Origin of the sequence: Trinickia symbiotica (assembly GCF_003028655.1) — a bacterium.
GTDB lineage: Bacteria > Pseudomonadota > Gammaproteobacteria > Burkholderiales > Burkholderiaceae > Trinickia > Trinickia symbiotica_A.
The window spans coordinates 224,076-339,418 of record NZ_PYUC01000005.1 but is presented as its reverse complement, the minus strand read 5'-3'; the positions used below and the strand labels follow the sequence as shown (position 1 = coordinate 339,418).

Sequence of the window (115,343 nt, the reverse complement as noted above, 5' to 3'; positions counted from 1 at the left end):
CGCAACACGCTGATTCTGATCGGACAGATCCACCAGAACGAGCGGGCCGGATTGGATCCATTCCACGCGGTCGTCGAGGCCACGGTGCAGCGTGCCCGTCCCGTGGTCCTGACGGCCATGGCGGCGATCCTTGCCTTCATCCCGCTGACCCATTCGGTGTTCTGGGGAACGCTTGCTTACACGCTGATCGGCGGCACGCTTGCAGGAACGGTTTTGACGCTGATGTTCCTGCCGGCCATGTATTCGATCTGGTTCAAGATCCGGCCCGGCAGTACCGCTGGCTCGAGCGAACGCCGCGGCAAACAGTCAGCGTCTTCGGAACAGAGGCTGCAAGATGCGCTAGACGCCCCCAATTAAATATCTATCCACTGACTCGTATCGAGGGAACGCTATGTCGAATTCCACTGTTGTCGTTGTGACCGGTGTGTCATCGGGTATTGGACGCGCTGCCGCCGAGAAGTTTGCCAAGCGGGGATGCCGCGTATTTGGAACCGTGCGCAGCATCGCCAAGGCCGCTCCATTGCCTGGCGTCGAGCTCGTCGAGATGGACGTTCGCGACGACGCTTCCGTCAAGACCGGAATTCAATCCATCATCGATCGAGCCAAGCGAATCGACGTGCTTGTCAACAACGCGGGAATGAGCCTGATTGGCGCGGTGGAGGAAACGGCGACAGCCGAGGCCGCGTCGCTATTCGATACCAATGTCTTGAGCATCCTGCGCACGGCGCAGGCGGTACTGCCTCACATGCGAGCACAGCGTAGCGGAAGGATCGTCAATGTCAGTTCCGTGCTCGGTTTTCTGCCGGCACCGTACATGGGGCTCTATTCGGCATCCAAGCATGCTGTCGAGGGGCTGACCGAAAGCCTGGACCATGAGGTGCGTCAGTTCGGTATCCGCGCGACACTGGTCGAACCATCGTTTACCAGGACCAATCTGGACATCAACGCGCCTCAAGCAAGCTCAAAGATCGCCGACTATGATCGCGAGCGTGCGCTTGCTTCAAGCGCGGTCGTAGATAGTGTCAAAGGCGCACCCGAGCCCGACGGCGTGGCAAACGCGATTATCGAAGCGGCGCTCGGCACTTGGCGCATGCGTCGCACGCCGGCGGGGCAGGCATCGCTCTTGAGCAAATTGCGACGTTTCATGCCGGCCGGCCCCGTCGATGCAAGCTTGAGAAAATCGTTTGGACTGGGTTGAAACGCTCGCCTGTGCGGAACATGCTTACCCGGCAACTTGTGTTGCCGGGCCGACGCATCGCGCGCAGCGTCACACCGTCACGACGATCTTCCCGAACTGCTGATTGGACTCGAGGTAGCGGTGCGCGTCCACGATCTGATCGAGTGAGAAGACCCGATCGATCGTCGGCTTCAGCTTACCCGAAGTCAGCCCGTCGAGAATGAAGCGCTTCGCTTTTTCGAGTCGTTCGGCATCTCCGACGATTTCCTTGTACTGATAGCCGTGCACCGTCAGCATTTTCCCCAACACCGGGAAGAGCGGGAACGGCGTGGGCTCCGCACTGAGCGCCCCGTACTCGAAAATGATGCCTCCCACCGAAAGCGCCTCCGCGAGCCGTTCCAGCGCCGGGCCGCCGACTGGATCGAATGCCACGCGCGCACCGGCGCCGCCGGTAATCTGTGTGACGCGTGCGGCGAGGTCTTCCTCTTGCGTGACGATCACGTGATCGGCGCCGAATGCTAGCAGCGCGTCGCGCTTCGCGTGCGTTCGGGTAGTGGCGATGGCCGTCGCGCCTACGATCTTCGCGATCTGAATCGCGGCGAGCCCCACGCTGCTTGATGCCGCCGTGACGATGACGGCTTCTCCTTGCTTGAGACGAGCGATATCGATGAGTGCGCCGTACGCGGTCACGTATTGCATCCAGGTTGCCGCGGCCTCTTCCCAGCTAAGCGAGGCCGGGTGCTTGACCGCCAGTTCGGCCGGGAAGTTCGCTAGCTCGCCATAAGCACCCCAGCGTGTAATCGACAACGGCGGAATGATGCTGACCGCGTCGCCGACGGCGACATTCGTCACGTCGCGGCCGAGCGCCTTGACGATGCCCGCGGCTTCGTAGCCCAGCCGTGCGGGAAACTCCGGCTCTTCGACATACGGACCGGAGCGAAACATCGATTCGGCGCGATTCAGGCCGAGTGCCTTGATTTCTACCGCAATCTCGCCGGGGCCCGGCGGGGGCACCTCCACTTCCTCGATCTTCAGCACTTCGGGACCGCCCTTTTGATGGAAACGCACGATACGGGACATGATTCGACCTCCAGCGAGTGATGGGCAGCCTCAATATAATTAGAGCCGACTGCGCGATAAATGGCGTAATCGATCGATCTCTCGAAACGATTTGTTTCTAATACCCTGATCATGGATCGACTCACCAGCATGGCGATTTTCGTCAAGGCGGCCGAGACCGGGTCGTTCGCGGCGACCGGCGTGGCGCTCGGGCTATCGTCGCAATTGATCGGCAAGCACATCCGCTTTTTGGAAGCGAGCTTCGGCATGCAACTGATCAACCGGACGACGCGGCGCCAGAGCCTGACAGAAGCGGGGCGGGCGTTCTACGAGCGCAGCAAGGCCGTGCTCGCGGAAGTCGAAGCCGCCGAGGCGCTCGCCGACAGTCTGCGGGCGGTGCCGCGTGGCAAGCTGAAGGTGAATGCGCCGGTCAGCTTCGGCACGTACAGCCTGATACCGATGCTTGCGCTCTATCTGCGCGAGCATCCGGATGTGAGCGTCGACGTGACACTGACCGATCGCGTCGTCGACATGATCGACGAAGGCTACGAAGCGGTGATCCGCATCGCGCCGCTACCCGATTCGCGGTTGATCGCGCGGCCGCTGGCGCCTTACCGGCTGGTCGCGTGCGCGTCGCCGGCTTACCTGAGCGAGCGCGGCACCCCGCAACATCCCGCTGACCTGGCGGCGCACGAGTGTCTCGGCTTCGCGTACTGGACGCGGCCGGCCGATAGCGTATGGGAGTTTACGAGCGCGCACGGCACGCAAGCGGTGCGCGTGAAAAGCCGGATGTCGATCAACAATGGGCAGGCGTTGCGAGAAGCCGCGATCGAAGGGCTCGGCATCATCCTGCAGCCTTGCGACATGCTGCGAGGCGATCTGGCCTCAGGCCGCCTCTTGAGAGTGCTGCCGGACTACGAGCCGCCGTCCCGGCCGATGCATCTGCTGTTGGCGCCCGATCGCCGGCCGACCCCGAAGCTGCGCAGCTTCGTCGACTTCGTGGTCCGGACATTTGGAATGCCGCTCGATAGTCGGCAGCGAGCGTGAGTGAGCTCGATATGGATTATTTCTGCTACAAAACCGCCACGGCCTCGACCTTGAGGCTCGAATCGTGAGCGCCGCGGATTTTATCCCCGTAAGGCACTCCTTCCCCCTGTTTCGCCTCATCGCTCGACTAGCGCTTTCGGTTCGCTGGCTTCTCGCCCGCGAGCGGCGGCAGGGACTGCTGTTCCCGGATGATGTTGATCAACGTACGAAGGGCAGGGTGGTTGTAACGGCGGCTGCTGTAGTAGAAGTGAAACGGGTCCTCGGGGTAAGCATTCCTTTTCAACACGACCTGCAGTTCACCGCGCGCCAATTCGTCGGCGATGCGGGCCTCCAGTAGGTAAGCAATTCCCAACCCCGCCTTGCACGCACTGATGGTGGTCGACGTATCGTTGATCGTGAGCAAGCCGGGCACTCGCAGACGGCGCGCCGCTCCCCTCTCGTTCAATTCCCACCGGTAGCCCGAATTGTCGCCGAGCAGAAGTTGCAGGCACGTGTGGTTGGCCAGTTCATTGAGACGTCGAGGCACGCCGTGCCGTTCGATGTAGCCGGGCGAAGCGGCCATGACCCATCGCTGAGGTCCAGTGAGCGGTACGGCGACCATGTCTTCCGGGACATAGTGACCATATCGAATCCCTGCATCGTAGCCCTCGGCCACGATGTCGATAGGACGGTCCTCGACGACGACGGTCAGCCGCACGTCGGGACAGCGACGCACGAATTCCGGGAGCGCGGGAGCAATGAGCAAGTGCGCCGCATCGGCAAAGACGTTTAGCCGAACCTCTCCGAGTCGCGCGGCGCCAGGCGCTTCGAGCGTTTCGAGCGCAGCGCCGATCTGGTTGAAGCCATCTTCCAGCCGCGCTGCCAATTCACGACCGACGGCAGTGGCCGAAACGGCTCGGCTAGTCCTGTTCAAGAGTTTTGTACCGAGACGCTCTTCGAGTCGGCGCATCGCATGGCTCACAGCCGACGGTGTTTGTCCCAGTTCGATTGCAGCGAGCCGAAAGCTGCGGCACCTCACAATCGTCAGGAATGACTTCAGGTCCGCGAAGTCTACACGTTCCGTTTTTGCCAAGGTGAATCCGGTTCAGCAGGTCAGTGAATTCAATTCATTCTACTCCGTGCAATCATCCCTATCCAGCGGATGTCATGGCGGCGCACGGTTCGTGACGCCGTGATGGGACCTTTTGCGGAGGATGTGATGCCAAGTTTCGAGCACGTGCGAATCGGCGATCTGAATGGTACGAAGGTTCTCGTCACCGGCGGGTCGACGGGAATCGGCGCAGCGGTTGTCCGCGCGTTTGCCGCACAGGGCGCCCAGGTCGTCGCTCATTACAACCAGAGCGACGCGCAAGCAGAGGCGCTGCGCGCCGAATCGCCGGAGCGGATCAGCCTCATTCAAGGCGACGTGCGAGAACCTGGCGGCGCATCGCATGTCGTGCAGGCGGCGGCAGACATGCTTGGCGGGCTCGATGGGCTCATCAACAACGCCGGCGGCATGTTGGGGCGGATCAAGACGGCGGAGACGCCTGAAGGTCATTTTGACGAGGTCGTGAACCTCAACGCCCGTTCGGTATGGGACGCGACGTTGGCTGCCTATCCGTTTTTGAAAAAAACCGGCGGCTACATCATCAACACATCGTCGATCGCCGCACGCACAGGTGGCGGGGCTGGCGCCGTGCTCTACGCGGCCACGAAGAGCTTCGTCAGCAGCTTGACGCGCGGCCAAGCGAAGGAATTCGTCGGCGACGGAATTCGCGTCAACGCCGTGGCGCCGGGACTGATTCAGACGCCGTTCCACGACAAATACACTCCGCCCGATATCTGGGCATCGCAAACCGCCTCGATACCCATGGGGAGAGCAGGTTCGCCCGAGGAATGCGTCGGCGCATTCCTCTTTCTGGCATCCCCCGCATTGTCTGGGTACATCACCGGTCAGGTTATCGAGGTGAACGGCGGACAACTCATGCCATAAAAGAGGAAGAAAAGTGAATCAACGACCATTTGGGCAGACAGGACAGGCAGTTTCCGAAATCGGGTTTGGCGCTTGGGCCATCGGCGGCTCATGGGGCGAGGTTTCGGAAAGCGACGCCAAGGCCGCGCTGCATGCGGCGCTAGACAGCGGTACAACGTTTATCGACACCGCCGATGTGTACGGCGATGGGCGTTCCGAACGAATCATCGCGGCGGTACTTAAGGAGCGCGGCGGGCCACGGCCGTTCGTCGCTACAAAGGCGGGCCGCCGTCTCGATCCTCATTCGGCACAGGGTTATACCGCGGCCAATCTGAACGCGTTCGTCGATCGATCCCTGAAGAACCTCGATACCGACTGTCTCGACCTCGTGCAACTGCATTGCCCGCCAACCGAGGTCTATTACCGGCCCGAAGTGTTTGAGGCCATGGACGCCATGGTCACGATGGGGAAGATCCGTCACTACGGCGTTTCAGTGGAGAAAGTCGAGGAAGGTCTCAAAGCAATCGAGTACCCGGGCGTCAAGTCCGTGCAGATCATTTACAACCTCTTCAGGCAGCGGCCGGCGGACCTTTTCATGCGTGAGGCACAAGACAGAGGGATTGCTGTTATCGTCCGCGTGCCTCTCGCATCCGGCCTGCTGACCGGGAAGATGACAGCCGATACCAGGTTCGCGGCCGATGACCATCGCCATTTCAACCGCGAGGGTCAAGCGTTCGACAAAGGCGAGACGTTTGCGGGTGTACCTTATGATGTCGCGCTCGAAGCGGTCGACAGAATTCGCTCGTTGGTCCCAGAAGGCGTAACGATGGCGCAATTTGCGCTGCGTTGGATCCTCATGAATCGGGGCGTGACTACCGTCATTCCCGGCGCTAAGAATGCGGAACAAGCCAAGGCCAATTGCGCGGCGAGTGAAGTGCCAGCGTTGACGGAGTCTGCGATGACCACCCTGCGGGCGATGTATTTTGAAACGATAGCGCCGTTCGTCCACCATCAGTGGTGACGCAACCTCGGCGTCATACATGCCGATGATGCATACGTTGCTGCACAGGCGGTGCTTGCCTTATGGCATTGCCCGATTATTCATCCGCAAAGAAAAGTGATATCGGTTTAGCCCTCTTTGTCGCACGCCGGCGAATCCCTACACTGCCTCCATCGAAGTTCAAGACCGAGTGCTGCAAGGACCAAACCAGGTTCCTGGCACTTCCCGGAAGACACGAAAACTCATCGGAGGTATCACCATGAAGACCAAGCTTATCGCCGCGCTGTTGATCGCATCGTCCGCCGCTTTGGCTGCCCCGGCTTTTGCCAGCGGCCTTGGCCCGGCGCCTTCCTACCGCCCGGAAGTCGGCGCGCCCGCTTCGCAACGTGGCCAAAGCGTCCAAACGCTCGCCGCCGAGCAGGTCGCAGCCAACCCGGATGTCGGTGGCGTGCAAGCCGGTTCGCCGCATAGCGGTGCAAGTGCGGCAGTGAACGCGACGCATTCGACCTATCGTGGCGAACGAGACGCGTATGTACGGGTGGGGCGTTCGGCGTTCTGACGAGATCAATTCGCACGATTGCTGGCGGGAGGCTGTCGCGGGTTCTTCGCGACAGCCTTTTTTCGTTTACCGTCTCTGCGCCCCCCGACTCATTCTGCCGCGACCGTCGCTTCCTCTTCGAGGATGTCGAGCAGATCGTAAATGTCGGAGAGCGTCTTCTTCAGCGTTTTCAGCGCTGCGGGCGAAAGCTTGCTTACCGCCACTTCCTCGAAATGCCGGGCGATCGGCATCAATTCTTGCAATGTCCTTTCGCCGGCTTCGGTCAGGTTGATCGCGACTGTTCGTGCATTGTTCTCCAGCCTGCTACGGGACACGAGCTTCATCTTCTCCATCGTGCCGATGAGGCGCGACAGCGTGGACAGCTCGACCGTCGTCATGGCCGCCAAGTCGTTGAGCCGCTGATCGGGCACCTCTCGTAGCGCCGCCATCACTCGATACATCGGCAATGTGATGCCGTATGCCGCGATCCGGCGCGAGAACAACTCCCCCATCCGCACGCCGACGCGATTGAGCAGATAGGGAAAGGAATCGGTGAACTTGTACATGGGGCATCCCTCTCGCACGATTGCCCCATTCTATCAAAGCAAGAGTTTCGGATGCATTATTTGCGTTGCAAACAGTTGCAAGTGAAAGTATAGTGAACTCAACACGGCGCTTCGAGGCCCGGACATCAAGGAGACGATATGGAGACCCTGGCCGTACATCAGCCGCCCATCGGCACGTCGTTCCGTGCTGCGATGCGTCGCATCGCATCGACGGTAACGATCATCACGGCCAGCGATGGCCATCGTCGCCACGGCATGACGATGACCGCGGTCAGCTCGCTTTCGATGGATCCCCCATCGATGATCATCTGCGTGAACCAATCCACGTTTTTGCACGACATCCTCATCTCTGCGCGGCACTTTTGCGTGAACGTGCTGACGCACGATCAGGCTGAAGTGTCGAAAGCATTCAGCGGCGCATCGTCGCCTGAGGAGCGTTTCTCCGTAGGCGAGTGGCTTACGCACGGATCGGGCACGCACTACCTTTCGAATGCCCAGGCCAATATCGTTTGCCGAAAGCATGCGGCCATTCCGTTCGCCACCCATACGATCTTCATCGGCAGTGCGGACGACGTGATGCTCGGGGATGACGCGCGGCCGCTCCTTTACCGCAACGCCGCCTATTGCTAGTGCAAGGGCGCGCATCGTAACCGTATCCGGCGGTTCGCAACGGCTTGGCGGTGCCCGCCTCGCCGAAGCTGCCGGCACAACTGACAACTGGAGGTGACCCATGATCGTTGTAGAACGAGAAGCAGGGGCGGCCGCGCAGCGCGGCGCCGACCGTCCCTCGGTTGAAAATCTGCGCACGCGCATCGCTGCGCTTGCGGCATCGATCAAGGCCCGCGCCGCTCAAGTGGAAGCCGAGCGCCGGGTTCCGATGGACGTCATCGATGCCCTGCGCGACGCGGGGTACTTCGATGTCGTCAAGCCCAAGGCCTTCGGCGGCTGGGAAGGTGACTTTTCCGCGCTTGTCGATCTGAACATCGACTTGGCCAAGTCATGTGCATCGACGGCATGGGTGGCCGGGCTACTCGCCGCGCACCAGTGGCTCGTGGGTTCCTTTCCGGCCCAAGCCCAGCATGACGTCTGGGCCGCCAACCCCAACGCGCTCGTTTGCGGCTCCTATGCGCCCGCGTGCCAAGCGCAGGCAACTGACGGCGGTTATCTGATCAGCGGCCGCTGGAGCTTCGCGAGCGGATGCGAATGCGCACAGTGGTCTCTGTGCGCCGCGGTGTTGCCTGCGGAGGGTGACCGCGAGAAGCCGGCGCCCGCATTCCTGCTCGTGCCGGAGACGGATTACACGATCGACGATACATGGCACGTCATCGGCCTTGCAGGGACCGGCAGCAAAACGCTCGTTCTCGACAAGGTATTCGTGCCGGCGCATCGAGCGCTTCTCTTTTCCGAAACGACAAGCGGCGAGACGCCCGGCGCGAAGCTCTATCGTCACCATCCCGGATTTTCCATTCCGATGCTGAGCGCCATCCCGTCGTGCTTGGCATCGGTCGCCGTGGGCGCTGCTCAAGGCGCGCTCGAGGACTACCTGGAGCGAACGGCTCGACGTGTCACGCGGGGCGCCGTCGCCGGCGGGCAGAACCGCATGGCCGAGTTCGCGACGATTCAGTTGCGCGTGGCGGAAGCGACCGCAGGCGCGGAAGCGGCGCGCCGGGTTCTCATTGCCGACCTGCGCGATCGCGAGGCAACCGTCAACGCCGGCGACGCAGTATCCGTCGAAGATCGAATCAAGAGCCGACTCGGCCAGGCGTTCGCCGTCTCGCTTGCCATTCGCGCGACGGAGGCGTTGAATGCGTCGACGGGAGGGCAGGGGCTCGACCTCGCCAATCCGATCCAGCGCGCTTGGCGAGATGCCAATGCGGTGGGCCGGCACATCAGCATGAATTGGGACACCGTGGGCACGATGTACGGGCAGATGGCGCTCGGCCTCGAGCCTAAAGGTCAATATTGACGCGAATGGAGCATCGATGATGTTTAAAGCAACGCGCAAGATCGCGCTCGAAGAGCACTTTGCCATCGAGGAGACCGTCCAGGATTCGGCGGGATTCGTGCCGCCCTCGTATTGGGGCGAGTTGAAGAGCCGACTTCTCGACATCCAGGGCCGCCGTATCGAGGAAATGGATCGAAACGGCATCGAGCTCATGATCCTCTCTCTCAATGCACCGACCGTGCAGGCTATTCCCGACACGAAGGCGGCGCACGATCTGTCTCGGCGGGCGAACGACTTTCTTGCCGAGCAGATCGCGAAGCGCCCTGATCGCTTCAAAGGGTTTGCCGCACTGCCGATGCAATCGCCCGAGCTCGCGGCCCGTGAGCTCGAGCGCTGCGTGAAGGAGCTCGGCTTCGTTGGAGCCCTCGTCAACGGTTTCTCGCAAACGGAAGGCAGTGATGACGTGCTCTACTACGATCTGCCGCAGTTTCGCCCATTCTGGGCGGTGGTCGAGGCATTGGACGTGCCGTTTTACTTGCACCCGCGCAATCCGCTCCCCGCGCATGCACCGATTTACGACGGCCACCGATGGTTGCTTGGCCCGACATGGGCATTTGGTCAGGAGACGGCGGTTCACGCGCTACGCATGATGGGCTCGGGACTCTTCGACGAGCATCCGCGCTTGAAAATCATTTTGGGCCATATGGGCGAGGGGCTGCCGTACAGCATGTGGCGTGTCGACAACCGGAACGCATGGGTGAAGACCAAACCGAGTTACCCGGCCGAGAAGCCTATCGCCGAATACTTCCGCGCGAATTTCTGGCTGACGACTTCGGGCAATTTCCGCACCCAAACGCTGATCGATGCGATGCTCGAGATCGGATCCGACCGCATCCTCTTTTCGGCGGACTGGCCCTTCGAAAACGTGGATCACGCGGCGCAATGGTTCGACGACGCGTCGATCAGCGAAAACGACCGGATCAAGATCGGCCGGACCAACGCGGCACGGCTTTTCAAGCTAGGCGACGTCTGAATCGAGGCCAGGCCGCGGAGCCCATGGGCGGCTGCAGCGAGCATTCCGCTTGCCGCCCACGCTTAACTCACGGGCAGCACTGCGGCAGGGGGGGCTACGAGAAGAGACCGAACGCGACCGATGCCGCTTGCGCATCAGGACAATAAATGGAGCGAGACACCATGGATGAGGAATTCATCGACGTGCATGAAGAGCTATCGGACGCGCCGGTCAGCCCGATGCACGTCAAGCTCGGCCTCTTGCTGGCGTTGCTGACGCTATTCGACGGCTATGACACATTCAATCCGGCCTACGTCATTCACTACGTGCGCGGGCCATGGAGCCTGTCGTTGCAGCAGGCAGGGATGCTCGTCTCGAGCGGCCTAGTCGGCTTTCTGCTCGGCGCGGCCGTGCATGGAGCGATTGCGGACCGATGCGGCCGGCGCATCACACTGCTCGGCGGCTTATGGATCACGACGATTTTCTCCGTGCTGACCGCTATCGCGGGCCATTCCTTTGCCAGCTTTTGCACGCTGCGCGTCTTGACAGGCCTCGGTCTCGGGGTGCTGCTGCCGCTCTCGACCACGTACATCAATGAACTCGCGCCGCGGCGAATCGCCAATACGTTCGCGCTCTGGGGCGTGGCGCTGGGCTGGGCGGCGGGCGGCGCGGCCGCCGGCATCGTGGGGGTGTTCGTGACCCCTCGCACGGGTTGGCAAGGGCTTTACTGGGTGGGCTCGCTATCGATCTTGCTAATCCCTTTCGTGCATCGCTATTTGCCCGAATCGCCGAAATTCCTGCTGCTCGGCGGGCGCGACGAAGAACTCAAAGCGATTCTAAGCAAGCTTCGCCCCGAGCGCGCCGCGTCATATCGCGACCGCGGCGTGGCGCGGCATCGCGCGCTCGCGCGAGCCCCGGTGCTCGCATTGCTGGCGGCGCCTTACCGCAGGCAGTCTATCGCGATCTGTGCCACGAGCTTCTTGAGCCTTTTTTGCATATTCGGACTCTCCGGATGGCTTCCGACGCTGATGCAGGCGCGTGGCGAAACGTTCGCCGCGAGCTTTGCATTCGGCGCGATGATGCAGGTGATGTCGTTCGTCGGCGGCCTTGTCTGCGGTCACCTCGTCGATCACTCGAATCGTCCGCGTCAATGGCTTTGCGCGTGGTGGGCGGCAGGGGCGCTTTCCGTGCTGGCGCTCGTCTTCTTTCATACGCACTGGATCAATTTCGCATTCAGCGCAGCGGCGGGCTTTTGTATCATCGGTGGGCAATTCGTGCTGAACAATTTCACGGCGGCCTCCTATGAAACGCAAATGAGGGCAACCGCGGTCGGAATGGAGCTCGCGATCGGGCGGCTGGGGGCCATTCTCGGCCCCTTCATCGGCGGCGCGCTGCAACAGGTGTTCGGCGGTTCCAAAGCGATGCTGGCCGCGATCGCCGTTGCGGCGGCGGGTGCTGCCGCATGCGTGATGTTTGCGACGAAAAGCGATGCCGAACAAGAGCCACGACAAGGCGAGGCCGACGAGCCGACTACAAGTGCGGCACGAGCGTGAGGACCATGAGTGGGGAAGCGATGATCTCAAACCTACCCTTCGTTTACGAAGCGTTGCCCATGCGCGTGTTGTTTGGCGTGGGCACGCGCTCGAGCGCGCGCGACGAAGCGCTGAGACTCGGCATGTCGCGCGTGCTGATTCTCTGCGGTCCCGCCCATGAAGGCGTTGCACGGCAGATATCGCGCGAGCTGGACGACCTGCATGCAGGCACGTACGCCGGTGCACGGATGCATACGCCCGTCGAAGTGACGGAGCGAGCGCTGGCACTTGCGCGCGAGCTGCGTTGCGACGGCATCGTGGCTATCGGCGGCGGTTCCGCCACGGGCCTGAGCAAGGCTTTGGCGCTTCGCACCGATTTCCCGCAGATCGTATTGCCGACGACTTACGCAGGATCCGAAATGACGCCCATCCTCGGTGAAACGAAGGAGGGCGTGAAGACGACTCAGCGTAGCGCGAAAGTGTTGCCCGAGACGGTGATCTACGATGTGGATCTCTCGATGGACTTGCCGGTGCCCCTGAGCGGCGTGAGCGGCATCAATGCGATCGCGCATTCGGTCGAGGCGCTTTACGCGCGCGACGCGAACCCGATCGTCGGTGTGCTCGCGCTCGAGAGCATTCGCGCACTCGTGAAGGCACTGCCGGCCATATGCGCCGATCCGCGCGATCGCGGCGCTCGCGCGGGCGCCCTCTACGGCGCTTGGCTTGCCGGCATCTGCTTGGGGGCGGTCGGCATGTCGCTTCATCACAAGCTTTGCCATACGCTGGGCGGCAGTTTCGACTTGCCACACGCCCAGACCCACGCCGTGGTTCTCCCGCATGCACTGGCCTATAACGCCCCGGCGATACCGGAGGTCATGGCGCGGCTGTGCGATGCATTGGGCGTGGAGGACGTGCCGGCGGCGCTTTACCACCTTAATCGCGCCATAGGGGCGCCGCGCGGGTTACGCGAGCTCGGCATGCCGGAGGACGGCATCGACCGATGCGTCGAACTGGCGCTGGCGAACCCGTACTGGAATCCGCGGCCATTGGAGCGCGGACAGCTTCGTGGGCTCCTCACGCGTGCCTATCTTGGAGAGGCACCGTCGATTGATCTGAGCGTAAATCAAGGAGCAGGATCATGAGCGCACATGGAAAGGCGGCATTTCCGTTATTCGATGAGGCGCATTCGGCCGACATCGTCAACGCCAGGATTGGGACCGAGGTCGATCCGCGAACGCGTCGGATTGCCGAAACCGTCGTAAAGCATTTGCACGCGGCGGTCAAGGAGATCGAGCCCACCCATGAAGAGTGGCTTGCAGCAATCCAATTCCTCACCGATACGGGCCATATGTGCACCGATTGGCGACAGGAGTTCATCCTGCTCTCCGACGTTCTCGGCGTCTCGATGCTCGTCGACGCCATCAACCATCGCCGCCCAGGAGCCGCCACGGAAAACACGATCCTCGGCCCGTTCTTCGTCGAGGGGGTTCCGTTGTCGCCGTCGGGAGCGAACATCTGCCTGGACGGGAAGGGCGAGCCACTCGTCGTGCAAGCGGAAGTCGCGGACATCGAAGGCAATCCGGTGGAGGGGGCGGTCGTCGATGTTTGGCAGACGAACGACGATGGGTTCTACGACGTTCAGCAAAAGGGGCTGCAGCCGGACGGCAACCTGCGCGGCAAGTTTCAAAGCGACGCGCAAGGCCGCTTTTGGTTCCGGACGGTCAAGCCGCGCGACTATCCGATTCCGGACGATGGGCCGGTGGGAAAGCTGCTCGCGAAGCTCGGCCGGCATCCGAACCGTGCGGCCCACATTCATTTCATCATTCAGGCGCCCGGTTACGAAACGGTGATTACCCACGTGTTCGCACCCGATTGTCCGTACCTGGTCGAAGACGCTGTCTTTGGCGTGAAGGAAAGCCTTGTCGGGCGCTTCGACAAAGTAGAGGACCCCGCGCGGGCCGACTCGTTCGGCCTGTCTGGCTCCTTCTGGCTCACGGCGCCGCGATTTGTCCTCCAACGCTCAAAACAGGAAGGTTTGCGATAGGCACTCGCGCAAGGCGGGGCAGAGTTCGGCCGGCAGGCGTATGTCGGTTTGTCGTCGGCCAACCCAGATATTTTCGACCGAATTTTGGCGCGATTTTCTCTTCATTTATTCATCTGATCAACCTATAACGTTGAGCGACACAGCCCGTCGAGGGGCGTCGAGCAGCGCGGAGATACCTGCGCCTGCCGGGCTGGTTCGCGCCCGATGAAAGAGGAGGTAACCGCGATGGCTCACGCTTCATGGATGGGACACCCGCGTTCGCGGCATACGACGCAGTCAGCGCTATCACTGATTTTCCTCTCCCTATGGTTCGGCCTGCCGGCAGGCTCCTACGCGGCCGGGCCGTTGCCGGGCGGCGGGCAGTTCGTTGCTGGAACGGGGTCGATCAACGGCAATGCCGGATGGCTGACGATCAACCAGACGTCGAGCCGCGGCGTCATCGACTGGAATAGCTTCTCGATCGGCGGCGGCAATCACGTCAACTTCAATAACGGCACGGGCGCCACGCTGAACCGCGTCACCGGCGCCAGTCCCTCATCGATTCTCGGCACGCTCACGGCTACGGGCAGCGTCTACCTGATCAATCCGCAAGGCATCGTCATTGGCTCCGGTGGTGTCATCGCGACCAACGGTCGCTTCGTCGCTTCCACGCTCGATACCGACAACGCCGCGTTCATGGCAGGTGGTCCGCTCACGCTCTCGGGGAACTCGACTGCGAGCGTCATCAATCTCGGCAAGATTGCTTCGAGCGGCGGCGACGTGTTCCTCATCGCCCGCAATGAGGTCGACAACTTTGGCAGCATCGGCGCACCGAAGGGGACCGCCGAACTCGCCGCCGGGAAGACCGTGTTGTTGCAGGATTCGTCGGGCAGCAGGCAGGTCTTCGTTCAGACGGGCAGCGGCGGTACGGTCCTCAATGGCGGCACCATCGAAGCGGCGCAAATCAGCCTGCAGGCCGCGGATGGCAACGTCTTCGCGCTGGCGGGCAACCATGATGTGCTGCGCGCGACAGGTACCGCCACGCGTGACGGTCATGTCTGGCTCGTCGCCGACACGGGGACGGTAGCGCTCGATAACCCGGTCAGGGCAACCAATGCTGACGGCAGCGGCGGCACCGTCGATACGGCCGCCGGTACGCTCACTGTTTCCCCGTCCGCGGCGGCGGTGCTGGCCGGTATATGGAACATCGCAACGCCGGCGTTCACGATCGGCACTTCGGCCGCCGCCGTTTTCACACGCAGCCTGAACGCGGGCACCTCGATCAACCTGCGGACGACGGGCGCCGGTGGCCAGACCGGAGACATCACCGTCGCGTCGAACCTCCGCTGGAAACACGACGCATCGCTTACGCTCGGCGCCTGGCACACGCTGACCGTCGGCAAGGGCGTGAAGATCAGTAACCAGGGCGGCGGGAATCTGACGCTGCGCGCCGATGCGGCAGGCATCGACAATCAGGGGAGCGTCGTCAACAACGGTATCGTCGACTGGTCGAACAGCACGGGAACCGTGAGTGCGCTCTATGACATGAACGGCGCGTACACGCCCGGCACGCTACTGTCGAATGCGGCATGGACGCCCGCGCAAGGCAGCGGACTGACGACGCAGATCACTGGCTACGAGCTCGTGAACTCGATTGCCGATCTGGAAAACATCTCGCAGAACTTGGCCGGCAATTATGCGCTCGGCAGGGACGTCGATGGCGCGGGTGCGAACTTCACGCCGATCGGCAATGCCACGACGCCATTTACCGGTCAGTTCGACGGTATGTTTCATGCGATCAACAACGTTTCGATCGTGCCCGTCGTTGCGGCTGGCGGCACGCTCTCGCCTTCGGGTCTCTTCGGCATCATCGGCAGCATGGGCGTGGTTCGCAACCTGAACCTCACGAACGGAGAGTTGGGGAACGCGGGTTACAACCCCTCGACGACCGAAGCGGGCCTGCTCGCCGGGATCAATCGAGGCCACATCACCAACGTGTTCGCGAGCGGACAATTGAGCATTAGCAACTACGCCTATCTCGGCGGCCTGGTGGGTGAGAACGACGGCCTTATCGAGCGCTCGGGCACCGACGTCTACGTGCTGGCCACCGAGAGCAATCTGGCCGGATTGGTAGGGAAAAATAACGGCACGATCACGCAAAGCTATTCGACGGGCGCCGTCACGGGTGTTCCCCGTCCCGCCGTGCCAGGCGGGCTCGTCTCCGCCAACAACGGGACGATCAGCCAGTCGTTCGTGACGGGTCCGATCTCGAGGGATCCGATCACTGATCCCCATCCCGGCGCGATCGCGGCCGTCAATTTCGGTACCGTCACGGCCGACAATTATTGGAACGTCCAGACGACAGGGACGACAAACGGCGGGGGCGCGCCTGCCGCCAACGGTTTGACGACAGCGCAAATGAGCAATCCCGCGAGCTTCGTAGGGTGGGATTTCGGCCCGAACGGTGTCTGGGTCATGCCGCCCGGCTGGACTCACCCTGTGTTGCGGTGGCAACTGGCGACCGGTAACTTACCCGCGCAGTAACGCGATAGCTCGCATCGCGATGCTCACCGAGCTACGAGCTGCGCTAGTTCGTTCGCCATTCGGGCAAGGACGCTCGTCCAATCCCCGCGTGCGTCCTGACGGAACAAACGCGTCTGCGGATACCAAGGCGTATCGGTCCGCTCGAGCATCCAGCGCCAGTCGGGGACCTTCGGCAGCATGACCCACACTGGGCGGCCCAAGGCCCCGGCCAGGTGGACCGGAGCGGAGTCGACCGAGATCAGCAGGTCGGCGATGCAGAGGATGGCCGCGGTGTCCTCGAAATCCTCGATCTCGTCGCTCAGCGACAGCAACGACATTCGTTCGGGTGGGCACGCCGCCTGTATCGCCGCCGGCCCTTTCTGGATCGACAGGAAGCGCGCGCCGGTTTGGCCAAGGCCCGCCAGTTGCGCGAGATTCATTGAGCGGTTCGCATCGTTGAAATGCGTTGGGCGTCCAGCCCAGACAAGGGCGACGAGCGGGCGCGGCAGATCGGCGAGGCGCCGGCGCCAACGCTCGAGGCGCACCGGATCCGCACTCAGGTACGGAACCGGCCCGGGCAGGTCGTCGAGCTTCAGGCCCAGGGCCATCGGGAGGCTCATCATTTCACAGTGCATATCGAACGCGGGCGGTAGCGTCCCGCGCGCCAGAAGTTCGTCGAAACCCGTGGTGCGCCGCGCGAGCGTCAGCGTCTCCGCATTGATCTCGAGGACGATGCGCGCGCCGCTTTTTGCCTTGGCCCACGGCACGAGGCGCATGAACTGGAACGTGTCGCCGTATCCCTGTTCGTCGTGAATCAGCAGCGTCTTGCCGGGCATGGGGCGGCCGTCCCAGCGCGGGCGCTGCACCTTGCGCTCGATGCGCGTCGTGTGTGCGAGGCTGTAGCGGTAGCGGTATTCGCGCCAGCCGCGCTCGAACTCGCCGAGCAGCAGCAAGGTTTCGGACAGATCGAAGCGCGTCGGCAAGTCGCCCGGCGCGTGCTCAACCAACATCTCCTGGATCGCGCGAGTCTCGGCGATGCGTCCCTGCGCCCGAAGCGCCGTCGCGAGCAGTTTCCACAGTGCGAGCGGTCCGCTGCCCGAGGCCAGATGAGGCTGCACGATCGCCTCTGCTTGCTCGAAGTGTCCGGCAGCGAGGAGCGGGCGGACCTCACGTTCGATCGCGTGAATATCGGGACTCATGGTTGCCCCCGGGGCACGAAAGCAATGCAATTCGGCAACTCAAGCATGTCAAGCAGCGCTTGCGATTGGCTTGTGGTCACGATCTTCTGTGCCACGCCCAGATAAAATACGCGCGACCGCGTCCCTTCCCGACGCTCCCGCCCTTCAAGGTCAGCAGCCAGCCGATGCCACAAGCCGCAGACCCCTACGTTCTCATCGACACGCGACACGGAACGATGCTTGCCAATCGCTTTGACGAATATATCGGTCAAGCGTTGATCCAATATGGCGAGTACGCCGAGCTTGAAACGCAGTTGCTCTTGCAATGTATCAATCGGCCGGGCACCGTCGTCGAAGTCGGCGGCAATATCGGCAGCCAGACGGTGCCCCTCGCAAAAGCGGCCAAAGCAGTCGGTGCGGACGTCATGGTCTTTGAACCGCAGCCGTTTCTGTTCCATAACCTGTGTGCGAATCTAGCATTGAACGCAGTGGACAATGTGGCGGCGTGGCCTTTCGCGTGCGCATCGCATCCGGGAACGGTTTGGTTCACCTCCCCAGATTACCGGCGAGCAGGCAACTTCGGCGCAGTATCGGTTCAAATGCAACCGTTGGAGAATAGCATTCAGGTACCGTGCGTACGACTCGACGATATGACGCGCGAGCGGACCGTACACCTCCTGAAGGTGGACGTCGAAGGATTCGAGCTACAGGTACTGGAAGGCGCCCAGGACGTTCTCACGAACCACCGTCCCCTGTTGTATGTCGAGAATGATCGTGTCGCCAACTCTTCTGCGCTCATCCAATATTTGTGGAGGCACGGTTACCGACTGTGGTGGCACATCAGCCCACTATTCAATCCACAGAATTTCCGGGGCAGTGCGGAAAACCGCTATCCACAACTTTACTCATTCAACATGCTGGGCGTCCCGCGCGAGTCGAGCCTCTTGCTCCAAGGCTTCGAGGAAATCGTCGATGCAACCGCTCATCCGTTAGCGGGGCGTCGGCAGCCCTGACTGATCACCGAGCAAGCCCTGGCACGCCCCTGTGGGCTGTGAGCTAATGACTTATCTGTAGTGGAATTGAGGGGAGCTTAAAAATATATTTCGGTCACTATATGTTTATAAAAACACATAAAAAAAAGCCTGAATTTGAATTTCAGTTGAATAGTCATTGAAAGTCGTTGCTGTTCTTCCATAATTGCTTCCGGAACCTTCCATTGGGGGCGCCCATGAACCGGAAGAACGTGCCACCGAAACAACGCGCGATCGCGGCAGCCCTCGCCAGCGCGCTCACCGGGGCAGCGCCGCTCGTCGCAAAAGCCGACTGCGGGATCAATGGGACGATCAGCGCCAACACCACCGAAATCGGCTGGTCCTCGGGGAACTGCACGATCGCCCCCAACGTCGTCCTCTCCAATTTCAACACCGCAACCGCTTTGCTGGCGACCGGCTCCTCGCTGGGCACGCTCACCAACAACGGCACCATCGCGGGCATTACCTACGGGATGGTCAGTTCCGGAATCATCAGCGTACTGACCAACAACAGTGCCGGTAACTTCGTCGGCGGCAATTCGGGCATCAGGAACACCGCCTCGATCGACACATTCGTCAACAGCGGCCTGATCAGCACGACCAACATCTCCGGCACCATCGCGGCCGGCCTCAACAACAGCGGCACGATCGGAGTGCTGACCAACACGGCAACCGGGACGATCACCGGCGCTGGGAGGGGAATCTACAACACCAGCTCCGGCACCATCGGCACCGTGAACAACATGGGCCTGCTCGCCGGTAGCGGCACGGTAAGCGGCAGCATATTCGGCATCGACAACAACGGCGGCAGCATCGGCACCATCCTGAACAGCGGCACCATCAAAGGCTCCACGTACACCGGAACGATCGTCGGCTACGGGGTGCTCGGCGAAAATTCAGCTCTGATCGGCACGCTCGACAATAGTGGCACCATCACCAACGAACTCGGTGTCCTCATCCGCAGTGGCGCCGACCTGGGCACGCTGACCAATACCGGCGCGATCACCAGCACGTTTTCCGGCGTCGTCGCACAGTCCGGCACCATCGGCACCATCAATAACTCCGGCCTCATCAGCGGCGCGACCACGCAAACCGTCACCGGCTTCCCGAGTGGGCCTTACACCGGACTCTTCGCGCTGGCCGGCGCGACGATCGGCTCGCTGATCAACAGCGGCACCATTACGGGCCTGCTCAACGCCATCAATATCGACAGCACCAGCACCATCGGTCAGATCAGCAACAGCGGCTTGATCGCGGGCGCCATCCATAACACCGGTTCTCGCGATCTCAGCATCGGCGGCGGCAGCGGCGCGGTATTCGGCACGCTGACGGGCCTGAGCGGCGGGATCGCCGCTGCGAATGCGGGCACCATCACGAATACATCGTCCAACGTGGTATTTGGGTCCGGCAACGTGCTGCTCAACGACCACGTCAACGTGGGCAGCCACGCCGTCAATAACACTGGCGCCACGCTCCAGGTCAACAATCCCATCACGATCACCGGCAACTACACGCAAGGCGCATCCGCCACGCTGCTGGTCGGTGTCGCCGACAGCGCGGTCGCAGGCGGATCGATCGCCAGCGACGCCGGCTATGGGCGGCTCGTCGTCTCAGGTACCGCGAATATCGCGAACGGCTCGGCCGTGACGCTGCAAAAGCTCAATGCCTATGGATTCGCGGCTGGCCAGCGTTTCGTCGTCGTCGACGCGGCCGGGACAGGGACGAACTACAACGCGGGCACGCTGCGTTATTCGATCGCCGGGGTCACCGGGCTGGTCGTCACCGGGGCAGCCGTGGCCAATGGCTCGAACAGCGATCTGGTCGTGACGGTTGCCAACTCCACGGGAGCGGGAACAGGTACAGGAACGGGTACGGGTACGGGCACCGGGACTGGCACCGGCACCGGGACTGGCACCGGGACTGGCACTGGGACCGAAACCGGCACGTCGACGCCAACACCGATAGTCGCAACCGCACCCAATGCCGTATCGGCGTTGACCGGGCTGGGGAACTATACGGGCATCAGTCCGGCTCTCCTCAACTTGTTCGACGCCTCGCTCGCACTCGAAGCGGGCGGCTCGACCCAAGCGCTCAACGCCGCGGGCAAGCAGCTCAGCCCGACGTCGCAGACCTCCTCGAGCCGCGCGGCGGCCGCTCCGACCTTGGACGTCCTCAATATCATCTCGAGCCACGCCAATGGGCTGCGCTTGGCCCAAAGGGAGGGCAGCGGCATTTCGACCGGCGAGGGCCCTCCGACCTGGGGCGTCTGGGGCCAGGCGTTCGGCGGACATGCAAGCCAGAACGAGCGCGATCAAGTAGACGGATACAGCGCCAACTACGGCGGCCTGCTGTTCGGTGTCGATCGCGCGGTATCGCAGTCATGGCGCGTCGGCGGCGCATTCAGCTACAGCAACACCGCCGTCAACAACACGGGCGATACGGCGGGGGACAACACCCGCATCAACGCTTACGGCCTGATCGGCTACGGCAGCTACGTTGCCAACAGTTGGTACGCCAATCTGTCCGCGGGCGCGATCGTTCAGCGCTACGACACGAATCGCCTGGTCAACTTCCCTGGGTTCTCGGGCCAAGCCAGCGGCAGCTTCAGCGGTCAGCAGTATGTCGCGAGGGGTGAGGTCGGTTATCCGCTTGCGCTCGGTATCGCGACTGTCACGCCGCTGGCGAGCCTCACCTACAGCTACCTGCATCAAAATGCCTACACCGAATCGGGGGGCAACGGTGCTGCGCTCTCGGTCGGTGCCACGCACCTGACCTCGGTCACCACGGACCTTGGCGCGAAGATCGAACGCGAGGTGCCGACCTCCTATGGTGTGCTGGTGCCGGAGCTGACCGTCGCATGGCGACATGAGTACAACAACACACGCGCGCTTACCACCGCAACCTTCGCTGCCGATCCGAGCGGCCAGACCAGCTTCACGGTGCTCGGCACGAGCCCCATGACGAACTCGGCCGTGCTGACCGCAGGCGTCACACTGCTGAAAGAAAGAAACCTGAGCTTGACCGCGCGCTATAACGTGCAGCTCGGGCCGGGCTTTGTCTCCCAAGCCGGCAGCCTGCGTCTGCGGCAGTTGTTCTAATATTTCGAGCATGGTCAGCACAGCCGCCCCGCCGGAGAACATCAGCATCCACGAAGCGCTCACGCGCGCCTACGGGCACTGGAACGCAGGTCAAGCGGAACAAGCCGAAATGCTGGCCCAGCGTGTGCTTGCCGCCTGGCCGGGCCAGCCGGACGCCCTCCACTTGCTCGGGCTGATGGCCCACGCGTACGGCAACCTGGATCTGGCGATCTCGCACTTGAGGCAGGCTTGCCTTGCCCCTGGTGCGTCGGCCGTATATTCGAGCAATCTCGCGGAAATGTATCGCCAAAAAGGGATGCTGCCGGAAGGCGAGGAAGCCGCGCAGCGTGCCGTCGCGATGGATCCAGCGCTCGTGTCCGGATGGAACAACCTTGGCATCGTGCTGCAAGAAGGCGGCAAGCTCGAGCGTAGCCGCGTATGCCTTGAGAAAGTTATCGCGCTCAGTCCCGAATGGCCCGAAGCACACAATAACCTCGGCAATACGTGGCGGCGACTCGGGCAGATGGATCGTGCCGAGGCTTGCTATCGTCAGGCGCTCGCGCTCAATCCGTCCTATGCGGAAGCGCACAGCAATCTCGCCTATCTGCTCTCGACGCAAGGCAGCTACGACGAAGCTGAGCAGCATGCGCGGCAGGCCATCGATCTGAACCCTCGCCTCGTCGACGCGTACCTGAACCTCGCGGATGTCGAGAGCGCTCGGCAGCGCCACGACGCCGCACTGCGCGCGCTCGATATGCTGGCCGCTTTCGCTCCCGAGCATCCGGCTGCGCTGACGGCGCGCGCAAAGGCGCTCAGACAGATCGCCCATATCGAAGAGGCGCTCGCCATCGCGCGGCACGCCGTTGCGTTAGCGCCGCGCAACGCAGAGGCCCACTACACGCTTGCGCTCGCGCTGCAGGATCTCGGTCTGACCGACGAAGCGCTCGACGCATACGGGCAGGCGGCCACATTGCCCGGCACGGTAGCCGAAGCGGCGCTGGTGGGACGCGCCACCTTGTTGATCGAAGCAGGGCGCCAGAAGGAAGCGCTGGCGGCCTTCGAGCAGGCGCTCGCGCGGTTCCCGGATTCCGCGCAGGCGCTCGCAGCACGCGCGGAAGTGCGCACATTCAGCCGCGGCGATCCCGACATCGGCAAGCTGGAAGCCTATGTCGCTGAAGGCGAACGACGCCCGCTCGTCGGTCGCATCGCAGCGCACTTCGCCCTCGGCAAAGCGTACCTCGACATCAAGGATGCGGAACACGCGTTTCGTCATCTGGAGGCCGGCAACCGCGGCAAGCGCGCTTCGTTCCATTACGACGGCGAGCAGGTCGGCCGCTGGATGGAAGACATCGCGACGGTTTTCACGCCGGAACGGTATGGCCGGCTCGCGAGCCTCGGCCAACTGTCGACGCTGCCCGTCTTCATCATCGGCATGCCGCGCTCAGGCACCACACTGATTGAACAGATCCTCTCGTCGCACCCGCAGGTGGCGGGCGCGGGCGAACTGTCCGCGCTGCGTCTGTCGATCGATGAAATCGGCGACTTTCCCGACTGCGTCGTTGCGCTCGATGGTGAGCCCGGCGCCGAGGCCCGATTGCGCCGATGTGGGCAAGCTTATTTAGCTCGCGTGGCTCCGCTTGCCGGAGGCCGATCGCTTCTCATCGACAAGATGCCAGGCAATTTCTTGTATGCCGGCATGATCCCGCTGATCGTGCCGGGCGCCCGGATCGTCCATGTTCGGCGCGATCCCGTCGATACGTGCGTGTCCTGCTACACGAAGCTGTTCGCCGGACACCAGCCGTTTGCCTATGACCTCGCCGAGCTTGGCGCGTTCTATCGCCATTACGAACGCCTGATGGCGCATTGGCGCGAGCTGTTGCCTCGCGATGTTTTCATCGAAACCGAATACGAGGCGGTGGTCGACGATCTCGAAAGCGAAGCGCGGCGTTTGATCGGCTGGCTCGGGCTGCCGTGGGACGATGCCTGCCTGAACTTTCATCACAACCGCCGGGTGGTCCGCACGGCGAGCGTCAACCAAGTGCGCCAGCCGATCTACCGGACCTCGAAGGGCCGCTGGCGGGCGTATGCGCGCTATCTCGATCCGTTGCTCGAGGCGCTCGGCGTCGAGGCTCCGTGATGTCCGGGGCCGCCCGCGGAAGAGGCTTGTCCCGCAAGGCACGGGATTCGGCAGTGCATGTCGGGCACCGTCGGAAATACCGTCGTGTCGAGGCCCCTCTAGTGAGACGGATAGGCGCAACGTCAACGCGTTGGCCGGTCATTTCAATGGCTTAGAGCCATCCTGAGACGCCCCGAGCATCCGCTCCACATACCTTGCAATCAAATCGACTTCGAGATTGACCTTGCTACCCGGCGCAAGATACCTGAGCGTCGTCACGTCGACGGTATGCGGAATCAGATTGATCGAAAACTCGCACCCGTCCTCACGGTCATCGACGCTATTGACGGTGAGGCTTACACCGTTGACCGTAACTGAGCCTTTATAAGCGAGGTACCGCCCGATTTCCTTCGGCGCGACCACTCGCAGTTCATGCGATTCGCCGACTGGCGCGAAGCGAGTCACGGTACCGAGCCCATCGACATGCCCCGAGACGATGTGCCCGCCCAACCGCTCCTGTGCCGTAAGCGCTTTCTCGAGATTGACTTCCGCATCATGCTCCGCGAGCCCCACCGTGCAATTGAGGCTTTCGCGGGAGACCTCGACGTCGAACGTCTTGTTCGTTTTCGCGATAACCGTCATGCAGGCACCCTGAATGGCGATGCTGTCGCCAATCGCAACATCGGCGAGATCGAGCGAGCCGGCATCGACTGTCAGCCGCACGCCTGCTTGCTCGTCGTTGCCAAGCGGCTTGATCGCTTCGATGCGGCCGACGGCCGCGACGATTCCGGTGAACATCGTGTTTTCCCTCGTTGATCAGGATTGCGGCGCTTGCGGCGTTTGCGCCGTCACGCGCGCGAGAATGCGCAAGTCGTCGCCGATGCGATCGACCGCGTGGAACGCAAGCCGCACGCGGTTTTCAAGCGTAGCGGGCGCAGCGATATCGAACATGCCCATCGCATCGACGCCAAGCAGGCTAGGCGCAAGGTAGACGAGCAACTCGTCGACGCAGCCCTCCCGCAACAGCGAGCCGTTCAGGTTGTGCCCGGCCTCGACGTGCAACTCATTGATCCCGCGTGCGCCGAGCGCCTTCAGCATGGCGGGGAGGTCGACCTTTCCCTGCTCGTTCGGGAGCGCGACGACTTCGATGCCGCGCGCCGCGAGCGCATCGGCGCGGCTGGCGTTATCGGCATCGATGCGTCCAGAGAAGACGAGCGGCGGCGCGCCTTCGAAAATTCGTGCTTCGAGCGGCGAGGCTAGCCGGCTGTCGATGAGCACGCGCAGCGGCTGACGCGGCGTCTCGACTTCCCGCACGGTCAGTTGCGGATTGTCTTGGCGCACGGTGCCGACGCCGGTCAGAACCGCGCAGGCCCGCGCGCGCCAAGCATGACCGTCCGCTCGTGCCGCCGTGCCCGTGATCCATTGGCTCTCGCCGGTGGGCAAGCCGGTCCGGCCGTCGAGCGAGCCGGCGACCTTCATCCGCACCCAAGGTCGTCCGCGCGTCATCCGCGATACGAAGCCGATGTTGAGCTCGTGCGCTTCATTGGCGAGCAATCCGCAGCGCACGTCGATGCCGGCTTCGCGCAGTATCGCGAGCCCGCGCCCGGACACCTGCGGGTTCGGATCCTCCATCGCCGCTATTACGCGCGCGACGCGTGCTTCGATCAGCGCATTGACGCACGGCGGCGTGCGGCCGAAATGACTGCATGGCTCGAGCGAAACGTAAGCCGTGGCGCCGCGCGGATCGTGGCCGCGCCGGCGCGCATCCTTCAATGCCTGCACTTCCGCATGATCCTGTCCGGCCGGCTGCGTAAATCCTTCGCCGATCGTGGCACCGTCTTTCACGAGCACGCAGCCGACGCGCGGGTTCGGCGTCGTCGTGAAGAGACCGCGCCGCGCGAGCGCCAGCGCGCGCTTCATGTGGCTGAAGTCGTCTTCGGAAAACATCGAGTGCGGCTTGCGCATCATGCGGCAAGCGCCGCGAAGGCACTGCGCGCGGCGTCGAGCGTGGCGTCGATGACGGCATCGTCGTGCGCGATCGAAACGAAGCCTGCTTCGTAGGCCGACGGCGCAAAGTAGACACCCGCATCGAGCATCTTGTGGAAGAACGCATTGAAGCGGGAAATGTCGCTGCGCGAGACGTCGGCGAAGCTCGCCGGCACTTTGTCGGTGAAATAGATGCCGAACATGCCGCCGACGGCATCGGCCGAGAATGCCGCGCCCGCTTCGTGCGCCACGGCGGCGAGGCCGTTGGCGAGCCTGGCCGTGCGCTCGCCGAGACGCTCGTAGAAACCCGGCGCCTGAATGAGCTGCAATGTCTTCAAGCCCGCGGCGACCGCGATCGGATTGCCGGACAGCGTACCGGCCTGATAAACGGCGCCTTCGGGCGCGAGATGCGCCATGATGTCGCGCCGGCCGCCGAACGCTGCCGCGGGCATACCGCCGCCGATCACTTTGCCGAGGCAGGTGAGGTCGGGCTCGATGCCGTAGAGCGCCTGGGCCCCGCCCAATGCGACGCGAAAGCCGCACATCACTTCGTCGAAGATGAGCACGGCGCCGTGATGCGTGCAAAGCCGCCGCAGCGCTTGCAGAAAATCGGGATTCCCGCGCACGAGATTCATGTTGCCCGCAACGGGCTCGACGATGACGGCGGCGATCTCGTCGCCGAATGCCGCGAACGCCGTTTCGAGCGCCTCCGTGTTGTTGTACTCGAGCACGCTCGTATGTTTCGCGATGTCAGGCGGCACGCCGGCCGACGTCGGATTGCCGAACGTCAGCAGCCCCGAGCCCGCCTTCACGAGCAGGCTGTCGGCATGGCCGTGGTAGCAGCCCTCGAACTTGACGATACGTTCACGCTTCGTGAACCCGCGCGCGAGACGTAGTGCGCTCATCGTCGCCTCGGTGCCGCTCGATACGAGGCGCACCTGATCGATCGACGGCACGAGCTTGCGAATTTCCTCCGCGATTTCGATTTCGGCCTCGGTCGGCGCACCGAACGAGAACCCGTCGGCGAGCACGCGCTGCACTGCTTCGAGCACCTCCGGATGAACGTGGCCGAGGATCATCGGCCCCCATGAGCCGATGTAGTCGATGTAGCGCACGCCCTCTGCGTCCCAGAAGTAGGGGCCTTGCGCGCGTGCGACGAAGCGCGGCGTGCCGCCGACCGAACGGAACGCGCGCACCGGGGAGTTCACGCCGCCTGGGATCGACCGTTGGGCGCGTTCGAAAAGAGCTTCGTTGCTGGTCATGAGATGGGGCCTGCGTCGAGGTAAGGGGGCTCAGCGGGGCGGACCGGCGGACTGCAAAGCCGATGCACCGCGCGGGCGGAGCGATTCGTCAAATTGTACCGGAGCCGGCGGATATGCCGTCTGGAGGCGGGCGGCCGGTAGGCGGATCGGTAGGGAAACCGAAGACCATTCCCCTTACGTGAGAATGGTTGCAAATTAAAACTTCTCTACCTAGCATTCCATGGGTTTCATGTTGAAACCATGTCGTCGCACGCAACTCCTTCGCGCCGCGCCAATTTGTGGCGGTGTCGGTCCATCAACCCTCTCGGAAGAATGACCCATGGATATCTCCTACTCCCGCTCCGGCAAGAACGTCATTGCCTTGGCGGCGCTGTGCCTGGCCCAACTGATGTTCGCGCTCGAAATCTCGAGCGTGCCGGTGATTTTGTCGACGCTCGAAAAGGTATTGCAGGCCGACTTCAGGGACCTGCAATGGATCATGAACGCCTACACGATTGCGTGCACGACCGTGCTGATGGCCTCCGGAACCTTGGCGGACCGGTACGGCAGAAAGCGTCTTTTCGTCATCAGCGTGATCGTATTCGGGCTGGCGTCGTTGCTTTGCGGCCTGACGCATAGTGCGCCGCTCTTGATCGCGGGGCGATTCGTCCAGGGGATGGGAGGCGGCGCGATGCTCATCTGCCTGATCGCGATTCTTTCGCACCAGTTCAATGAAGGGCAGGAGCGGATCAAGGCGTTCGGCATTTGGGGCATCTTTCTCGGCTTCGGCTTGGGCTTCGGACCGATCGTCGGAGGCGCCATCGCCGCGCTGTCGGGGTGGCAATGGGTGTTTCTGATTCATGTGCCCATATCGATTATTACGCTCCTTCTTGCGCTCGGCAGCGTCGACGAATCCAGCGATCCCGAGGCGAAGAAACTGGACGTTCTCGGCATCGTTACGCTTTCGCTCGCCGTGTTCGGCCTCACGTACTACATCACGCAGGGTTCGGAGTTCGGCTTTGCGAGCAGCATCTCTTTGTACGTCATCGCCGCCACCATCGCGAGCTTCATCGCGTTCCTGCTCGTCGAGAAGATCAACCCCCATCCGATGTTCGATTTCTCGGTTTTCCGCATCAGAAGGTTTTCGGGCGCCATCATGGGTTCGATCGGCATGAATTTCAGCTTCTGGCCGTTCATCATCTTTTTGCCGATCTATTACCAAAGCGCGCTGGACTACGATATCGTCGCCGCGTCCTTGTCGCTGCTGGCCTATACGCTTCCCACGCTCGTGGTCCCGCCGTTCGCCGAGCGTCTTTCGCATCGTTACCAGCCGGCCGTGATCGTTCCGCTCGGCATGTTCACGATTGGCTTGGGCTTCATGCTGATGCGGTTCGGTGCAGGGTTCACGCACGCCGGCGGATTGACGATGCTTCCCGGCTCGCTGATCGCCGGTGTCGGGCTAGGCTTGACCAATACGCCCACCACGAACACCACCACGGGCTCCGTTCCGTCCAACCGCGCGGGCATGGCCTCGGGCATGGACATCAGCGCACGATTGATCACGCTTGCGATCAACATCGCTTTGATGGGGCTCGTCCTCGTCGCCGGCATCGCCGGCTATTTGCGAGGCGTGTTGCCAGCCTCCTTCGATGCCGCACAACTGCGGGCGCTGGCCGAGAGAATCGCGGCGGGGAATCTGCCGGGGCTTGCTCACGGCTTCCCGGAATTCAGCCATATCGACGCGTCCGGCGCGATCGCTCGTGCCGCGTTGGTGCACGGTTTTCGCTGGGTCATGCTCTATGGCGGATTGGGGGTGTATGGGTGCTCGGTGCGATCAGCGCCATCATTTTCCGCGCTAGAGGGGCGCGGCAGCCTGCCGGTACGTGACGCTTGCGCGCTCATTTAGAATAGATGCCTGATTTAGATGGTCGTGCGGAGGCGCGTCATGGTGAAGCGAACGAGTCACAGGGACGTGCCCTGTTCGATAGCGCGGCCCTTGGATGCGATCGGCGATTGGTGGTCTTTGCTCATCGTTCGCGATGCCTTCAACGGCCTCGAGCGCTTCGGCGAATTCCAGAAAAGTCTCGGGCTCGCCAAGAACATTTTGTCCGCACGGCTTCGCACGCTCGTCGAACATGGCATTCTCGAGTCCGTTCCGGCGTCCGATGGCAGCCCCTACCAGAAATACGTGTTGACGCAAAAAGGCCAGGGGCTGTTTCCGCTTCTCGTCGCATTGAGGCAGTGGGGGGAGGATTATTTCTTCGAACCCTCCGAGTCGTACGTGCGACTCGTCGACAAAGAGCAGGGCCTGCCGCTCAAGCGCCTCGAGGTTCGCTCGCAAGACGGGAGACTATTGGGGCCCGCAGATACGGTGCTGCTACCGGCCGAGGAAGGAGGACCTCGACGCTCCGCGGCGTTCGGAGGAGAAGATCATCACCAAGAATCGAGCTGATCGGCGGAGGGGGCTCGGCGAGAGACGCGAGGCCCAGTCGGAAGTTACTGCCCGGTGTAGCCGACCGGCGCGGTGACGTTGGCCTGGATCACGCTGGCGTTCGTGGATACGACGTATTGCGGTGTTTCGGTGAGCTTCAGTTGAACGACGCCGTTCGTATAGGCGAGTTTCGTCGGATTGCCCATCATGTCGTAGACGATGACTTCGCCGCTCGTTCCGGGCGCATCGACCGTGAGCGCATAGCGCGTGCTATAGGTGGGGCTATAGGCGCCCGTCGAAGTCGGCCAAGCGGCGTTGTTGTGGGTCCACAAGGCCGTGATGACCTTACCGCCGCCCATGCGCTGGAAGGCGTAGCCATAGACCATGGAGGGCAAGCCGTTCAATCGACCGAGCGTTTGGGTGCCGTCGATGATGCGCGTCATCGCCGCGAATGCCATGGCTTCGGGCTTCGGACTGAGGTTCGACGCGCCACATTGTCCTTGTGGGTGAACGAGGTCGAAGAACGTGCCGTAACCGACATCGCCCGGGTAATCGGACCCATAGAAGAAGTAGGTCACCTGCGCGCCTTCGCCGAGAATGATCAGGTGGGCGCGCGCTGCGACAGCGGCTTGAGCGAAGAGCTGATTGGCCGAGGGCGAATTCGGACCGTAGGTCACGCCCGGGTCGTATTGGATGCCAAGCTCCGTCTGCCAAAGCCGCATGTTCGGCTTGATGCCCTGCATGACCGAGCGCAACTCCTGCATCTGCTTGTCGAGCGAAGTGCGGACCCAGGCGGGATCCGGGTTGGTGTCGTTCAACTCTGGCGGGTGGGAGGGGTAGGTGCCGGCGTTGTAGTAGCCGTGCGTGGTGACGCCGTCGATGTACTGGCCGAGCCCCAGGGCTGCGTAGGTCTGCAGAACGCCCCCCGTACATGCCCCCTGGCAGTCGGCCATGTAAGGGTTGGTCGTGCCCATGACGACCGCGTTCGGGTCCGTCGAGTGCAAGCCGGTGTAGACGGCCTTATACATGTCGACGAGTTTCGACGGCGCATCGGCCCACACCGGCTCCCACGTCACCTGGTAGTAATCGTTCTGCTGATTCGGAAAATAGGCCTGCCGAATGGCCGCCGAGTCCTGGCCGACACGCGCCATGTACTGCTGGTAGTAGCTCAGGTCCGTCGGGGCGTTCGTGTCGTCCTGCATGGCACCGGTCGGGCTGGCCCATGCTGGAATGCCGTCGAGGCGGATAAGGCGCATTACCTTTCCGTTCTTATAGACGGACGCTACCCCGGTCACCGATGGTCTCCAAGCGTTTGGCCTCTTTGGCTCCATGACCGAGAGCTGACGATCGTCGATCGTTTGAGATATCCCCAGGGCCGCCAACATTCGAGCGTAGCCGTTGAATCCTTGCATACCGAAACGATGCTGATCCTGGTGCGCGAATGTGACGGCAGGCAGGTATGCGGACACATTCGGCAAGATCCCGAACGTTGCGATTCCTGACGGGCGGGTGCCGGCGCGCGGCAACGCTCCCCCCGCCGCGGACAACGTCGCGGACACCGCAAAATAACCGCTTACCTTGGACCGACACAAAAGCGTGGTCGTGCGAGTGCCGCCCGCGACGGGAAACGTACCGTTGACCTCGACATTGTCCAGGTAGTCTCGGATGGACCATACGACGTGGTCGGCTGTCGGGGCCGCCGTGACGAACGATACGTGGAATGAGCTGCCTTCTGGGAACAGGCGTGTTCCGTCAGTGCTTGGTGTATCGGCTGCGATCAATCCATTGGCGAAGCCGCCGGATGTCGTCGATCGCAGCTTGCAAGCGATCGCCGCGGTCGATTGCGGCATCGAGCCGGACGCCGATGCGGGCGCCGAGCGCTGAGGCATGCTTGTAACGAGATTGTCGCGTGACGATAACCCGACGAATGCGCTTTCTCCGCTTTGCGCATCCATGCGGGGAAACCCAAGGCTCGCAAGCAAATACAAACCAGCGATGAGCGATCGCCATGTGACGTGACGCGGAACCATCGCAGCGCAAGCGGATCGGGTACGCACGGTATCGCCCGTTCAATGTCAGCGTAACGAAACAAGGAACGAGCAAGAAGCACACCGCATATCGGCGGCGCATTTATTGAACGTCGCAATCGGTGACTCGCGGGATAGTGAAATGCGCCGATATCCTGTTCTCCATGACGCCCACAACCCTTGCACTCCATGCCTCCTGCTTGCGCGAAATATGGCTCGGCGTTACGTCATCGTTACGTAACGAATCGCCACATGCCGAGCGGGCAAGGCTTTCATTGGGCGATCGATTGGGAGGCGCGCTGGCGCGTTTCCGTTTATCGGGCCGTCGTGGCTGTCGCGCTCACGCGCTTCCTCGAACAAGTACGCAAACGTTGGCACAGTTTCTGCGGAACACGAGCGCAGTGCTCTCGGCAGTGCGGAGAGAAAGAGCGATCGCATAAGCGATAGTCGCTGCGAGATTGCGGACAATTTGAACAAAGCGGGGGCTGCAATGGCGGGGAAAGATCGGCAGACGCATATGAGCAACTGGGGAGGAGTCCCTCGGCGACTCGCGCACGACGCGCACCTCGGTTGCTGCAGCGTACGCTTCCAATGACGGGCGGCTCCATGTCCAGGCCAATCGAAAAGGTCTCAGGGGCGCGCGTCGGCTTCCTGCATTTGCACGAGCGCACGGAACGCTTGAAGCAGGTCTTGCGCGATGCAGGCGATGGATGGTTGCGTCGAGCGAAACTCCTGTTACCGGATCACGTGTTCCTGGCGATCTCGCATCGCAGGAAGATCGGACGGTTTCCCAGGTTCAGAAATCCTGAGACATTCAACGAGATGATTCTGGCTCGATGTCTTCATCCGAATCCGCGGTGGAGCAAGTTGGCCGACAAGCTGGCTGTTCGCGATTACGTCAGGGACAGGATCGGTGAGAAATATTTGATTCCGTTGATTGCGGCGCCGGACGTATTCACGCAAGAGATTTTCAATTCGCTCCCAGCTTCATTTGTCATGAAAGCGAATCACGGGTCGGGATTCGTCGAAGTCGTTTGGGACAAGTCGAAGCGATCATTCGGCGAGCTACGGGCAATAGCTGACAGGTGGCTTCGCACTGACTACTACCGCCAAGGGCGAGAGCGGCACTATCGTGCGATCAAGCCACGTATCCTCTTCGAAACACTGCTTCTCGACAGCTCCGGCAAGATTCCGCCGGACTTCAAGATGAACATGTTCGGCAATACCTCTCAGGGGCCGGTCATCTATACCGGCGTCGTGCAAGATCGCTTTGGAAATGAACGCATCGATCTCTACGACGCGCAGTGGCGTCCGCTCGATTTGGAACTGGGCGAATTTTCCGGAAGCGGGGTTCCTCCACCGCCCCCGCCCCATTGGGAAGAGGTGATCAGAGTTGCCACGCGCTTGGTGGAAGGGCTTGGCTACGCCCGCGTGGATCTTTATGTCTTCGACGACAAAATCTACTTCGGCGAGCTGACGTTTACGCCCGGTGGAGGGATCTTTCCATTTTCCCCCGATCGCTATGACTACGAGTGGGGGCGTCTTTTCAAGGCAATGACTTGATTGACGACCGACATGATGAACATTGCCAGCAATTCCGATCGAGCTCAATCTTCGATCGAGGCCGCGCTTATCGAAATCGAACGGTCGCTTTACTTGTCAACCTCAATTCACTCGATCCCGGATGCCGAGGTCGCGGCGACGTTTCGTGCCGGACTCGAATGGATGAAGCGATTTGTCATGCGACCGAACCCTCACCTGGGGCGTAGGGGAGCCGTCTGTCCGTTCGCACGGCCGGTCCATGAGGAGCCAGCTTTATACTTTTGTACGTTCGACTGCGGTGACATGAACTTCGAGACGTTTGTGGAAATCATGCTGCAGGTACCGAAGCTCTACAGGCGAATCTCAGCCGGCTTTTCCGGCCGATCGGATTTACTGTCGCTGTGCGTCTTTCCGACAGGCCTGTCTGCGGCTGCGTATTACAAGTTCATAGATTGTGCGCACTCGATACTAAAGCCGATCTATATGAGCGCGGGGCTGATGATCGGCGAGTTCCATCCGCTAAGTGCCGTCCGTGGGGTGCATTCGGACACGATATTTCCTTTGCGCGCGGACGTGCCATTTTTTGCCATACGGTCGACGACTGCGCATGACATCTTGTTCATCGATCGAGAATCAGGATCCGCTGGTCAACGCATTCATGAGCTCGAGTGCTACCTGAGCTCGGCGGGTCAGCTCTTACCAGATGGCGAGATCGCGCGTATACGAGCGCGCATCGAGCAGCTCAAGTCACAGCTCGTCTCCGAGAATGATCCTGCCGATACCATCCCGCCAGCGACCACCGCCGTTGGTTGAAGGAAGCGGGATTCTCTCTGATAGCCGAGTACGACGCACGCACCATTAGTCATGGTGCGCTCGTTGCCTGCTGAGCGCGTCTTCTTCTTGCTTCGCGACTCAAGGCTGCTTGATCGGGGGCAGGGTAACCACGCCGAGCCAGAAATCGTTGATGCTGCGAACGACTTCCGTAAATTTCGAAAAATCCACCGGTTTGTTGATATAGCAATTCGCATGTAGGCCGTAAGATCGGATCACGTCCTCCTCTGCCCTGGACGTGGTCAGGATCACGACCGGGATCGTGCCGAGCTCCGGATCGGCTTTCAATTCCTCGAGCACCTCCCGACCGCTTTTTCTCGGCAAGTTGAGATCGAGAATGATCATGCCTGGTCGGCGAGCCGTCGCATACATCCCCTGACGTCTGAGATACTCCATGGCAGTCACCCCGTCCTCCACCACATGAAGCGGGTTGAGCACTTTGTAATCCTCGAGGGCTTCGCGGGTCATCATGACATCGGTCGGGCTATCCTCCACCAGCAGGATGTCGGCCAAGTTGCCTTTTGCATCGACAAGCATGGACTACCTCTATCCGGTTGAACGGCTATTTCGATGGACTGCCCGGGTCGCGCGGCAGTGTAAAAAGGAACGTCGTGCCGTTGCCCGGATCGGACTCGACCCAGATACGGCCACCGTGGTGTTCGACGATGCGCTTGCACAGTGCCAGTCCGATTCCCGTGCCGGGATAGTCGCGACGCGTGTGCAAGCGCTGAAAAATGAGAAAAATTCGTTCGAAGTACTGCGGATCGATGCCGATTCCGTTGTCCCTGACATGAAACACCCAGGCATCGCTGCGAGCGTCGGCTCCCACGTGAATTCGCAAAGGGCGGTCTTTGCTTCGGAATTTGATCGCGTTTCCCACGAGGTTCTGGAAGAGTAGCGAGATCTGCGTGGAAATCGCATGAACCACAGGCAAATCCTCATGGACGATCTGGGCGCCGCTCGCCTCGATCGCGGCGCTCAGATTTCCGAGTGCATACTCGAGCGCCTGGGCGGATTCCGTCGGTTCCCAGGGTTCCGCGGACCTTCCCATGCGCGAGAATGCAAGCAGATCGTCGATTAGCGTCTGCATCCTGCTCGCTCCGTCGACGGCGTGCCCGATATATTCGTCGGCCCGTGCGTCGAGTTGTCCAAGATAGCGTCGTTGCAACAGCTGAAGCGGCCCAGCGATGGCCCGCAACGGCTCCTGAAGGTCATGCGAGGCGACGTAGGCGAACTGTTCGAGGTCGCGATTGGAGCGGGCTAACTCCTCGGTTCGCCGGCGCAACTCTTCCTCGGCCCTTTTTCGCTCCGTGATATCCGCGATTGCGGCAAGCACGAATGAGCCCGTGGAGGTCTCAACCGGGTTGAGTCCGATTTCCACCGGAAATTCCGAGCCGTCTTTGCGCTGACCGTTGAGATCTCGACCTTCGCCCATCCGACGCGCGCTTGGGGCCAGAAAAAAGCTTCCACGAAGTTTTGGATGGGTCGCGCGATAACGTTGCGGCAGCAGCTTTTCCACAGGCTGGCCGATCAGCTCATCGCGCTCATATCCGAAAATCGATTCGGTCAACGCATTGACCAGCGTGATACGTCCGGTATGGTCCACCATGACGATCGCGGTAGGCGCCGATTCGACAGTTGCGCGTAAGAGCTCCTCTTGCCGCTTGCGCTCGGTGATGTCCACAATGGCCGCCAGGACGTGCATTCCCTCGCTTGTCTCGAGCGGATTGAGGCCGATCTCCAGCGGCACTTCGGTACCGTCCTGGCGCAGGCCGTACAGGTGGCGGCCTGCACCCATAGGGCGGTTGCCCGGATTCTCGAAGAACGCGGACCGGTAGCCGGGGTGGTCGCGCCGAAACCGCTCGGGCACAAGCAGCTCTATGCCTTGCCCAACAAGTTCGTCGCGGGCGTAGCCAAACACCTTTTCGGTTTGAGAGTTCACCAACGCGATGCGGCCGTCGCGGTTGATGATGATCATTGCGTTGGGTGCTGCCTCGACGACCCGTCGGAAGCGCTCCTCGGCCTGCTTGCGTTCGCTGACCTCCTTCAAAAGCAATTCGTTTGCGTGCTCGAGCTGATCTCGCGAAACAGTGGTCTTTCTGAGCGCCTCGACCATCTCGTTGAACGCCCGCGAAAGCTCCCCGATCTCGTCCCTCGACGTGACGGCGAGCCGGTGCTCGAGGTCGCCCGCCCCGACGATGACCGTGCCCTCACGCATCAGCGCGAGTGGCCGAATCACGCTTCGCAGCATGAGATTCAATGTCGCCAGGAGCGTCACCACCGCTACGGCCGCGAATAGCGCGGCCGCTATGTTCATCCGCCGCTGGGCATTCCGCACGCTGCGCCTGGTGCTGTCGGAAAGACTGAGCGCGTCGGAAATCATGTCTTGTGTGCGGTTCAGGATCTGCCCTGTCAGTCGGATCTCGAGTTCCTGCATCACCGCGTCGTTGGTACCGACGGTTTGCACTCCGCTACGATCCTGGAGCAATTCAGCAAACAATGCTTCAATGTTCCCTTGTCTATGACGAAGGTCGTCGATCGTGGCCATCTCCTGGCCGCCGGCGAATCCCGTCGCATCTGAGAGGAGTTTCGCGAGGGACGCGTTTCGCAATTGCCACTGGTTGCGCGGGCGCGCTTCGTGGCCGCGCACATACTCTAGCGTGAGGTACCGGAGCGAACTGACCGCATTCAAAATGCTGCTGGCGGTTTCGTTGTTGGCGAGGTCCGACTTCACCTGTTGACCGGCGATGAACAGCATGGTGCCAATGATCGCCATGGCAAGCGCTGCAAAGAGCCCGGTCAGCGCGAGGCGAGTCGATATCTTCATAGGCGCGCCATCAATGAATGAGAGTCACCGCCGCGGGCGCCACCGCCTCCAGCGCATGCAGATCGACGTAGTCGAGGTAGTTGGGCATGTCCATGCGTCGAGTCAGCGCGTCCCTGATCGCCCACCGTGTATCGTCCTCGAGTCCGAGCAGAAGGCTTTGATCGAGCGTCACGCGGAACCGATAGTCGGGCCACGTCGCATTCAACTCGGCCGTGCCGACATTGAATGCGGCGCGGACCAGCGCGCGCGCCTCGTCCGGTTGATTTCGGCAGAGGCGGGCTCCAGAAATCAGGGCGCGCACGACTTTTTGGAGGACCATTTGATGCCCGGCAACATAGGCGCGCATGCCTGTCAGATTGAGCGTTGTGCTATAGATGTCGCCTGCCAGGAAGGTCATGCCATCGGCGCCCAACTGACTTCGCAATGCCCCAAGGATCGGTTCCCACGCCGATGCCGCATCGATTTCGCCTCGGGCGAGCGCGCCAGACAGCGCCGCTGGCGTGAGATCGCGCAGAGTGACATCGCCAAGCGCCAGATGGTGTCTGGCGAGAAAGACGTCAAGCACAAAGTGGCTACCGGTCCCGAGCGTGACGCCGATTCGCTTGCCTTTTAGGCTGGCGGGCGTGGTGATCCCCTTGTCGACTCTGCCGACTACGCCGATATCGTTCTCCGCCCGGGCAACGGTCGCGACCACGGATAACGGTTGATCGTTCATCACGGCGAGCACGACCGGCAGGTCACCCGATATGGCCAGGTCGGCTTTGCCGCTGAGCAGCGCATCGAGCGCTGCCTTCCCGCTCAAGTAAAGCGGCACCGTGGCCTCGATGCCCTCGCTCTTGAAGTATCCCTTGGCTTGCGCGACGACGACGGGGCAAGAACCTGTGTACACGATATTGGCGATGACGACGCGTTCGGGGGGCTCGATGTCAGATGGCTTCGGCGAGCGGTGACCGAACCATGCGAAGGCCGCGCTTCCCACGAGCGCGACAAAGCCAACGATGGCATAGATCGGTGTTCTTCTACCGGCCCTCGTAATAGGCTTCACCTTCATCGTAGGCCCCTCGGACAATGGCCGTAAAGCACGCTTGGCACGAACCGATAAACCGCGATTGATCGAGTGAAGTATAGACGCGCGCGGGCGTGTGACAAGCAGGCTAATGCGACGTTCAGGATAGATCGCGCTCAGTGTATTTGCCGAGCGCGGAGTGAATCACGGTGAGCATTAATGTGGTAGTGATGCCTCCTGACGCTAGAGGAGGTACCGGACTCCGATTTCATGTATTCCACCCAGCTAAATCGGACTTGCGATCACCGTCTCGACCGTGGAGATGGCGAAATTGTAGGCATTCACCCAGAATATTCAGCCAAAGTTGGGCTGAAGGGATAGACGTTAGACGGCATGGCCCGTAAGGCTAAATAAAAAGGCGCCGCGGACGCGGCGCCTCAGAAGGTCTCGAAGAACGGCCCGACGTTGCCGCTGGGCCGCGGGATATTACTGCCCGGTGTAGCCGACCGGCGCGGTGACGTTGGCCTGGATCACGCTGGCGTTCGTGGATACGACGTATTGCGGTGTTTCGGTGAGCTTCAGTTGAACGACGCCGTTCGTATAGGCGAGTTTCGTCGGATTGCCCATCATGTCGTAGACGATGACTTCGCCGCTCGTTCCGGGCGCATCGACCGTGAGCGCATAGCGCGTGCTATAGGTGGGGCTGTAGGCGCCCGTCGAAGTCGGCCAAGCGGCGTTGTTGTGGGTCCACAAGGCCGTGATGACCTTACCGCCGCCCATGCGCTGGAAGGCGTAGCCATAGACCATGGAGGGCAAGCCGTTCAATCGACCGAGCGTTTGGGTGCCGTCGATGATGCGCGTCATCGCCGCGAATGCCATGGCTTCGGGCTTCGGACTGAGGTTCGACGCGCCACATTGTCCTTGTGGGTGAACGAGGTCGAAGAACGTGCCGTAACCGACATCGCCCGGGTAATCGGACCCATAGAAGAAGTAGGTCACCTGCGCGCCTTCGCCGAGAATGATCAGGTGGGCGCGCGCTGCGACAGCGGCTTGAGCGAAGAGCTGATTGGCCGAGGGCGAATTCGGACCGTAGGTCACGCCCGGGTCGTATTGGATGCCAAGCTCCGTCTGCCAAAGCCGCATGTTCGGCTTGATGCCCTGCATGACCGAGCGCAACTCCTGCATCTGCTTGTCGAGCGAAGTGCGGACCCAGGCGGGATCCGGGTTGGTGTCGTTCAACTCTGGCGGGTGGGAGGGGTAGGTGCCGGCGTTGTAGTAGCCGTGCGTGGTGACGCCGTCGATGTACTGGCCGAGCCCCAGGGCTGCGTAGGTCTGCAGAACGCCCCCCGTACATGCCCCCTGGCAGTCGGCCATGTAAGGGTTGGTCGTGCCCATGACGACCGCGTTCGGGTCCGTCGAGTGCAAGCCGGTGTAGACGGCCTTATACATGTCGACGAGTTTCGACGGCGCATCGGCCCACACCGGCTCCCACGTCACCTGGTAGTAATCGTTCTGCTGATTCGGAAAATAGGCCTGCCGAATGGCCGCCGAGTCCTGGCCGACACGCGCCATGTACTGCTGGTAGTAGCTCAGGTCCGTCGGGGCGTTCGTGTCGTCCTGCATGGCACCGGTCGGGCTGGCCCATGCTGGAATGCCGTCGAGGCGGACAAGGCGCATTATCTTGCCATTCGTGTAAAAAGGATCGAGATCGGAGAGCGACGGCGTCCACGTGTTGGGGCCGCTAGGCTCCATCCACGAGAGCTCGCGATCGTCGATCGTTTGCGAAACGCCGACCGCGGAGAGTGCCCCCGCGTTGTCGTTGAACCCCTGCATGCCAAAGCGATGCTGCTCCTGATGGGCGAACACGACAGCAGGAAGGACGGCGGACACGTTGGGCAGGATGCCGAACGTAGCGATCCCTGTCGGGCGAGTACCGGCTTCGGGCAGCGTCCCGCCCGCTCGGCTCAGCGTCGCGGTCACAGCGAAATAGCCAGCCGCCGAAGACTTGCATGAGAGCGTGTAGGTCTGCGTGCCACCCGCGACAGCGAACGTGCCGCTGCCCCGGATGTTACCCAGATAGTCCTGAACCGACCACACGACGTTGTCCGCCGCGGGCGCAGCCGTCACAAACGACAGTTTGAAGGCGCTGCCTTCGGTGAACGTGCGTGTGCTGTCCGCGCTCAACGTATCGGCAGAGATCAAGCCATTGGGGGTACCGCCTGCGGTCGCTGTTGGCGCCGAGCAGATGACTGAGTTCGTCGGCACCGCCGCGTGGGCAACGGGCAAACCGAGTATGGCCATACTGTACAGCGCTGCGACCAGACGCTTCGGTGCCGGGATCGATACGGCAGGCGTCGAACGTAAGACAGATGACGAGAGGAAAGAGGTTTTCATTTAATGACCGTTCAGGTAATGGATAATCAAAAGACAAAAGGATTCCATTGCCAACAAATGGCTAATAAAACGAGGAATCTCGCGGATTGCTTCGTTTATGATGTTTAGTTGCCTTGACGGCATCTAACGATCAAGCGATGAAGCGGCGCCTTTCGTTTGAGTTAGTGTTACCCAGATCACATTTCTGCAATATCAGGGTGCGCCGGCAGATTCCGTAGTGGTCAATAACGCCAATGTCAGGTCTTTCCTACGTCGCTGGGGAGGTATTCGCCAATCTCGGTAGTCGGCGAAAGATTTGTAGTTGGTTGATAAGGGTGATGTCGGATATTTCTGGATCGGTATGCGCAGAGGATTACTTAATGGCGAGAATCGCCGAAGATTTTGTCGTAATCGATGACGTCGGCGTCGGTGATTTCCTACGTGGCAGTGGACGATATTCGTTAATATCAGGAGTTGCCGAAGATCTCGTAGCGATCGAGACCGCAATGTCGGTGCTTTCCTACGCCGCAGGGGGCGGTAGGCTGGTGGGGGACGGAAAACGATGTGGATAATCGCTGGGAAGGCGAGCGCCTGACGTCATGCCGCCCCTGCTGGGAGCGGCCTCCGTCCCGGCGCGGTTGGAACATGTTGTCGTTTCTGCAAATCTTTTGACGACTGGCTCGCCTTCGTGTGCAAACGGACACGTATCCGGCGAATCGCCCGGGAGCGGAATGCGGTCTATAAATGGGGGTATCGGGTTTACCCGAGCAATGCCAAGCTAGTTGACGAGCCTAGGCCACACACAGGCAATTCGACATGCTGCCGCCCGAGGCGCTGGTGCACTGTGCGCGCTTTGATGCCATGACGCGCTGCCACCGTGAAGGCGATTTCCCCCACCGCTTCGCCGCGCGTGGTTCGCTCCCACAGCTTGTCCCCCTCAGGCAGGCAGCGGTTATGCGCGGCACGCACCAGCCAGTCGGCCGGCGCCTCAGACCGCCCGCAGCTTTTTGAAAAGAGGCGATTGTCTCGCTATAAACGACATTCTTCCAGAAAGATGTGAAAGATATACCTTTCTGAGCACCCGCTTGGCATCGAACCGGATCATTTTGGATTCCTCTTCAATGATTTTTTTTCCGGATGGCAAGTGAACCAGTGAGCAGTTTTTAAACCATCTCATGTCTCTATGCGTATTGCCTCTCCAGTGCCTCCCAATGGCCTGGTACGCCCCAACCTCAACAATTTCTTGCCCGGAATCAGAAAGAGTGTTGAGAGCGGCAGACATAAACATCTCATCGCCTTGATGATGAAGTCTTCCAACATTATCAATATATCGACCGTACAGCAACCTGGCTTCTTTTACGAGGGTCTCCAGGAACGGTTGGGTTGTCAACAAAAATTCACCGCCGTACCAACGAGGATTCTTCAATTTTCCGCCTGCCACGATCTCCAGATCACCAATCACGCGATCACATCCATAGGCGGGAAAAACCTGATCCGAAATATCGAAGGCTCCAACTCCGGCATCTGAGCAGCGAATGAGCATGGCGGTGTTCAGCGGCTTGAGCGCGACCATATCGGTATCGAGGAGCGCCATCAGAATATCGCGCGGTATTTGTTTGGCCACCGATTCCATCAGGTCGAGTTTGAAATGAGCAGCATGGAAGCGCACTTCCGCCGGCACGCTCGTTTTTGCAACAAGATGGTGGATGGCCGGTCTCAATGCTGCTGGTATATGCGATATCACCTGCGCTACAATATCCGGCTCATTCGTATAAATATTGAGACGGGGCATCCCGGCGCTATGGAGGCTTTTGTTCAGAGATATCGATTGGTGGACATATGACAGGGGGTCTTTGCTTTTATTGTTGGGGCTTCCAAGGACTGAGGCCTTGATGTAAACAAGCGTGCATGGGTAAATTCTTGATTGAATATTATCCATTTCATCACCTTGAGATCTGGGTGGCCTAGGCCTTCCTCGCAACGAGCACCATGCTTTTCCATAGGTACGGCAGGCGACCAACGCCTGAAAAACCGACAACTTGAAAGCCATTGGCCGATAAGAGCGCAGTCAGCGTTGCGCGGCTCCAAAACTTGATGTGTCCGCCGTGCCAGAGAGGCGTATGGTGGGCATCCCATTGGTTGAGGGCCGATAGGGCAAGGTTCTTCAAGTATCCGTGGTAAGGCGTGGACAGGATGAAGTAGCCGCCCGCTTTGAGACATCGGCTGGCATAGATGGGCAGCAGGTGCGGTGAAAATAGATGCTCGACAACTTCCGTGGATACGATCGCATCGAACGCACGCTCGTGTGCCAGCAGACGCGCGGGGTCGTCCTCCACGCCGAAATTGTAGAAGGGGATGTTGGGGTGGGCGCTCTTGGCCAACTGGACGCCCTTGGGGTCGTATTCAACACCGGCTACCTCGTAACCTGCCTTGGCTAACTCAGCACACAGCGCGCCGTTTCCTGCACCGATGTCCAACACGCGGCGTACGTCCAGAACTCCCAATAATTCCAAGATTCGGGGCGCAACATAGCCGCACGACTCCGGCCCGCTCTCGGTGGCCCAGCCATAGTCTTCCACAGCATTCTCTGTCATGTTCAGAACCCTTCGACAAAAAGAACGGGCGCTCCCGTACCGCCTGGCTCGCAGGGCCGCTCTGAATTGGAAATTCAGGGCTGTGCCGGCGGTGCTGGCCGCATGTGCGCGCTGAGCCGTCGCAGTTGCCCGTGCATGGCGACCATCAGGCCAAGCGAAAGGCCGAAGATCAAACCAGAGAAGCGCGGACCAAGCGGATTGCCGCCGATCGACATCGCTGGTAGGGCGGCGGTGAGCAGGATGGCGCGGCCGAGCACGGACAGGCATGGCGCGTTCGGCAAGGCGCTGCGCCATCGGCGATAGGTGATCGCGCAGTGCAGGAGCGCGTAGACGATGGCAAACGGCAATGCGATGCCGAACAGCAGTCCGCCCGCGTAGAACTGATAAACCCAGAAGTTGTGGCCTGCCGCCCGTGTGTGCGTGGCATAGAAGTCCTTCTTGGTTACCTGGCCCGCCAGATCCGGCAAGTAAGCGGGCGAGAAACCGTACTCGTGGGCATACCCTTCGCCGATGAGCAACGAGGTCATGGACGACGTCACTTCGTCGTACTGGTACTTCAGTTCGGCGAGACGCGAGATCGTCGTTGGGTCCTCGCCCGTCGCCGTGCTGTCCTTGGCGTGAATCCGCTGTACCCAGTGCTGGGCCACGGCGGGAAACATCGATACGGCGCCGAACGCCATGCCGCCCAGCACGATCGACACGAACGCCGCACGCAGCAGCGCGCGCACAAGGTGGCGCGATGACGGCGCACTCATCCAGACGGCGAGCATGAAAAGCAGGACCGTGCCGATGAGGAGGCTGCGCGTGACGCTCAGGAGTTCGACGAGGATGGTAGCGAAGAACAGTCCGAGTGTCAGTGTCGTGAAGCGCTTCGCGATGACGAACTCGTGCAGCAAAACGCCCTGCAGGCCCAGCAATGTCACGGAAACGATGTGGTAGCGCACGTCCGCGAGCGGGCCGCCCGTCTGCATACCATGGACGAACGTGAAGGCGAGATTGATGGCGTTGGCCCAGAAGATGGCCCTTTCCATTCGATAGATGTGCGCCTCCCGCCAAGGGCGACACGCCACGATGAAGCCAAGTTGAAAGAGGATGAACGGCAGCAACACGCGCAGGTATTCGTCGAAATCGTTGCGATTGACCCATTGCGTGATGGCGCTTGCGGGCACTGCTAGCATTAGCGCGAGCGATACGAGCGCGCGCAGGCGCGAGTGCTCGGCAAAGCGCGGCCCGGTGAGTATCAGAACCGCACCTGCGAACAGCGTCGGCGCAACGACCAGGATCTGCGCGAGATGATCCGCGTTGTCGCTGGCGGCCTTGTAGTCCATCGCCATCGGACAGATGAAAAGCCAAATCCACAGGGCTGCACTCCGGTTGCGGCCCGTGGAGGGGTGCGTGGCAAACGTGGATTCGCACGGTACTGTTGCCATTGAATCGGCTCCCTATGTGGTTCCCTGCGGACGGAGTGCGCGTGTCGGGCAAGCGTCCGCCGCACAGGCGCTACCCTCAATCACGGTTTAAATGTCCTGAGCGGGGCTGGTATTGGGTGGTAGGCGTATCGCGGCGGTACCGCGCAGGCCGACGGACGGGAGCTCGGCCGGCAGAGCTCCCTGCAGGATTCGTCGGCGCATCGGCCGTTCGAACGACACGAAAATCACGACGCTCAAGGCGACCGCGACGACGAGCGCAATCCATCCGTTGTCTCTCGTGAAGCCGGCAATATGCGCCCAATGTGCCAGCGGAATGTGAATGAGATATAAGGAAAAGCTTGCCTCTCCAAGCAGTAAAAGCGGACGCCGATCGAGCAATCCGAGTACGGGACGCTCGAGTAGCGCCAGCCCCAGAATGAACGCTACGAGTAGTGGCGCTTCGAAGAAGAAGAGGAGGTCCGGAGAGGGGTAGGCAGCAATGCACGGAAACGCGATCAGGGCCGAGCTTACAAGCGTCACGCCGCGCCGATGCGTTGAATAGCCGTTCGCTCTGACACGGACGAAGTACAGTGCCGCCCCGATCCCCATTACAAACTCGGCCAGGTGACTAATCGGAAATTGAGAGACGACAAATCCACTTCGATTTGCCGGAAGATAATTTAGTGTGAGAAAAATCCAGCCGCCGTCGAGACACCATGCCGCGAGGCAAACGATTGATACCGAGATGTTTGACTTTTTATGCAACTTAGATAGCAGCCACGGAAATATCGCGTAGTAGAACGCTTCACATGAGATGCTCCAGGCAGGTCCGTTCCATGGCTGGTTGATGCATGCTATCGGAAACCAAGCAGTCAAAAGAAGTAACTGGGCGAAAAGACTAAGTGACAGGCTAATGCCGGCATGGCTTCTGATGGCATACCAACCGTATAGCAGATCGGTATCGTGCTGCGCGAGCAAATATACCGTCACTGATGCTGCCAAAGCCAGCGAAAGCAGCATAACGGGATATATCCGCGCAAAGCGCGCGAGATAGAACCGAGATACGCCCACTCGTCCCATAGATCCGTGATAGTTATACGCAAGGACAAACCCGGACAGCACGAAGAAAAGCGAGACGGCTGGTCTCCCGCCGTCCACGATTGCAGCAGGGAGGCGGAGCAGCCCCATCTGAGTGTAGTGGCCAACGGCCACCGTAAGGGCTGAAAAGAATCGAATGCTGGTTAGCGCAACGATTGGGCGGTTGAACTGCTGCGTAGGGGGCATGCTATCTCCCGCGCTTATAGACAGACGTGTATATTTGCATGCACGCCCGCAACATCGAGATGAAATCTTGTGCTTCTCGGCAGGCGAGTTTGTGATCGTAGATTCGCTAACGTTCGAAATTGTCAGCGCTGGACCGTGTTCGTGCAACATAGAGATAAAAAATTGCGTTTCTGAATGAATGCGGTCAGCCGTTGCGGGACTGTGATAGGCGGTTTCGGCCACGTTGCCCGAGGATTCGCGTGGCGTATCTCCTACCTCATGCGCATGGGATGCACGCGTCCCGACTTGGGCGCCGAACGGCCGCCGCCCCCACACGCATGACGTCAAGGTGTTTGCCGGGTCAGGAAAGAGAGCAATACGAAGCGAGCCGCAGCCCGATCCATTTAGACGTCATCGTCTCGATCGGACAAGTTTAAATCCTCCATTGCTTCACATTGAGTGAGGTGCCATATTTATCCGGGTATGATCCAGCCATCCATGCAAATGAGCTCGCGAGCGAATATTGCAGATTGTAGTGCTGGATGTGAGCGTTCGGTATTGACAAAAATTGGGGGTTTCATGAGTCGTGCGCTCCCAGCCCTGACGGGGCTAAGATTCGTTGCCGCGCTCGCGGTTTTTCTTTTTCACTTCGGCGCTGGTTGGTCCGAGAGGGCCCATTTCCCGAGCGCTGTAACTGATTTTTTAAAGCACGGCTTTTTTGGGGTAAGTGTATTCTTTATTCTTTCTGGATTCATCTTGTCTCACCAATATGCAGGAAGGTTAAATGGAGTGCGTGACGTTGTATATTTCTATACGTCGAGAGTCGCACGCATTTATCCCGTATACCTGCTGGCGTTGGCTCTGGCGTTTCCGCTGACACAGCGTATGTCTCTGGCCTCCGGGGCGACCGTCTTGTTGATGATACAGTCGTGGGGTCCCGCTTGGTCGGATGCAGGCTACCTCTGGGTAACGCAGGCATGGACACTTTCCGTGGAAGTAGCCTTCTATCTCTGCTTTCCAATTTTATCTGCGATCGTCGGTCGAATAGCCAATGGGTATGCAGTGATCGGCGTCGTCATCGCGTCTATATTGATGGTAGCGTTCGCGCTACCCCTCATCAGCCCACAAGCCGCTGTCCATCATGATTTTGTTGATGCGCTGCTAGGATTTCCGCTGCCGCTGCTGAGAATGGTTGAGTTTGTTTATGGAATGCTTTTGTGCCAGGTATTCTCGACCGTGACGCACTGGCATCATTCCCGTCTCACATCTTCTTTCGCGGTCTCGGCAAACATTTTAGTGATTGTTGGATTGCTCACCAGCTCGGTCAATTCGCACTGGCTGTCGCTCGCTGCCGTCTTGTTCGGGTTGCTGATTTATCAATTGGCTGCCGACCGTACGTGGTTGAGCTCGCTGCTCTCTCAGAGGTGGGCATTGGTCCTTGGTGGGGCGAGCTATGCGTTCTATTTGTTGCAAGGCCCTGTCCGCGCATGGTTGAAGATGGTGGTGCCCAATGAGTCGCTTGGCGCTGCGATCAATCCCGTCGCCCTTATCGTACTATCGATCCTCGTTTATCGTTGGTTCGAGGAGCCAGCAAGGGACATTATAAAGCGTTCTGCAGGATCACTAACTAGACGCAGGGAACGTATCGGCTCGTCGGTGGATCGGTCGTCGATCATTAAATCGTTGGTAAGATTCTCGCCAAAGTCTCAGCGGTGATGGGGACGGTCAGCGACGGGTAAAGAGCCGCGGACGACGTGTCAAAGATGCTACCGCTCCTATACGTCATTTTCATCGTTACAGTTGCCGCTCGCTGAATAACGCTTCTTATTTGCGTCGACCGGCTTGATGGCGGTCCCTCCGCGTCTCGTAAACGAGGAAAGTCGGGATGGAAAATAGACAGCCTGGGCTCGATATCGGAAGGGCCTTTGCGACCATGGGCGTCATCGCGGTACACGTGAGCCTCTGCTTTCCATTGTTGCCTGGATGGGCGCGGGTGCTCGCGCAAATGGGCCAGTTCGGCGTACAACTTTTCTTCGTCATCAGCGCGGTCACGATCTTCATGACGCTTGATGCCGATGTCAAAAAACATTACACGACTCGAGAAGTGACACTGCGGTTCTATGTCAAACGGTTTTTTCGAACTGCGCCGTTATACTATTGCGCGATCGCGCTATACGCCTGCGTCGATTGGCTGGCGAGGTCGAAGCTGCACGCCACTACCATTGTGTTGGCAAAGCATGATATATCCGATATTTTGGCGAATATCTTGTTTGTGCACACGTTCGTCCCGAGCGCGGTAAACGACGTAGTGCCGGGTGGCTGGTCGATTGGCGAGGAGATGTTGTTCTACGCAGCCGCGCCGCTCCTGTTCTTTTTCATCAAATCGCCGCTGCGGATGGGCATGACGGCGGCTGGTATTGTCGCTGCCTGCTTCATGGCAATTTCCTGGGCGTCCGGCGGGCGGTTTTCGTCTATCGCCAATGATTCGTATCTTTACTTTTGGCCGGCAACGCAGATCCCTTGTTTTGTCATCGGGATTTGGCTATGGTTCGCTGCGCGTCCGACGGTCCTGCGTGGCGCTCCCCTCGGACCGATGGGAATAGGAACTGCATTCGCGTTGATCGTGGCCGGGCTGACGGCAACGCTGGTGCTCGGAACGGGGCGTGAGCAATGCCCGGTGTTAGCTCCGGTTGCGTCGGCGATCGGAGCCGCGGGCATCATCGCCATTCTCTCCGGAAATCGCCCGAATTGGCTCAATGCGCGTCCGCTCCTGTCAATCGGACGGGAAAGCTACGGCATTTATGTCTCACATTTCATTTTCATATTCTTAAGCATGCGGCTTTTCAGTGCGGACGGCCCCCTTGCAGCACACAGTGAAGTCGACGCACTGATTCGATATCCGCTAGTCGTGGCGGCGACTATCGTGCTGTCATACGGATGCGCGCGGCTATGTAGCGCGGTGGTGCAACACCCAGTCGACAAAGTCGCACGCCTTTTGCTCTCGAAGATTCCGCCGGATAGAACGACGTCGTCTGCCCACTACACCGTCTACAAGGGCTAGCCACGCATGAAGGCCGCATGAGGGTTTCTTAACTGTCTGACAGGGCACATCATCAAGGGATTTCGAGATGCGAGAACACGGGACACATGTTTCCACTTTGGATGGTGTGCGCGGACTCGCAGTGCTATTGGTCATGCTGTATCACTTTGCACACGTTGACCTTGTGTCGGAACTGCCGGCGGACCGACTGTTCTATCGACTGGCGATGACGGGTTGGATCGGCGTCGATCTGTTTTTTGCGCTGTCGGGCTTCCTGATAACGGGCATCCTTCTGCGCTCCAAGGAGGCATCGCGTTATTTTGGCGTGTTCTATGGGCGAAGGGCGCTGCGTATTTTCCCGTTGTACTACGGCTATCTTGCCCTGCTTTTTTGGGTGATTTTTCCGTTGGTTTCGCATCACGGCGTAGGGGACGAGCGGGCCAAGGCCGAAGCTGTGCAGGCGAGCTGGCCCTGGTTCGTTCTTTACCTGTCGAATATCAAGCAGACATTCGCCGGCGTTTTCTTTGGAGCAGGGGCGGGGCATCTTTGGTCGCTCGCCATCGAAGAGCAGTTCTATGTGATTTGGCCACTGGTAATCCGGTATCTCCCGGTGGCTGTCGTTCGTCGCGTTTGCCTCGTGCTCCTGCCGTTGGCACTGGTGCTGCGCATCGGCATGGCTGCCTCGGGTGTTAGCGCCGATACCATTTGGGTGTTCACTCTCGCGCGGCTGGACGGACTGTTGGCTGGCGCCTTGCTGGCGATCGCCGTGCAGCGTGGGCTGGTTTTTGAAGGGTGGCTAATGAGAGGTATGCCGCTGGCGTTTGTGACGCTTGTATGCGGGCTCGCCGTAATGGGTGGGCACGTAGAATCGAGCCCATGGATCTATACGGTTGGCCTGACCGTTGTTGCGCTCGTAGCGGTCGGTCTCGTCTACACAGCGTACGGGTCGCAACGGCACCCCCTTTTTAGTCATCCCGCGCTCACTTTTCTCGGCAAGTACAGCTACGCGTTGTACGTGCTCCATCCCCTTGTTCGCGAGGCCGCTGTCAAGGCGTTGGGGACGCCGCGCCTGCTGTTCGGAAGCCAGATCCCGTGGCAGATTGCTTTCTCGGCAGCATGCCTTGCCGCGTCGGTTCTGATGGCGCTTCTAAGCTGGCATCTGCTCGAGAAGCGATTCCACCGTTGGAAGGAAGTCTTCTTCTCATATCGCGAGCCTGGGGACTTTCAAACCCTGCAGCGATCGTCGAGAGCGGCCGAAAACGGAAGCGCATCGACGCTTCATTAGGAGGTCGACAGTACGTATCCGCCTTTTAACGGATCGTAGTTGCCGAGCGTTGAATGACACGCCATATTGTGTCCCAATCGGGGGCCGCCCGAGGGTATGGCAAGCACCTGCGGCTAAGATTTCATCATGGCGGCTTGGCGATGCCGTCGGAAGCATCGGCAACATTGGCCGCTGTCCGCGAGATGCAAACGACGTCCAAGCGTCTCCCACTTCACTTCAAGGATCGATGAGTCAATGCGTCTGCTCTTCGTGATCGGCAATCTGGGTGATTATCACGTGCCACGATATGAAGCGCTTGCCGAGCTAGCGATCGCTCGCGGGCACGAGGTTGCGCTCGTCGAAGTATTCGGACGATCCGGGCCGTACCGCTTTCCGCAAGCGCGTCGTGCCGCGTTTTTTGGCGCCAAGCCGTCCAATGTCGTCACGCTGATTGAAGATGCCGGTGAGGATGACGGGCACTGGTACCGCGTCGGCGCCGGCTTGCTTGCGGCCGTCCAACGATTCGAGCCCGACGTCGTCGTGACGCTCGGGTACAACACGAGCTATTCCGTCGTTCTTTGGCTGCTGAGGTTGCTGAGGCGGCGATTCGCACTGATCTATATGTCGGACTCGAAATCCGACGACGGCACGCGATACGCGATCAAGGAACGTTTGAAGCGGATGGTCGTTTCCACGTTCGACGGTGCGTTGGTCGCCGGCGAGAAGCACCGGGCCTACGCAAGATCGCTCGGCATTCCGCTGACGCGCTCGAGGATCGGATTCGATGTGATCGATGTCGACTATTTTTCCCGAGCGTCGCATGCGGCGCTGGCAAATGCGGCGGAGGTTCGGCAGCGCTTCGCGCTACCCGAGCGCTACGTCCTGTGTGTCAGTCGATTCGTGAAGCGCAAGAACATCGATGTCTTGATCGACGCATTCCATCGGTCGGGGATATACGAGGACGGCTATTCCCTCGTGCTCGTCGGGCAAGGGCCGTGCGAGAGTGAGCTACGTGACGAAATCGGCCGGCGGCAGTTGACCGATCGCGTCACCATCGTGAACTCCGTGGCGAATCCGGACATGCCGGCTATCTATGCGCTCGCCGAGTTCGTCGTGCTCGCGAGCGCATACGACCAGTGGGGCCTTTGCATCAACGAGTCTTTCGCGGCGGGCAGGCCCGCGATCGTCACGGGGACGTGCGGCGTGGCGGACGAACTCGTGCTGGACGGCGTGAACGGCTTTGTCATCGAGCCTGGTGATGCGACGGCATTGGCGGATCGCATCGAGCGATTGGCGACGGATGCTACGTTGCGCCGACGGTTCTCCGAGAACGCCAAATCGTCAATTCGTCGCTGGATGCCGGAGCTCTTCGCGACCAACGCAATCGAGCTCGCGGAGTCGCTCGCCGGAGTGTCGACGCCGGCCACGCCCCCGTCTGTCTCCCCCGCAGGCAGCGAGAAATCAACGATATTGAGTTGAGATTAGAGGTTAGGCATGAATACGGGCCGCGGGCCATCCACGATTCTGCGCTTGAGGGTTTGCGCGAGCGCGTAGCCCGTGCTCAGGCGTTCGACGCCCAGTCTTTGTCTGAGTGTTCCACCGAAGCCGTTCAGGAAATTGAAACCGGACGCGCCAGCGAACCCATCGAAATCGAAAGTGAGCTTGCGTTCGATGGCATCCTGTATCGCGGTCCAGAGCAAGAGGCTTATTGCGCCACTATGGGCACGCGCGGCGCGCGACGAGAGCAGGTAGTACATGGTGTGCCTATCCCAGACAAGCCCGATCGCACCAACCAGGCCTCCGCTATCGTATGCCCCGATGAGACGCCCCGCACGACGCTCGAGGGTGGCATGCAAGAGGGCGCTCATGGCGTCACTACCATATGCGTTCGAGCGCGATCGTGAGGCAAGGTTGGACTCGTAAAACTGGAGGAATTGACTTGGCGCGTCGAACGGCTGCACCTTCAATGTCCGACTTGCATTACGAATCGCGTTCCGCGTCTTGCTGTGCATTCTGTCCCATACGTCCGTTGCCGTAGAAGGAGCACCCACCTGAAACGTATAGCGCGCCGAGACTGTGAAGCCGTGTAGGGCGAAAGCAACCGCGTCCTGAACGTGACAATCGAACACCTGAAAGAAGCTATCGACAGCGGGCAGCTGTTCGATCAGTTGCGAGGTGACACGCAGGCGATGCCGCAGTTCATGCGCCGCATCGAGACCCATCGGCCTGATGACCGGCCCAAGCGTGCGCGTGAGCGGTGGCAGTGGGGAAACGCGCCATACTCCCTTGCGAGCGAGGTAATAGGGCATTTCTCCGAGCACTTGATTCCCGTGCATGACTCTCGCCATGGCCCAGCGCCCGCCGGTTGCGAGGTCGAGCCACCATGGCTCGTGGAATATGGAGGGAGGTGCCAGGCGATCGACGGCGGGCGAGTAGGCGCTCGGTGCCGAAAGAGCTGCCATGATCCTGAGGGATTGCCTTGGCAGCACTTGCTGATCGTATGCGCTTGTCATCGTCGTATTACTCGAACGTTTCGCTTCCGCTCGCGATCAATAGCCTTCGCGTATCCGCACCAGAGAATATGCTGACTCGTTCGCGAGCATGCAACAAGAAGCGGAAATATGGCGGATAACGACGACGCCGGCCCCCGACCCAATGGTCTCCATCAGCGTTCGTGGAGCGAGGCGGCGCCTGGCCGCTGCAATGACGCCACGCGTTCTCAAGTATTCGCATCGCTAGGCATCGCACTTCGCGAATCGTCCGGCATGACCGCGCGCTCTTCCCTCAGCTTGAGTCGCTCCTCGACCTTCAAGACGATAAGGTATTCGTATATCGACTGCAGCAACGCGTACGAGAAGCCGGGCTTGCCGTCCAGAAAGCCGCCGCGGACCACATAAAGCAGCAAGAACTTGACCAACGGTCGAAAAGGAAATTTGGAAAACAACCCTTTTTGATGATAACGGCGGACCTGGAAGTTACGCGCGAGCAGCGCTTTAGATAACTCGAACCTTTCGGAGGAGGCAGCGTTGATCAGAAATTGATCGGCCTCCAGCGAGCTGTATGAGTTGTGCCTCGAGATCCAGTGTGCGATGCCTTTGCTGAAAGGCTGATGATCGAGGTACGCGTTCAGCCGCCCAGTTTTCCCGTTCACAATCGTAACGGGATTCACGACCCTTTCGTAGCGGACATATGCCGGCTTGAAAAGTCGAACATAGTAGGGCGACGCTTGAACGTGCTTCAGCCACCGGTCCTTGTAGAAGTCCCTGCGCCTGACCTCGAAGGCGACATGATCCTGAGGCTCCGCGATGGTAGCGATCGCTTCCGTTGCAAGGTCCGCGGTGACCCGTTCATCGGCATCGATGTAGAGCACCCAATCATGCTTGAAATTGATGTTCGCGAGCCCCCAGTTTTGATGACTGGCCCAGTTGTCGAACTGCCTGGAGGTGACGCGCGCGCCCAGCAGTCGCGCGATTTCGACTGTGCCGTCGGTGCTGAACGAATCATAGACGTGAATATCGTCGCACCAGGCGATGACGCTCTCGAGGCACCCTGGAAGGTCCTTTTCCTCATTCTTGGTCAGAATAAGCACCGAGATCCCGCTCATAGTCACTCTCCCAGAATTTCATTTGCGATGCGGCCACCGTTCGTTCGATTCACTGTCCGGCGCCGCGAAAATGACCTTTGCAAGCGGTGAGGTGCGGATATAGAGGACTCGGAGCGCCGCTCGCCGCTGTCACGCACAACCTCACGGCGGCGGCGTTCGCCGCCTCTGCTTCAAGCAGGTCGCCGGATTACCGGCGAATACTTTCCACGCATCGAGGTCCTTCATCGCCACTGCGCGTGCGCCGAGAATGGCGCCTTCATGTACGGTAACCCCCGGACCGACGAAGGCTTCGGTACATATCCATGAATCTGCGTTCAAGGTGATGGGCCGCGCATAGAGGGGGAACGCTGAGTCTTCATAGTCGTGGCTCGCCGTACAGAGGTAAGCGCCTTGGGAGACAATTGCGCGTCTGCCGACTGTCACCTTCCCGATGTTGTAGCAATTGACGCCGGGCCCGATGGTTGCGTATTCGTGGAGTTCCAGGTTCCAGGGCGCCCATATTTTTGCATCCGGATACACATGGGCTCGCGAGCGAATGGATGCTCGCGCACCCCACAAGATCAGGATCCACAATCGGTATCGGTGGAAGGGGGTAGGCGAGAATCTGAAGAACAGCAGCCGGAAAATTTGCCACGCGGCACGCTTCGAGCGATTGCCCAGCGTGAACGTCGCTCCGTCGAAGCCAGTTCTGGATCCGATCAAGGCGTCAACTTGCCTCGATGGATGCGCTTGGGGTTGTTCGATCATCTATCCTCCGAGGCGTCCCGGTGGGGCGCCGGCAATTGCCGGACTCGGCTGTTGGACACAGCTTCGGTCCGGTTGCGCGGCACATGAAGGCGACGTACTCGCCAAGGCGCATGCATCGCTAGCGATAAACGCCATAAGTTGCAAAGGCATGCTGCAGCGATCGCAATGTTGCCGATATGTGAAACCGCGTGTTGAAGCATTCACGCGCGCGCAAGCGCATGGCCAGTCGTTCCTCACTCGGCGTTTGCAGCCATCGACGCAGCAACCCGGTCGTCCCCGAGGCGTCGTCCTCGTCGACGAACCCCGCTTGCGCCTGCTCGATTTCGCGCCAGATATTGACCTTCTTGGTGATCAGCGTGGGCAGTCCTGCGGATAGCGCTTCGACGACGGCGATGCCAAAATTCTCCTGGTGGGAGTTCAGCACGAAGGCGTCCGAGGCATGAAAAGCTCCCCACTTCAAATCGCCGCTCAGCATACCCGTCCACGTGATTCGACTTTCGAGGCCCAAACGCTTGCCGAGATCCTTGATCGTCGATGCGTATGCGCTGTCGTCGGGGCCTGCGATGACCAGACGAATATCTTCCGTCTGCGCAATGGACGCATCGGTCATACATTGCGCGAGCCCGTTAAGTGTGAGGTCAATTCCCTTCTTTTCGTGAACGCGCCCGAGAAAGAGCAGATTGCGCTTGCCGCGAAGATGCGCAAACTTCGAGAAGAATGCTTCGCGCTGTTGTATGGCGTCCCCGGAGGCACCCGCCGTGCCGTAGTTGACGACGACCGGTTTGCAGTCATATGGCCAGAATGAGTAGCGCGCCAACCGCATTTCCTCCTCGCAGGTGAAGAACACGGCATTTGCGTCGCGCAGCACGCGATATTCGGCCCATGGCCAGTACAGACATTTCTTTAGGTGCTTGAGCGGATATCGTTTGCGAAAGTAGGGGTCCAGCATCCCGTGGGTGAAGACGAAATAGGGGGTCGTCGAGCCATGCAGTGCGCGCCATGCGCCTAGCGACGCATAGTTCCATATTCCGTTGACGATGACGGCATTGAACCTCGATGCGTTGTCGCTGAGCCAAGACATGAGTTTGGGCGTATAGCGATATTTTCCCAATGAGGGCCCCACTGCATGACAGGGGACCTCGCAAGCTATGACGGAGCGATCGCTCGGGCTATCGAGCGAGACGATTTCGACCGTATCGCCGTTACGCTTGTGTCCGCGCGCCATCTGAAGGATTCCTTCGATTGGCCCGCCGCTCGCGGGATTCACGGTGGCGACGACGTGGAGGATACGTAAGCTCATGATCGATGCCTCGTATCAATCGGCGCGAGCCTGAGCATCTGCGGTCGTTTCCACTGGGCGGCTCGCGTCGGGGTGGTTGACATCGGCAGATGGCCGGTCCGTACTGATTGCGGCGGCGAGCGCTTGTTTGAAGCCGTGGAGGGTGTTTTGGGCGAGCATTCGCGTGTCATCCTCGATGCAGCGGAACGGGATGTTCCATTCGCAGTGATAGATCGCGCTTTTGATCGCGGCGCCGATCGTCGACGGCAACAGGTTGGGAAGGAGGGGACCCATTTGATCGTGCTTCGCAAACCAGCCGATCAATCCCGCGGATGTCGCGATCACGATCCTTCGGAAGCGGTGTGCTTGAACGAGGACCCCGCTCATGCCGTAGTGATGCTTGTAGCCGACCCAAACGACATCGCAGGCCGAGAAGAGGTCCGTCTCCATTTGCGCCGGTATGAAATGGTCGAACACCCTAACACGGCCATCGAGTACGGCTCTGAATGAGCGGAGATAGGCGCGGACAGTTTCGTCCTGTTCGCCCGCAATGATGACGAGGGGATGAGCATCCAGCGCCAGGCACGCGTTCAGCAGTTCTATGACTCCCTTCCGTTCGGATATGGCGCCGTAGACGAGAATTGACCTTTGCGCGTCGATTCCGAGGCGCGTTTTGGCTCTCGCCTTTTCGACGGAATTCACTTCGGGGAACGGATCGGGCAAGTAGTCGACCCGAGTCCGGAGTGCGGCGTACGGAGAGGACGCGTGCCAGCGGGCGAGCGTAGGGTCGATCGAGAGCACTGCCTTGAGGCTCCCATTGCGAAGCGCACGGACGAACAGATGCTTGTTGACGAAGTCGACGTACCGCCGGCGAGGCACCTTGACGCCCATCTGGTGCAGATGAAAGGACTGCCGCATCGTGATGCAAACCCAGGGCGTCGTGGAAAACGGAGAACCGAGGAGCGCCACGCTCTTCAGAATGTAATCTCCGTATGGAACCACGACCAGGTGGACGGGCTGCGTCTCGGCGACAGAACGATAGACCGATGCGAACAATGCGTGAAAGGCGAATTCGTCCTTTACGCGAGCCAGGAACGCGCGTAGCGCTGTCGATGGTCCAGGGTCGTCCTCGAGCCAAGACAACGAGATTGCGGATCGACCGCTCCGGTACGACTGGATCAGCGGATGCTCGAAGTTGCGCACATCCGTCGACAAGGTGCATTCGTATCCGGCTTCGCGGAGCGTCTCCAGCGTCCACTCGACATATCGCCAGCGATGGCCTGAAAGATTGGGCTCGATGACGAGCGCACGAACCGTCATGGAGCCGCCCCCACCGCATCGGCAAGCGCGAGAACATTCTCGGCGAAAAGCGAGGGCGTCCACTCTTCAACCGCCTTCGCGGCATTGAGCGAGAAGTTGCCACGCAGGCCGTGATCTTCGGCAAGCAGGGACATCGCGTGTATGAGTTCGTCGACATCGCCTGGACTCACGACGAAGCCGTTCACGCTGTCGTACACGAGTTCATGGGCACATCCGCAAGTGGACGTGACAATCGCCGGACACCCTGTCGCCATGGCCTCATGTATGCAGAGACCCCATTGGTCGAACGTGCTCGCGAGAATGATGAAATCGGCAAGCGCATACAGCGTCGGCATCTCCTGATTGGGCATCTTCGAGATGATGACGACTCGCTCACGCAAACCGAGCGCGTTGATCCGCTCTCGAACGGCCTCTTCCAGTGGGCCTTCGCCTACGAGCAATAATGAAATGTCGCGGTGCGGGAGAGACGATCGCGCGAACGCATCGACAACGAGCAAGACATTCTTGCGATGGACAAAGCGGCTCACGCAGATTGCGTAGCGTTCAGGCAACCCGAAACGTGTGCGCTCGTACGCAGCATCCGCTTTGGCTCGCTGCGCAGTCTCCCGAAAATAATCGACATCGATGACATCGAAGCCGATGCGCGAGCGCGCGAAGGGAATGCCGAGCGAGCGCGCATAGACGCGATGCTTTTCTCCCGCGACCAAGGCTCCGTCAAAGCGGGATACGAGTAGCTTCTTCAATCGTTCCTTGAGCCACGGGCGCTTGCCGTCGTCGGCCTTGGAATCGGACATATAGACGAGCTTGAAGCGCTGTGTGAATATTCTTAGGGCGCAAAGATAGATCGAGTAGCTCGTCTGATACCCAAGTGTAACGACGAGATCGGGGCTTCGCGCGCGGAGAACTTCACGGAGTCGCCCGATGATCGATAGCCAGTGCTCGTCGCCGTGAGCCTGATTCTTGAACAGGGTGACCGCATTAACGCGACCCTCGGCAAAGAATTTGGCGCGCGCGGGCTGCGGATAATTGTTTGACCTCGAACGCCCAAAAATCTCCACTAGCGAAACATCGTGTGCGCGCCGCGCCGCAAGCTGAGCCATGGCACGATATCGCGGTATCTGGTAATCGGCAAGATTGCAGACGACGAATAAGACGCGCATACGAGGCCATGTTTATTGACGTATGACTCGACGCAGAGGACCGTACAACGCATTGCGCTCGAGACGATGTTCCGCGACTGCTGAACTGCTTTCATGCCGGTGCATGTTCCGCTGTAGCGACGGCTCGGACGCTGCAAGCGTCGAGGTAGCTTTCGTAAGTCCTGCGGATTCCATCCGAGAGAGAGGTATTGGCGCGCCAGCCGAGTGCCCGCATCCGCTCCACGGAAAGCAGTTTGCGCGGTGTACCGTCAGGTTTGCTGGCATCGAAGATGATGTCGCCTTTGAACCCCACTGTCTGCATGATGAGCTCGGCCAAGTCGCGGATCGTGACGTCTTCTCCGACTCCAATGTTGAAGATCCCTTCCGTCACGCCGGACTCCATCAAAAAGACGCTCGCGTCCGCCATATCGTCGACGAAGAGAAACTCGCGGTGCGGCGTCCCGGTGCCCCATACCACGATCCTGGAGTCGCCACGAAGCTTGGCCTCATGTGCCTTGCGCAGCAGAGCGGGCAGCACATGGCTCGTCTGCAGGTCATAGTTGTCGTTCGGGCCGTACAGATTCGTCGGCATGAGGCTGATGTAATGCGTTCCGTACTGGCGATTGAATGATTCGCATAGCTTGATCCCGGCGATCTTGGCGATGGCGTAAGGTTCGTTCGACTTTTCGAGCGGCCCGGTGAGCAGATACTCCTCGCGTATCGGCTGCGGACAATCGCGCGGATAGATGCACGACGAACCCAGAAAAATGAGCTTGTCGACGCCGGCTTCCTTCGCGGCATGAATGACGTTCGTCTCGATCAACAAGTTGTTGTAGATGAAATCGGCCGGGTAGGTGCTATTGGCGTAGATTCCGCCGACCTTGGCCGCGGCAAGGAAGACGCACGCCGGCCTTTCCTGCAGAAAGAAGCGCCGAACGGCTTGCTGATCGAGCAGGTCGAGTGAAGCGCGGTCACGCGTCACGATGTTCGAGTAGCCGAGCGTATGCAGGCGCCTGACGATTGCCGACCCAACCATACCTCGGTTGCCGGCGACATAGATCGGCGCGTCTCTGTCGATCGATTGATTCATGGATGGCCTCTTCGCAAGTCATTCATTGAACGCGAACGTTTCATAGCCGTGCTCACGCACGAGCTCGTCACGCTCGGCGCTGCGCAGATCTTCACGGACCATCTCGGCGACGAGATCGGCGAATTTGGTGCGCGGCGCCCAGCCGAGCCGTACGCGGGCCTTTGTGGCGTCGCCCAGCAGGCTCTGGACTTCCGTCGGCCTGAAATATCGTGGATCGACGGAGACGATCACGTTCCCGTTCGTGTCGTAGCCTCGCTCGTGGACGCCGCTGCCGCGCCAGGCGATGGGCATGCCCAGCTCTCTCGCGGCTGCGTTGATGAAGTCACGCACGCTGTGCTGGACGCCGGTCGCAATGACGAAGTCTTCGGGCTCGTCCTGCTGGAGCATCAGCCACTGCATTTCGACGTAGTCGCGCGCGTGGCCCCAATCGCGCTTGGCGTCGAGATTGCCGATGTAAAGACATTTTTGTAAGCCGAGCTTGATGCGCGCAAGCGACCGGGTGATCTTTCTTGTGACGAACGTTTCGCCCCGGAGCGGCGATTCGTGGTTGAAAAGGATGCCGTTGCAGGCATAGATGCCGTATGCCTCGCGGTAGTTCACCGTGATCCAGTATGCGTATAGCTTTGCGACGGCATACGGAGACCTCGGGTAAAAGGGCGTCGTCTCGTTCTGGGGTATTTCCTGGACAAGACCGTACAGCTCGGAGGTCGACGCCTGATAGAACCGCGTCTTCTTCTCGAGCCCCAGGATGCGGATAGCTTCGAGAATGCGAAGCGTGCCGAGCGCGTCAGAGTTTGCCGTGTATTCCGGTTCTTCGAACGAGACAGCCACGTGGCTCTGAGCGGCCAGATTGTAAATCTCGTCGGGTCTGACGTGCTGAATGATGCGGATCAGACTCGACGAGTCGGTCAGGTCCCCGTGGTGCAGCAAAAAGCGGGGATTGGGCTCGTGCGGATCCTCGTAAAGGTGGTCGATTCTATCGGTATTGAAAAGTGATGTACGGCGCTTGATGCCATGTACCGTATAGCCGTAGTTAAGCAGGAATTCGGCCAGATAAGCACCGTCCTGACCCGTCACGCCTGTAATTAATGCGACTTTCACGCAGACCCCCATTAACATTTTTTAGATAAAGGCAGCCCCGTCACCCTGTCGGAGAATCAACTCCGAAGACTTGTTTCGGCGAACTATGCCGCCCCGCATGACGCCTTGCAAGGCAAGGAAAAAAAATGGCGGGCGACGCCTATGCGGGTACAGCTACCGCAGCTGTCTTTAGCGTTCGCCCGAAATTTATGGCGCCAGGATGGCCGCGCGATGGTTGCCCGCCATGGTCAAACTTTGCCCCCTGAACGGCTGCTCCGCGTGCGCGCGAGATTAGGTGAAGGCGAATGCCGGCACGATTCTTTTCCGAGCGTGACCCATGGAGTTACGAGATCGTTACGTAACGAGTCGACACGTTCGAGAAAAAATAAATCACAGTTGAGATTCCATTTCGAGCGGGGTCGACAGAACTCGCCAATCTTGAAGCCGCGATCGCGGCCTTCACGCTTTTTTTCCGGACGCATCGCCTGAGCGTTGGCACACATTCTGCAGATTGTCAGTGAGACACCGGGGTCGCCGAGTATCGCAACCGCTCGGAGAAGCGCCCGTCGGGGACGGGCGGCACAACTTAGACGATCGAACCACGAACGAGGGCCACTATGAAGCAGGGGTTAACTGACATCGTCACGTATGGCAGCCAACGGGGTTTGCACAACGATCGCGCGCCAGACGACCCTCTGGCCAAGGTGGGGCTGCTGGCCGGCTCGACGAGTGGCCGCATTGCGATGCCCTTTGCGTTTCCGCTAGCCCCGGTCATTCTGGCAGGAGGTGTAGGGACTCGTTTGTGGCCGCTTTCACGAGAGCAATATCCGAAGCAACTGATTGACCTGCTGGGCGACGATACGTTGCTGCAAGCAACGGTTCGGCGAACGCTGGGGCTCGCCGCAAGGCACGCGGCGACTGAACCTATTGTCGTCTGTGGCGCCGATCAACGCTTTGCTACTGCCGCGCAAATGCGAGCATGCGGGATCGAGGCGTCTTTCATCGTGGAGCCGATGCGTCGCAACACGGCGCCGGCACTGACATTGGCCGCGGCGGTGCTCGCCGCCCAGGGTGACGACGCGATCCTGATCGCCATGCCGGCCGACCATGCCATTGCTGACCTGCATGCGTTCGAGCGCTCGCTCGCTATTGCGACGAATCATGCGCAGCGCGGTGCGGTGGTCGCGCTCGGCGTGCCGCCTGCGCGGCCGGATACCGCCTTCGGCTATATGCGCGTCGGAGCGCCGGTCGGCGATGGCGCTTTCGCCATCGAGCGCTTCATCGAAAAGCCGCGTGCGGAGTTCGCCCTCGAATATGTTGAATCGGGCGTCTACTGGTGGAATTGCGGCATATTCGTCGTCCTCGCGACCGTCTGGCTCGATATGGTCCAGGCGCTGCAGCCGCGCATGTACGACGCGTGCATGGCGGCGGTCGATTCCGGTACGCGGGAGGGCGTGTTCTTCCACCCCGATGATCAGCGATTTGCTGAAGCGCCTTCGGACTCGATCGACTTCGCTGTCATGGAGCATCTGGCCGGAGACGAGGCGCTCGCGCCGGCCGTGGCCGTGCCGCTCGATGCGGGCTGGTCCGACCTCGGCTCGTGGGACGCGGTCTGGGATGCGCTCGACAAAGACGCCGATGGAAATGTCTCGAAAGGCCGTGTCTTTTTCGAGGGCGCGAAGTCGAGCTTTGCGCATGCGCAGGGACGGCTCGTTGCGTGCGTGGGCGTGACCAACGTCGTGGTGGTCGAGACCGATGATGCCGTGCTCGTGGCGGACCGTGCCCACGTGCAAGACGTGAAAGCCCTCGTCGAGCGCATCAAGGCGCAGGCGGCTCCTGAGGCCGATCATCATCGAAAGGTCCAGCGACCATGGGGCTACTACGATTCGCTCGATCGAGGGGAGCGCTTCCAGGTAAAGCGCATCGTGATCGACCCTGGATGCCGGCTGTCGTTGCAGCGGCATCATCATCGCGCCGAACACTGGGTGGTCGTTCGAGGGACGGCGCTCGTGACGCGCGGCACTGAGCAATTCCTCGTCAGCGAGAACGAATCGACGTTCATCCCGGTCGGCGTCATCCATCGTGTCGAAAACCCCGGAAAGTTTCCGCTCGAAATCATCGAGGTTCAATCGGGCGCTTATCTCGGCGAAGACGACATCGTGCGCTTTGATGACAGCTACGGAAGAGCCTGACTCGCGAATCAAGCGTAGTCGTTCGCTGGCAGGAGCACGAGCCGCGGCAGGCGTGCTCTCGCCTGATCCACTGTGGATGTTGGAGAGGGGTTATGGCCATTCCGGGATCGCTTGCGCGAATTCTCGACGTCGTACTGGTGTTCGCAGGTGCGCAAATCGCCTCACTGATACGCCTCGATGCGCTCGCTGCCAACCCGAACCATGCGGGGTTCGTGGCCTTCGCCGAGGCTGGGGCGTTAGCCATGTTCCCGGTGTTCGGCGTCTATCAGTCATGGCGGGGGCGTTCCTTGACGGGGCTTGCGAGCCGCGTCGCTTTGGCGTGGCTGGTGGTCCAGGCGTCGGGCCTCATGCTGATGTTTTCATTGCATGCGAGCGGTGCGATTTCCCGCCTGTGGTTCTTTGATTGGAGCACGCTGACGGGCAGCGCGATGATCGCTTCGCGTCTGGCGGCGGGTGCCGCGCTCGCCCGAGTGCGGCATGCCGGGCTCAATCTGCGGTCGGTCGCCGTCGTCGGCGGCGGTGAGCACAGCGAGCAGATCATTCGCAAGATCGAGGCCTCGACCGGGAGCGGCTTTCGAGCCGTATCGGTGTTCGATGCGCGCGGCGTCGGCATCTCCGCTGCTGTCTCCGCGGGCCTAGCTGCGTTCGATGATTTCGCGCGATTCGCCGGGCACGTGCGCGCGACTGGTGTGCGCGAGCTGTGGATAGCGTTACCGCTGTCCGATGAATCCACGATTCTCAATTGTCTCAACGAGTTCCGTGACGATCTCCTGAATATTCGGCTATTTCCCGACGTGCGCAGTCTCGAAGTCTTCAACGGAGGGATGGTCGATCTGATTGGGGTGCCGGCGATCAACCTCGTCGCCTCGCCGCTCTCGCCCGGGGCGCGCATGCAAAAGGAAGCATTCGACCGCATGTTCGCTGCGTTCGCGTTGCTTGCACTCGCGCCGCTTTTGCTCGTGATCTCGATCGCCGTCAAGCTTTCGTCGCCGGGGCCGGTCTTGTTCAAGCAACGGCGCAAGGGCGCGGACGGACACGTGTTCACCATTTACAAGTTCCGTACGATGCGTGTGCATACGGAGGCGCCTGGCCAAGTGCGTCAGGCCACACGCAAAGATTCCCGCATCACGAAGATCGGTGCGTTCTTGCGCCGCACGAGCCTTGACGAGCTGCCGCAATTCATCAATGTCCTGCGCGGGGAAATGTCGGTGGTGGGACCGCGTCCGCATGCGCTCGAGCACGATGACTTCTATGGACGGATCGTCAACGGTTACATCCATCGCTACAGGATGAAGCCGGGGATTACGGGCTGGGCGCAAATCAACGGGCTGCGAGGTGAAACCGATCGCGTCGAGAAGATGCAGCGCCGTGTCGAGCACGACCTTTATTACCTGCGCAATTGGTCATTCGCACTCGACATACGCATCATCGTGGCGACGATCGTGAAGGGCTTCGTGCATCCGAACGCCTATTGAGCCCGTGCTGGACGAATGGCCAGCATGGGCGGCCGGCCCAGGGTGATTTTCAGGAAGGTTGTCGCAATGTGGCGATACCAGTATGACTGACTGGTTGTGGAGAAGAACCTATGAAGCGTTTGACGATGGCTGGCATTGGATGCGCAGCGCTGCTTTCCGCATGCGGCGTTGCGCCCGGCATGAGGATGACGGACAACCCGACCCTGCCCGTATCGAGTGGCACCGCGCAAACTCCGCCGGTCACTCTTCCCGTGACGATCGAAGACATCACCATCGATCTGATCAAGGAATTGAACTCGGGAACGAAGAACGGTGAGTCCGATCAGATCCGATCGCTCGTTGCGCCTGCGCATCCCTATCTATTGGGCCCGGGCGACGTGTTACAGATCACCGTCTGGGACCACCCGGAACTCGCGGCGGCAATGGGCGCACAGCAGCAGACCACCACGCGGCCGTCCGATCCCGGCCAAGGATTCGTCATTGACGAAGCCGGCGATCTGCAATTCCCCTACGTTGGTACCTTTCACGTGGCCGGTCTGACTGTGCAGCAAGTCCAGCAGCGCCTGCGCGGACTGCTTTCGATGCCAGGTCGCTACGTGAATCCGCAGGTGACTGTGCGCGTCGAGTCGTACCGGTCCAATCAAGTCTACGTCGACGGGGAGGTGCGCACGCCAGGTGCCGTGCCGATCAACGATGTGCCCATGACGTTGTATGAAGCGATCAACCGGGCTGGGGGGTTCACAGCCAATGCGGACGAGAGTCAAGTGAAGCTCGTGCGCAATGGCGTGTCGTATCCGCTCGATCTGGTCGGAATGATCGCGCGGGGGCAGAACCCGGCCGACATCATTTTGAAAAAGGGTGATTTGCTGCGGGTATCGACGCGCAACGACAACGGAGCGTACGTGCTCGGAGAAGTCAACAAGCCGACGACGGCCGTGCCGACGATCAATGGCGAGCTCACGCTGAGTGAAGCGATCTCGCAAGCGGGCAGCATCAATCCCGCAAGCGCCGATGCGGCTCAGATATTCGTCATTCGCGGTTCTCTCGGCGGAAAGCCGCAGGTCTATCACCTGAATGCACGTTCGCCGGTCGCCATGGTGCTTGCGAATCAGTTCACCTTACGGCCGAAGGACATCGTGTACGTGGACGGCAACGGGCTCGTCCGATTCAGCCGCTTCCTCACCTTGCTCCTGCCGGGGATCGACGCGGGGCTGACAGGGGCGGTGTTGGCGAAGTGACAGGCATGGACCCGGGTCGCAGATGGAGGTCGAGCGAGCCCAGGGGCGGCAGGTTTGTTTGATGACGAGAAAGGGGTCTCTCTGGCGCAGCACTACCGTTGAATCGTGGGGATCGAATATGGCTTACATCGATGTTGAGACTGCCGGGGCCGACGGGTCGATAGCCTTGGCACCGAACGTGGCGAGGCATAGCAGTCGGATCGGACTGCTGTTGCTCGAGGATTTCTCATTCTTGGCTTTGGCGATGGTGACCGAGGTTTTCCAGGCGGCCAATGAGATCGTTTATACCGAGACGGGCAAGGCCCGGCGCTACGACCTTCGCCTACTATCCCTGGATGGGGGAGACGTCGCCTGCGCTTCTTCGGCGAAGGCATGCACGGATCGGCTCGATCCGCGCGAGGTCGGGGAACTGCATGCGGCCTTCGTCCTGGGCAAGGAAGGCGAGAGCGATGCGGCACGCGATCGGCGGCTCATCAAGTTGGTGCGTCTTCTCTATCCGAATACATTGCCGATGGATCCTTTCGGAGCTGGAACTGCGCTCGGAGCCGCTAGCACGAGGCGGCAGCATGCGTCCGGGTTCGGTCACCGGATCAGCGTCGAGCGGCAAATCAAGCACGGGCGACCGAGCGTCAACGACGATCCCTATCAGGCGATGTGCGCGGCGCTGGTGCAAGTGAGGCGAGATTGGGGATTCGATGTCGCCATCGCGGTGGCAGAGCGGTTGTCTCCGGGTTTCGGCAGCGAACTCGCTCCACTGCTGAGTCAGGCCAACGGCAAAACGGTTGGCGACAAGGTGCGCGCATCGGCGCGCTGGCTCCTTGCGCATTGCGAGCAACCCGTCACCATTGCCGATGCCGCGGAAATCGCGGCCATGAGCGAGCGCAACTTCCTGCGGTGCTTCAAGCGTGAAATGAGCGTCGCACCGTCGGAGTTTCTCCTGCAGACGCGGTTGGACCTGACTTGCCACTTGCTTGCGAAGACGAATCTGCCGGTCGACAACATTGCACGGTGCACGGGGATGCGCAATGGCGATCGGCTCGCGAAGATGTTCCGCAAACGCTTCGCCGCGTCGCCGACGGAATACCGGCTCCGCACTCAATCCCGGAGTGAGGACGCCGGAAAGCCGACTCGCTCTCCGCCCCTCAGGTACGGGCAAAGTTCCCTGCAGAGGTCGCAGGCTGAATTGGAGTGCGAAGAGTGAGCCATGTCGAGAAAAGCGGACGCGTCGACCGTAGGATTAGACGGCGCGCACGAGAACACGCGCACGGGCATGTCGAGAACGCGGGCGTCGCTACGACACCGTTGCGGGTTCTCGTCTACAGCTTGAACTATGCACCGGAGCTGACCGGCGTAGGGAAGTATTCGGGCGAACTCGTCGAGTCGCTAACCGAGCATGGCGGCGAAGCGGCGGTTGTTGCTGCGCAACCGTACTACCCGGGGTGGAGGATTTTTGACGGGTTTCGCAATCGATATGCGATCGAGCGCACGAGGCCAGGCGTCACGGTCTACCGATGTCCGCTTTATGTGCCGGCTCGGCCGAGCGGAGCCAAACGTCTCCTTCATCACGCCAGCTTCGTGACGGCCACTTTGCCGGTCATGGCGCGCCTTCTCGTCTGGCGGCCCGATGTCATATGGGTGGTCGAGCCGAGCCTGATGTGCGCGCCGATCGCGCTTGCTGCCGCGCGGCTCGTCGGCGCCAAATGTTGGCTCCACGTGCAGGATTACGAGGTCGATGCAGCGATCGGGCTCGGACTCGTGAAATCGACGTGGTTCAAGAGAATGGCGCTCGGAGTCGAGCGGTGGTTGATGCGCCGCTTCGATGTGGTGTCGTCGATTTCCACGAAGATGATCGAGCGTGCAAAGGCGAAAGGGGTAGATTCGCGCAGGCTCGTCTCGCTTCCCAATTGGGTCGACATTGCCGAACCCTGCAGCGATCGCGGCGATCGTCATGGTGGGCGGTATCGCGAAGCGCTGGGCCTTGCCGCCGGAACGAAGGTGTGTCTCTACGCTGGAAACATGGGCCAGAAGCAAGGCCTTGAAGTGATGGCCGACGCCGCCCGACGTCTCGCGCGGCGCACGGACATTCGATTCGTGTTTTGCGGTGAAGGCTCGGGACGGCAAAGCTTGGTTGAGCGCTGTGCGGGGTTGCCGAACGTGACGTTTCTCCCGTTGCAGCCCGCTCATCATTTGTCGGAATTACTCCGCTGGGCCGACGTCCATCTGTTGCCGCAGCGCGCTGACGTCGCTGATCTCGTGATGCCTTCGAAGCTGGCCGGAATGCTGGCGAGCGGCAGGCCGATCGTCGCGATCGCGGAGAAAGGAACGGAGGTCGGCACCGTGGCATCGCAATGCGGCGTCGCCGTGGCGCCAGGCGACCTGGAGTCGTTTATCGCGGCGATCGAAGCGATGATCGACGAGCCCGAACTTGCGAGCCGGTGCGGCATGCAAGGGCGTCAGTACGCGATGGCGAATCTCGATCGCCGGCGTGTGATGGAGCGTTTCGTGAGTTCTCTCGTGCAGTTGTGCAGCAGCTGAGAGCAAGCGCTGTCTATTTAGGAAAAGCGATGAAACCACTAGATCAGCCAAAGAGCAATTTTTTGCAACGCGAGGAAGATGGGGTCTCCATCACGGACTACGTCGATTTCCTGATCGGCGCCCGCTGGCCGATTCTGATTTCAGCCATTGTCGCCCTGCTATTGGGGACGGCGTATACGATGTTCGCTAAACCCGTGTATCGAGCGGATCTCCTGCTGCAGGTCGAAAAAACTTCTTCGGATTCGGCGAAGAGTTTGCTCGGCGATCTCTCTTCGCTCTTCGATATCAAGACGGAGGCGGTGACCGAAATCGAGATCTTGCGATCTCGGCTCGTGGTGTCGCGAGCAGTCGATGCGGTTCACTTATATTTCAGTGCCGAGCCTCGGCGTTTTCCTGTGATCGGTACGTTCATCGCATCGAGGGCCAAAGGTTTGTCCAACCCTGGCATCTTGGGGTGGGGAGGCTTCGCGTGGGGGCGAGAGCAGATCGACGTGGGCGCCTTTGACGTTCCCGAAAGCCTTTACGGCAAACGGTTCGATCTTGAATACCTTGGCCACGGCGCGTATCAGCTAACAATCCCGGGGGGCGGGCAGGTATTCCAGGGCAGTGTCGGCGCGCTCGAAACATTTCATCTTCCCGCCGGCGACATTTCCCTGAAAGTCGTGTCCGTCACCGCCGAGCCTGGTATTCGCTTCACGCTGAGGCGCGCTTCGCGGCTGCAAGCGATCGAGCAATTGCAGGGCCGTCTGAACATCTTCGAGAAGACCACCCAATCGGGGGTGATCGCGGTGACACTCGATTGCGCGCAGCGTGTTCAGTGCAGGGACCTCCTTCATGCGCTCGGCAAGGCTTACATCGCACAGAATATCGAGCGGAAGGTCGCCGACGCCGAGCAGTCCCTGGCATTTCTTAACGAGCAGTTGCCTGCACTCAAGAAGCAGCTCGAGGATTCCGAGGAAAAGTACACGCGCTTCCGGGACGAGCACGGAACGATCGACCTCAGCGCAGAAGGACAACAGATGCTTCAGCAGTCCTCGGGGGTCCGGGAGCGATTGCTGGACCTGCGCGTGCAAAGACAAGATCTGTTGACTCGCTTTTCGGCAACGCATCCGACCGTGCTTGCATTGGACGAACAAATCCACGCGCTCGAGGCGTCGGCCGGGCAATCAGAGGAAGCAATCAGGCAGTTGCCGGATGTCGAGCGGCAGGCGGTCGGGCTGATGCGCGACGTTCAGGTGAACACAGAGCTCTATACGGGCCTTCTGAATAACGCCCAGCAGTTGAGAGTCATCAAAGCCGGCAAGACCGGTACGGTGCGCCTTGTCGACGATGCCGCGGCGCCGGAGTTGCCGGTCGAGCCGAAAGCGCCGCTCGTCATCGGCGTTTCTCTGATTGCGGGGGTCGTGTTGGGTGTGGTCGTCGCGCTCATACGGAAATTCTTCGTGGGAGGCCTGTCGGATCCTCACGAAATAGAGCAGCTTACCGGCCTCAACGTGATGGTGACCGTTCCGTACAGCGCCCCTCAGGAAGCGCTTTCGAACGAATCCCGGCGCAGCGGCGCGCCATTGAGTTTGCTCGTCGATCGCGAGCCGCACGACCCCGCGGTCGAGAGTTTGCGCAGCTTGCGCACGGCTTTGCAGTTCGCGATGCTCGGTGCCCGAAATAATGTCGTGATGTTGGCGGGTCCCCTCTCCGGCGTTGGCAAGTCATTCATTTCTGCGAACCTCGCCGAGGTTTTGGCTGCGGCTGGCAAGAAAGTGCTGCTGATCGATGGCGATCTGCATAGAGGGAACCTGAACGAGTACCTGCAGGTGGCGCGTGAGGGCGGCCTATCCGAATGGATTGACGGGAAGATGAACATCGAAGAGGTCACGAGACGTGACATCGGGAGTGGCTTCGATTTCATCCCGACGGGCGCTTTGCCGCCGAATCCGTCGGAGCTCGTTTTGTCGCCGGCGCTGCGCGTCGGGCTCGAGACAGTCGGGAAGCGCTACGACATCGTGCTCATCGATTCGCCGCCGGTTCTGCCTGTGTCGGACGCGCAGGCGCTAGGTGCGCTTGCGGGCACGGTCTTCATCGTCACTCGCGCTGAGGTGAACCGGCTCGGCGAAATTGAAGAGTCGACGAGGCGCCTCGCGCTCGCTGGAGTCGGTGTGAAGGGCGTCGTTCTCAACGGGATCAAGCTCAATACGAGCCATCGCACCTACGGCTCCCGATACAGCCGTTTTCGGCACGATCAGTACGCTTACTACATCTATCGGAACCAGAGCAAGGTTTGACTGAGGGCGTGGGGGGCTTCCATGCCTCCCCGCGGCGTAGCTGGCGTACGTTTACGAGGTCTCCATGACGAAGCTGTTGCCCATCTGTTGCGTACTGGTACTGGTCGTTCATGCTGCTTGCTGCTCGGCCGCAGATTCGTCGCCCTATTCGGGGGCCCGTGGCGACGCGTTTGCATACGGCGGCACGGGTTACCCCGAGATCGATCGGTCGACCGATCCGGGGCTTGTCCATCCACGCAAGGGAAGCGCGATCGGCAACGACATGCGGCAACTTAGCCATGCCGCGGCAGCGGGCGCGACGCCTCAGAGGCAGCAAGACCTGCTTGCACCGTCGATATCGAACGGTAGCGGGCACCTCGTGCCGTCGCTCGCGAACCTGTCCGTCGAACATGCGCCGCCGTTGCCGAGCAATCCCTTCCGCGCTGCTCGCAAAGTCAAGAAGCCCGTATCGCTGCGCGGATGCGGCAGTTACCCGACCAGCGTTTGTCCCGCGAACTTACGCTAAATCGACACGAGACCCACGCGCATCGCTCTGATCCATGCAGCTAACCAACTTATTGCGGTCGATCGGGTTGCCGCAAGTCTCCGTGCGAGCCGGCTTTGGCGCCAGCGCCGCGACCTGGGTGCTTTTGCAGCAGGCATTCGTGCGTGTGCTCGTTGCGGCGAAATTCCTGCTGCTCGGACGCATTCTCGGACCCGCGGCGATCGGTAGCATCGGCGTCGCGCTGCTTGCAATCGCGATCGCCGAGTCGCTTTCGGATACAGGGCTCGCGCAGGCGATCGTGCAAGGGCAAAACGATCCTACGCGAGCAGAACTCGGTGCTGTCCTGACGACGCTCGCGACGCGCGGCCTATGCATCGCGCTTTGCCTCCTCTTGGTCGCTCCGGTGATGGCAAGCGCGTTTCATCTCGGCGGGGCGCTGATGCTATTGCAATTTGCGGCTATGCCTCCGCTGATTCGAGGTCTAGCATCGCCAGCTTACTTCGTTACGCAACGCGAGCGTCGGTTTTCGCAGGTCGCCGGCGTCGAAGTATCTGTAGCGCTCGTGGATTGCTGCTCGAGCATCGGTATGGCTTTGGGGGGCATAGGGGCTTATTCGGCGCTGTTCGGCGCGATCGCCGGGGAGACGTTGAAGACAACGCTGACTTGGACGACGATGACCCCGAGACCAGAGATTCGTCTCTCGTGGTCGGGAATCGGGCATTACATCCACTTCAGTCGTTGGATCTGGGCGTCCAGTGTAGTCAGTCTGCTCCTCAACCAGTTCGACAAGGTTATCGTGGCAAGGCTGCTTGGGCCGTCGGAGCTAGGGGCATATCAAATGTCGTCGAGGCTCGCCCAGATGCTGCTTGCGGACGCTGCGATCGCCATGTCGCAATATCTTTTCCCGACGTTTTCCGCAAATCATAGGCGCGATCCAGCAAAGGCGGCGCGCCTGGTCAAGCGATATCTTGCGCTCGCGACCTTTGGATTGGCGGCGATCGTCCTGCTATTGCGTGCGTTCGCTGCACCGTTCTTATCGTTGTTGCTCGGCCAATCGTGGTTGGTTGCTGTTCCGCTCTTCAGAGTCTTTGTTGTGAACATGGCGGTAGGTGCTCTGATTGCGGTACTGGTAGCGTACCTGCGCGCAGTAGGCGATGCGAAAGCGGCAACACACGGTTCGCTGCTTCAGATCATCATGCTTGCCGTGACGGTGCCGATCGCGACAAGGCACTACGGCGTAGTGGGGCTTGCGTGGTCGATGACAGCAGGTCTGGGCGCTGCAGCGGCGCTGATGCTCTATCGGGTCCTGAAGAGGTCATGATGCGAATACTTCATCTCGTGTTGGCGCCTCGATTGTCAGGCGCTGAAGTGCTGGTAAAGGACCTTGCTGCCTATCAGCGCGGTCAAGGGCACCCCGTGTGGGTCACCTCGCTCTTGCCCGAACAGGAGGACTTCACCGCACTGCGCGCAGCGCTCGATAAAAACGGCGTGGTGTGCCGGTTTCCGCGGCGACGATATCCTCTGATAGGAAAGCTGTGGCATCTGTTCCGAGTCGCTCGGCGCTTTCGGCCCGACGTAGTCTTTGCGCACGCGACTATTCCGTCGTTTTATGCGCGCGCGCTCCCGATCACTGTTCCGATCGTGTTTGTCATGCATTCGGCCACGAATGATTTCGCCTATCCGGTATTCCGCTGGGTAGAGCGCATCTTGCGCCGACGCGCGCGCGCGGTGATCGGCGTCTCGCAGGCGAACGTCGACGACTATGTGGCGGCAGTCGGCGCTCATCCTGTGATGTCGGTGATTCCGAACGGCGTGGATGTCGCGCGCTTTTCAACGGTGGGCCGCCCGCTGAGGAGCAAGCCGGTGGCTCATGTGGTGCAAGTCGGACGTTATACGGCAGTCAAGAACCAACTGCAAACCGTGCGCGCTTTTAGAGAGGTGCTGACAGAAGTGCCGACGGCTCGCCTCGGGTTGTATGGCGTGATCGAAGACCCGGCCTACCACCGATCAGTGATCGAGCTTACGCACGAACTAGGCATTGCAGACCACGTGGTGATCGAAGGTCCGCGATCGGATATCCCGCAGCTGCTGTCGGAAGCAAATGTATTCGCCATGCCATCGCTTTCGGAAGCGCACAGCATTGCTTTTATCGAAGCGCTCGCATCTGGGGTCCCCATCGTTGCGAACGCGATTCCGTCGTTTGCATTCGCGAAGCGACTGACAAATGTCCAACTGATCGAAGCGAACGACACGATGGCCTATGCGCGCGCGCTCGTCGTGGCGTTACAGCAGGAGAGAGCCGAACGTCGGCTCAATGGTTTGACGCTCGCCGATACAGCGGACCAGTACGGATCGATCGCGTCGAGGGTGGTCTATCGGCAAGGGGCCTGATACCCGTGCCGCAGGGAAGCACATCACAGCCAGCGGAAGGAGAGCAGACAGGTTCGTATATTCCCGGGTTCTGATTTATGATAAATATTACATAGATATAATGGCTCGTTTAGCTTTAACAATTGGAAAGAATTTCCGGATTTTGCCTTGGCGGGGATGAGATTCACTCCCGCAAATTCTGCCAAGAAAACCTACCGTTCCGACAAAACGCCTGTGGGCGGAAAAAGATATAGGTAGACTTATGACGCAGTGCGGAACGTCGGACATGCTAGCCATACGAGGAGTTTATGACTTCAAGTAAGAGCGAAAGCCAGCCATCAGCCAGATACGGGTACCGACCCGTCGCCGGTCAACAAGACATCGCGGGTTGTTTCACGGCGAGCATCGGCAACGGCCTACGTGTGGCCATTCTCGTGCATGATGAGTTTCCATTGATCGACGTCGCGCAAACCTTGGCTAGGACCTGTGAGCGGTTGGTGTCGGAAAGGAGCGGGCCAGCTATTGTCAAAACGGAAGCATTACAGTTGTCTCCGGCCGCGCCGGTTTTGTTTTTCGGGAAAATTCCTCGATGCCGGTATGGTCTGTCGCTGTTAGCGACGTCGATCCGGCCGATTTTGACGCGATCGTCGTGCCGCAGCCATTTCCCGATTCGGCCACTTGCGACGCGGAAATCCTTTCGTGGCTCGCGGACGCTGACGGAAAGACTGAGATCATCCCGCTTTTTTTGCAAGCCGGAGCGGTAATGGTAGCAGGTGTTCCACGCTTGCCTCGAGCTTCGATGGCGCTGCATCGCGACGGCACCGAACGCAACGGGCAAGTAGCGAAGACCTGGCAGATCGCTTCTGGAACGGAGCGCAGCGCGCAGCAACCGGCATTGAGCGCTTCAATCGCGCTGCGTATGCGAAGCCTGGAGGTCTGCGCTGACGAACCCGAAATTTGCGGTGTCAGCGAGAGGATCAAGACTGCGGTCCAGTGGTTGAAAGAGCACTACGGCGAGCGTGTATCCATATCGGGGATGGCCAAGCTGGCGTTGATGAGCGAGCGGAATTTCCAGCGAAGATTCAGGGGCGAAGTCGGGATGACCCCCCATGAATATCTATCCAAGGTCCGGTTGGAGAGCGCCCGGTCGTTGTTGGACAATACGGCGCTGCCGGTGGACAAAATTGCGCGTCACTGTGGCCTCTTCAACGGCGATCATTTGCGCAAGCAATTTTTGAAAAGATTTGGCATAACACCGGCGGAATACCGTTCAGCGCGAGTCAGTATTATGCGAGCGGCCGCTGACATGGGTGCTGATTAATTTTCGGTTGACTTTTTCACAAAAACAATCCGAATCAATCGGCTGAAAACGGTTCCCGGGGCTGCGCGCCGACTTCGCGAGAGGTAACGCTCGCTACGAGTCGCTCGAGCGGGCCCCTCCATTAACGAGCGAAAGATGAAAGGCGCTGACCAAATTGGCGAACTCGATATCTACGTACTGGGAGGGGACGTCGACCTCGCCGACCGTGTTGCGCGCTACCTGAATGGTGTCGACATCAACATCATTCCGACCGACGAGCTGACGATCCCGGCGGCGGCAAGTCCGTCGCGCGCGTCACTGGCGATGATAAGCACAACCGTGATCGACGGATCCGCGGCCGCGATCGGCGAATGCCAGCGCGCCATTTCGATGCCGATCATCTGGATCGGCGAAGTCCCGCGAGGGCCGGGTCAACTCTTGCCGCAAGATTTCCACGCATTGCCGCTCGATTTTTCGCGCGCGGGGCTACGCACGATGGTCGGAAATCTCGCCGTGCGGTTGCGTGCGAGCGCTGCCCGAACGCCTGACGCAAGCGCGATGGTCGCACACTCCGAATGCATGCGGGCACTACTTCGTGAAGTCGACACGGTTGCCGATTTCAATACGAGCGTCCTGATCCGGGGCGAGACAGGTGTGGGAAAAGAGCGGATCGCGCAACTGCTGCACCAGAAGCACTCGCGCCGCTGCACGGGCTCGTTCGTGCCTGTCAACTGTGGCGCGGTTCCGGATGGCCTCTTCGAATCGCTTTTTTTCGGCCATGCGAAAGGAGCATTTACGGGCGCGGTTGGTACGCATAAGGGCTACTTCGAAAGAGCCCACGGCGGCACGTTGTTTCTCGATGAGATCGGCGATCTGCCGCTTCACCAGCAGGTGAAGCTTTTGCGAGTGCTCGAGGATGGCGCGGTGATGCGGGTGGGGGCCGCGACGCCAGTGCAGGTGGACCTCCGTGTTCTCGCGGCGACCAACAAGGACCTTCCGTGCCTCGTCAGGGACGGCGCATTTCGCACCGATCTCTACTATCGACTCGCCGTCATCGAGTTGCATGTTCCATCGCTCGAAGAGCGGGGCGAGATCGACAAGATCGCGATCTTCAAGTCGGTCATCGCGGAGATGCTGGGTGAGGAACTGCGTGCGGTCCTGCCGGACGTGCCACAGTGGCTGTGTACCGCCATCTCGCAGATGCGGTTTCCCGGCAACGTGCGAGAGCTCCGTAACCTGGCCGAAAGAGTCGGGGTTACCGTGATGCAGACGAGGGTCTGGGACGCTCCGCGGCTGCGCAGTCTGCTCGCGAACGCGCAGAGAATACAGGCGACGCTCGCGGAACGATTATCCGAATCGGCCACGGGTCGGAACAGATTGGATATGGCCGATCGAAGTCGCGTGCTCGAGGCACTTGCAACGAACGGGTGGCGGCGACAGGAAACGGCCCAGTATTTGGGGATCAGTCGAAAGGTGTTGTGGGAGAAGATGCGCAAGTATCGGATCTTCGATCACGAGCGAATCAGCGCATAAGCCCGCGCGCAGGTGGATCGCATGAACTTGAGCGATACCAGTAGCTTTTTCGTACTTGTGGAGCCGATTTCGCGCCTATACTGAAATTCATTTCGCCGTTATTTTTCTTCGACTTGAGTTTCGGTTGCCGCCGCGACTAGACGAGACGCTCAGTCGGTTTGCAGTTGTGCGCCTCCTTTTTTGGAACTTCATTCTTCAAAATCGTGCGTGTTAGCGCAGGTGAGCGTGACGCCCAAGTCACGGCGTTTTTCGTGCCGAGGACTCTCGTCGGGAACGCCTTCACTTGCACGATGCGAAGGGACCGTGCATGGTGATCGACATGTCGCGCAGCTTGGTGGACATTCTTCTGGTGGAGGACAGCCCGTCCGATGCAATGATGACGCGCGAGGCGTTGCTCGAGTACAGAGTGTTGAACCCGCTCCATGTCGTTGAAGACGGAGTGGCCGCGATGCGGTACTTGAAGCAACGCGGGCCGGATGGCTCCGCACGACGACCAGGTCTCATCATTCTCGACCTCAATCTGCCGAAAATGAGTGGTCGGGAAGTGCTTCAGGAATTGAAACGTGATCCCGCGTTGAGCGATATCCCGGTCGTAGTCTTGACGACATCGAAAGCGGAAGAAGATGTTCTGAGGTCATACGGTCTCCACGCGAATTGTTATATCACCAAGCCAGTTGACTTCGAAAAATTTACGGAAGTGGTGCGTAGCATCAGCGACTTCTGGTTCAGCGTGGTTACCCTTCCTCCGGTCAAGCCATGAACTCGCCCGACGCGGAAGTCCAGGTTCTCCTCGTCGAAGACAGTCCGACAGATGCCTGGCTCATCGAGGATGCGCTCTCAGAGGTGTCGGCGTTCAAGCTTCGCTTGCTGAGGGCCGAGCGTCTGTCGGAGGCTGCGGCCCAATTGCGCGCGGTACGCGTCGATGTCGTGCTTCTCGACCTGGGCTTGCCCGACGCGCAAGGGCTGGATACGTTTCGTGCATTCCATCGGCAGGCGCCCGATCTGCCGGTGCTCGTGCTGACCGGACTCGACGACATGTCCGTCGGCTTGCTGGCGATCCACGAGGGCGCGCAGGATTATTTGCTCAAGCGGGACATCGAACCGTCGTTACTGAGGCGCGCCATTCACTACGCCATAGAGCGGCACAGTGCCGCCGCCGCACTCGCGGCGAGCGAGGAGCGATTTCAGCTCGCCGTACGAGGGGCCACCGCAGGCCTGTGGGACTGGAATCTGCAATCGGACGACATTTATTTTTCGCCTCAATTCAAGGCGATTCTCGGGTACGAAGATCATGAGCTACCCAACGAGAGGCGGGCGCATCTCGATGCGATTCATCCGGACGATACCGGCAGAGTGAGGGAGGCCTTGAATGCGCATCTCGAGCACCGGCGACCCTTCGATGTCGAATACCGTCTGTTGACCCGCTCGGGTCAATTCCGCTGGGTACAATCGCGCGGACAGGCGCATTGGGACGTTGCCGGCAAGCCTTATCGCATGGTGAGCTGGGTGATCGACATCAGCGATCGCAAACGAAACGAGGAGGCGTTGCGCACGTCGCGCGAAGAATTGAAGCGATTGTCCGGGCATACGCAGCAGGTAAGAGAAGAGGAAAAGGCTCGCATTGCCAGAGAGCTCCATGACGACCTGGGGCAACAACTGACTGCGCTGAAAATGGCGGTGACGCTGCTGCAGCAAGATCTCGACGTCGAAACGTCGTCACGATCCTCGGTGGGCTTGCGCGGCATCTATACATTGATCGATGGGTTGATCGACTCGGTGCGGCGAATCTCGGCCGACCTGCGCCCGGCGATGCTCGACGATCTCGGGCTGATTCCGACCATCGAATGGCTGATCAAGGAGTTTTCGATCCGCTCCGGCATGCGCGTAACCAGCCGTTTCGATGTTGCCGGCGTGGCATTCAGTCGCGAAAGCAGGATCGAGGTCTTCCGCATCGTCCAGGAGTCGCTGACGAACGTTGCGCGACATTCCGGCGCCACCGAAGTCATGGTCGCGATCGAGCACGACAACCGGTACTGCATCGTGCGGATCAGCGACAATGGCCGCGGTGCCGCGCGCGACGCCAGTCCGAGCCGGCATTCGCTCGGTTTGCTCGGACTACGTGAACGAGCTGCCCGGTTGCACGGCGAAATCCGGATTCGAACGGCGCCGGGCTCTGGTTTCTCGTTGACCGCCATTCTGCCGCTCGAAGCCTTGGTCAGCGCGAGCTAAGAAAATCACAGGAGGTCGGGTCTTTCGGACTTCGTCGCACGGTACTTGGCGGGAGAAATACCGAAATGCTTAAGGAATTTCTTTCTCAGATGATCTCCATTGAAAAATCCACAGTGGCGGGCGATCTTATCGACCGGCAGGTTCGTATGCAGAAGAAGTTGCCTCGCAGTTTCCAATCGAATCGACGACAAATATTGGGTCGGTGTCTGCCCCAGCTCGGCCTTGAATCGCCTGAGAAAATTGCGTTCGCTCATCGATGCGTGTTGCGCGATCGCGGATACTGAGACGCGTTCGGCATAATGCTCATTCAACCATTGAATCGAGGCCTCGATTCTCTCGCTGAGATGAGGAGCCTTATGGTGAATCGGCTGCTCGCCTTCGGTCGGGGCTCGATGCTCGGCGAGCAACTTCTTCGGGTCCGGGCCGAGCTCCATAATCTTTACCTCGGGGCCTGCCTGGGCGAGCCAGTCGTGCACCCGTGAGACCTCCGCCGTTTTCTCGAGTGCAGGCCGCTGTGCGACCACGATCATCTCGAACTCGCTCGGCGTCGCACTGTCCAGCGCCTCCGCCCAAACAGGTATCGACCAGTCGCCGTACGAGACGAATCCGGAACGGCTCGACAATATCTGAATGTTCAGTCGGCATCCACCCTCGGCGAAGTGTCCACTTTTAGTGAACAGCGCGCAAGCTTTGGTAAGCATATCGACGATATCCGTCATAGAGGAGGCATCGCAAATGAGTATAGCGATCCGATGGTTGCGGTCGGAGCATTCATCGATTTCAGCGGTCATGCCAACCTTGTTGTTATCCGGTTCACCTTTGCGGTGACCGGATCCATTGACGGCCCACAGCATTTCGTTAGTCCCTCGCCAAAACACCGCGCCAGCGTTTAGTGCGATTCTAACGGTGGGAGAGGGAAAATTCATAATTTGTAGCATCCGGTGCGCGCCTTGGCTGGATCGTAGGTTTCGTTGGCGGATTTGACGCGAAACCGCTTCCACTCGGCCATCGCAAGCTTGACGCGCAAACGTTTTCCCTCTGTTTTAAAAAACCTGTTGTTTGTAGTTCAACCTTCTGCTTTCGGCGATGCCAAGCAGTAAATCGGCTTCATCCGGCTCAGTTTTGAGATTCAAAATACATCGGACGAAAAGCGCTCGTAGTTTGGCTGTTATCGCGATCGCTGTCGCGGGCGGTCATGAGGGGGTGATCTCTACGCGCCATGGCACCGATGCGGCTCCGTCCTTGCCGGTGACCGAACCGGTTCGTCCGGCTCGCGTAGAATCAGCCTTTCGATTTGCTTCCGGGTTGGTTGCGATAGGGTTTGCGACTCGGAGCCGAAGAACCTTCATTGACAGGCCTCCGCTTTTTTTTCGAGCACCTTGAATGATCCCGACAGATAGGCGCACGCCGGATATCCGGCTGATCATCCTGCTTGGCGCGCTCGCCGCTTGCGGTCCGATCGCCGTCGACATGTATCTGCCCAGCCTGCCATCGATCGCGCGCGTGTTCGGCGTTCCCGACGCGGCCGCCCAGGCCACCCTCACGAGCTTCATGGCCGGTTTCTCGCTCGGCATGCTGCTCTATGGGCCGCTCTCGGATCGCTTCGGCCGGCGGCCGGTGCTGCTCGTCGGCCTTGCACTCTTTCTGGTCGCGAGCATCGTCTGCGCGAGCGCGGGCTCGATCGAACTGCTCGTCGGCGTGCGCTTCGTGCAGGCGCTCGGGGCCGGCGCCGCTTCGGTGATGGCACGCGCGATCGCGCGCGATGTGCACGAACCGCGCGACGCCGCCCGCGTCCTGTCGATGATCGCCATCGTGACGAGTCTCGGTCCGCTGTTCGCGCCGCTGATCGGCGGGCAGTTGCTGCTGCTCGGCGGCTGGCGCGCCGTCTTCGTCGTGCTGGCGGTCTTCGGCACGCTCTGCGCGGCGCTCGCATTCACGCGCGTGCGAGAGTCATGGCCGGCGGAAAAACGCGCCGGCGTCGATGTCTGGGCGTCGTTCGCGATCTACGGGCGGCTCGTCACCGATCCCGTCGCGCTGGGCTACATGCTTTGCGGCGGCATGGCGTTCGGGTCGATGTTCGCCTACATCACGGCGACACCGTTCGTCTATATCGACTACTTCCACGTCCGGCCACAGCACTATGGGTTTCTGTTCGGACTCAACATCGTCGGCATCATGATCGGCAATTTCCTCAATACGCGATTGATCGGGCGCTTCGGATCGCTGCGGCTCGTGGCCGGCGCATCGCTCGTCAGCTGCATCGCTTCTTTCGCCGTGGCGGTCGCATGCCTGACGGGGTGGGGGGGATTGTGGTCGATCGTCGCGTCGCTGTTCTTCGTCGTCGGCGTCGTGGGCGTGCTGACGGCCAATTGCACCACCGATCTCATGCATCGCTATCCGAAGAACGCGGGAGCCGCCGCGGCTGTGTTCGGCGCCGCGCAGCTGGCGCTGGGTGCGCTCGCGAGCCTCGTCGTCGGTGTCCTGCAGAACGGCACGCCGAAGGGGCTGGGCATCACGATTCTGGCGACGGGCGTGCTTTGCTACGTCGGGCGGACGATCGTCATGCGCTGGCACGCGTTGCCGGCGCATGGGACGGCGGTGCCACGCTAGCTCCCGTTGCTCGTTGACTTTTGCGCGCTGTGCCTCGCGCCTCTCACTCGATCGATAGCCGATAAAAAAAGCGCCGCGTGAAGCGGCGCTTTCGGAGGGTACTGCGCATCTCGTCGAGTCCCGGCAGGGCCGAAGCCCTGCCTGCCAGCGAGTTGTTTTTGCTCTTGTTCCGATGCAGCTTAGAACTTGTGGCGGATACCGACGCGAGCCATGACTTGGTTCGACGTCGTGCTCGCAGAACCAAAAATCGGCGCGTAGATGTCGGCATTGACGTTGCCGCTCATGGCGTGCTGCCAGACGCCCATCACATAGACGTCGGTACGCTTCGACAAGTGGTAGTCGGCGACTGCGTTGAGTTGACCGTACTTCGGCTTCTGGCCGGTCGCATCAACCTTGCCGTTCGTGAACGTATAGCCGGCTCCGACCAGCGCCGCAGGAGTCAGGTTATATTGCCCCCACAGCTCGTAGCTGTTGAACCAGACGGTGTTGCCAGGGGTGCTATTCGCGTTTTCGAACCGCACATTAGAAAAGTTCCCGCCGATCATTGCCGGTCCGAGCGTATAGGTCGCGCCCGCGCTGACGACTTGCATGCTGGACGGAATGCCGACCAGTCCCCAAATGCCGTCAGTCTTCGCAGCGGCCCCAGGTGCGGTGCTGAAGCCCGCAAAGTTGCCGTCGTTGAACTGGCCGCTGAGCGACGCGCCAGCAGGGGTGGTCGAGCCATCCGGGTTCTTCGCGTAGAAGTAGCCCGCACCAATGTACAGCGGGCCGCCGGTGTAGCTGAGGCCGCCGCCGATCGTGCTGTTGTTGCTGAACTGACCCGCCTGACCCCCGAATGCATACATGCCCTCGGCCTGCAGCCCGTAGAAACTCGGCGAGACGTACTTGACGGCGTTGTTGATCCGGAAGCCGTTATCGGTGTTGTCGATATCGGCGGGGTGCGAGAAGTAGGCGCCCCACTGGCCGTTGAACGTCGTCGCTTGCGCCATATCGACCACAGGGTCGTATTGGCGGCCGAGCGTCAGGGTACCGAACGAGCTGTTCGTCAGACCGACGTAAGCCTGGCGACCGAACTCGCGGCCACCTTGGGCCAGCTTGCCGTTCGCGGCATTGAAGCCGTTCTCCAACTGGAAGATGGCCTTCGTGCCGCCGCCCAGATCTTCAGAGCCTTTCAAGCCCCAGCGGCTGCCCTGGACGATACCGCTGCGTTCGGCCCATTGTGCGTGACCGCCGACGTTATTCACGTAATCGATGCCGAGATCGATGATGCCGTACAGCGTCACGCTGTTCTGAGCAAACGCCGGCACAGAAACAGCGCTCGTCACTGCGAGAGCGATTAGGGTTTTCTTCATTAAGAGATCTCCGAGACGATTGAACTGCAAAGTGAGCACCCGGGGTGTTGAGTGCAGCGGACACGCGCGTCTCATGAACGAGTGGTCCCCGCCGCGGGTCCAGGCAGTCTCGTGGATACTAGGCAGTCGTAATCCGCCGCCTCATTGGTGTAAATACTAGTTGCTACGAATTATTGCGATAGCAGCAAAAGAGTATTTCAGTGCGCGCCTTCATGAAAGCCGCGTGACGCTTGGCTTTCAATGAAAGGAAACGCTTAAAACCGTCAAAATACCGTTGCGAGAACGCGACAAGAATCGGGACCGGATACGTTGTCCAGGGCGGCGCTTGTGTCTTTTGCACTACGTTGGGGCAGGCATTTTGCTGCATTGCGCAACGACGAAGTCGCCCGCCCCGCAGCAGCTTAGTTCAGTCGGTCGCCGACGACGCCGCGCCGTGGCTGAGCCAATCGAGCACGGCGACGGACTCGTCGGTGCCTGCCTCGCGCGCCTTGGCGACGGCCTCCGCGACGTCCGAGTGCGGTACGGCGCGCCGGATCGCGACGCCCACCGCCAGGATGTCGATCATGAGCAGATGCAGGATGCGCGAGATCATCGAGAGCTGCGATTCGCGAATCTCGATGTGGTCGGTCTCGAGTGCCACCGTCGCGCGTTTCGCGAGCGGGGTGTTGCTCGACGTAATGGCGATCACCTGCGCGCCGGCCTGCATGGCGACATCGAGCACGCGCAAAAGCTCGGGCGCGCGCCCCGACTTCGAGACGGCGACGATGACGTCCCCTTTGCCGAGCAGCGCCGCCGAGGCGGCCTGCATGTAAAGGTCGCCATAGGCGATCGTCGGAATGCCGAAGCGGAAGAACTTGTAGTGGGCGTCCTGCGCGACGATGTTCGAGTTGCCGAGCCCGTAGAACTCGATGCGGCGCGCGCCGTTCAGCAGGTCGATCGCGCGCTCGACGTGTTCGAAGTTCAGATGCTCGCGCAGCTGCAAAATCGCCGACACGGTGTTGTCGAGCACCTTCGCGCCAAAATCGGTTGCCGTGTCGCCGAGGTGAACCTGGCTGTGGCTGACCGGAATCGTGCCCGTCAGGCCGGTGGCGAGCTTCAGCTTGAAGTCCGATAGCCCCTGGCAGCCGAGCGAGCGGCAAAAGCGAATGACCGTGGGCTGGCTCACGTCAGCCTTGCGAGCGATATCGACGATCGGATCGCTGATGATCGAGCGCGGGTGGTTGAGCGCGAGATCGGCCACGCGCCGCTCGGCCGGCGTCAGTGCGTCGCGCATTTGTCGGATGCGCTCGAAGACGGCCGACGAGCCGCCGCCGGTGCGATTCGCCAGTTGCTCGGCCAGGATCGCCGATACGCCGAGGAATGCGGGATACTCGGCCGTGATGACGTAAGTCGGCACGTTGGCGAGATAGGCCTCGAAGCGGCCCTTTGCCTCGAACCTGCGGCGGAACGACGAGCGCGCGAAGAAATCGCCGAGCTTGAGCACGACGCCGCCGCCGATGTAGATGCCCCCGAGCGCGCCGAGCGTGACGGCGATATTGCCGGCGAACGTGCCGAGAATGCCGCAGAAGCAATCGATGGCCTCGGCCGCGAGCCGTTCGCCCGCGAGCGCGCGATTGACGACGTCGGCCGGGTCCGCCGAGCCGGTGATGCGCTTCTTGTCGCGCGCCGCCAGCGCGCGATAGATGAGCTCGATGCCGGGACCGGCCGCGACACGCTCGAACGAGACGTGCGACCACTTCTTGCGCGCGAACTGGAGCACGAGATCCTCGCGCTCGTCGGACGGGGCGAAGCTCGCGTGGCCGCCCTCGCTGCCGAGCGCGATCCAGCGATCGTCCGCCGGGATGAGCCCGGAGACGCCGAGGCCCGTGCCAGGCCCGAGCAGACCGATTACGCTGTTTTGCCTGCGCGCCCCGCCGCCGATCTGCACGCGCTGCTGATCGGTCAGGCCGGGCAGGGCCATCGCGAGCGCCGTGAAGTCGTTGACGACGAGCAGCGTGTCGAAGCCGAGCGTGCGCCGCGTGGCCTCGATCGAGAAGGTCCAGTTGTGATTGGTCATGCTGACCTGATCGCCGTCCACCGGGTTCGCGATCGCGATTGCCGCATGATTGACGTGGCCGACCTTCGTATCCTTCAGGTACTTCTTCAGCACGTCCTCGACGCCGGGGTACTCGGCGCACGGATAGACGCGAATCTGCGAGATCTCGCCGGGGCCGGTTTCGAGCGCGAAGCGTGCGTTGGTGCCGCCGATGTCGGCGAGCAGCCGCGGACCGTCGGCGTGCTGACGGTTGCCGGGAATGGTGATCGCTTTAGTTTGCACACCAGTAGACATCGAGTCTCACTCCCTTGTCGTTCGCCAGCTTGGAGATGGCGTTTTCTTGTGGTGCGGAGGCGGCGGCCTTCAGCACGTCGAGCTTGCTCGGGCCGGCAATCAACAGGAAGAGCCTCGGAATGCGCGTGAGCGCGGCAAGCGAAAGGCTCACGCGTGCATGTGGCGCATTCCCCGGGTGGACCGCGACGAAGCGCGCAGCGGCCGGATCGATGATATGGAGCCACTCGGGCGCATCGGCGAAGAGCGACGCCGTGTGACCGTCCTCTCCCATGCCGAGCACGGCGACGTCCGGCAGCGCGCGCGCCGGATCGTCGTTGAGCGCTGCAACGTTTGCCTCGAGCGTCGAGGCAACGTCGACGAGCGGAAAAAAGCGCGCGCCGCGCCCCGCCTTCGTGCCGTCGGCGAGCAGCGTCTCGCGCAAGAGCCGCGCGTTGCTCGCCTGATCCGTTTCGGGAACCCACCGATCGTCGACGAGCGTCACGTCGACGCGCGGCCAGTCGCGCGGCTCGTGTGCCAGCGCTTGCAGAAACGCGCGCGGGCTCGTTCCGCCGGATACCGCGAGCGTCGTGCGCGAGGCGGCGCCGGATGCGGCGAGCGATGCGTTGAGCGCATCGCCGACCGCTTTCGCCAGCGCGTCGGCTTGAGCGCGCGGGTCGTCAAAAGCGTGAAGCTCGATCACTTCTCCTCCAGACTGCTTCTCTCGAGTACTACCCCAATGGACTCGTTCGTTTCCGCGCGGGAAGGCCCGACAAAGGCGCGCCTCGCCGCGTCCGAACGTCGTCAGTTCTCTTCTTCAAGCCAGCAGGTGCCGTGCTGCGCGAGCATGGCACTCGCGGCCGCCGGTCCCCAGGTGCCGGCCGCGTAAGGCTTCGGCGGCTTCGTCGAGGTCGCCCATTCGTTGAGTATCGGCTCGACCCACCGCCAGGCGGCTTCCTGCTCGTCGCGCCGCACGAAGAGAGCAAGGCGGCCGTTGATCACGTCGAGCAGCAGCCGTTGATACGCCTCCATCTGGCCTTCCTTGAAGAACTGATCGAAGGCAAGATCGAGGTGGACGCTCGCGAGATTCATTCCCTCGCCAGGCTGCTTCGCAAGACAGTAAAGGCGGATCCATTCGTTTGGCTGCAGGCGGATGACGAGCCGGTTCGAGCCCGGGCGCAGCGCCGGCGCGCCGAGCGCCGAATGGGGGACGGGACGGAAGTTTACGACGATCTCGGCAATCCGGTCGGCAAGCCGCTTGCCCGTGCGCAGGAAGAACGGCACGCCGGACCAGCGCCAGTTCTCGATCTCGGCCTTCAGCGCGACGAACGTTTCGGTCGTGCTCTGCGGCTTTACGCCGGGCTCGGTCGCATAGGCCGGCACCGACGAGCCGCGGATCACGCCCCCGTGATACTGTCCGCGCACGGCCACTTTCGAAATATCGCGCGAGTCGATCGGCTTCAACGCGCGCAGCACGCGCAGCTTCTCGTCGCGCACGGAATCCGAATCCATCGAATGCGGCGGCTCCATGGCGACGATCGAGAGCAACTGCAGAAGGTGGTTCTGCACCATGTCGCGCAACGCGCCCGTGTTGTCGTAGAAGTCGCCTCGCCCCTCGACGCCGAGCTCCTCGGCGATCGTGATCTGGATGCTTTCGACCCATTCGCGGCGCCAGAGCGGCTCGAAGAGCGCGTTGCCGAAACGCAGCGCGAGCAGGTTCTGCACGGGCTCCTTGCCGAGGTAGTGGTCGATCCGGTAGATCTGCTCTTCGGCGAAGATCTCGCCGACGGCGTCGTTGATCGCGTTCGACGAGCGCAGATCGTAGCCGAGCGGTTTTTCGAGCACGATGCGCGAGTTGAGGTTCAGACCGACGGCGGCGAGCGCGCGGCAAATCGGGACGAACAGCGACGGCCCCGTCGCCAGGTAGAACACGCGTATGCCCGCGTGCCCCTCGAGTGCATCGCGCAGCTTGACGAAATCCTCCGCCTTGCCGAGATCGAGCTTCACGTAGTCGATACGCTCGATGAAGCGCTTCCAGCCGGCCTCGTCGAAACCGTTCTTCGAGACGTGCGCCTTGACGTTGGTGTTCATCCAGTCGAGGTAGCCGTTCAGATCGGCGGCGTGGCGTGCCACGGCGACGATTTTGCCTTGCTCCGACAGCATCCCGCCGCGATGGGCCTCGTAGAGCGCCGGCAGAATCTTTCTCATCGACAGATCGCCGGTCCCGCCGAAGAGAACGAAGGTAAAGCCTGAGTCGATTTGCATGGGTCTTGAGTCGAAAGTCGAGAGGAGGCCGGGTTGTGGGGCCGCGGCGGGCTCATCGGGTTGCTGGATCGAACCTGGTCGTGCTCGGTCGTGTCTGCGCTGGTCGCTTGTCTCCGGTTCCATGTGCTCGCGCCGGGCGCGCCCGGCCTTGCCCGGCGATCGCTCGACTTGTAGCGCGATAAAAATATTTTTGACACTGAATTGTAGTTTAACTACAATCCAAATCAAGAGGTAACGACGATTCGATGCAAAAAGCATGCGGTGCACCGCCGCGGTGCGGCGTCCCGCCTGCTTTCGGTTGAATTCGTATACGGTTGTGCCGGCGCGTCGGCTCGACCGTGCCGGCATCGAACATTGCATGTTAGCAGCGCGGCAGTCCGCTTGCGGACCTGCGGCCTTGGCTTATGCCTCCCCGAGCTTTCCGTGCGACGCGGATCGGGTCGAATCAAAACAGGAGACAGCCGTTGAGTTCTGAACCACTCACTTCCTGAAGAAGCGCTTTCGCGGCCGGGTGTGCCTTGGTCGAGCGCGGCGTACGACGCGCGCTCGGTGCATCGAGGCAGGCCCGGCCTTCCAGTGTTGTTCTGCTTGGCAACCATCGTTCCCCAACAACAACAGCGGGGAGCATCGTTTCTCGGTTCAAATCCGGAGGAGATAAAGAATGAAAGTTCGCGCGATCATGGCGGCGCTCGCGGCCACGGGGCTCATGGTGGGTGCATCGGCTGCGCAGGCGGCCGGCGAATCCCTGGAAGTGCTGCACTGGTGGACGTCGGGCGGCGAGTCCAAAGCCATCGGCGTGCTGAAGGACGACATGACGAAGCAGGGCTACACCTGGAAGGACTTCGCGGTCGCGGGCGGCGCCGGCGCGGCGGCCATGACGGCCCTGCGCTCGCAGGTGATCGCCGGCAACCCGCCGTCGGCCGCCCAGATCAAGGGCCCGCTGATCAAGGAATGGGCTGATCAGGACGTGCTCGTCGATATCAATTCCGCCGCGAAGAGCGAGAACTGGCAGAAGAACCTGCCGCCCGAGATCGACACGATCATGCGCGCGGGCAAGAAGGACGGCGACTACTACGCCGCCCCGTTCTCCGTGCACCGCGTGAACTGGCTCTACATCAACAAGGCGGCGCTCGACAAGGCGGGCGGCAAGGTGCCGACGAACTGGGACGAATTCTTTACCGTCGCCGACAAGATGAAGGCCGCAGGGATCATGCCGATCGCCATGGGCGGACAGCCGTGGCAGGATCTCACGCTGTGGGAAGACGTGGTGCTCTCGCAAGGCGCCCCTTTCTACAAGAAGGCGATCGTCGATCTCGACCAAGCCACGCTGACGGGCCCGCAAATGCACAAGGTCTTCGATACGGTCCGCAAGATTCAGGGCTACTTCGACGCCGGCCGCAACGGGCGTGACTGGAACCTCGCAACGGCCATGGTCATCAACAATAAGGCCGGCATGCAGTTCATGGGCGATTGGGCGAAGGGCGAGTTCGCGAACGCGAACAAGAAGCCGGGCGTCGATTACGTTTGCGCGCCCGTGCCGGGCACCGACAAGGCCTACACGTTCAACGTCGATTCGTTCGTCTTCTTCAAGGAAAAGGGTCAGGACAAGGCGACGCCGGGTCAACTCGCGCTGGCCAAGACGATCATGAGCCCCGCGTTCCAGGAGCAGTTCAGCCTCTACAAGGGCTCGATCCCGGTGCGCCTCGGCGTGTCGATGGCGAAGTTCGACGATTGCGCGAAGAAGTCGTACGCGGATGAGCAGACTGCCCTCAAGGCGGGCGGTTACGTTCCGTCGCTCGCGCACGGCATGGCGCAGTCCGACGCTGTCGCGGGCGCGATCACGGACGTCGTGACGAAGTTCATGAACTCGAACGAGTCGACGGACGACGCCATCAAGGCGCTCGCCAACGCCGCCAAGACGAAGTAATCGAAATCGGGGAATCCGGCGACGCATTGCTGCACCGCGTTGCCGCCCGCATTACCGATGACGCCCGCCCCCCGAGCGAGATCCGCTTCGAAGGAGCGGGCGGCAGGCAAGAATTAGGAGTCGAGTTGTGCATGCCTCTCTAAGCGGCAAGGGCAACGCCGTCGCGCCCGCACCCCATCGCACGTCGTCGTTCGCGGCGCTCGCCGATCGCTGGGTTCCCAAGCTCGTGCTGTCTCCGAGCCTCTTGATCAGCCTTGTTTTCGTCTACGGTTTCATCGCCGTGACGGGCTACATGTCTTTCTCGAAGTCGCGACTGATGCCGAACTTCAAGTTCGCCGGCATCGATCGCTATGTCGAGCTGTTCCATAACGATGTCTGGTGGACCTCGGCGAAGAACCTCGGCTGGTTCGCGATCCCGTTCATCGCCATCTGCGTCGCGCTGGGTCTGTTGCTCGCGATCCTGCTCGATCAAAAAATTCGCAACGAAGGCGCGCTGCGCGCCATCTTCCTTTACCCGATGGCGCTGTCGTACATCGTGACGGGCACGGCCTGGCAATGGATTCTGAATCCCGGGCTCGGGATCGAGAAAATCATGCAGGACTGGGGCTGGACGAGCTTTTCGTTCAACTGGCTCGGCGACCCCGACAAAGCCATCTTCTGCATCGTGATCGCCGCCGTCTGGCAATCGACGGGCTTTTGCATGGCGCTGTTCCTCGCCGGTCTGCGGGGCGTCGACGCCGAGATCTTCAAGGCGGCGCAAGTCGACGGTGCGACGTTGCCGACCATCTATCGCAAGATCGTGATCCCGAGCATGCGCCCGGTGTTCTTCTCGGTGCTGCTGATTCTCTGCCATATCGCGATCAAGACGTTCGACCTCGTCGTCGCGTTGACGGCAGGCGGCCCCGGCAATTCGTCCTCGCTGCCCGCCATCTTCATGTATGTGTTTTCGTTCAACCGCGGGCAGCTTGGCGTCGGCGCGGCTTCGTCGATGATGATGCTCGCCACCGTAGTCGCGGTCTTGGTACCGCTCATGTATATGGAATCGAGGAGCACCCGCAATGCAGCCTAAGATGACCGTGAGCCGTGCCGTCATCTATGCGGCGCTCGTGCTCTTCGCGCTTTACTTCCTGTTCCCGATCTACGTGATGCTCTCGACGTCGTTCAAGGACATCGACGAACTCCGCACGGGCAATCTGCTGACGGCGCCCACGCACTGGACTTTCGCGCCCTGGATCAAGGCCTGGAGTCAGGCCTGCACGGGTGTGCGCTGCGAAGGCATGCAGCCGTTCTTCCTGAACTCGGTTCGCATGGTGATTCCGGCCGTCCTGATCTCGTCCATCATCGGCGCGTTCAATGGCTATGTCCTCACGCACTGGCGCTTTCGCGGCGCCGATGCGCTCTTCACGATGCTGCTCGTCGGCTGCTTCATTCCGTTCCAGACGGTGCTGCTGCCGATGGCGCGACTGCTCGGCAGCGTCGGCCTCTCGAACACGATTACCGGCCTCGTCTTCGTGCACGTCGTCTATGGCATTGCCTTCACGACGATGTTCTTCCGCAACTTCTACGTCGGCGTGCCGGCCGAGCTCGTCAAGGCCGCGCGCATCGACGGCGCGGGATTCTTCACGATCTTCTTGCGCATCCTGCTGCCTGTGTCGTTGCCGATCTTCATGGTTTGCGTCATCTGGCAGTTCACGCAGATCTGGAACGACTTCCTGTTCGGGATCGTCTTCGCCGGCGTCGATTCGATGCCGATCACGGTGGCGCTGAACAACCTCGTCAATACGTCGACGGGCGTCAAGGAATACAACGTCGACATGGCCGGCGCGATCATCGCGGCATTGCCGACATTATTGGTCTACGTGATCGCGGGGCGCTACTTCGTGCGCGGGCTGACGGCCGGCGCGGTGAAGGGGTAGGGCTCATACGTGTTCCGCCGGACACCGGCTAACGGACGCAACGAACTGCAACGCATACTCGCAAGCTGCATGGCAGATTAAGGAATATCAGCATGGCAAGCCTTTCTATCCGCGACGTTTACAAGACCTACCCGAACGGTGTGCCCGTTTTGAAGGGGGTCGACATCGATATCGAGGACGGCCAGTTCCTCATTCTCGTAGGCGGTTCGGGTTGCGGGAAGTCGACGCTGCTCAACATGATCGCCGGCCTCGAATCGGTCACGAAGGGCGAGATTCGCATCGACGATCGCGTCGTCAACGATCTTTCGCCGAAGGATCGCGACATCGCGATGGTGTTCCAGTCGTACGCGCTCTATCCGTCGATGACGGTGCGCGAGAACATCTCGTTCGGGCTCAACATCCGCAAGGTGCCGAAGCGCGAGCAGCAGACGATCGTCGAGCGCGTCTCCAAGCTGCTGCAGATCGACCATCTGCTCGATCGCAAGCCCGGCCAGCTCTCGGGCGGTCAGCGCCAGCGCGTCGCGATGGGGCGCGCGCTCGCGCGCGATCCCGTCATGTTCCTGTTCGATGAGCCCTTGTCGAACCTCGACGCGAAACTGCGCATCGAGATGCGCTCGGAAATCAAGCTGCTTCATCAACGTCTCGGCACGACGATCGTCTATGTGACGCACGATCAGATCGAGGCGATGACGCTCGGCGATCGTATCGCCGTGATGAAGGACGGCATCGTCCAGCAATTCGGCGCGCCGCAGGAAATCTACGATTCGCCTTCGAACCTCTTCGTGGCCGGATTCATCGGCGCGCCGCCGATGAACTTCATCGAGGGTAAGCTCGTCGAGCAGGGGGCGGGCGTCGGCATCGAGATCGATACGGGTGTGACGCGGCGTGCGCTCAACTTGCCGTTCAACGCCAATCGCCTGAATGGCTCGATCGGACGAAACGTCATTCTCGGCCTGCGCCCCGAACGGATCACCGATGCACGCAGCGCGCACAACGGCCATAGCGACGCTTTGCAGCAGATCGAGGTGAAGGTCGACGTGATCGAGCCGACGGGGCCCGATACGCTCGTCTTTGCGCAAGTGAACGGCAAACGTACCGTGAGCCGTGTGCATCCGGCATCGAATCCGCAGCCAGAGCAAAACATGCCGCTGCTGTTCGATGTCTCGAAGGCCGTGCTGTTCGACCCGGCCACCGAGGCGCGCATCGCCTGAGCGAGCTGGCCGGTCTTAAGCCGGACGTCGCTGCGTCTGCCGCTTTTCAATGCGGCAGGCGCACATCGAGCTTGAATGTCACGAGCCGAGCGACGAGGATGAAAACGGTCGCGACGATGACGCTGTAGACCGGATCGACCGCGAGCCAAGCGAGCAACAAATAAAGCCAGCAGCCGACGAGCGCGCAAGTTGCATAGGGACGCGAGTCCCGCAGGATCAGCGGCATTTCGTTGCAGAGCACGTCTCGTATCACGCCGCCGAATACGCCCGTCACCACGCCCATCAGCGCGGCGATGAACCAGGGCATGCCGGCATCGAGCGCGATCGACGTGCCCGAAATGCTGAATAGGCCGAGCCCGACCGCATCGGCCACCAGCAGCGCGCGCTCGGAAAAGACGCGCGATGCCATCCGCAAGACGAAGGGCGCCACGAACGAGATCGCAAAGATCGCGACGACGTAAGCTTCGTGCTCGACCCAATAAAACGGCCGGTGCCCCAACAGCACATCGCGCACGGTGCCGCCGCCGAATGCGGTCACGAGCGCGACGAGGAACGTGCCGACGGCGTCGAGCCGTCGACGGCGTGCTTCGATGAATCCCGAAAATGCATAGGCGAAGATGGCGAGCCCCTCTATGACGGAGAGGGCAAATGTCAGCCGCGGGTGCACAGGCGTCATTCTTCAGCCGCGAGGCGCGGCCTGTGCCGCGCGCGGCTGCAGCAGGACGAGCACGGCGCCCGCGCCGCCGTCGTGCGGCCGCGCCTGGCAAAAGGCGATGACTTCCGCTTTCTGCACGAGCCAGGAGCGCACCTTGCCTTTAAGCACCGGCTCCTTTCCGATCGAGCCCAACCCCTTGCCGTGGATCACGCGCACGCAGCGCAAACCGCGCTTGACCGCGTCGCGAATGAACTCGGCGAGCGCTTCGCGCGCCTCTTCCCGGCGCAAGCCGTGCAGGTCGAGCTGATCCTGCACGATCCAATGGCCGCGCCGCAGCTTGCGCACGACTTCGTGGCCGATGCCGGGGCGACAGTAGGAAAGCGTTTCGTCGGTATCGAGCAACACGTCGGGGTCGAATTCGTCCGAGATCGCTTCGTCGAGGACCGCCCGCTCGTCGAGCTGCGTCTGGATCGGCAGCGCCGGTGGCGGGGTTCGGCCGTGCTCCGCGCGTGGCGGTGCCGCGAGCGGCGCCACGTCGCCGATCTCGCGGCGAAACAGGTCGGAGTCGGCCGCTGCCTCGCGGGCCGCCTTGGCCGCGGCCACGCGAGCGCGCTCGCGTTCGGCCGCGCTCTCTTTCAGGGCGTCCCGTAAAGCGGCGAGATCGGACAATCCGGTTCCGCGCGTGCTGCGTTCCGCGCTCGCGGGTTTCGTGCCGCCCGGATGCAATCGGTGTTTCGACATGGTTTCGCCACAACTGACTCGCGCGCCGCGCTCAGAGACGGAGCGCGACGCCCATACTACGCAAGCGCGTTTCAGCAACGATCGGCTTCGTGGCTCATCACGCGCTCTTGATGCACCTCGTGGATGCTCTCGAGATAGCGCTGCGCGTCGAGCGCGGCCATGCAGCCCGTGCCCGCGCTCGTGATCGCCTGGCGATAGACGTGATCCTGCACGTCGCCGGCCGCGAAAACGCCCGGGATGCTCGTGGCCGTTGCGTTGCCGTTCAAGCCGCCGTTCGTGATGATGTAGCCGTTTTTCATTTCGAGCTGGCCGGCAAAGATGTCGGTGTTCGGCTTGTGCCCGATCGCGACGAAGAGGCCTTGCAGCGCGACATCGGTCGTGACGCCTGTTTGCGTGTGCTTGATCCGCACACCCGTTACGCCGGAATCGTCGCCCTTCACCTCGTCGAGTACATGGTTCCACTTGATTTCGACGACGCCTTCCTTTTCCTTCGCGAGGAGACGGTCGATGAGGATCGGCTCGGCGCGGAACTTGTCGCGCCGATGGACGACCGTGACCTTGCTCGCGATCCCCGCGAGGTAGAGCGCTTCCTCGACGGCCGTATTGCCGCCGCCGACGACAGCCACGTGCTGCTGCTTGTAGAAGAAGCCGTCGCAGGTGGCGCAGGCCGACACGCCGCGGCCCATGAACGCCTCCTCGGACGGCAGCCCCAGATATTGCGCCGAGGCGCCCGTGGCGATGATCAGCGCGTCGCAGGTGTATTCGCCCGAATCGCCGATGAGCCTGAGCGGCCGCTCGTTCAGCTTCGCGGTATGGATGTGATCGAAGACGATCTCCGTCTTGAAGCGTTCGGCGTGTTCGAGAAAGCGCTGCATCAGCTCGGGGCCCTGAACGCCGTTCGCGTCCGCCGGCCAGTTTTCGACGTCGGTCGTCGTCATGAGCTGACCGCCTTGCGCCAAGCCCGTGATGAGAAGCGGCGACAGGTTGGCGCGCGCGGCGTACACGGCGGCCGTGTAGCCGGCGGGGCCGGAACCGAGGATGAGCACTTTGGCGTGTTTGCGCGTGGACATGGTCTTGATCCTAAGAAATGCTTTGAGCAGCAACCGATCGGCCGGACGCCGAGCGCGGGTTCTCGCGAACGACTCGGGGGACTACGGCCGTAGGTGGGGCGTACCCGCGCATTATAAAGGGGCCTGCCGGACGCTGCCGCCTGGGCTTTTTCTATCGCGGCGATAGCCTGGTATATCGGTATCCAAAATCGGCGGGCGCGCGTTGCATGGAACGCACGTTACCGTCATTTACAGCGCGGTGCTCAACGCAGCGTTTACAATAGGCCGCATCGTACGATCGGGGCGACGGCGCACTCCGGCGCGCCCGCCAAGCCTTTACGGATTCATGGCCAAAGCTCCTTATTCCGCGCACACGCAAGCGCTGCCGCATCGCATGTCGCGTCTTTTCACCGAGATTCGCTGGATCTTGCAGGTCGCGCTCTGCGTGTTCCTCGTGATGGCGCTCGTCAGCTACAGCCGCCGCGATCCGAGCTGGACGCACGCGGCGCAGGTCGACCATATCGCGAATTGGGCGGGCCGCGTCGGCGCCTGGTCGTCGGACATCCTGCTGCTGCTGTTCGGCCTTTCCGCCTACTGGTGGGTGGTGCTGCTCGCGCGGCGCATCGCCGCCAACTACCGGCTTCTCACGCGCCAGGCGGAAGCCCCAGAGCAAGCGCCGCGCGACTCCTGGCTCGCCGACGCGTTGGCGTTCACGCTAGTGCTGCTCGCTTGCGACGGCATCGAGGCGCTGCGGATGTGGTCGCTGCGCGTGCAGTTGCCGCGCGCGCCGGGCGGCATCGTCGGTGACGCCGTCGCGCGCGGCGTATCCCACGCGCTCGGCTTCACGGGCGGCACGCTCGCGTTGCTGATCGCGCTGGGTGTCGGCTTGTCGCTCTATTTCCGGTTTTCGTGGCTGTCGGTGGCCGAGCGCGTCGGCGACAAGCTGATTTCGGCCGTCACGCTCGCGAAGCTGCGCCGCGAGGCCGGCCGGGATCGCAAGGCGGGCGTCGAGGCGGCCGTCAAGCGCGAGGGCAAGGTCGAGCAAAGCCGCGTGCGGCTCGAGGAGCACGAGCCGGTGACGATCGTGCCGCCCGTCGTTGCGCCGGCCAAGTCCGAGCGTGTCGAAAAAGAAAAGCAGGTGCCGCTGTTCGCGGACCTGCCCGGCGATACGACGCTGCCGCCGATCGCGTTGCTCGATGCCGCGCCGGCCGTGCAGGAAACAGTATCGGCCGACACGCTGGAGTTCACTTCGCGCCTCATCGAAAAGAAGCTCAAGGATTTCGGCGTCGACGTGAGCGTCGTGGCCGCTTACCCGGGGCCTGTCGTCACGCGCTACGAGATCGAGCCGGCCACCGGCGTGAAGGGCAGCCAGATCGTCAATCTCGCCAAGGACCTTGCGCGCTCGCTGTCGCTCGTGTCGATCCGCGTCGTCGAGACGATTCCGGGCAAGAACTATATGGCGCTCGAGCTGCCGAACCAACGGCGTCAGACCGTGCGGCTTTCGGAAATCCTCGGCTCCGAGGTCTATGCAGACGCAGGCTCGAAGCTGACGATCGGCCTCGGCAAGGACATCGGCGGCAAGCCCGTGTGCGCCGATCTCGCGAAGATGCCGCACCTGCTCGTGGCCGGTACGACGGGCTCGGGCAAGTCGGTCGGGATCAACGCGATGATCCTTTCGCTCGTCTATAAGGCGAGCGCCGAGCAGGTCCGGATGATTCTCATCGATCCGAAGATGCTCGAGATGAGCGTCTATGAAGGCATTCCGCATCTGCTTTGCCCCGTCGTCACCGATATGCGGCAAGCCGGCCACGCGCTCAATTGGACCGTCGCCGAAATGGAGCGCCGCTACAAGCTGATGAGCAAGCTCGGCGTGCGCAATCTCGCGAGCTACAACAACAAGATCGAGGAAGCGGCCAAACGCGACGAGAAGCTGCCGAATCCGTTCAGTCTGACGCCCGACGATCCCGAGCCGCTCACGCGGTTGCCCAACATCGTCGTGGTCATCGACGAGCTGGCGGACCTGATGATGGTCGTCGGCAAGAAAGTCGAGGAGCTCATCGCCCGCATCGCGCAAAAGGCACGCGCGGCGGGCATCCACCTGATCCTCGCGACGCAGCGGCCGTCGGTCGACGTGATCACGGGTCTCATCAAGGCGAACGTGCCGACGCGCATCGCGTTCCAGGTATCGTCGAAGATCGACTCGCGCACCATCCTCGATCAGCAGGGCGCCGAATCGTTGCTCGGCATGGGCGACATGCTCTATCTGCCGCCCGGAACGGGCTTGCCCGTGCGCGTTCACGGCGCGTTCGTGTCGGACGACGAAGTGCATCGCGTCGTCGAGAAGCTGAAGGAGCACGGCGAGCCGAATTACATCGAAGGCATTCTCGAAGGCGGGATCGCGGGCGAGGGCGACGAAGGTTCGGCGGACGGGGCCGGTGCGGCGGCGGGCGGCGGCGAGGCCGATCCGCTTTACGATCAGGCCGTCGAGATTGTCGTCAAGCATCGGCGCGCGTCGATCTCGCTCGTGCAGCGGCATTTGCGCATCGGCTACAACCGCGCCGCGCGGCTGCTCGAGCAAATGGAGCAGTCAGGGCTCGTTTCGGCGATGTCGTCCAACGGCAATCGCGAGATTCTCGTGCCGGCGCGCGACAGCGACTAGGCCGCCCACACAGCCCCTCGGCAAAATGTCGTCGGCGGCGAGTTCATCACGGAGAAAAACTTATATGCAGCATCCTCTCAGCCGTTATGCCCCCGGTTCGTTTTCGTTCGGGGGGCGCGGCCTCGCCCGCGCCGGCTCGGCGGGCCGACGCTTCATGGCGGCACTGCTCGGTGCAGCGCTCGTCGTTGCCGCGCCTGCCGCGTTCGCGAGCGGTACGGAGCAACTGAAAGCGTTCGTCGCGCAGGTGCACTCGGCGCGCGGCGACTTCGTGCAAAAGGAAATCAAGGCGCCTTCCAAGGCGCAGACCCCGAACGGCATGGCGCAGCCGAGCGTCAGCGGCACGTCCAGCGGGACTTTCGTTTTCTCGCGCCCGGGCAAATTTATCTGGACGTATGAGAAGCCTTATGAGCAGGTGCTGCAGGCCGATGGCGAGAACCTCTACGTCTATGACAAGGACTTGAACCAGGTGACCGTTCGCAAGCTCGGCGGCGCGCTCGGCGCGAGCCCGGCGGCGATCCTCTTCGGCAGCAACGATCTCGAGCAGAATTTCACGCTGCGCGATGCCGGGGTGAAAGCCGGCATCGACTGGCTCGAGCTGACGCCGAAGGCGCATGACACGCAGTTCGAGCGCGTCGGCATCGGCTTTCGCGACGGGAACCTCGAGGCGATGGAACTGCACGACGTATTCGGCAACGTGACGCTGCTCACGTTCTCGAACATCCAGAAGAACCCGCCGTTGAAGCCGGACGCGTTCCAGTTCGCGGTGCCGAAAGGTGCCGACGTCATCAACGGGTAACGCCATGTTTGAAGAGCCCCGCGGCAATATACCGCTCGCCGAGCGGTTGAGGCCGCGCACGATCGACGAGGTGATCGGCCAGAAGCATCTGCTCGGGCCGATGAAGCCGTTGCGCGTCGCGTTCGAATCGGGCGAGCCGCATTCGATGATTCTTTGGGGACCGCCCGGGGTCGGCAAGACCACGCTGGCGCGGCTCATGGCGAATGCGTTCGATGCCGAATTCATCGCGCTGTCGGCGGTGCTGTCGGGCGTGAAGGACATTCGGGAGGCCGTCGAGCTCGCGCAGGCGCATCGCGCGCATGGCCGCCGCACGCTCGTGTTCGTCGACGAAGTGCATCGTTTCAACAAGAGCCAGCAGGACGCGTTTTTGCCGCACGTCGAGTCGGGGCTCTTCGTCTTCATCGGAGCGACCACGGAGAACCCGTCGTTCGAGGTCAACAGTGCGTTGTTGTCGCGCGCGGCCGTCTACGTGCTCAAGAGCCTCGACGACGACGAGCAGCACGAGCTGCTCGAGCGCGCGCTGACCGAACTCGGGGGATGGCGCGTCACGGACGAGGCCAAGCAGGTGCTGATCGGCGCGGCGGACGGCGACGGCCGCAAGCTGCTGAACAACGTCGAGATCGCTGTTCGCGCGGCGGCGGCGCGCAAGGCGGACGAGATCGACGGCGAGCTGATCGCCAGCGCGCTGACTGAAAATCTGCGTCGCTTCGACAAGGGCGGAGATGCATTCTACGATCAGATCAGCGCCTTGCATAAGTCGGTTCGCGGCAGCAATCCGGATGGTGCCCTCTATTGGTTTTGCCGCATGCTCGACGGCGGCGCGGACCCGCGTTATCTCGCGCGCCGCATCGTCCGGATGGCCTGGGAGGACATCGGGCTCGCCGATCCGCGCGCGCCGCGCATCGCGCTCGACGCCGCCGAAACCTACGAGCGCCTCGGCACGCCGGAGGGGGAACTGGCGCTCGCTCAGGCGGTGATTTATCTGGCCGTGGCGCCGAAGTCGAACGCGGGCTACGCCGCGTACAACGAGGCGCGTGCGTTCGTCGGCAAGGACCGCTCGCGCGGCGTGCCCGTTCATCTGCGCAATGCGCCGACGAAGCTGATGGAATCGCTCGGCTACGGCCGCGAATACCGCTACGCGCACGACGAGCCCGACGCGTATGCGGCCGGCGAGACATACCTGCCCGACGGCATGCGCGAGCCGCATTGGTACCGCCCGACGCCACGAGGGCTCGAGGGCAAGATCGGCGAAAAGCTCGCGCGGCTCGCCGAGCTCGACGCCGCGTGGCGCGAAGCGCACAAGTCCAAGGGCGACTGACCGATCCGGGCGAACGAAGGGCCGCTGAGCCGTCCGATTTCCCAAGGCGGACCGGGGGTTGCCTTACCGGTGCGCTAAAATCGCCTCCTTACTCCACGACACACGCTTTTTCCCATGCTCGACATTCAGTTGCTGCGCAAAGACCTCGAAGGAGTCGCGAAGCGCCTTGCCGCGCGCGGCTATACGCTCGACGTCGCGGCCTTCTCGGCGCTCGAGGCCGAACGCCGGGCCATTCAGACTCGCACCGAAGAACTGCAGGCGCGCCGCAATAGTCTGTCGAAGCAGATTGGCGCGATGAAGGGGCGCGGTGAAGACACTTCGGCAGTGATGGCCGAAGTGAGCGGCATAGGCGACGAGATGAAGGCTTCGGCTGCTGAGCTCGATGACGTGCAGGCGCGCGTATCGAAGCTGATGCTCGAAATGCCGAATCTGCCGCACGAGAGCGTGCCGCTCGGCGATGACGAAAGCGGCAATGTCGAAGTGCGCCGCTGGGGCGCGCCGCGCCAGTTCGATTTCGAAGTGAAGGATCACGTCGACGTCGGCACGCCGCTCGGCCTCGATTTCGAGACCGGCGCGAAGCTCGCCGGTGCCCGGTTCACGATGCTGCGCGGCGCGATGGCGCGTCTGCACCGCGCGCTCGCGCAGTTCATGCTCGATACGCATACGCAGCAGCATGGCTATACCGAGATCTATACGCCGTACATCGTCAATCCCGAGATCCTCTACGGTACCGGCCAGCTTCCGAAGTTCGCCGACGACATGTTCCGCGTCGAAAAGGGTGGCGGCGAAAACGTCATCACGCAGTACCTCATTTCGACGTCTGAGATTTCGCTGACGAACACGGTGCGCGAGAGCATCGTCGACGGCGAGGCATTGCCGGTGAAACTCACGGCGCATTCGCCGTGCTTTCGATCTGAGGCGGGAACGTATGGTCGGGACACGCGAGGCATGATTCGGCAGCATCAATTCGACAAGGTCGAGATGGTGCAGATCGTTGCGCCCGACACGTCGTACGGAGCACTCGAGCAGATGGTTACGCATGCCGAGGCGATCCTTCAAAAGCTGGAGCTGCCGTATCGCGTGATCACGCTTTGTACCGGCGATATGGGCTTTTCGGCGGCGAAGACCTATGACCTCGAAGTCTGGCTGCCCGCGCAGAACACGTATCGCGAGATCTCGAGCTGCTCGAATACCGAGGCGTTCCAAGCGCGCCGCATGCAGGCGCGTTTCCGCAACGCGCAGGGCAAGCCGGAGCTCGTGCATACGCTGAACGGGTCGGGGCTCGCGGTGGGGCGCACGCTCGTCGCCGTGCTCGAGAACTTCCAGAATGCGGATGGTTCCGTCACGGTACCCACCGCGTTGCGTCCTTATCTCGGTGGGGTCGAACGGATCGCGCCTGCTGCGCTTTGAGACTCTAGCCGCGGGCGCTTTGATCCACGTCTGCGGTTCCCTCTCGTCTTGCAAAAAGGTCTTGGAATGTCCTGTCGGATGTTCTATAATCTTCGCTTCGCCAAACAGCGACCAGCTTGGTGAACACTGGATGGAGCGGTCCGCGCACGATGTTTATTGACGTGCGCCGCGAACGCGGCAACCGAAAAAGGAAAGGTGGCAGAGTGGTCGAATGCGCCGGACTCGAAATCCGGTGTACGGTTATACCGTACCGTGGGTTCGAATCCCACCCTTTCCGCCAATCAAGGCTCTCGGCCATTCCCACTGGACTCCCGGGCATGGGTCAGAAAAGGTCAACTGTCCAGCAATTCACCGGTGTATTCGTAGGCGACGGTGCCCTTCGGGTGCTCAAACCAGCCCGGGTCGCGATAATCATTGCGACTGAGCCCCTCGCGCACCTTCACGACGCTGAACATCCCGCCCATTTCCAAACCGCCGAACGGCCCCGTGCCCGTCATCATCGGCAGCGTGTTATCGGGTAGCGGCATTTCCATCCCGTTCATCGCGCCCCCCGTGGCGCCCATGGCCATGTAGTCGGGAACCAGCTTGTTGATGCGCTCGGCAATGTCTTGCTGAGGCACCCCGATCATGGTCGGCACCTGGTGTCCCATCGCATTCATTGTGTGGTGAGACTTATGGCAATGGAAGGCCCAGTCGCCCGGTCGGTCAGCGATAAATTCGATGGCGCGCATTTGTCCGACCGCGACGTCGACCGTCACCTCGGGCCAACGCGCGGCCGCCGGAATCCAGCCGCCATCGGTTCCCGCCACCACGAAGCTGTATCCGTGCAGATGGATGGGGTGATTCGTCATCGTGAGATTGCCGATGCGAATGCGGACGCGGTCTCCGGCTCGGACAGGCAGCGGGTCGATGCCCGGAAACACCCGGGAATTCCAGGTCCACATATTGAAGTCCGTCATCTCGTTGACGCGCGGCGTAAAGCTCCCTGGGTCGATGTCATAGGCGGACATGAGGAACACGAAATCGCGATCCACGGGCATCACGCTGGCATCTCGCGGATGCACGATGAACATGCCCATCATGCCCATCGCCATTTGCACCATCTCGTCCGAGTGAGGGTGATACATGAACGTGCCGGCACGCTCGAGCTGGAATTCGTACACAAACGTCTTGCCCGGCGGAATGTGCGGTTGCGTGAGGCCCGCGACACCATCCATGCCGTTCGGCAAGCGCATGCCGTGCCAGTGGACGGCAGTGTGCTCGGGAAGCTTGTTGGTCACGAAAATGCGGACCTTGTCGCCTTCCACCGCCTCGATCGTTGGGCCCGGGGCTTGTCCGTTATAGCCCCAGAGGTTTGCATTCATGCCCGGTGCCAGCTCGCGCACGACGGGCTCCGCAACGAGATGGAATTCCTTCCATTCGTTTTTTATGCGCCAGGGAAGCGTCCAGCCGTTGAGCGTGGCAACAGGCGTGTACGGTCTGCCGTTCGGCGGGATAAGTGGAGGTTGCGTTGCGGCCTTTGCCATCGTCGGCGCTTCGGGCAGCGATGCGGCAGCTGTCTTGCTGACCAGTGCCGCACCCAAAAGCGCCGCGCCGGAGCCACTGAGAAATTGTCGGCGTGAAACCATCTTATCTACCCTGTGAATTCGTGAGTGAAGCCGGCTGCGTCTCTGTCGAGTTGTGCGCGACGGTCGCCTGAGGCAAGCGGCCGCCAACGGCTAGCTGCAAATCGGTCTGCGCGAGCCAGTAGTCCTTCAGCGCCTGGATGTAGCCGTTCACTGCGCCGATTTGCTCACGTGAGTCGGCGAGCAGTTCAAACACACTCGCAAGCATGCCGTTGTACCGCAGGAGCATTTCGTCGGAAATCGCTTTGCGGATAGGCACAACCTCGTCGCGGTAGTGCTTGGCGACTTCATAACTCGTGACGTAACCCGCATATGACACCCGGACTTCGGAGCGTGCGTCGATCGCTGTCTGCGCGAGTCGGTTCACCGACTGCATGTACGTTGCTTCGGCGCGGCCCACTTTCGCGGAGCCCCAATCGAAAATAGGGACCTCGACGCTTATTTCGTAGCCTGGCTCGCGCCCCCTGTCAGACTCAAAATTGTTGAGGTAACCGACGTCCAGCACGTTGATGACTCGCGTCGCCTTGGTTAGCCCGAGGGAAGTGGCGAGGCTTTGCGTTTGCAGCTTCGCCGCCTGGATGTCGAGCCGATTCTGCATCGCGTAGCGCTCGATGTCATCGAGCTCGGGCTTGTCCTTGGGCAGGTCCGGCAGACGGTCGGGCAACTTGTATTCGCCTTGCGCTCCCCAGAGCCCCATCGTGCGCGTCAGTTTCTCGCGAGCGGCGGTGGCTTCCTGTTGAGTCTTGGCTGACTGCGCCACCGACTCGGCATAGAAGGCCTGCTCACGCTCATAGTCAAGTTTGCTGAAGTTGCCTGCTTGACGCATGCGCAGCGCCAACTCCGCACCGGCTTGCGCACTGTCTTTGACCTGAGCCGCATAGCGCGCCGCCTGTTGGGCGGCCACCGCGTTCACGTATGCTCGCTGGGCGTCGGCGGCGGCCGCAATCATGGCGTTGGCTGTAAGGAGTTTTGTCTGCTCGAACCGACGGCTTTCGATGCGTGTCGCGACCGGCATTGTCAGCACGCTCAGTACGCTGGTCGTGAACGACCGGTTGATTGTCAGGTCGCCGTTGCTTGCGCGGGTGCGGCTAAAGCTGAACCCCGGGTTCGGCAGGCGGCCAGCCTGCACGAGGTCGGCTTCGGAAATGCCCAGCTCGGCGTACGACGCTTGCAGATCGCGGTTATTCAGCAAGGCGAGCTGAACCGCGTCGTCCATCGTCAGCGGGTTCGCAAGGATCTCCTGTGTCCGCTTCGCGACCGTTTTTCGGTCTGCATCGGTCATGACGATGACGGCATCCTTTCCGAGCCGCTCAGAGGCCGTGGATGCGACAGTGTTGAATCCGCCGTCCTTCGAAAAGGTCGTACATCCCGCTAGGAATGCCACCACGCTGATTCCCGCCACAATTCGAGTCGAAACGAATGGCTGCCTCATTTTGGGGCTTCCCCGTGCACTGCGTGGTGCGCATGGGTGTTGTCGGTCGGCTTGGCTGACATGGCGTCGTGTTGTTGCATGCCGCCGTTGGCCGGTGCTTCGTTGACGGCGCGATTAAGCTGCTTCCAGCCAGGACCGTCCTCGTCTCGGTAGCGTTGGTAGTCCGCGAATGCGGAAGGCACCGTGATGGTCGGCACCGAGGCCGCAGGGTCCGTCGGGTCGGGAAGCGTTGTCTCGGCGTGCGCGAGCGCCGGCAGGATTGCCGCGGCGCCAAGGAGCGCTGCAGATATCAGTCGCATACGTTTTCTCGTCGTGAATTGCCTGGCGGGTCGACTATCGACCGCTAGGGCGGAAACGGATCGCGGTCCGCTTACCGCGATCGAGGACTAGACGAGAAAGGGGCGAGGAGGGCGCTCGATACCGTCGGTCACGAACGATACGTCACCGACGGAAGGCGGAAAGGAAGCGGCAGCGCCGGTAGCATTCGTGGAAACGGACACGACAGGAACAGCAGGCAGCGCCGTGCCGAAACAGCAGGACGCGCATATCGAACACGAATGGGGATGATGCGCATCACCATGGTCGTGATGCCGATCGTTGTGGGCGATCGCCGCGCCATGCATGGCATGGTGGTGCGCGGCCTCAACATGAGCTACGTGCTGGGGCGACGCCTCGGTCCGTTCAGCGTGCGCGGCAACACATTTCATCGAGATAGCCGCGAACGACTGAACCGGAAGGCTCAGCACCAGCAATACGACGATGAGGAGTTTGCGCCAGTACGACATAGGAGCGGAGTTTAGCATGCGGTTCAAAATGTGATCGATGCAGTCACCGCGCTGCCTTTCCGAATGAGTTCGTCGGAGCCGGCCCGCGCGTCGATCAACGGAAATCGTCCTAAACATACCCCGGGTACGGGCTCATCAGTCGCGAGATCGAGTAGGCTGCTGCGCAGATGGCCTCCGTGGTAGGCCATCCGGCTGAATTTTCCGCGCTTTGCGGTATAGCTACCTTGGATGCCGTTACGTTGACGTTTTTGATGATCTCAATGATGAACTCCTATCAAGTTCCCAAGAGGGCGCGGTCCAAGTCTCGCAAGTTGACGCAGAATGCCGGGCGCAGTGGCGGTGGCATCGAAGGACGCTTTGCGTTCCTCGAAATGGGCTTTTATGAGATCCGAGACCGCCTCTCCAAGATCGAGACGCGGGTGGATAGTCTCGAATCGAAATTTGACAAACTCGAATCCAAGGTCGACAAGCTCGAATCCAAGGTCGATAAGCTGGCATCGACGATGGATACGTTCGTCACTAAAGAGGAATTGCACCGTGAGCTTCACGGCCTGACCTGGCGCGTCGCGGGCGGCGCGATCGTGCTGCTGGCGGGCGTCTACTATATCGCCAGGTATGCGCACTAGCCGGTTCGAGCAGCGGCCCTGCTTCCCCGGAGGAAGAAAGTGCGCAAGCGTTAACCGCGATCAATGACGGCAACGCGCTCCACGCGGTTGCGCCCCGCGCGCTTGGCCGCATAAAGCGCTGCATCCGCGGCGCCGAGAAGCTCGCTCGCGTTCGAGGGTTCGCTTCCGTCGCTGCATGCGCATCCGGCGCTGACGGTAACGCGGCCGCCCGGCCCCGGCGCCGTCAAGCCGATCCCGATGACGGCGTTGCGCGCTTGTTCGGCCAGCCTCGTCGCAGCTTCGAGATCCGAGCCCGGCAGCACGATCACGAACTCCTCGCCGCCATAGCGAGCAACATATTCGCCCGCGCGCCCGGCTGTTCGCGCCAGGGCCTCGGCGACGGCACGCAGACAGGCGTCGCCGCGCAGATGGCCGAAAGCGTCGTTATATGCCTTGAAATTGTCGATATCGATCATGACGAGAGAAAGCGGCCGGCGATGCAGCCTCGCGCGATCGAAGTCCCTGCGGAAGTGTTCGTCGAAGTAATTGCGGTTGTAGACGCCTGTCAGTGCGTCGCGCGTGGAGGTCAGCAGCAGTGAGGCGTGGGCCTCGGCCAGCTGGCGATACAGCACGGTGACTTCCCATATCAGGACGCCGACGAGCACGCCCGGCGCAAGCATGCTGAAGACCCTCGCAACGTACCAGCCGACGGTAAACCGGCCCACGCTGAGCATATTCAAGCTCGCATCCACAAAGGAGGCCAGCAGCGCAATCGTGATCCATAAGTCGAGCACGGAACGTAGTCGCCCCTTGACGAGGACCAGCACGATCGCGAATGCGTCGAGCAAGCAGACGACGAGGGCGGTCGGGCTGATCCTCGGCGAATCGATGCCGGTCATCGGATAGAACGGCGCGGACAGATTCGCGTTTGCGACGAACACCCCGAGCACAGCCGCGAGCAGGGCGGGCATGCCGATGAGCGTCAGGATCCACTCGTGGAATCGAAAGCGGCCGGCCGGCGACCAATCGATCGATTGATCGCGCATCAGCATCGCGGTAGCGACGAGGAGCGGAAATCCACCATGCCAGAAGACCCACATCCATGCGGCGCTGTTGGGCCGCGCGCCGAGCAATCCCGTGTGCGAGAACACGCCCGGAAACATGAGCAATTGCAGCGCGACCGTGATGGCGGTGAACGCGTAGGCTCCGCCCAGGGCGCAGAGCATGGGCCGCTGCGTCGCGGCAAAACGGGCGCCCAGGAGGAATGCCGCGATCCCCGATGTCGTGAAGACGGTCAGCGCGCACATCGGCATGAACGGCCCCACGGGCGATAGTGGCTGCCGTGCCTGAGGCGCCGCGATCGCGAGCGCAAGCAGCACGAGCAACGCTGACGTTCCCGCACAAGCAGCTTGCTTGCGTGTCGCCGGTCCTATGAGCAGGCTTTCCATCGTTTGTTGCCGTCGCATCGTTGATTGATGGCTAGACCAGGGCTCGCCGCGGCACGAGAGGGACGCCGGACGACGCTGCGCTATTTTCCTACAAGTTGCTCGTCAACTGTCCGGCGAAAGGTGCCCCGATCGATACGGCCGATTGCCGTGTTTCGGGCCCCCCAGCGCTACCTTTCAATGTGCTTTCGCACTATGGCCCGGTCCCGCAAATTTCTTTGATATGAAATCGCCAGCTGGCCCCCAGGGGACCGACGGAAATCGCCTTGGGGACGGCGTCGCTCGATGCGGGCGTTGCACGCTACTCGCACGAGGGCCCATACAAGCGAGATTTGACTCGCTGGCCCGATAGGACGAAGCTACGGTTTGCCTGTTAAGCCCTGAACCGGAGCCCCATGATTTCATCGCTGACTGTTCGCCGTATCGCTGCCGACCAAGGCGCGATGCTGCGCGAGCTCCGCACGGCCGCGTTGCGCGAAGCCCCCTATGCATTCGGGGAGACGCTCGAGCAGGCGCTCGACGAGAAGACCGAGACGTTCGAAACCGTTGCCGCCCGCCAAGCGATATCGGATTCGTCCACATCGTTCATCCTCTATACGGAAGGGCATCCGGCCGGACTCATCGGTGCCTATTTCGACGATCGGCGCAAGGCATTCGTTTGCGCGCTATGGGTTGCCCCGGCTGTGCGCCATCTGCGCGGCGGCGAACTGCTCGTGAATACGGCGAGCGAATGGCTGGCGGCACATGGCGCGAACGAGGTGCATGCGTGGGTGACGGACGCCAATCGCACCGCCATGCGTTTTTACGAACGTCTCGGGTTCGGTCCCACCGGGGAGCACGAGCGCATGACGCGCGCGCCCGACGAATGGGAGACGCTGCTCGTGCGGCATGTGCCGCGCACTCACGATTGATGGGGGACGTCTCACTCGAAAATGCTGGCCGCGCGCGCGGACCCCTGTAAAATACGCGAAATTTTTTGCTTCAACGCCATGTCGCTGAACAAATCGCCATACTTCGAATTACGCAGCGGTTCCGTCGATACGCTCATGTTCGTCGTCAAGACGACGGATCTCGACGCGCTGAAGAGCGAGCTCACGCGACGCTTCGAAGCGACTCCCGAATTTTTTGCGGGCGACGTCGTCGCGATCGATCTTCGCCGTCTCGGCGAAGGCGAACGCATCCCGCTTGCCGAAATCGCGCATCTGCTGGACAGCGTCCGCATGCGTCCTCTCGGCATCGTCGCCGCGCCTCATCAGACCGGCTGGGCGGCGGACGCTGGCTTGCCGCTGCTCGAAGCGCGCGACAGGCGGGGCGGGGGCGCCAAGGCCGACGATCGGCAAGCGGACGAAGTCAAGCAGGCGGAACGCGCGGCCTCGCAGCCGCTTCCCGCTGCGGAAGCGCCGGGCAGGCAGGCACCGAGCGCCCAAACGCTCGTCGTCGACAGGCCGCTGCGGTCGGGCCAGCAGGTCTATGCCAAGGGAGACCTGATCGTGCTGGGGCTCGTCAGCCATGGCGCCGAAGTGATCGCGGAAGGCAATATTCACATCTACGCGCCGCTGCGCGGGCGCGCGCTCGCCGGCGTGCACGGCAACCACGGTGCGCGCATTTTCTGCACGTGTCTCGAGCCGGAACTGATCTCGATCGCCGGCATCTATCGAACGACTGAAAATCCGTTGCCGGCCGACGTTCTCGGCAAGTCGGTCCAGATCCGGCTTGCCGAAGAGAAGCTGATCATCGAACCGTTGAGGCTCACTTAGGACGCGCGAGTACGCGCCGCGCCGCGCGGGCCTCATCGAACTCATTTGACGAACAAGGGTAAGGGGAAATGGCAAAAATCGTTGTGGTGACTTCGGGCAAGGGCGGCGTGGGCAAAACGACCACGAGCGCGAGCTTTGCATCGGGACTCGCATTGAGAGGCCATAAGACGGCCGTCATCGATTTCGACGTCGGCTTGCGCAACCTCGATTTGATCATGGGCTGCGAGCGCCGCGTCGTCTACGATTTCATCAACGTGATCCAGGGTGAGGCCAACCTCAATCAGGCGCTCATCAAGGACAAGAAGTGCGAGAACCTGTATATCCTGCCGGCCTCGCAGACACGCGACAAGGACGCGTTGACGCTCGAGGGCGTCGAAAAGGTCATCAACGATCTGTCCGGCATGGGTTTCGACTACATCGTCTGTGATTCGCCGGCCGGCATCGAATCGGGCGCGCTCTACGCGATGCATTTCGCCGACGAGGCGCTCGTCGTGACGAACCCTGAAGTGTCGTCGGTGCGCGACTCGGATCGAATCCTGGGCATTCTCTCGTCGAAGACGAAGCGAGCAATCGAAGGCAAGGAGCCCATCAAGGAGCATCTGCTCATTACGCGCTACAACCCGAAGCGCGTCAGCGAAGGCGAGATGCTCTCGCTCTCCGATATCCAGGAAATTCTGCGCATCGAGCTGATCGGCGTCGTGCCCGAATCGGAAGCGGTCCTGCACGCGTCGAACCAGGGCTTGCCCGCCGTGCATATGGATGGTTCCGACGTGGCCGAATCCTACAAGGATGTCGTCGCGCGCTTTCTCGGCGAGGACAAGGCATTGCGCTTCACCGACTATCAGAAGCCGGGCTTGCTGCAGCGCCTGTTCGGCAACAGATAAGGGGGAGCCGCGATATGTCGATTCTTTCCTTTTTGCTCGGCGAGAAAAAGAAGTCCGCGGTCGTCGCGAAGGAGCGCCTGCAGCTCATCATCGCGCACGAGCGCGCGGGCGGGCGCCCGCCGGCCGATTATCTGCCCGCGCTGCAACGCGAGCTCGTTGCGGTCATCTCGAAGTACGTCAACATTTCCAATGACGACATCCGCGTGAGCCTCGAGCGCCAGGACAATCTCGAGGTTCTCGAAGTCAAAATCGAGATCCCGCAAATTTGACGGCGGCGCAGGCGGCTCATACCTGCATGGCCTCCTGCCTTTCTCAGCGCCGGCTGATCGATTCAGTTCCTCGCAATCACCCTGGAGGCTCGACGCGCTCGCACGAGCGTCCGCGCCTCAATTATTTGCCCGGCGTGTCGGTGCGCGGCTCCGCATTCGCGGGTTTATCCTCGAACAGCGGCTCGAGCGTTTTCGGTGAATCGGCCTCTGGCGCTGCTTCCCGCTTCGGTGTCAGATATCGATGCGAGAGCGCTTCGTAAAGCGGCGGAGCGAAGAGGCGCGACACGCGGCTCGAGACCAACGCCGTCGCCATCAGCGAAATCACGAGCGCATGGCCGTTGATCATTTCCATCACGATGACGAACGAGGTGATCGGCGATTGCGTGACGGCGGCCAGATAGCCGACCATCGCAAGTGCGATCAGCATCTGCAGTTGCATGCTCGTGAACGCGAAGTGCAGCAGATTGCCGAAACCCGCGCCAATCGATAGCGACGGGGCGAAGATGCCGCCCGGAATGCCGGGCAGGTACGAAGCGACCATCGAAGCCATCTTGGCGAACGGGTAGAGCATCGACAACTGCTCGCGACCCTCGAGCAAACCACGTGCTTCGGCATACCCGCTGCCGAACGTGTGGCCGCCGCTTGCGATGCCGACAACGGCGATCGCGAGGCCGCAGAGCGCGCCGAACACGACCGGCCGCTCGCGATGCAGGCTGGCGAGCGCGGCCGGTTGCCAGCGCGACGTATGGAGCAGCAACCATGCGAAGATGCCTCCGGCCACGCCCGTGACCAGCGCCGTGACGACTACGGCCAGCGCCAGCACGCCAGGGAAATGGGGCGAGACCTGAATCGTGCCGAAGTAGGTGTAGTTGCCGTTGAGCCCAAGCGCAATGACACCCGCCACGATGATGGCGGTGATCAGCACGCCGCTCGTGCGTACTTCGAAGCTGCGCGTCAGCTCTTCGATGGCGAAGACGATGCCGGCGAGCGGCGTGTTGAACGCGGCGGACAACCCCGCTGCGGCGCCCGCGAGCACAAGTTGCCGCTCGATCAGCGCCGTCGAGCGCGGATAGAAGCGCCGCAAGTTGTACATAAGCGTGGCGCCGATCTGCACGGTCGGCCCTTCGCGGCCGATCGTGAAGCCGCCGAGGATGCCGATGAACGACACGGCGATTTTCCCCGCGAGCAGCCGCAGCGCGAGCAGCCGAGGGCCGAGCGACGTCGTGCCTTCTTCGAGCGTCGCGATGACCTGCGGAATGCCGCTCCCTTCGGAACCACGGAAAAAGCGGCGCGTCACCAGGACAGAGAGGGCGCCGGCGGCGGGTGTGACGATGAGCGGCAGCCAACTATAGCGATGCTGCAACGCTAGAAACGCGCTGTAGCCCCAGTCGATCAGGCGTGCATAGAAGACCGCGACGAGGCCGACGGCGATCGCGCCGAGCCAGAAGACGCCATAGCGACGCCACAATTGCTGCGCACGCCGCAAGACGCTGTAACGGCGGGCGAAGGGAGCGCGGGACATGAATCTCGTGGCCAAAGCCGAGATTATACGACCCGGTCGCCGCAACCCGGACCGAAACCCAGCCGCGCGCCAGCGACGCGCGCTGAGCGGGACAGCAAATTACAAGCCTGTTAAAGCTGTGACCGTATGTTGGAGCCGTAATATCGACCGCTCACCGCGGGCGCCGATATTTGGGCGCTCGGGCTACGACAGCATGACGTCGAACGCCAGCACCGCCGCGATGGCGAGGGCGTTCGCGAGCAAAATTTCGAGCGCCACGCCTAGCCACGTCGTCGGCCGGAAGCGAAATGCAAGCAACAATGCGGCGAGCAATGCAAGCGCGACGATCGCTACGATGTCGGCATTGCCGAGTTCGATACCCATCGCCGGCTCCTCTCGCGGATCGGGAAGGTCTTGCTTTCAAAAGCGATACAGCGCTTTTCATGGGGTGCGCCGTACGACCCAGTATCGAGTCGCCAACTCGAGCGGACAAGATCGGAAAACCACTGACGCGGCGGGCCGATTGCGCTTTTCTAGCGCTCATGGACACGCGTTTCGAAGCGTGGCACGCGTCCTGTCTCGCCAATGGCACGAAGATTGGAATACTGAATTGCGCCGGGAATCTTTTTGGTCCGGCTTCGCCGAATTTGCTTTGACCGCATGAATGCTCGGGCGGCGCTGCTGCCGGTCCCGCCGTCAACCGGGAAGGTGAATCAATGAGTTCGTCAACCAGGCGATCGCTCGAAGTCGATTTTCTCCGAGGCGTGGTGCTGATCGTCATTGCGCTCGATCACATTTCGAGAGGCATCCTGCAATACGCCATGCTGCATAGCTATGCCTACTGCGACGCGGCCGAGGTGTTCGTGTTTCTCGGCGGGTACGCGTCGGCGGCGGCCCATGTCGGCGTGGCGGAACGCCGTGGCGAGGCGGCGGCGCGGCGTCGCTTCCTGAAGCGCGCATGGGAGATCTATCGCGCCTATCTGCTGACGGCGGCGCTGATGCTCGCGTGCGGTGCGTTGCTCACGCTGTTGCCGAACGCACCTGCCATCGATACGGGCTGGCAGGCATTCGTCCGTCACCCGTTGCGGGAACTCGCGAACATCGCGTCGTTTCGTGAACAGCCGTTCTTGTCCGCAGTATTGCCGATGTATGTGCTGTTCGCGCTTTGTGTGCCGTTCGCAGTGCGGCTCGCCCGCCGGTCGCCTTTGGCAATGCTTTCGTGGAGCGTGGCGGTCTGGGCCGTGGCGCCGTGGCTCGAAAACTGGCTGCCCCGCACCGGCGATGCGAACTGGCCGTTCAACCCTTTCGCATGGCAATTGATGTTTTCGTTCGGCATGCTGTGCCGGCTGCATCCGATTTCGGCCGACGTGCAGACATCGACGATGGGCAGAGCGATCACGCGCGTCGCATTCGTCGTCGCGTTGACGTTCGCTTTCGTCAAACTTTGCATCGATGGGCACCCATCGCCCGGCTTCATGAAACAAGACCTCGCGAGCGTGCGAATCGTCAGCTTTGTTTCTATTGCCTGGCTTTGCGCGCAGGCGGTGCGCCTTGGGTGGCTGCGATCGCTCGCCGATGCCATACCGGCGATCGTGACGGTCGGCAGGCAAGGTCTCGTCTGTTTCGTCGGCGGCACGCTGGTATCGATCGGCGTCGATGCGGCCTTGCAACTGGCCGGCGTGCGAACGACGGAACTGCTGACCGATTGGCCGATACGGTTGCTGGGAGACGCATCGGCGATTGCCGTGCTCATCGGGCTCGGGAGCGTTGCGAGCCGCCTGAAAGCGGCCCGTGTTCAGCCGGCCAAGCTGCCGACGCGGATGGCGCCCGCGCGCGCGACGTCGCGCGAGCACCCGCGGCGGCCCCAGTGAGCCGGTCAGGACAATGACACGTCGCGCGTCTCACGCATGAGGAGAACAGCGAAGAGGCTGATCGCCGCGGCGACGGATACGTAGCCGCCGACCCAGGCGAGACCGCCGCGCGCGGCGAGCATCGTCGCGATGTAGGGCGCGACCGAGGCGCCGAGAATGCCGCCGAGGTTGTATGCGACGCCCGCGCCCGTGTAGCGCACACGCGTGGGGAAGAGCTCCGGGAGGAGCGCGCCCATCGGTGCGAAGGTGACGCCCATCAGGAAGAGCTCGATCGTCAGAAAGAGCGTGACGAGCGGTGCCGAGCCGCTGCTGACTAGCGGAGCCATCGCAAAGCCGGAGACGATAGCGGCTGTGATCCCCGCGATCAGGACAGGTCGCCGGCCGAACCGATCGCTTGCCCATGCGGAAAGCGGTGTGGCGATCGCCATGAAGACGACGGCGAAGCAGAGCATCGCGAGAAAGCTCTGCCGTGAGAAATGCAATGCCGATACACCGTACGAGAGCGTGAAGACGGTCGAGATATAGAAGAGCGTGTAACAGACCACCATCGCCAGTGCACCGAGCAGCGTCGGCCAACCGTGGTTCGCGAATAGCGAGACGAGGGGAACACGCACGCGCTCGCGCCGCTCGATCGCTGCCTGGAACGCTGGCGTTTCGGCAATCTTCAGCCGCACGTAGAGCCCGAGCGCAACGAGCACCGCGCTCAGAATGAACGGCACGCGCCACCCCCAGCTTCGAAACTGCGCATCGGATAGCGCGAGCGTCAACCCGAAAAAGAGGCCGTTCGACGCAAGAAACCCGACCGACGGTCCGAGCTGAGGGAACATGCCGAACCAGCCGCGGCGTTGTGCCGGTGCGTATTCGGTGGCGAGCAATGCCGCGCCGCCCCATTCGCCGCCGAGCCCGATACCCTGTCCGAGTCGTAGGATGCACAGCAGTACGGGGGCTAGCCCGCCGATGGAATCGTAGCCGGGCACGAAGCCGATCAGCGTCGTGGAAAGGCCCATGACGAGCAGCGAAGCGACGAGCGTCGATTTGCGGCCGATCCGGTCGCCGAAATGGCCGAACAGGAGCGACCCGATCGGCCGCGCGATGAAGGCGAGGCCGAAAGTGACGAATGCCGATAGCGCCTGCGCGGTGGCCGAACTATGCGGAAAAAACACCGGCCCGATGACAAGTGCGGCGGCGGTCGCGTAGACGTAGAAGTCGTAGAACTCGATCGCCGTGCCGATGAAGCTGGCGAATACGATACGCGAGCGGCTCGATGCGTTTGCCGCGTCGGAAGAGGATGCCACGGCGGGGGAAGACGGCGAAGCCGACATGTCTTTGGTCTCCATGTTTGTCGGGACGCGCTCGAGCGTCACAGCGCGCGATAGCGCGCGTGACGGGCTCGCGACGCGTCGTTCGCCGCGATCCGGGCGCGGGGTGCCCGGAATTATAAGACGCTAATCGAACGCTTGTGCTTGAGGCAGGGCGAGCGTGCGGAGCTGGAATTTGCCGTCGTCGTTGAAGAGCCAGTCTTCCATCATCTCGATCTGGCCGAGCCGATTGAGCAGCTTTGGCGGCGGCGGCGGCAGCGGCGATGCGCGGCGTAGCGTCGCCAGCGCGGTCGCTTCCGCGTCGTCATCGCCGTTGGTCCGGTAAACCGAGGACGAGACGACTTCGCCGTTCCGATTGACCGTAAACGCGACGACCACGAGCGAACGCAGCATCGCTTGCGGTGCGCGCTTGAGCACGTAAGACGGATTGCGCTCGGTGATCCGTTGGGCAACGGCATACCGATATTGATCGAGGGTCAGGCTGTTGACGGCGGCCGGGGGCGGCAGCGTCAGCGCGGAGGGACGCTCGGGTGGGGTGAACGTGCAGGCGCCCGTGACGAGCAATGCGCCGAAGGAAACGAGTTGCCACAACCCATGGGCGCGCAAGATGGGCGGGCGACGACGGTTGACGATGGTGAGCATGGCAGTGGTGCGATGAAGCTTCCGATGAGCGCTCGTGTGAGCGCGATGAAGAGCGTTGATAAGAGCCTAGGCGAAGCAGCGTGGTTGCGCATCCCGATTCGCCCTGCCTAGGTGCGGCTCCTAACGGGGCCCAACTCAATAGGTGATCAGCGATTCCGACCACCAGTGCGTGCCCATCTCTCCGCTCCCATCGCGGATCCACTCGTAGTCCCCGATTCCCGCTCCCTCCCCCGGCCAGGGATTCATGAAGTACACCAGGGAGCCGTCATCGTCGTAGCCGTCTATGACAATGAAATGTCCGCCGCCGCCGTACCAGTTCCACAGAACGACAATGGGATGTCCGCGCATGATCGCCGATCGCACTGCCGGATACGCGAGCGGTTCCGTGTAGTACTGAGAATCGCGTCGGCCCCAATACCAGAGGATCCCGGCAATTCCCGTCGTTCCCGCGAGATAGTTCGGCGAGTTTGCTGCGTCGTCCCAATAGAACGGATAGTTCGCGCAAGCGTAGTCGATCGAGCCGACCCAGTTCTCAATCGCGCACTGCGTCGCGGGGACGCCGCGGAAGGCGAGCACGGCGGAGGCGTCGGCGTCCCAGCACCATTCGCTGTGCTCCTGTTCGACGACCGGAAGGTCGAGTTGATCAGCGGCGGCGAATGCGGCCGGAGGGAGGCCGAGCAATAGAACCGCGATGAATGCGGTGACGACAAGGGCAAGCCCCATGCGAAAGTCCATGCGCGTCTCCTCACCGGATGAAGCGAGGATCGCGCATGCCGAGGCGCACGTGCTCGATGAGCCTGCTTTCAACATCCGATTCGGGTTGGGGTGGGGCCGAAAAGCCCTCCGTCCGGAACTGCTCGCCGTAAAGCGCGGCGCGCGCGCTCGCGAGCGGAACGTAGCTTCGTCGGACGGGTTCGCTGAAGGCCGAGGGGTAGGTCACTTCGATGAAGTCGGCTACGGCCTGCAAGCTGCGGATGAAGCGTAATCGTGGACGCGGCGTCTCGGCGGCATAGCGCGCTTCGACGCCCGCGACTTCCGCGGCGAGTCCGCTTGCGCCGGCAGCCACCATTTTCCACTCGTTGCGGACACGCTCGACGGTCAGAAGCCCTGCCGGTTTGCCGGCCACGATCACTAAGAAGCGCCATTGCCCGGTGACTCGAAGGCAGGCATCGAGCGGCTGTCCGGCCAACAGCGCGACGGGGTCGACGAGATTGGTTTCGAAGCCGTCACCGAGTGACGCGTGACGCAATTGAGCGTAATCGTCAACGGCCATGACGCGATTGATGCCGTTTGCGTTCGAGTTGGCACTCAGGCGATTGGCAAGGCCATGCAGCGCCGCTTCCGCTGCTTGACGCTGCGGCGTGCCGAGGGCGGCCGCGATCCAACCTGGCGCAAGGGCCGTGTCGACGCTCGCCGGGCCGCCCACTTGTGCCGATGCGGAGCATGACATCAATAGCGCTATCGCGGGCACCAGTATCGTATGCGATCTTC

Annotated in this window: 96 protein-coding genes and 1 tRNA gene (2 of these 97 cut by a window edge); 55 read left to right on the top strand and 42 right to left on the bottom strand. The window is 61.3% G+C overall.

Annotation, left to right across the window (positions count from 1 at the left end):
- Together C9I57_RS12360 and C9I57_RS12355 are read left to right on the top strand one after the other, a co-directional pair.
- Positions 1–357, top strand: the end of a protein-coding gene (locus C9I57_RS12360) for an efflux RND transporter permease subunit (RefSeq protein ID WP_107150936.1). It extends 2,784 nt beyond the left edge of the window; only the last 357 of its 3,141 coding nucleotides appear in the window; its start codon lies beyond the left edge, outside the window; its stop codon occupies positions 355–357.
- Positions 358–391: 34 nt separating this feature from the next.
- On the top strand, positions 392–1,198 hold the full coding sequence (locus C9I57_RS12355; RefSeq protein WP_107150935.1) for an oxidoreductase: 807 nt from the start codon (positions 392–394) through the stop codon (positions 1,196–1,198).
- 69 nt (positions 1,199–1,267) lie between these two features.
- On the opposite strand, the gene C9I57_RS12350 is transcribed toward C9I57_RS12355, so the two are convergent.
- Positions 1,268–2,257, bottom strand: coding sequence for a zinc-dependent alcohol dehydrogenase family protein (locus tag C9I57_RS12350; RefSeq protein ID WP_107150934.1), 990 nt, complete (start codon positions 2,255–2,257; stop codon positions 1,268–1,270).
- A 111-nt stretch (positions 2,258–2,368) separates the two neighbouring features.
- Here C9I57_RS12350 and C9I57_RS12345 point away from each other — a divergent pair, with 111 nt between their 5' ends.
- On the top strand, positions 2,369–3,283 hold the full coding sequence (locus C9I57_RS12345) for a LysR family transcriptional regulator (RefSeq protein ID WP_107150933.1): 915 nt from the start codon (positions 2,369–2,371) through the stop codon (positions 3,281–3,283).
- A gap of 127 nt (positions 3,284–3,410) precedes the next feature.
- Here C9I57_RS12345 and C9I57_RS12340 read toward each other — a convergent pair whose 3' ends face one another.
- The gene (locus C9I57_RS12340) at positions 3,411–4,355 is read right to left on the bottom strand and encodes a LysR family transcriptional regulator (protein ID WP_107150932.1); all 945 of its coding nucleotides are present in this window, start codon (positions 4,353–4,355) and stop codon (positions 3,411–3,413) included.
- A 126-nt stretch (positions 4,356–4,481) separates the two neighbouring features.
- Between C9I57_RS12340 and C9I57_RS12335 the strand changes: the two genes are divergently transcribed.
- From C9I57_RS12335 to C9I57_RS12325, 3 genes are all read left to right on the top strand, one after another.
- Complete coding sequence (locus C9I57_RS12335; RefSeq protein WP_107151080.1) at positions 4,482–5,255, top strand: SDR family NAD(P)-dependent oxidoreductase; 774 nt, start codon at positions 4,482–4,484, stop codon at positions 5,253–5,255.
- A 13-nt stretch (positions 5,256–5,268) separates the two neighbouring features.
- Positions 5,269–6,255 carry an aldo/keto reductase gene (locus tag C9I57_RS12330; RefSeq protein WP_107150931.1) on the top strand — a complete coding sequence of 329 codons (987 nt, stop codon included), beginning with the start codon at positions 5,269–5,271 and terminating at the stop codon, positions 6,253–6,255.
- A gap of 238 nt (positions 6,256–6,493) precedes the next feature.
- Positions 6,494–6,793, top strand: a complete 300-nt coding sequence (locus tag C9I57_RS12325) for a hypothetical protein (RefSeq protein ID WP_107150930.1) — start codon at positions 6,494–6,496, stop codon at positions 6,791–6,793.
- A gap of 89 nt (positions 6,794–6,882) precedes the next feature.
- Here the strand turns inward: C9I57_RS12325 and C9I57_RS12320 are convergent, their stop codons facing one another.
- Positions 6,883–7,338 (bottom strand): MarR family winged helix-turn-helix transcriptional regulator, encoded by a 456-nt coding sequence (locus C9I57_RS12320; protein WP_107150929.1) that lies wholly within the window; start codon positions 7,336–7,338, stop codon positions 6,883–6,885.
- Between the two features lie 138 nt (positions 7,339–7,476).
- Here C9I57_RS12320 and C9I57_RS12315 point away from each other — a divergent pair, with 138 nt between their 5' ends.
- From C9I57_RS12315 to C9I57_RS12285, 7 genes are all read left to right on the top strand, one after another.
- Positions 7,477–7,968: a flavin reductase family protein gene (locus tag C9I57_RS12315; protein ID WP_107150928.1), complete on the top strand. Its 492-nt coding sequence runs from the start codon at positions 7,477–7,479 to the stop codon at positions 7,966–7,968.
- Positions 7,969–8,068: 100 nt separating this feature from the next.
- Complete coding sequence (locus C9I57_RS12310) at positions 8,069–9,304, top strand: acyl-CoA dehydrogenase family protein (protein WP_107150927.1); 1,236 nt, start codon at positions 8,069–8,071, stop codon at positions 9,302–9,304.
- A 16-nt stretch (positions 9,305–9,320) separates the two neighbouring features.
- The gene (locus tag C9I57_RS12305; RefSeq protein WP_107150926.1) at positions 9,321–10,316 is read left to right on the top strand and encodes an amidohydrolase family protein; all 996 of its coding nucleotides are present in this window, start codon (positions 9,321–9,323) and stop codon (positions 10,314–10,316) included.
- 161 nt (positions 10,317–10,477) lie between these two features.
- Positions 10,478–11,848 carry an MFS transporter gene (locus C9I57_RS12300; RefSeq protein WP_107150925.1) on the top strand — a complete coding sequence of 457 codons (1,371 nt, stop codon included), beginning with the start codon at positions 10,478–10,480 and terminating at the stop codon, positions 11,846–11,848.
- 59 nt (positions 11,849–11,907) lie between these two features.
- On the top strand, positions 11,908–12,969 hold the full coding sequence (locus C9I57_RS12295; RefSeq protein WP_107151079.1) for a maleylacetate reductase: 1,062 nt from the start codon (positions 11,908–11,910) through the stop codon (positions 12,967–12,969).
- Positions 12,966–13,871 (top strand): intradiol ring-cleavage dioxygenase, encoded by a 906-nt coding sequence (locus C9I57_RS12290; RefSeq protein WP_107150924.1) that lies wholly within the window; start codon positions 12,966–12,968, stop codon positions 13,869–13,871. Before C9I57_RS12295 ends, C9I57_RS12290 begins: the two co-directional genes overlap by 4 nt.
- Positions 13,872–14,096: 225 nt before the next feature.
- Positions 14,097–16,394 (top strand): two-partner secretion domain-containing protein, encoded by a 2,298-nt coding sequence (locus C9I57_RS12285; RefSeq protein WP_107150923.1) that lies wholly within the window; start codon positions 14,097–14,099, stop codon positions 16,392–16,394.
- 23 nt (positions 16,395–16,417) lie between these two features.
- On the opposite strand, the gene C9I57_RS12280 is transcribed toward C9I57_RS12285, so the two are convergent.
- Positions 16,418–17,572 (bottom strand): glycosyltransferase family 9 protein, encoded by a 1,155-nt coding sequence (locus C9I57_RS12280; RefSeq protein WP_107150922.1) that lies wholly within the window; start codon positions 17,570–17,572, stop codon positions 16,418–16,420.
- Positions 17,573–17,736: 164 nt separating this feature from the next.
- Between C9I57_RS12280 and C9I57_RS12275 the strand changes: the two genes are divergently transcribed.
- The 3 genes from C9I57_RS12275 (at position 17,737) to C9I57_RS12265 (ending at position 23,796) form a co-directional block, all read left to right on the top strand.
- Positions 17,737–18,564 (top strand): FkbM family methyltransferase, encoded by an 828-nt coding sequence (locus C9I57_RS12275; protein WP_219909866.1) that lies wholly within the window; start codon positions 17,737–17,739, stop codon positions 18,562–18,564.
- A 215-nt stretch (positions 18,565–18,779) separates the two neighbouring features.
- On the top strand, positions 18,780–21,680 hold the full coding sequence (locus C9I57_RS12270) for an autotransporter outer membrane beta-barrel domain-containing protein (protein ID WP_107150921.1): 2,901 nt from the start codon (positions 18,780–18,782) through the stop codon (positions 21,678–21,680).
- A 10-nt stretch (positions 21,681–21,690) separates the two neighbouring features.
- Complete coding sequence (locus tag C9I57_RS12265) at positions 21,691–23,796, top strand: tetratricopeptide repeat-containing sulfotransferase family protein (RefSeq protein ID WP_107150920.1); 2,106 nt, start codon at positions 21,691–21,693, stop codon at positions 23,794–23,796.
- A gap of 138 nt (positions 23,797–23,934) precedes the next feature.
- Here the strand turns inward: C9I57_RS12265 and C9I57_RS12260 are convergent, their stop codons facing one another.
- The 3 genes from C9I57_RS12260 to hemL are packed head-to-tail and all read right to left on the bottom strand — an operon-like array spanning position 23,935 to position 27,023.
- Positions 23,935–24,573: a riboflavin synthase gene (locus C9I57_RS12260; protein ID WP_107150919.1), complete on the bottom strand. Its 639-nt coding sequence runs from the start codon at positions 24,571–24,573 to the stop codon at positions 23,935–23,937.
- Positions 24,574–24,591: 18 nt separating this feature from the next.
- Positions 24,592–25,722: a bifunctional diaminohydroxyphosphoribosylaminopyrimidine deaminase/5-amino-6-(5-phosphoribosylamino)uracil reductase RibD gene (gene ribD, locus C9I57_RS12255; RefSeq protein ID WP_107151077.1), complete on the bottom strand. Its 1,131-nt coding sequence runs from the start codon at positions 25,720–25,722 to the stop codon at positions 24,592–24,594.
- 17 nt (positions 25,723–25,739) lie between these two features.
- A complete protein-coding gene (gene hemL, locus C9I57_RS12250) occupies positions 25,740–27,023 on the bottom strand; it encodes a glutamate-1-semialdehyde 2,1-aminomutase (protein ID WP_107150918.1) in 1,284 nt (427 codons plus the stop codon).
- A 325-nt stretch (positions 27,024–27,348) separates the two neighbouring features.
- On the opposite strand from hemL, the gene C9I57_RS12245 reads away from it, so the two are divergent.
- Together C9I57_RS12245 and C9I57_RS12240 are read left to right on the top strand one after the other, a co-directional pair.
- On the top strand, positions 27,349–28,908 hold the full coding sequence (locus C9I57_RS12245; RefSeq protein ID WP_219909870.1) for an MFS transporter: 1,560 nt from the start codon (positions 27,349–27,351) through the stop codon (positions 28,906–28,908).
- 39 nt (positions 28,909–28,947) lie between these two features.
- A complete protein-coding gene (locus C9I57_RS12240) occupies positions 28,948–29,454 on the top strand; it encodes a winged helix-turn-helix transcriptional regulator (protein WP_107151076.1) in 507 nt (168 codons plus the stop codon).
- 44 nt (positions 29,455–29,498) lie between these two features.
- Here C9I57_RS12240 and C9I57_RS12235 read toward each other — a convergent pair whose 3' ends face one another.
- Complete coding sequence (locus C9I57_RS12235) at positions 29,499–30,689, bottom strand: hypothetical protein (protein WP_258187613.1); 1,191 nt, start codon at positions 30,687–30,689, stop codon at positions 29,499–29,501.
- A 409-nt stretch (positions 30,690–31,098) separates the two neighbouring features.
- Here C9I57_RS12235 and C9I57_RS32730 point away from each other — a divergent pair, with 409 nt between their 5' ends.
- From C9I57_RS32730 to C9I57_RS12220, 3 genes are all read left to right on the top strand, one after another.
- Complete coding sequence (locus tag C9I57_RS32730) at positions 31,099–31,317, top strand: hypothetical protein (protein ID WP_181321820.1); 219 nt, start codon at positions 31,099–31,101, stop codon at positions 31,315–31,317.
- A gap of 713 nt (positions 31,318–32,030) precedes the next feature.
- Positions 32,031–33,023 (top strand): ATP-grasp fold amidoligase family protein, encoded by a 993-nt coding sequence (locus C9I57_RS12225; protein ID WP_258187612.1) that lies wholly within the window; start codon positions 32,031–32,033, stop codon positions 33,021–33,023.
- The gene (locus C9I57_RS12220) at positions 33,024–33,815 is read left to right on the top strand and encodes a DUF6875 domain-containing protein (protein WP_107150915.1); all 792 of its coding nucleotides are present in this window, start codon (positions 33,024–33,026) and stop codon (positions 33,813–33,815) included.
- 99 nt (positions 33,816–33,914) lie between these two features.
- Here the strand turns inward: C9I57_RS12220 and C9I57_RS12215 are convergent, their stop codons facing one another.
- The 8 genes from C9I57_RS12215 to C9I57_RS12180 form a co-directional block, all read right to left on the bottom strand.
- Entirely contained in the window at positions 33,915–34,370 is a 456-nt protein-coding gene (locus C9I57_RS12215; RefSeq protein WP_107150914.1) for a response regulator, read from the bottom strand.
- 25 nt (positions 34,371–34,395) lie between these two features.
- Positions 34,396–36,660, bottom strand: a complete 2,265-nt coding sequence (locus C9I57_RS12210) for a PAS domain S-box protein (protein WP_107150913.1) — start codon at positions 36,658–36,660, stop codon at positions 34,396–34,398.
- Between the two features lie 10 nt (positions 36,661–36,670).
- The gene (locus C9I57_RS12205) at positions 36,671–37,711 is read right to left on the bottom strand and encodes an ABC transporter substrate-binding protein (protein WP_107150912.1); all 1,041 of its coding nucleotides are present in this window, start codon (positions 37,709–37,711) and stop codon (positions 36,671–36,673) included.
- Between the two features lie 441 nt (positions 37,712–38,152).
- The gene (locus C9I57_RS12200; RefSeq protein WP_258187611.1) at positions 38,153–40,060 is read right to left on the bottom strand and encodes a hypothetical protein; all 1,908 of its coding nucleotides are present in this window, start codon (positions 40,058–40,060) and stop codon (positions 38,153–38,155) included.
- A gap of 967 nt (positions 40,061–41,027) precedes the next feature.
- Positions 41,028–41,978, bottom strand: coding sequence for a hypothetical protein (locus C9I57_RS12195; protein ID WP_146166204.1), 951 nt, complete (start codon positions 41,976–41,978; stop codon positions 41,028–41,030).
- A 25-nt stretch (positions 41,979–42,003) separates the two neighbouring features.
- Entirely contained in the window at positions 42,004–42,633 is a 630-nt protein-coding gene (locus C9I57_RS12190) for a class I SAM-dependent methyltransferase (protein WP_107150910.1), read from the bottom strand.
- A gap of 74 nt (positions 42,634–42,707) precedes the next feature.
- Positions 42,708–44,063 (bottom strand): hypothetical protein, encoded by a 1,356-nt coding sequence (locus tag C9I57_RS12185; protein WP_181321811.1) that lies wholly within the window; start codon positions 44,061–44,063, stop codon positions 42,708–42,710.
- Between the two features lie 87 nt (positions 44,064–44,150).
- Entirely contained in the window at positions 44,151–45,326 is a 1,176-nt protein-coding gene (locus C9I57_RS12180; RefSeq protein ID WP_181321810.1) for an acyltransferase family protein, read from the bottom strand.
- Positions 45,327–45,803: 477 nt separating this feature from the next.
- Between C9I57_RS12180 and C9I57_RS12175 the strand changes: the two genes are divergently transcribed.
- The 4 genes from C9I57_RS12175 (at position 45,804) to C9I57_RS12160 (ending at position 51,088) form a co-directional block, all read left to right on the top strand.
- On the top strand, positions 45,804–47,021 hold the full coding sequence (locus C9I57_RS12175; RefSeq protein WP_181321809.1) for an acyltransferase family protein: 1,218 nt from the start codon (positions 45,804–45,806) through the stop codon (positions 47,019–47,021).
- 169 nt (positions 47,022–47,190) lie between these two features.
- Entirely contained in the window at positions 47,191–48,366 is a 1,176-nt protein-coding gene (locus tag C9I57_RS12170) for an acyltransferase family protein (protein ID WP_107150907.1), read from the top strand.
- 67 nt (positions 48,367–48,433) lie between these two features.
- Positions 48,434–49,630 (top strand): acyltransferase family protein, encoded by a 1,197-nt coding sequence (locus C9I57_RS12165; RefSeq protein ID WP_107150906.1) that lies wholly within the window; start codon positions 48,434–48,436, stop codon positions 49,628–49,630.
- A gap of 234 nt (positions 49,631–49,864) precedes the next feature.
- On the top strand, positions 49,865–51,088 hold the full coding sequence (locus tag C9I57_RS12160; protein ID WP_107150905.1) for a glycosyltransferase family 4 protein: 1,224 nt from the start codon (positions 49,865–49,867) through the stop codon (positions 51,086–51,088).
- 2 nt (positions 51,089–51,090) lie between these two features.
- Here the strand turns inward: C9I57_RS12160 and C9I57_RS12155 are convergent, their stop codons facing one another.
- From C9I57_RS12155 to gmd, 8 genes are all read right to left on the bottom strand, one after another.
- A complete protein-coding gene (locus tag C9I57_RS12155) occupies positions 51,091–52,071 on the bottom strand; it encodes a GNAT family N-acetyltransferase (RefSeq protein WP_258187610.1) in 981 nt (326 codons plus the stop codon).
- 257 nt (positions 52,072–52,328) lie between these two features.
- The gene (locus C9I57_RS12150) at positions 52,329–53,213 is read right to left on the bottom strand and encodes a glycosyltransferase family 2 protein (protein ID WP_107150903.1); all 885 of its coding nucleotides are present in this window, start codon (positions 53,211–53,213) and stop codon (positions 52,329–52,331) included.
- Between the two features lie 141 nt (positions 53,214–53,354).
- The gene (locus C9I57_RS12145) at positions 53,355–53,960 is read right to left on the bottom strand and encodes a putative colanic acid biosynthesis acetyltransferase (RefSeq protein WP_258187609.1); all 606 of its coding nucleotides are present in this window, start codon (positions 53,958–53,960) and stop codon (positions 53,355–53,357) included.
- A 118-nt stretch (positions 53,961–54,078) separates the two neighbouring features.
- Positions 54,079–55,260 (bottom strand): glycosyltransferase, encoded by a 1,182-nt coding sequence (locus C9I57_RS12140; protein WP_107150901.1) that lies wholly within the window; start codon positions 55,258–55,260, stop codon positions 54,079–54,081.
- Positions 55,261–55,275: 15 nt separating this feature from the next.
- On the bottom strand, positions 55,276–56,559 hold the full coding sequence (locus tag C9I57_RS12135) for a group 1 glycosyl transferase (protein WP_107150900.1): 1,284 nt from the start codon (positions 56,557–56,559) through the stop codon (positions 55,276–55,278).
- Positions 56,556–57,719: a glycosyltransferase family 4 protein gene (locus C9I57_RS12130; protein ID WP_107150899.1), complete on the bottom strand. Its 1,164-nt coding sequence runs from the start codon at positions 57,717–57,719 to the stop codon at positions 56,556–56,558. The genes C9I57_RS12135 and C9I57_RS12130 overlap by 4 nt, the downstream gene beginning before the upstream one ends.
- Positions 57,720–57,810: 91 nt before the next feature.
- Positions 57,811–58,788 carry a GDP-L-fucose synthase family protein gene (locus tag C9I57_RS12125; RefSeq protein WP_107150898.1) on the bottom strand — a complete coding sequence of 326 codons (978 nt, stop codon included), beginning with the start codon at positions 58,786–58,788 and terminating at the stop codon, positions 57,811–57,813.
- A gap of 18 nt (positions 58,789–58,806) precedes the next feature.
- The gene (gmd, locus tag C9I57_RS12120) at positions 58,807–59,901 is read right to left on the bottom strand and encodes a GDP-mannose 4,6-dehydratase (RefSeq protein WP_107151072.1); all 1,095 of its coding nucleotides are present in this window, start codon (positions 59,899–59,901) and stop codon (positions 58,807–58,809) included.
- Between the two features lie 710 nt (positions 59,902–60,611).
- On the opposite strand from gmd, the gene C9I57_RS12115 reads away from it, so the two are divergent.
- The 13 genes from C9I57_RS12115 to C9I57_RS12055 all read left to right on the top strand — a co-directional run bounded on the left by C9I57_RS12115 (position 60,612) and on the right by C9I57_RS12055 (position 77,503).
- On the top strand, positions 60,612–62,060 hold the full coding sequence (locus C9I57_RS12115; protein WP_258187618.1) for a mannose-1-phosphate guanylyltransferase/mannose-6-phosphate isomerase: 1,449 nt from the start codon (positions 60,612–60,614) through the stop codon (positions 62,058–62,060).
- A 92-nt stretch (positions 62,061–62,152) separates the two neighbouring features.
- Positions 62,153–63,535 carry an undecaprenyl-phosphate glucose phosphotransferase gene (locus C9I57_RS12110; RefSeq protein WP_107150896.1) on the top strand — a complete coding sequence of 461 codons (1,383 nt, stop codon included), beginning with the start codon at positions 62,153–62,155 and terminating at the stop codon, positions 63,533–63,535.
- A 110-nt stretch (positions 63,536–63,645) separates the two neighbouring features.
- Positions 63,646–64,773 carry a polysaccharide biosynthesis/export family protein gene (locus tag C9I57_RS12105; RefSeq protein ID WP_107150895.1) on the top strand — a complete coding sequence of 376 codons (1,128 nt, stop codon included), beginning with the start codon at positions 63,646–63,648 and terminating at the stop codon, positions 64,771–64,773.
- 118 nt (positions 64,774–64,891) lie between these two features.
- Positions 64,892–65,974, top strand: coding sequence for a helix-turn-helix domain-containing protein (locus C9I57_RS12100; RefSeq protein ID WP_181321807.1), 1,083 nt, complete (start codon positions 64,892–64,894; stop codon positions 65,972–65,974).
- The gene (locus C9I57_RS12095) at positions 65,971–67,308 is read left to right on the top strand and encodes a glycosyltransferase WbuB (protein ID WP_107150893.1); all 1,338 of its coding nucleotides are present in this window, start codon (positions 65,971–65,973) and stop codon (positions 67,306–67,308) included. The genes C9I57_RS12100 and C9I57_RS12095 overlap by 4 nt, the downstream gene beginning before the upstream one ends.
- 29 nt (positions 67,309–67,337) lie before the next feature.
- Entirely contained in the window at positions 67,338–69,587 is a 2,250-nt protein-coding gene (locus C9I57_RS12090) for a polysaccharide biosynthesis tyrosine autokinase (RefSeq protein WP_107150892.1), read from the top strand.
- Positions 69,588–69,651: 64 nt separating this feature from the next.
- Positions 69,652–70,092 carry a hypothetical protein gene (locus C9I57_RS12085; RefSeq protein WP_107150891.1) on the top strand — a complete coding sequence of 147 codons (441 nt, stop codon included), beginning with the start codon at positions 69,652–69,654 and terminating at the stop codon, positions 70,090–70,092.
- A 34-nt stretch (positions 70,093–70,126) separates the two neighbouring features.
- Entirely contained in the window at positions 70,127–71,392 is a 1,266-nt protein-coding gene (locus C9I57_RS12080) for an oligosaccharide flippase family protein (protein ID WP_258187608.1), read from the top strand.
- On the top strand, positions 71,389–72,462 hold the full coding sequence (locus C9I57_RS12075) for a glycosyltransferase family 4 protein (protein WP_107150890.1): 1,074 nt from the start codon (positions 71,389–71,391) through the stop codon (positions 72,460–72,462). Before C9I57_RS12080 ends, C9I57_RS12075 begins: the two co-directional genes overlap by 4 nt.
- 568 nt (positions 72,463–73,030) lie before the next feature.
- Positions 73,031–73,762 (top strand): helix-turn-helix domain-containing protein, encoded by a 732-nt coding sequence (locus C9I57_RS12070; protein ID WP_107150889.1) that lies wholly within the window; start codon positions 73,031–73,033, stop codon positions 73,760–73,762.
- Between the two features lie 135 nt (positions 73,763–73,897).
- A complete protein-coding gene (locus C9I57_RS12065; RefSeq protein ID WP_107150888.1) occupies positions 73,898–75,274 on the top strand; it encodes a sigma 54-interacting transcriptional regulator in 1,377 nt (458 codons plus the stop codon).
- A gap of 307 nt (positions 75,275–75,581) precedes the next feature.
- Positions 75,582–76,034, top strand: coding sequence for a response regulator (locus C9I57_RS12060; protein ID WP_107150887.1), 453 nt, complete (start codon positions 75,582–75,584; stop codon positions 76,032–76,034).
- Positions 76,031–77,503, top strand: coding sequence for a PAS domain-containing protein (locus C9I57_RS12055; RefSeq protein ID WP_107150886.1), 1,473 nt, complete (start codon positions 76,031–76,033; stop codon positions 77,501–77,503). The genes C9I57_RS12060 and C9I57_RS12055 overlap by 4 nt, the downstream gene beginning before the upstream one ends.
- Positions 77,504–77,508: 5 nt before the next feature.
- Here C9I57_RS12055 and C9I57_RS12050 read toward each other — a convergent pair whose 3' ends face one another.
- Positions 77,509–78,357 (bottom strand): helix-turn-helix domain-containing protein, encoded by an 849-nt coding sequence (locus C9I57_RS12050; protein WP_258187607.1) that lies wholly within the window; start codon positions 78,355–78,357, stop codon positions 77,509–77,511.
- A gap of 529 nt (positions 78,358–78,886) precedes the next feature.
- Here C9I57_RS12050 and C9I57_RS12045 point away from each other — a divergent pair.
- Positions 78,887–80,113: a Bcr/CflA family multidrug efflux MFS transporter gene (locus tag C9I57_RS12045; protein ID WP_107150884.1), complete on the top strand. Its 1,227-nt coding sequence runs from the start codon at positions 78,887–78,889 to the stop codon at positions 80,111–80,113.
- 179 nt (positions 80,114–80,292) lie between these two features.
- On the opposite strand, the gene C9I57_RS12040 is transcribed toward C9I57_RS12045, so the two are convergent.
- The 4 genes from C9I57_RS12040 to zwf all read right to left on the bottom strand — a co-directional run bounded on the left by C9I57_RS12040 (position 80,293) and on the right by zwf (position 86,035).
- Positions 80,293–81,465: a porin gene (locus C9I57_RS12040; RefSeq protein ID WP_107150883.1), complete on the bottom strand. Its 1,173-nt coding sequence runs from the start codon at positions 81,463–81,465 to the stop codon at positions 80,293–80,295.
- A 406-nt stretch (positions 81,466–81,871) separates the two neighbouring features.
- Positions 81,872–83,794, bottom strand: a complete 1,923-nt coding sequence (locus tag C9I57_RS12035; RefSeq protein WP_107150882.1) for a bifunctional transcriptional regulator/glucokinase — start codon at positions 83,792–83,794, stop codon at positions 81,872–81,874.
- Entirely contained in the window at positions 83,772–84,473 is a 702-nt protein-coding gene (gene pgl, locus C9I57_RS12030; protein WP_107150881.1) for a 6-phosphogluconolactonase, read from the bottom strand. Before pgl ends, C9I57_RS12035 begins: the two co-directional genes overlap by 23 nt.
- Before the next feature lie 101 nt (positions 84,474–84,574).
- Positions 84,575–86,035 (bottom strand): glucose-6-phosphate dehydrogenase, encoded by a 1,461-nt coding sequence (gene zwf / locus C9I57_RS12025; RefSeq protein WP_107150880.1) that lies wholly within the window; start codon positions 86,033–86,035, stop codon positions 84,575–84,577.
- 661 nt (positions 86,036–86,696) lie between these two features.
- On the opposite strand from zwf, the gene C9I57_RS12020 reads away from it, so the two are divergent.
- The 4 genes from C9I57_RS12020 (at position 86,697) to C9I57_RS12005 (ending at position 91,089) form a co-directional block, all read left to right on the top strand.
- Complete coding sequence (locus C9I57_RS12020; RefSeq protein WP_107150879.1) at positions 86,697–87,962, top strand: ABC transporter substrate-binding protein; 1,266 nt, start codon at positions 86,697–86,699, stop codon at positions 87,960–87,962.
- A gap of 127 nt (positions 87,963–88,089) precedes the next feature.
- Positions 88,090–89,031, top strand: coding sequence for a carbohydrate ABC transporter permease (locus tag C9I57_RS12015; protein WP_107150878.1), 942 nt, complete (start codon positions 88,090–88,092; stop codon positions 89,029–89,031).
- The gene (locus C9I57_RS12010) at positions 89,021–89,878 is read left to right on the top strand and encodes a carbohydrate ABC transporter permease (protein ID WP_026229639.1); all 858 of its coding nucleotides are present in this window, start codon (positions 89,021–89,023) and stop codon (positions 89,876–89,878) included. The genes C9I57_RS12015 and C9I57_RS12010 overlap by 11 nt, the downstream gene beginning before the upstream one ends.
- A 92-nt stretch (positions 89,879–89,970) precedes the next feature.
- Entirely contained in the window at positions 89,971–91,089 is a 1,119-nt protein-coding gene (locus C9I57_RS12005; RefSeq protein WP_107150877.1) for an ABC transporter ATP-binding protein, read from the top strand.
- Positions 91,090–91,135: 46 nt separating this feature from the next.
- Here C9I57_RS12005 and C9I57_RS12000 read toward each other — a convergent pair whose 3' ends face one another.
- The 3 genes from C9I57_RS12000 to trxB form a co-directional block, all read right to left on the bottom strand.
- The gene (locus tag C9I57_RS12000; RefSeq protein WP_107151070.1) at positions 91,136–91,756 is read right to left on the bottom strand and encodes a trimeric intracellular cation channel family protein; all 621 of its coding nucleotides are present in this window, start codon (positions 91,754–91,756) and stop codon (positions 91,136–91,138) included.
- A 12-nt stretch (positions 91,757–91,768) separates the two neighbouring features.
- Positions 91,769–92,485, bottom strand: coding sequence for a Smr/MutS family protein (locus C9I57_RS11995; RefSeq protein ID WP_258187606.1), 717 nt, complete (start codon positions 92,483–92,485; stop codon positions 91,769–91,771).
- 71 nt (positions 92,486–92,556) lie between these two features.
- The gene (trxB, locus tag C9I57_RS11990; protein WP_107150875.1) at positions 92,557–93,555 is read right to left on the bottom strand and encodes a thioredoxin-disulfide reductase; all 999 of its coding nucleotides are present in this window, start codon (positions 93,553–93,555) and stop codon (positions 92,557–92,559) included.
- Positions 93,556–93,880: 325 nt separating this feature from the next.
- Here trxB and C9I57_RS11985 point away from each other — a divergent pair, with 325 nt between their 5' ends.
- The 5 genes from C9I57_RS11985 to C9I57_RS11965 all read left to right on the top strand — a co-directional run bounded on the left by C9I57_RS11985 (position 93,881) and on the right by C9I57_RS11965 (position 99,997).
- On the top strand, positions 93,881–96,193 hold the full coding sequence (locus C9I57_RS11985) for a DNA translocase FtsK (RefSeq protein WP_181321806.1): 2,313 nt from the start codon (positions 93,881–93,883) through the stop codon (positions 96,191–96,193).
- 64 nt (positions 96,194–96,257) lie between these two features.
- Positions 96,258–96,989, top strand: a complete 732-nt coding sequence (gene lolA / locus C9I57_RS11980) for an outer membrane lipoprotein chaperone LolA (RefSeq protein ID WP_107150873.1) — start codon at positions 96,258–96,260, stop codon at positions 96,987–96,989.
- Between the two features lie 4 nt (positions 96,990–96,993).
- Positions 96,994–98,307, top strand: coding sequence for a replication-associated recombination protein A (locus C9I57_RS11975; protein ID WP_107150872.1), 1,314 nt, complete (start codon positions 96,994–96,996; stop codon positions 98,305–98,307).
- Positions 98,308–98,421: 114 nt separating this feature from the next.
- Positions 98,422–99,717 carry a serine--tRNA ligase gene (gene serS / locus C9I57_RS11970; protein WP_107150871.1) on the top strand — a complete coding sequence of 432 codons (1,296 nt, stop codon included), beginning with the start codon at positions 98,422–98,424 and terminating at the stop codon, positions 99,715–99,717.
- 189 nt (positions 99,718–99,906) lie between these two features.
- Positions 99,907–99,997 (top strand) — tRNA-Ser (locus tag C9I57_RS11965).
- Positions 99,998–100,049: 52 nt separating this feature from the next.
- Here the strand turns inward: C9I57_RS11965 and C9I57_RS11960 are convergent.
- The 3 genes from C9I57_RS11960 to C9I57_RS11950 are packed head-to-tail and all read right to left on the bottom strand — an operon-like array spanning position 100,050 to position 103,073.
- Positions 100,050–101,345 (bottom strand): multicopper oxidase family protein, encoded by a 1,296-nt coding sequence (locus C9I57_RS11960; protein ID WP_107150870.1) that lies wholly within the window; start codon positions 101,343–101,345, stop codon positions 100,050–100,052.
- 1 nt (position 101,346) lies between these two features.
- A complete protein-coding gene (locus C9I57_RS11955) occupies positions 101,347–102,774 on the bottom strand; it encodes a TolC family protein (RefSeq protein ID WP_107150869.1) in 1,428 nt (475 codons plus the stop codon).
- Complete coding sequence (locus tag C9I57_RS11950; RefSeq protein WP_107150868.1) at positions 102,771–103,073, bottom strand: hypothetical protein; 303 nt, start codon at positions 103,071–103,073, stop codon at positions 102,771–102,773. Before C9I57_RS11950 ends, C9I57_RS11955 begins: the two co-directional genes overlap by 4 nt.
- A gap of 264 nt (positions 103,074–103,337) precedes the next feature.
- Between C9I57_RS11950 and C9I57_RS33610 the strand changes: the two genes are divergently transcribed.
- Entirely contained in the window at positions 103,338–103,574 is a 237-nt protein-coding gene (locus tag C9I57_RS33610; protein WP_181321805.1) for a hypothetical protein, read from the top strand.
- Positions 103,575–103,726: 152 nt separating this feature from the next.
- Positions 103,727–104,185: a hypothetical protein gene (locus C9I57_RS11940; protein ID WP_107150866.1), complete on the top strand. Its 459-nt coding sequence runs from the start codon at positions 103,727–103,729 to the stop codon at positions 104,183–104,185.
- Between the two features lie 50 nt (positions 104,186–104,235).
- On the opposite strand, the gene C9I57_RS11935 is transcribed toward C9I57_RS11940, so the two are convergent.
- Complete coding sequence (locus C9I57_RS11935) at positions 104,236–105,612, bottom strand: sensor domain-containing diguanylate cyclase (RefSeq protein ID WP_107150865.1); 1,377 nt, start codon at positions 105,610–105,612, stop codon at positions 104,236–104,238.
- A gap of 392 nt (positions 105,613–106,004) precedes the next feature.
- Here C9I57_RS11935 and C9I57_RS11930 point away from each other — a divergent pair, with 392 nt between their 5' ends.
- The 4 genes from C9I57_RS11930 (at position 106,005) to minE (ending at position 108,519) form a co-directional block, all read left to right on the top strand.
- A complete protein-coding gene (locus tag C9I57_RS11930; protein WP_107150864.1) occupies positions 106,005–106,520 on the top strand; it encodes a GNAT family N-acetyltransferase in 516 nt (171 codons plus the stop codon).
- Between the two features lie 78 nt (positions 106,521–106,598).
- The gene (minC, locus tag C9I57_RS11925; RefSeq protein ID WP_107151069.1) at positions 106,599–107,366 is read left to right on the top strand and encodes a septum site-determining protein MinC; all 768 of its coding nucleotides are present in this window, start codon (positions 106,599–106,601) and stop codon (positions 107,364–107,366) included.
- Positions 107,367–107,434: 68 nt separating this feature from the next.
- On the top strand, positions 107,435–108,250 hold the full coding sequence (gene minD / locus C9I57_RS11920) for a septum site-determining protein MinD (RefSeq protein ID WP_018440529.1): 816 nt from the start codon (positions 107,435–107,437) through the stop codon (positions 108,248–108,250).
- A gap of 14 nt (positions 108,251–108,264) precedes the next feature.
- A complete protein-coding gene (gene minE, locus C9I57_RS11915; RefSeq protein WP_107150863.1) occupies positions 108,265–108,519 on the top strand; it encodes a cell division topological specificity factor MinE in 255 nt (84 codons plus the stop codon).
- Between the two features lie 121 nt (positions 108,520–108,640).
- On the opposite strand, the gene C9I57_RS11910 is transcribed toward minE, so the two are convergent.
- Both C9I57_RS11910 and C9I57_RS11905 read right to left on the bottom strand, forming a co-directional pair.
- Complete coding sequence (locus tag C9I57_RS11910; RefSeq protein ID WP_107150862.1) at positions 108,641–110,041, bottom strand: chloride channel protein; 1,401 nt, start codon at positions 110,039–110,041, stop codon at positions 108,641–108,643.
- Between the two features lie 183 nt (positions 110,042–110,224).
- Positions 110,225–110,404, bottom strand: a complete 180-nt coding sequence (locus C9I57_RS11905; protein ID WP_107150861.1) for a hypothetical protein — start codon at positions 110,402–110,404, stop codon at positions 110,225–110,227.
- Between the two features lie 332 nt (positions 110,405–110,736).
- Here C9I57_RS11905 and opgC point away from each other — a divergent pair, with 332 nt between their 5' ends.
- Entirely contained in the window at positions 110,737–111,891 is a 1,155-nt protein-coding gene (opgC, locus tag C9I57_RS11900) for an OpgC domain-containing protein (protein ID WP_107150860.1), read from the top strand.
- Positions 111,892–111,896: 5 nt separating this feature from the next.
- Here opgC and C9I57_RS11895 read toward each other — a convergent pair whose 3' ends face one another.
- The 4 genes from C9I57_RS11895 to C9I57_RS32420 form a co-directional block, all read right to left on the bottom strand.
- Positions 111,897–113,213 carry an MFS transporter gene (locus C9I57_RS11895; RefSeq protein ID WP_107150859.1) on the bottom strand — a complete coding sequence of 439 codons (1,317 nt, stop codon included), beginning with the start codon at positions 113,211–113,213 and terminating at the stop codon, positions 111,897–111,899.
- A 123-nt stretch (positions 113,214–113,336) separates the two neighbouring features.
- Positions 113,337–113,852 carry an energy transducer TonB family protein gene (locus C9I57_RS11890; protein ID WP_107150858.1) on the bottom strand — a complete coding sequence of 172 codons (516 nt, stop codon included), beginning with the start codon at positions 113,850–113,852 and terminating at the stop codon, positions 113,337–113,339.
- Positions 113,853–113,987: 135 nt separating this feature from the next.
- Positions 113,988–114,587: a C39 family peptidase gene (locus C9I57_RS11885; protein WP_181321804.1), complete on the bottom strand. Its 600-nt coding sequence runs from the start codon at positions 114,585–114,587 to the stop codon at positions 113,988–113,990.
- Positions 114,588–114,597: 10 nt separating this feature from the next.
- On the bottom strand, positions 114,598–115,343 hold the 3' portion of the coding sequence (locus C9I57_RS32420; RefSeq protein ID WP_146166202.1) for a hypothetical protein. It continues 10 nt past the right edge of the window; only the last 746 of its 756 coding nucleotides appear in the window; its start codon lies off the right edge, out of view; the stop codon is at positions 114,598–114,600.

Bases quoted from the DNA above. Each gene is read 5' to 3' on its own strand.
- C9I57_RS12355 (WP_107150935.1), top strand. From the start codon at position 392: ATGTCGAATTCCACTGTTGTCGTTGTGACCGGTGTGTCATCGGGTATT.
- C9I57_RS12350 (WP_107150934.1), bottom strand. From the start codon at position 2,257: ATGTCCCGTATCGTGCGTTTCCATCAAAAGGGCGGTCCCGAAGTGCTG.
- C9I57_RS12345 (WP_107150933.1), top strand. From the start codon at position 2,369: ATGGATCGACTCACCAGCATGGCGATTTTCGTCAAGGCGGCCGAGACC.
- C9I57_RS12335 (WP_107151080.1), top strand. From the start codon at position 4,482: ATGCCAAGTTTCGAGCACGTGCGAATCGGCGATCTGAATGGTACGAAG.
- C9I57_RS12325 (WP_107150930.1), top strand. From the start codon at position 6,494: ATGAAGACCAAGCTTATCGCCGCGCTGTTGATCGCATCGTCCGCCGCT.
- C9I57_RS12320 (WP_107150929.1), bottom strand. From the start codon at position 7,338: ATGTACAAGTTCACCGATTCCTTTCCCTATCTGCTCAATCGCGTCGGC.
- C9I57_RS12315 (WP_107150928.1), top strand. From the start codon at position 7,477: ATGGAGACCCTGGCCGTACATCAGCCGCCCATCGGCACGTCGTTCCGT.
- C9I57_RS12310 (WP_107150927.1), top strand. From the start codon at position 8,069: ATGATCGTTGTAGAACGAGAAGCAGGGGCGGCCGCGCAGCGCGGCGCC.
- C9I57_RS12305 (WP_107150926.1), top strand. From the start codon at position 9,321: ATGATGTTTAAAGCAACGCGCAAGATCGCGCTCGAAGAGCACTTTGCC.
- C9I57_RS12300 (WP_107150925.1), top strand. From the start codon at position 10,478: ATGGATGAGGAATTCATCGACGTGCATGAAGAGCTATCGGACGCGCCG.
- C9I57_RS12295 (WP_107151079.1), top strand. From the start codon at position 11,908: ATGCGCGTGTTGTTTGGCGTGGGCACGCGCTCGAGCGCGCGCGACGAA.
- C9I57_RS12290 (WP_107150924.1), top strand. From the start codon at position 12,966: ATGAGCGCACATGGAAAGGCGGCATTTCCGTTATTCGATGAGGCGCAT.
- C9I57_RS12285 (WP_107150923.1), top strand. From the start codon at position 14,097: ATGGCTCACGCTTCATGGATGGGACACCCGCGTTCGCGGCATACGACG.
- C9I57_RS12280 (WP_107150922.1), bottom strand. From the start codon at position 17,572: ATGAGTCCCGATATTCACGCGATCGAACGTGAGGTCCGCCCGCTCCTC.
- C9I57_RS12275 (WP_219909866.1), top strand. From the start codon at position 17,737: ATGCCACAAGCCGCAGACCCCTACGTTCTCATCGACACGCGACACGGA.
- C9I57_RS12270 (WP_107150921.1), top strand. From the start codon at position 18,780: ATGAACCGGAAGAACGTGCCACCGAAACAACGCGCGATCGCGGCAGCC.
- C9I57_RS12265 (WP_107150920.1), top strand. From the start codon at position 21,691: ATGGTCAGCACAGCCGCCCCGCCGGAGAACATCAGCATCCACGAAGCG.
- C9I57_RS12260 (WP_107150919.1), bottom strand. From the start codon at position 24,573: ATGTTCACCGGAATCGTCGCGGCCGTCGGCCGCATCGAAGCGATCAAG.
- ribD (WP_107151077.1), bottom strand. From the start codon at position 25,722: ATGTTTTCCGAAGACGACTTCAGCCACATGAAGCGCGCGCTGGCGCTC.
- hemL (WP_107150918.1), bottom strand. From the start codon at position 27,023: ATGACCAGCAACGAAGCTCTTTTCGAACGCGCCCAACGGTCGATCCCA.
- C9I57_RS12240 (WP_107151076.1), top strand. From the start codon at position 28,948: ATGGTGAAGCGAACGAGTCACAGGGACGTGCCCTGTTCGATAGCGCGG.
- C9I57_RS12235 (WP_258187613.1), bottom strand. From the start codon at position 30,689: ATGCGCCTTATCCGCCTCGACGGCATTCCAGCATGGGCCAGCCCGACC.
- C9I57_RS32730 (WP_181321820.1), top strand. From the start codon at position 31,099: ATGGACCATACGACGTGGTCGGCTGTCGGGGCCGCCGTGACGAACGAT.
- C9I57_RS12215 (WP_107150914.1), bottom strand. From the start codon at position 34,370: ATGCTTGTCGATGCAAAAGGCAACTTGGCCGACATCCTGCTGGTGGAG.
- C9I57_RS12210 (WP_107150913.1), bottom strand. From the start codon at position 36,660: ATGAAGATATCGACTCGCCTCGCGCTGACCGGGCTCTTTGCAGCGCTT.
- C9I57_RS12205 (WP_107150912.1), bottom strand. From the start codon at position 37,711: ATGAAGGTGAAGCCTATTACGAGGGCCGGTAGAAGAACACCGATCTAT.
- C9I57_RS12200 (WP_258187611.1), bottom strand. From the start codon at position 40,060: ATGAAAACCTCTTTCCTCTCGTCATCTGTCTTACGTTCGACGCCTGCC.
- C9I57_RS12195 (WP_146166204.1), bottom strand. From the start codon at position 41,978: ATGGATAATATTCAATCAAGAATTTACCCATGCACGCTTGTTTACATC.
- C9I57_RS12190 (WP_107150910.1), bottom strand. From the start codon at position 42,633: ATGACAGAGAATGCTGTGGAAGACTATGGCTGGGCCACCGAGAGCGGG.
- C9I57_RS12185 (WP_181321811.1), bottom strand. From the start codon at position 44,063: ATGGCAACAGTACCGTGCGAATCCACGTTTGCCACGCACCCCTCCACG.
- C9I57_RS12180 (WP_181321810.1), bottom strand. From the start codon at position 45,326: ATGCCCCCTACGCAGCAGTTCAACCGCCCAATCGTTGCGCTAACCAGC.
- C9I57_RS12175 (WP_181321809.1), top strand. From the start codon at position 45,804: ATGCAAATGAGCTCGCGAGCGAATATTGCAGATTGTAGTGCTGGATGT.
- C9I57_RS12170 (WP_107150907.1), top strand. From the start codon at position 47,191: ATGGAAAATAGACAGCCTGGGCTCGATATCGGAAGGGCCTTTGCGACC.
- C9I57_RS12165 (WP_107150906.1), top strand. From the start codon at position 48,434: ATGCGAGAACACGGGACACATGTTTCCACTTTGGATGGTGTGCGCGGA.
- C9I57_RS12160 (WP_107150905.1), top strand. From the start codon at position 49,865: ATGCGTCTGCTCTTCGTGATCGGCAATCTGGGTGATTATCACGTGCCA.
- C9I57_RS12155 (WP_258187610.1), bottom strand. From the start codon at position 52,071: ATGGCAGCTCTTTCGGCACCGAGCGCCTACTCGCCCGCCGTCGATCGC.
- C9I57_RS12150 (WP_107150903.1), bottom strand. From the start codon at position 53,213: ATGAGCGGGATCTCGGTGCTTATTCTGACCAAGAATGAGGAAAAGGAC.
- C9I57_RS12145 (WP_258187609.1), bottom strand. From the start codon at position 53,960: ATGATCGAACAACCCCAAGCGCATCCATCGAGGCAAGTTGACGCCTTG.
- C9I57_RS12140 (WP_107150901.1), bottom strand. From the start codon at position 55,260: ATGAGCTTACGTATCCTCCACGTCGTCGCCACCGTGAATCCCGCGAGC.
- C9I57_RS12135 (WP_107150900.1), bottom strand. From the start codon at position 56,559: ATGACGGTTCGTGCGCTCGTCATCGAGCCCAATCTTTCAGGCCATCGC.
- C9I57_RS12130 (WP_107150899.1), bottom strand. From the start codon at position 57,719: ATGCGCGTCTTATTCGTCGTCTGCAATCTTGCCGATTACCAGATACCG.
- C9I57_RS12125 (WP_107150898.1), bottom strand. From the start codon at position 58,788: ATGAATCAATCGATCGACAGAGACGCGCCGATCTATGTCGCCGGCAAC.
- gmd (WP_107151072.1), bottom strand. From the start codon at position 59,901: ATGGGGGTCTGCGTGAAAGTCGCATTAATTACAGGCGTGACGGGTCAG.
- C9I57_RS12115 (WP_258187618.1), top strand. From the start codon at position 60,612: ATGCCCTTTGCGTTTCCGCTAGCCCCGGTCATTCTGGCAGGAGGTGTA.
- C9I57_RS12110 (WP_107150896.1), top strand. From the start codon at position 62,153: ATGGCCATTCCGGGATCGCTTGCGCGAATTCTCGACGTCGTACTGGTG.
- C9I57_RS12105 (WP_107150895.1), top strand. From the start codon at position 63,646: ATGAAGCGTTTGACGATGGCTGGCATTGGATGCGCAGCGCTGCTTTCC.
- C9I57_RS12100 (WP_181321807.1), top strand. From the start codon at position 64,892: ATGGCTTACATCGATGTTGAGACTGCCGGGGCCGACGGGTCGATAGCC.
- C9I57_RS12090 (WP_107150892.1), top strand. From the start codon at position 67,338: ATGAAACCACTAGATCAGCCAAAGAGCAATTTTTTGCAACGCGAGGAA.
- C9I57_RS12085 (WP_107150891.1), top strand. From the start codon at position 69,652: ATGACGAAGCTGTTGCCCATCTGTTGCGTACTGGTACTGGTCGTTCAT.
- C9I57_RS12080 (WP_258187608.1), top strand. From the start codon at position 70,127: ATGCAGCTAACCAACTTATTGCGGTCGATCGGGTTGCCGCAAGTCTCC.
- C9I57_RS12075 (WP_107150890.1), top strand. From the start codon at position 71,389: ATGATGCGAATACTTCATCTCGTGTTGGCGCCTCGATTGTCAGGCGCT.
- C9I57_RS12070 (WP_107150889.1), top strand. From the start codon at position 73,031: ATGCCGGTATGGTCTGTCGCTGTTAGCGACGTCGATCCGGCCGATTTT.
- C9I57_RS12065 (WP_107150888.1), top strand. From the start codon at position 73,898: ATGAAAGGCGCTGACCAAATTGGCGAACTCGATATCTACGTACTGGGA.
- C9I57_RS12060 (WP_107150887.1), top strand. From the start codon at position 75,582: ATGGTGATCGACATGTCGCGCAGCTTGGTGGACATTCTTCTGGTGGAG.
- C9I57_RS12055 (WP_107150886.1), top strand. From the start codon at position 76,031: ATGAACTCGCCCGACGCGGAAGTCCAGGTTCTCCTCGTCGAAGACAGT.
- C9I57_RS12050 (WP_258187607.1), bottom strand. From the start codon at position 78,357: ATGCTGTGGGCCGTCAATGGATCCGGTCACCGCAAAGGTGAACCGGAT.
- C9I57_RS12045 (WP_107150884.1), top strand. From the start codon at position 78,887: ATGATCCCGACAGATAGGCGCACGCCGGATATCCGGCTGATCATCCTG.
- C9I57_RS12040 (WP_107150883.1), bottom strand. From the start codon at position 81,465: ATGAAGAAAACCCTAATCGCTCTCGCAGTGACGAGCGCTGTTTCTGTG.
- C9I57_RS12035 (WP_107150882.1), bottom strand. From the start codon at position 83,794: ATGTCTACTGGTGTGCAAACTAAAGCGATCACCATTCCCGGCAACCGT.
- zwf (WP_107150880.1), bottom strand. From the start codon at position 86,035: ATGCAAATCGACTCAGGCTTTACCTTCGTTCTCTTCGGCGGGACCGGC.
- C9I57_RS12020 (WP_107150879.1), top strand. From the start codon at position 86,697: ATGAAAGTTCGCGCGATCATGGCGGCGCTCGCGGCCACGGGGCTCATG.
- C9I57_RS12010 (WP_026229639.1), top strand. From the start codon at position 89,021: ATGCAGCCTAAGATGACCGTGAGCCGTGCCGTCATCTATGCGGCGCTC.
- C9I57_RS12005 (WP_107150877.1), top strand. From the start codon at position 89,971: ATGGCAAGCCTTTCTATCCGCGACGTTTACAAGACCTACCCGAACGGT.
- C9I57_RS11995 (WP_258187606.1), bottom strand. From the start codon at position 92,485: ATGTCGAAACACCGATTGCATCCGGGCGGCACGAAACCCGCGAGCGCG.
- trxB (WP_107150875.1), bottom strand. From the start codon at position 93,555: ATGTCCACGCGCAAACACGCCAAAGTGCTCATCCTCGGTTCCGGCCCC.
- C9I57_RS11985 (WP_181321806.1), top strand. From the start codon at position 93,881: ATGGCCAAAGCTCCTTATTCCGCGCACACGCAAGCGCTGCCGCATCGC.
- lolA (WP_107150873.1), top strand. From the start codon at position 96,258: ATGCAGCATCCTCTCAGCCGTTATGCCCCCGGTTCGTTTTCGTTCGGG.
- C9I57_RS11975 (WP_107150872.1), top strand. From the start codon at position 96,994: ATGTTTGAAGAGCCCCGCGGCAATATACCGCTCGCCGAGCGGTTGAGG.
- serS (WP_107150871.1), top strand. From the start codon at position 98,422: ATGCTCGACATTCAGTTGCTGCGCAAAGACCTCGAAGGAGTCGCGAAG.
- C9I57_RS11960 (WP_107150870.1), bottom strand. From the start codon at position 101,345: ATGGTTTCACGCCGACAATTTCTCAGTGGCTCCGGCGCGGCGCTTTTG.
- C9I57_RS11955 (WP_107150869.1), bottom strand. From the start codon at position 102,774: ATGAGGCAGCCATTCGTTTCGACTCGAATTGTGGCGGGAATCAGCGTG.
- C9I57_RS11950 (WP_107150868.1), bottom strand. From the start codon at position 103,073: ATGCGACTGATATCTGCAGCGCTCCTTGGCGCCGCGGCAATCCTGCCG.
- C9I57_RS33610 (WP_181321805.1), top strand. From the start codon at position 103,338: ATGATGCGCATCACCATGGTCGTGATGCCGATCGTTGTGGGCGATCGC.
- C9I57_RS11940 (WP_107150866.1), top strand. From the start codon at position 103,727: ATGGCCTCCGTGGTAGGCCATCCGGCTGAATTTTCCGCGCTTTGCGGT.
- C9I57_RS11935 (WP_107150865.1), bottom strand. From the start codon at position 105,612: ATGGAAAGCCTGCTCATAGGACCGGCGACACGCAAGCAAGCTGCTTGT.
- C9I57_RS11930 (WP_107150864.1), top strand. From the start codon at position 106,005: ATGATTTCATCGCTGACTGTTCGCCGTATCGCTGCCGACCAAGGCGCG.
- minC (WP_107151069.1), top strand. From the start codon at position 106,599: ATGTCGCTGAACAAATCGCCATACTTCGAATTACGCAGCGGTTCCGTC.
- minD (WP_018440529.1), top strand. From the start codon at position 107,435: ATGGCAAAAATCGTTGTGGTGACTTCGGGCAAGGGCGGCGTGGGCAAA.
- minE (WP_107150863.1), top strand. From the start codon at position 108,265: ATGTCGATTCTTTCCTTTTTGCTCGGCGAGAAAAAGAAGTCCGCGGTC.
- C9I57_RS11910 (WP_107150862.1), bottom strand. From the start codon at position 110,041: ATGTCCCGCGCTCCCTTCGCCCGCCGTTACAGCGTCTTGCGGCGTGCG.
- C9I57_RS11905 (WP_107150861.1), bottom strand. From the start codon at position 110,404: ATGGGTATCGAACTCGGCAATGCCGACATCGTAGCGATCGTCGCGCTT.
- opgC (WP_107150860.1), top strand. From the start codon at position 110,737: ATGAGTTCGTCAACCAGGCGATCGCTCGAAGTCGATTTTCTCCGAGGC.
- C9I57_RS11895 (WP_107150859.1), bottom strand. From the start codon at position 113,213: ATGTCGGCTTCGCCGTCTTCCCCCGCCGTGGCATCCTCTTCCGACGCG.
- C9I57_RS11890 (WP_107150858.1), bottom strand. From the start codon at position 113,852: ATGCTCACCATCGTCAACCGTCGTCGCCCGCCCATCTTGCGCGCCCAT.
- C9I57_RS11885 (WP_181321804.1), bottom strand. From the start codon at position 114,587: ATGGACTTTCGCATGGGGCTTGCCCTTGTCGTCACCGCATTCATCGCG.